Annotated in this window: 88 protein-coding genes and 1 pseudogene (2 of these 89 only partly in view); 46 read left to right on the top strand and 43 right to left on the bottom strand. The window is 71.1% G+C overall.

Annotated elements, in window-relative coordinates:
* Positions 1-14,173: the 5' portion of an SDR family NAD(P)-dependent oxidoreductase gene (locus tag OG623_RS04420; RefSeq protein WP_406144450.1), read on the bottom strand. Its footprint begins 1,961 nt before the window's first position; 14,173 of the gene's 16,134 nt are visible here — the first part of the coding sequence; the start codon lies at positions 14,171-14,173; its stop codon lies off the left edge, out of view.
* Positions 14,174-14,461: 288 nt separating this feature from the next.
* Between OG623_RS04420 and OG623_RS04425 the strand changes: the two genes are divergently transcribed.
* The 6 genes from OG623_RS04425 (at position 14,462) to OG623_RS04450 (ending at position 19,101) form a co-directional block, all read left to right on the top strand.
* Positions 14,462-14,668 carry a hypothetical protein gene (locus OG623_RS04425; protein ID WP_406152131.1) on the top strand — a complete coding sequence of 69 codons (207 nt, stop codon included), beginning with the start codon at positions 14,462-14,464 and terminating at the stop codon, positions 14,666-14,668.
* 236 nt (positions 14,669-14,904) lie between these two features.
* Positions 14,905-15,573, top strand: a complete 669-nt coding sequence (locus OG623_RS04430) for an O-methyltransferase (protein ID WP_406144452.1) — start codon at positions 14,905-14,907, stop codon at positions 15,571-15,573.
* 217 nt (positions 15,574-15,790) lie between these two features.
* A complete protein-coding gene (locus OG623_RS04435) occupies positions 15,791-16,645 on the top strand; it encodes a 3-hydroxyacyl-CoA dehydrogenase family protein (RefSeq protein ID WP_406144454.1) in 855 nt (284 codons plus the stop codon).
* Complete coding sequence (locus OG623_RS04440; protein ID WP_406144456.1) at positions 16,642-16,908, top strand: acyl carrier protein; 267 nt, start codon at positions 16,642-16,644, stop codon at positions 16,906-16,908. The genes OG623_RS04435 and OG623_RS04440 overlap by 4 nt, the downstream gene beginning before the upstream one ends.
* The gene (locus OG623_RS04445) at positions 16,901-17,998 is read left to right on the top strand and encodes an acyl-CoA dehydrogenase family protein (RefSeq protein ID WP_406144458.1); all 1,098 of its coding nucleotides are present in this window, start codon (positions 16,901-16,903) and stop codon (positions 17,996-17,998) included. Before OG623_RS04440 ends, OG623_RS04445 begins: the two co-directional genes overlap by 8 nt.
* 14 nt (positions 17,999-18,012) lie before the next feature.
* Entirely contained in the window at positions 18,013-19,101 is a 1,089-nt protein-coding gene (locus tag OG623_RS04450; protein WP_406144460.1) for an HAD-IIIC family phosphatase, read from the top strand.
* A gap of 96 nt (positions 19,102-19,197) precedes the next feature.
* Here OG623_RS04450 and OG623_RS04455 read toward each other — a convergent pair whose 3' ends face one another.
* Together OG623_RS04455 and OG623_RS04460 are read right to left on the bottom strand one after the other, a co-directional pair.
* Complete coding sequence (locus OG623_RS04455) at positions 19,198-20,748, bottom strand: long-chain-fatty-acid--CoA ligase (protein ID WP_406144461.1); 1,551 nt, start codon at positions 20,746-20,748, stop codon at positions 19,198-19,200.
* The gene (locus OG623_RS04460) at positions 20,745-22,310 is read right to left on the bottom strand and encodes a class I adenylate-forming enzyme family protein (protein WP_406144463.1); all 1,566 of its coding nucleotides are present in this window, start codon (positions 22,308-22,310) and stop codon (positions 20,745-20,747) included. The genes OG623_RS04455 and OG623_RS04460 overlap by 4 nt, the downstream gene beginning before the upstream one ends.
* 719 nt (positions 22,311-23,029) lie before the next feature.
* Here OG623_RS04460 and hemA point away from each other — a divergent pair.
* Complete coding sequence (hemA, locus tag OG623_RS04465; protein ID WP_406144465.1) at positions 23,030-24,265, top strand: 5-aminolevulinate synthase; 1,236 nt, start codon at positions 23,030-23,032, stop codon at positions 24,263-24,265.
* A gap of 34 nt (positions 24,266-24,299) precedes the next feature.
* Positions 24,300-25,067 (top strand): thioesterase II family protein, encoded by a 768-nt coding sequence (locus tag OG623_RS04470; RefSeq protein WP_406144466.1) that lies wholly within the window; start codon positions 24,300-24,302, stop codon positions 25,065-25,067.
* Between the two features lie 253 nt (positions 25,068-25,320).
* Here the strand turns inward: OG623_RS04470 and OG623_RS04475 are convergent, their stop codons facing one another.
* The 7 genes from OG623_RS04475 to OG623_RS04505 all read right to left on the bottom strand — a co-directional run bounded on the left by OG623_RS04475 (position 25,321) and on the right by OG623_RS04505 (position 33,990).
* Entirely contained in the window at positions 25,321-25,554 is a 234-nt protein-coding gene (locus OG623_RS04475) for a DUF1049 domain-containing protein (RefSeq protein WP_406144468.1), read from the bottom strand.
* Between the two features lie 116 nt (positions 25,555-25,670).
* On the bottom strand, positions 25,671-27,458 hold the full coding sequence (locus tag OG623_RS04480; RefSeq protein ID WP_406144469.1) for a CocE/NonD family hydrolase: 1,788 nt from the start codon (positions 27,456-27,458) through the stop codon (positions 25,671-25,673).
* Positions 27,459-27,584: 126 nt separating this feature from the next.
* Positions 27,585-28,529: an LD-carboxypeptidase gene (locus OG623_RS04485; protein WP_406144471.1), complete on the bottom strand. Its 945-nt coding sequence runs from the start codon at positions 28,527-28,529 to the stop codon at positions 27,585-27,587.
* Positions 28,526-30,526, bottom strand: coding sequence for a prolyl oligopeptidase family serine peptidase (locus OG623_RS04490; protein WP_406144473.1), 2,001 nt, complete (start codon positions 30,524-30,526; stop codon positions 28,526-28,528). The genes OG623_RS04485 and OG623_RS04490 overlap by 4 nt, the downstream gene beginning before the upstream one ends.
* A 55-nt stretch (positions 30,527-30,581) precedes the next feature.
* Positions 30,582-31,985 (bottom strand): M20/M25/M40 family metallo-hydrolase, encoded by a 1,404-nt coding sequence (locus OG623_RS04495; protein WP_406144474.1) that lies wholly within the window; start codon positions 31,983-31,985, stop codon positions 30,582-30,584.
* A complete protein-coding gene (locus OG623_RS04500) occupies positions 31,978-32,811 on the bottom strand; it encodes a M55 family metallopeptidase (RefSeq protein WP_406144476.1) in 834 nt (277 codons plus the stop codon). The genes OG623_RS04495 and OG623_RS04500 overlap by 8 nt, the downstream gene beginning before the upstream one ends.
* 177 nt (positions 32,812-32,988) lie before the next feature.
* Positions 32,989-33,990 carry an aldo/keto reductase gene (locus OG623_RS04505; RefSeq protein WP_406144477.1) on the bottom strand — a complete coding sequence of 334 codons (1,002 nt, stop codon included), beginning with the start codon at positions 33,988-33,990 and terminating at the stop codon, positions 32,989-32,991.
* Between the two features lie 124 nt (positions 33,991-34,114).
* Here OG623_RS04505 and OG623_RS04510 point away from each other — a divergent pair, with 124 nt between their 5' ends.
* Positions 34,115-35,017 carry a LysR family transcriptional regulator gene (locus tag OG623_RS04510; RefSeq protein WP_406144479.1) on the top strand — a complete coding sequence of 301 codons (903 nt, stop codon included), beginning with the start codon at positions 34,115-34,117 and terminating at the stop codon, positions 35,015-35,017.
* A 67-nt stretch (positions 35,018-35,084) separates the two neighbouring features.
* Here the strand turns inward: OG623_RS04510 and OG623_RS04515 are convergent, their stop codons facing one another.
* Positions 35,085-36,092, bottom strand: coding sequence for a chitinase (locus tag OG623_RS04515; RefSeq protein ID WP_406144481.1), 1,008 nt, complete (start codon positions 36,090-36,092; stop codon positions 35,085-35,087).
* Positions 36,093-36,386: 294 nt separating this feature from the next.
* On the opposite strand from OG623_RS04515, the gene OG623_RS04520 reads away from it, so the two are divergent.
* The 3 genes from OG623_RS04520 to OG623_RS04530 are packed head-to-tail and all read left to right on the top strand — an operon-like array spanning position 36,387 to position 40,257.
* Positions 36,387-36,938, top strand: a complete 552-nt coding sequence (locus OG623_RS04520; RefSeq protein WP_406144482.1) for a hypothetical protein — start codon at positions 36,387-36,389, stop codon at positions 36,936-36,938.
* Entirely contained in the window at positions 36,938-39,190 is a 2,253-nt protein-coding gene (locus tag OG623_RS04525) for a bifunctional polysaccharide deacetylase/glycosyltransferase family 2 protein (protein WP_406144484.1), read from the top strand. Before OG623_RS04520 ends, OG623_RS04525 begins: the two co-directional genes overlap by 1 nt.
* Positions 39,190-40,257: an acyltransferase family protein gene (locus OG623_RS04530; protein WP_406144485.1), complete on the top strand. Its 1,068-nt coding sequence runs from the start codon at positions 39,190-39,192 to the stop codon at positions 40,255-40,257. The genes OG623_RS04525 and OG623_RS04530 overlap by 1 nt, the downstream gene beginning before the upstream one ends.
* A 62-nt stretch (positions 40,258-40,319) precedes the next feature.
* On the opposite strand, the gene OG623_RS04535 is transcribed toward OG623_RS04530, so the two are convergent.
* On the bottom strand, positions 40,320-42,788 hold the full coding sequence (locus tag OG623_RS04535) for an MFS transporter (protein WP_406144487.1): 2,469 nt from the start codon (positions 42,786-42,788) through the stop codon (positions 40,320-40,322).
* Positions 42,789-42,987: 199 nt separating this feature from the next.
* Positions 42,988-43,431: an SRPBCC family protein gene (locus OG623_RS04540; RefSeq protein ID WP_406144489.1), complete on the bottom strand. Its 444-nt coding sequence runs from the start codon at positions 43,429-43,431 to the stop codon at positions 42,988-42,990.
* Positions 43,432-43,579: 148 nt separating this feature from the next.
* On the opposite strand from OG623_RS04540, the gene OG623_RS04545 reads away from it, so the two are divergent.
* From OG623_RS04545 to OG623_RS04560, 4 genes and pseudogenes are all read left to right on the top strand, one after another.
* The gene (locus tag OG623_RS04545) at positions 43,580-44,632 is read left to right on the top strand and encodes an Rv2578c family radical SAM protein (protein ID WP_406144491.1); all 1,053 of its coding nucleotides are present in this window, start codon (positions 43,580-43,582) and stop codon (positions 44,630-44,632) included.
* A 155-nt stretch (positions 44,633-44,787) separates the two neighbouring features.
* Positions 44,788-46,392: an alpha/beta hydrolase gene (locus tag OG623_RS04550; protein ID WP_406144493.1), complete on the top strand. Its 1,605-nt coding sequence runs from the start codon at positions 44,788-44,790 to the stop codon at positions 46,390-46,392.
* A gap of 45 nt (positions 46,393-46,437) precedes the next feature.
* Positions 46,438-47,022 (top strand): GNAT family N-acetyltransferase, encoded by a 585-nt coding sequence (locus OG623_RS04555; protein ID WP_406144494.1) that lies wholly within the window; start codon positions 46,438-46,440, stop codon positions 47,020-47,022.
* A 10-nt stretch (positions 47,023-47,032) separates the two neighbouring features.
* Positions 47,033-47,156: pseudogene (locus OG623_RS04560) on the top strand (AAA family ATPase); the annotation flags it as partial.
* 287 nt (positions 47,157-47,443) lie between these two features.
* Here the strand turns inward: OG623_RS04560 and OG623_RS04565 are convergent.
* From OG623_RS04565 to OG623_RS04575, 3 genes are read right to left on the bottom strand one after another with little or no spacing between them, the layout of a single operon-like run.
* Positions 47,444-48,469: a hypothetical protein gene (locus OG623_RS04565; RefSeq protein WP_406144496.1), complete on the bottom strand. Its 1,026-nt coding sequence runs from the start codon at positions 48,467-48,469 to the stop codon at positions 47,444-47,446.
* Between the two features lie 23 nt (positions 48,470-48,492).
* Positions 48,493-49,824, bottom strand: coding sequence for a hypothetical protein (locus OG623_RS04570; protein WP_406144498.1), 1,332 nt, complete (start codon positions 49,822-49,824; stop codon positions 48,493-48,495).
* Complete coding sequence (locus OG623_RS04575; RefSeq protein ID WP_406144499.1) at positions 49,821-50,177, bottom strand: hypothetical protein; 357 nt, start codon at positions 50,175-50,177, stop codon at positions 49,821-49,823. Before OG623_RS04575 ends, OG623_RS04570 begins: the two co-directional genes overlap by 4 nt.
* A 406-nt stretch (positions 50,178-50,583) precedes the next feature.
* Here OG623_RS04575 and OG623_RS04580 point away from each other — a divergent pair, with 406 nt between their 5' ends.
* The gene (locus OG623_RS04580; protein WP_406144500.1) at positions 50,584-50,841 is read left to right on the top strand and encodes a transposase; all 258 of its coding nucleotides are present in this window, start codon (positions 50,584-50,586) and stop codon (positions 50,839-50,841) included.
* 163 nt (positions 50,842-51,004) lie between these two features.
* On the opposite strand, the gene OG623_RS04585 is transcribed toward OG623_RS04580, so the two are convergent.
* Complete coding sequence (locus tag OG623_RS04585) at positions 51,005-51,580, bottom strand: adenylosuccinate lyase (protein ID WP_406144502.1); 576 nt, start codon at positions 51,578-51,580, stop codon at positions 51,005-51,007.
* A gap of 401 nt (positions 51,581-51,981) precedes the next feature.
* Between OG623_RS04585 and OG623_RS04590 the strand changes: the two genes are divergently transcribed.
* The 11 genes from OG623_RS04590 to OG623_RS04640 all read left to right on the top strand — a co-directional run bounded on the left by OG623_RS04590 (position 51,982) and on the right by OG623_RS04640 (position 66,016).
* Complete coding sequence (locus OG623_RS04590) at positions 51,982-53,763, top strand: 3-hydroxyacyl-CoA dehydrogenase family protein (protein ID WP_406151672.1); 1,782 nt, start codon at positions 51,982-51,984, stop codon at positions 53,761-53,763.
* A 100-nt stretch (positions 53,764-53,863) separates the two neighbouring features.
* On the top strand, positions 53,864-54,679 hold the full coding sequence (locus tag OG623_RS04595) for a TetR family transcriptional regulator (RefSeq protein WP_406144504.1): 816 nt from the start codon (positions 53,864-53,866) through the stop codon (positions 54,677-54,679).
* Between the two features lie 69 nt (positions 54,680-54,748).
* Positions 54,749-55,540, top strand: coding sequence for a GNAT family N-acetyltransferase (locus OG623_RS04600; RefSeq protein ID WP_406144505.1), 792 nt, complete (start codon positions 54,749-54,751; stop codon positions 55,538-55,540).
* 367 nt (positions 55,541-55,907) lie between these two features.
* On the top strand, positions 55,908-57,281 hold the full coding sequence (gene ccrA, locus OG623_RS04605; protein ID WP_406144507.1) for a crotonyl-CoA carboxylase/reductase: 1,374 nt from the start codon (positions 55,908-55,910) through the stop codon (positions 57,279-57,281).
* 8 nt (positions 57,282-57,289) lie between these two features.
* Positions 57,290-59,302, top strand: coding sequence for a protein meaA (locus tag OG623_RS04610; protein WP_406144509.1), 2,013 nt, complete (start codon positions 57,290-57,292; stop codon positions 59,300-59,302).
* The gene (locus OG623_RS04615; RefSeq protein WP_406144511.1) at positions 59,299-60,264 is read left to right on the top strand and encodes an HpcH/HpaI aldolase/citrate lyase family protein; all 966 of its coding nucleotides are present in this window, start codon (positions 59,299-59,301) and stop codon (positions 60,262-60,264) included. Before OG623_RS04610 ends, OG623_RS04615 begins: the two co-directional genes overlap by 4 nt.
* 2 nt (positions 60,265-60,266) lie before the next feature.
* Entirely contained in the window at positions 60,267-60,794 is a 528-nt protein-coding gene (locus OG623_RS04620) for a MaoC family dehydratase (protein ID WP_406144513.1), read from the top strand.
* Positions 60,795-60,796: 2 nt separating this feature from the next.
* Positions 60,797-62,038 carry an acyl-CoA dehydrogenase family protein gene (locus OG623_RS04625; protein ID WP_406144515.1) on the top strand — a complete coding sequence of 414 codons (1,242 nt, stop codon included), beginning with the start codon at positions 60,797-60,799 and terminating at the stop codon, positions 62,036-62,038.
* Between the two features lie 182 nt (positions 62,039-62,220).
* Positions 62,221-62,868, top strand: coding sequence for a phosphatidylserine decarboxylase (locus OG623_RS04630; RefSeq protein WP_362890768.1), 648 nt, complete (start codon positions 62,221-62,223; stop codon positions 62,866-62,868).
* A 22-nt stretch (positions 62,869-62,890) separates the two neighbouring features.
* Entirely contained in the window at positions 62,891-63,709 is an 819-nt protein-coding gene (gene pssA / locus OG623_RS04635) for a CDP-diacylglycerol--serine O-phosphatidyltransferase (protein ID WP_362890839.1), read from the top strand.
* 171 nt (positions 63,710-63,880) lie between these two features.
* On the top strand, positions 63,881-66,016 hold the full coding sequence (locus OG623_RS04640) for a SpoIIE family protein phosphatase (RefSeq protein ID WP_406144516.1): 2,136 nt from the start codon (positions 63,881-63,883) through the stop codon (positions 66,014-66,016).
* Between the two features lie 6 nt (positions 66,017-66,022).
* Here OG623_RS04640 and OG623_RS04645 read toward each other — a convergent pair whose 3' ends face one another.
* Positions 66,023-68,134 carry an acyltransferase family protein gene (locus OG623_RS04645; RefSeq protein WP_406144517.1) on the bottom strand — a complete coding sequence of 704 codons (2,112 nt, stop codon included), beginning with the start codon at positions 68,132-68,134 and terminating at the stop codon, positions 66,023-66,025.
* A 502-nt stretch (positions 68,135-68,636) separates the two neighbouring features.
* Here OG623_RS04645 and OG623_RS04650 point away from each other — a divergent pair.
* Positions 68,637-70,526, top strand: a complete 1,890-nt coding sequence (locus OG623_RS04650; protein WP_406144519.1) for a glycosyl hydrolase family 28-related protein — start codon at positions 68,637-68,639, stop codon at positions 70,524-70,526.
* Between the two features lie 92 nt (positions 70,527-70,618).
* Here the strand turns inward: OG623_RS04650 and OG623_RS04655 are convergent, their stop codons facing one another.
* From OG623_RS04655 to OG623_RS04690, 8 genes are all read right to left on the bottom strand, one after another.
* Positions 70,619-71,872 carry an ABC transporter substrate-binding protein gene (locus OG623_RS04655; RefSeq protein ID WP_406144521.1) on the bottom strand — a complete coding sequence of 418 codons (1,254 nt, stop codon included), beginning with the start codon at positions 71,870-71,872 and terminating at the stop codon, positions 70,619-70,621.
* Positions 71,869-72,963 (bottom strand): branched-chain amino acid ABC transporter permease, encoded by a 1,095-nt coding sequence (locus OG623_RS04660; RefSeq protein ID WP_406144523.1) that lies wholly within the window; start codon positions 72,961-72,963, stop codon positions 71,869-71,871. Before OG623_RS04660 ends, OG623_RS04655 begins: the two co-directional genes overlap by 4 nt.
* Complete coding sequence (locus OG623_RS04665) at positions 72,956-73,846, bottom strand: branched-chain amino acid ABC transporter permease (protein WP_406144525.1); 891 nt, start codon at positions 73,844-73,846, stop codon at positions 72,956-72,958. Before OG623_RS04665 ends, OG623_RS04660 begins: the two co-directional genes overlap by 8 nt.
* The gene (locus OG623_RS04670) at positions 73,843-74,619 is read right to left on the bottom strand and encodes an ABC transporter ATP-binding protein (protein WP_406144527.1); all 777 of its coding nucleotides are present in this window, start codon (positions 74,617-74,619) and stop codon (positions 73,843-73,845) included. Before OG623_RS04670 ends, OG623_RS04665 begins: the two co-directional genes overlap by 4 nt.
* The gene (locus tag OG623_RS04675) at positions 74,616-75,413 is read right to left on the bottom strand and encodes an ABC transporter ATP-binding protein (protein WP_406144529.1); all 798 of its coding nucleotides are present in this window, start codon (positions 75,411-75,413) and stop codon (positions 74,616-74,618) included. The genes OG623_RS04670 and OG623_RS04675 overlap by 4 nt, the downstream gene beginning before the upstream one ends.
* A gap of 283 nt (positions 75,414-75,696) precedes the next feature.
* Positions 75,697-76,812: a glycerate kinase gene (locus OG623_RS04680; protein WP_406151674.1), complete on the bottom strand. Its 1,116-nt coding sequence runs from the start codon at positions 76,810-76,812 to the stop codon at positions 75,697-75,699.
* Between the two features lie 63 nt (positions 76,813-76,875).
* Positions 76,876-77,190, bottom strand: coding sequence for a hypothetical protein (locus OG623_RS04685; RefSeq protein ID WP_406144531.1), 315 nt, complete (start codon positions 77,188-77,190; stop codon positions 76,876-76,878).
* 20 nt (positions 77,191-77,210) lie between these two features.
* Positions 77,211-77,528: a hypothetical protein gene (locus OG623_RS04690; protein WP_406144533.1), complete on the bottom strand. Its 318-nt coding sequence runs from the start codon at positions 77,526-77,528 to the stop codon at positions 77,211-77,213.
* 70 nt (positions 77,529-77,598) lie between these two features.
* Here OG623_RS04690 and OG623_RS04695 point away from each other — a divergent pair, with 70 nt between their 5' ends.
* A complete protein-coding gene (locus tag OG623_RS04695; RefSeq protein WP_406144535.1) occupies positions 77,599-78,462 on the top strand; it encodes a LysR family transcriptional regulator in 864 nt (287 codons plus the stop codon).
* A gap of 262 nt (positions 78,463-78,724) precedes the next feature.
* Positions 78,725-79,309: a TMEM165/GDT1 family protein gene (locus OG623_RS04700; RefSeq protein ID WP_406144537.1), complete on the top strand. Its 585-nt coding sequence runs from the start codon at positions 78,725-78,727 to the stop codon at positions 79,307-79,309.
* 55 nt (positions 79,310-79,364) lie between these two features.
* Here the strand turns inward: OG623_RS04700 and OG623_RS04705 are convergent, their stop codons facing one another.
* Together OG623_RS04705 and OG623_RS04710 are read right to left on the bottom strand one after the other, a co-directional pair.
* Positions 79,365-79,883 carry a methylated-DNA--[protein]-cysteine S-methyltransferase gene (locus tag OG623_RS04705; protein WP_406144539.1) on the bottom strand — a complete coding sequence of 173 codons (519 nt, stop codon included), beginning with the start codon at positions 79,881-79,883 and terminating at the stop codon, positions 79,365-79,367.
* A gap of 17 nt (positions 79,884-79,900) precedes the next feature.
* Positions 79,901-81,382: an AlkA N-terminal domain-containing protein gene (locus OG623_RS04710; protein WP_406144540.1), complete on the bottom strand. Its 1,482-nt coding sequence runs from the start codon at positions 81,380-81,382 to the stop codon at positions 79,901-79,903.
* A 249-nt stretch (positions 81,383-81,631) separates the two neighbouring features.
* Here OG623_RS04710 and OG623_RS04715 point away from each other — a divergent pair, with 249 nt between their 5' ends.
* Positions 81,632-82,858, top strand: a complete 1,227-nt coding sequence (locus tag OG623_RS04715; protein ID WP_406144541.1) for a right-handed parallel beta-helix repeat-containing protein — start codon at positions 81,632-81,634, stop codon at positions 82,856-82,858.
* 109 nt (positions 82,859-82,967) lie between these two features.
* Here OG623_RS04715 and OG623_RS04720 read toward each other — a convergent pair whose 3' ends face one another.
* Positions 82,968-83,477: a cupin domain-containing protein gene (locus OG623_RS04720; RefSeq protein ID WP_406144543.1), complete on the bottom strand. Its 510-nt coding sequence runs from the start codon at positions 83,475-83,477 to the stop codon at positions 82,968-82,970.
* Between the two features lie 152 nt (positions 83,478-83,629).
* Between OG623_RS04720 and OG623_RS04725 the strand changes: the two genes are divergently transcribed.
* The 10 genes from OG623_RS04725 (at position 83,630) to ssuE (ending at position 93,585) form a co-directional block, all read left to right on the top strand.
* Positions 83,630-84,064 carry an RrF2 family transcriptional regulator gene (locus tag OG623_RS04725; RefSeq protein ID WP_406144545.1) on the top strand — a complete coding sequence of 145 codons (435 nt, stop codon included), beginning with the start codon at positions 83,630-83,632 and terminating at the stop codon, positions 84,062-84,064.
* Positions 84,065-84,114: 50 nt separating this feature from the next.
* Positions 84,115-84,957 carry a DsbA family protein gene (locus OG623_RS04730; RefSeq protein ID WP_406151676.1) on the top strand — a complete coding sequence of 281 codons (843 nt, stop codon included), beginning with the start codon at positions 84,115-84,117 and terminating at the stop codon, positions 84,955-84,957.
* A gap of 493 nt (positions 84,958-85,450) precedes the next feature.
* Positions 85,451-87,022, top strand: coding sequence for an ABC transporter substrate-binding protein (locus OG623_RS04735; RefSeq protein WP_406144547.1), 1,572 nt, complete (start codon positions 85,451-85,453; stop codon positions 87,020-87,022).
* A 39-nt stretch (positions 87,023-87,061) separates the two neighbouring features.
* Positions 87,062-88,120: an ABC transporter permease gene (locus OG623_RS04740; protein ID WP_406144549.1), complete on the top strand. Its 1,059-nt coding sequence runs from the start codon at positions 87,062-87,064 to the stop codon at positions 88,118-88,120.
* A gap of 2 nt (positions 88,121-88,122) precedes the next feature.
* Positions 88,123-89,010: an ABC transporter permease gene (locus OG623_RS04745; RefSeq protein WP_406144551.1), complete on the top strand. Its 888-nt coding sequence runs from the start codon at positions 88,123-88,125 to the stop codon at positions 89,008-89,010.
* Positions 89,007-89,921, top strand: a complete 915-nt coding sequence (locus OG623_RS04750; protein WP_406144553.1) for an ABC transporter ATP-binding protein — start codon at positions 89,007-89,009, stop codon at positions 89,919-89,921. Before OG623_RS04745 ends, OG623_RS04750 begins: the two co-directional genes overlap by 4 nt.
* The gene (locus OG623_RS04755) at positions 89,918-90,799 is read left to right on the top strand and encodes an ABC transporter ATP-binding protein (protein ID WP_406144555.1); all 882 of its coding nucleotides are present in this window, start codon (positions 89,918-89,920) and stop codon (positions 90,797-90,799) included. Before OG623_RS04750 ends, OG623_RS04755 begins: the two co-directional genes overlap by 4 nt.
* A 49-nt stretch (positions 90,800-90,848) precedes the next feature.
* The gene (locus tag OG623_RS04760; protein WP_406144557.1) at positions 90,849-92,192 is read left to right on the top strand and encodes an LLM class flavin-dependent oxidoreductase; all 1,344 of its coding nucleotides are present in this window, start codon (positions 90,849-90,851) and stop codon (positions 92,190-92,192) included.
* Between the two features lie 6 nt (positions 92,193-92,198).
* Positions 92,199-92,969 (top strand): alpha/beta hydrolase, encoded by a 771-nt coding sequence (locus OG623_RS04765; protein ID WP_406144558.1) that lies wholly within the window; start codon positions 92,199-92,201, stop codon positions 92,967-92,969.
* A 58-nt stretch (positions 92,970-93,027) separates the two neighbouring features.
* Positions 93,028-93,585: an NADPH-dependent FMN reductase gene (gene ssuE, locus OG623_RS04770; RefSeq protein ID WP_406144559.1), complete on the top strand. Its 558-nt coding sequence runs from the start codon at positions 93,028-93,030 to the stop codon at positions 93,583-93,585.
* A 61-nt stretch (positions 93,586-93,646) separates the two neighbouring features.
* Here ssuE and OG623_RS04775 read toward each other — a convergent pair whose 3' ends face one another.
* Positions 93,647-95,062 (bottom strand): phytoene desaturase family protein, encoded by a 1,416-nt coding sequence (locus OG623_RS04775; protein WP_406144561.1) that lies wholly within the window; start codon positions 95,060-95,062, stop codon positions 93,647-93,649.
* Positions 95,063-95,346: 284 nt separating this feature from the next.
* Between OG623_RS04775 and OG623_RS04780 the strand changes: the two genes are divergently transcribed.
* Positions 95,347-96,633 carry an LPXTG cell wall anchor domain-containing protein gene (locus tag OG623_RS04780; protein ID WP_406144562.1) on the top strand — a complete coding sequence of 429 codons (1,287 nt, stop codon included), beginning with the start codon at positions 95,347-95,349 and terminating at the stop codon, positions 96,631-96,633.
* Positions 96,634-96,695: 62 nt separating this feature from the next.
* Here the strand turns inward: OG623_RS04780 and OG623_RS04785 are convergent, their stop codons facing one another.
* The 5 genes from OG623_RS04785 to OG623_RS04805 form a co-directional block, all read right to left on the bottom strand.
* Positions 96,696-97,544, bottom strand: coding sequence for an inositol monophosphatase family protein (locus tag OG623_RS04785; RefSeq protein WP_406144563.1), 849 nt, complete (start codon positions 97,542-97,544; stop codon positions 96,696-96,698).
* Between the two features lie 134 nt (positions 97,545-97,678).
* Entirely contained in the window at positions 97,679-99,058 is a 1,380-nt protein-coding gene (locus OG623_RS04790; RefSeq protein WP_406144565.1) for a GH1 family beta-glucosidase, read from the bottom strand.
* A 37-nt stretch (positions 99,059-99,095) separates the two neighbouring features.
* Positions 99,096-99,935: a carbohydrate ABC transporter permease gene (locus OG623_RS04795; protein ID WP_406151677.1), complete on the bottom strand. Its 840-nt coding sequence runs from the start codon at positions 99,933-99,935 to the stop codon at positions 99,096-99,098.
* A 40-nt stretch (positions 99,936-99,975) separates the two neighbouring features.
* Positions 99,976-100,974, bottom strand: coding sequence for a carbohydrate ABC transporter permease (locus OG623_RS04800; protein ID WP_406144567.1), 999 nt, complete (start codon positions 100,972-100,974; stop codon positions 99,976-99,978).
* A gap of 11 nt (positions 100,975-100,985) precedes the next feature.
* The gene (locus OG623_RS04805; protein ID WP_406144568.1) at positions 100,986-102,299 is read right to left on the bottom strand and encodes an ABC transporter substrate-binding protein; all 1,314 of its coding nucleotides are present in this window, start codon (positions 102,297-102,299) and stop codon (positions 100,986-100,988) included.
* A 185-nt stretch (positions 102,300-102,484) separates the two neighbouring features.
* Here OG623_RS04805 and OG623_RS04810 point away from each other — a divergent pair, with 185 nt between their 5' ends.
* Positions 102,485-103,774 (top strand): ROK family protein, encoded by a 1,290-nt coding sequence (locus OG623_RS04810; protein ID WP_406144570.1) that lies wholly within the window; start codon positions 102,485-102,487, stop codon positions 103,772-103,774.
* 90 nt (positions 103,775-103,864) lie between these two features.
* Here the strand turns inward: OG623_RS04810 and OG623_RS04815 are convergent, their stop codons facing one another.
* The 7 genes from OG623_RS04815 to OG623_RS04845 all read right to left on the bottom strand — a co-directional run bounded on the left by OG623_RS04815 (position 103,865) and on the right by OG623_RS04845 (position 112,921).
* The gene (locus OG623_RS04815) at positions 103,865-105,670 is read right to left on the bottom strand and encodes a gamma-glutamyltransferase family protein (protein WP_406144572.1); all 1,806 of its coding nucleotides are present in this window, start codon (positions 105,668-105,670) and stop codon (positions 103,865-103,867) included.
* A gap of 85 nt (positions 105,671-105,755) precedes the next feature.
* A complete protein-coding gene (locus OG623_RS04820) occupies positions 105,756-106,844 on the bottom strand; it encodes an ABC transporter ATP-binding protein (protein ID WP_406144574.1) in 1,089 nt (362 codons plus the stop codon).
* The gene (locus OG623_RS04825) at positions 106,841-107,935 is read right to left on the bottom strand and encodes an ABC transporter ATP-binding protein (protein ID WP_406144576.1); all 1,095 of its coding nucleotides are present in this window, start codon (positions 107,933-107,935) and stop codon (positions 106,841-106,843) included. Before OG623_RS04825 ends, OG623_RS04820 begins: the two co-directional genes overlap by 4 nt.
* Entirely contained in the window at positions 107,932-108,822 is an 891-nt protein-coding gene (locus OG623_RS04830) for an ABC transporter permease (RefSeq protein WP_406144577.1), read from the bottom strand. The genes OG623_RS04825 and OG623_RS04830 overlap by 4 nt, the downstream gene beginning before the upstream one ends.
* On the bottom strand, positions 108,819-109,772 hold the full coding sequence (locus tag OG623_RS04835) for an ABC transporter permease (protein ID WP_406144579.1): 954 nt from the start codon (positions 109,770-109,772) through the stop codon (positions 108,819-108,821). Before OG623_RS04835 ends, OG623_RS04830 begins: the two co-directional genes overlap by 4 nt.
* On the bottom strand, positions 109,769-111,274 hold the full coding sequence (locus OG623_RS04840) for an ABC transporter substrate-binding protein (protein ID WP_406144580.1): 1,506 nt from the start codon (positions 111,272-111,274) through the stop codon (positions 109,769-109,771). Before OG623_RS04840 ends, OG623_RS04835 begins: the two co-directional genes overlap by 4 nt.
* 252 nt (positions 111,275-111,526) lie before the next feature.
* The gene (locus OG623_RS04845) at positions 111,527-112,921 is read right to left on the bottom strand and encodes an alpha-L-fucosidase (RefSeq protein WP_406144581.1); all 1,395 of its coding nucleotides are present in this window, start codon (positions 112,919-112,921) and stop codon (positions 111,527-111,529) included.
* A 110-nt stretch (positions 112,922-113,031) separates the two neighbouring features.
* Here OG623_RS04845 and OG623_RS04850 point away from each other — a divergent pair, with 110 nt between their 5' ends.
* Both OG623_RS04850 and OG623_RS04855 read left to right on the top strand, forming a co-directional pair.
* The gene (locus tag OG623_RS04850; RefSeq protein WP_406144583.1) at positions 113,032-113,553 is read left to right on the top strand and encodes an ATP-binding protein; all 522 of its coding nucleotides are present in this window, start codon (positions 113,032-113,034) and stop codon (positions 113,551-113,553) included.
* Positions 113,554-113,644: 91 nt separating this feature from the next.
* The gene (locus tag OG623_RS04855; RefSeq protein WP_406144585.1) at positions 113,645-114,709 is read left to right on the top strand and encodes a biotin/lipoate A/B protein ligase family protein; all 1,065 of its coding nucleotides are present in this window, start codon (positions 113,645-113,647) and stop codon (positions 114,707-114,709) included.
* A 99-nt stretch (positions 114,710-114,808) separates the two neighbouring features.
* On the opposite strand, the gene OG623_RS04860 is transcribed toward OG623_RS04855, so the two are convergent.
* On the bottom strand, positions 114,809-115,343 hold the 3' end of the coding sequence (locus tag OG623_RS04860) for an NADP-dependent isocitrate dehydrogenase (RefSeq protein ID WP_406144586.1). 1,688 nt of this gene lie beyond the right edge of the window; 535 of the gene's 2,223 nt are visible here — the last part of the coding sequence; its start codon lies off the right edge, out of view; the stop codon is at positions 114,809-114,811.

A 115,343-nucleotide genomic window follows, 5' to 3' on the forward strand; every position in this document is an offset into this window, starting at 1 on the left:
CGAAGTCGGCGGTGACGGTGGACAGCAGGGGTACGTCGCCCTCGGCGGGCCGGACGCCGGCCAGCTCGGCGAGGAGTTCCTCCCGCACCTCCTCCACGTGGGCGGAGTGCGAGGCGTAGTCGACGGGGACGCGCCTGGCCCGTACACCGCGGGTGTCGCAGTCGGCGACGAGGGCGTCGAGCGCCTCGGGGTCGCCGGAGACGACGGTGGCCGCGGGCCCGTTGAGGGCGGCGATCCCGATACGTCCGTCGTGGTCGTCCAGGAGTGCGCGGACGGTGGTCTCGTCGGCCGCCACGGAGACCATGCCGCCCCTGCCCGCCAGTGAGCGCAGGATGGCCCGGCTGCGCAGGGCGACGGTCTTCGCGCCGTCCTCCAGGCTGAGCACGCCGGCCACCACGGCCGCGGCGATCTCGCCCTGGGAGTGGCCCACGACGGCGTCCGGGTGGACGCCGTGGGAGCGCCACAGCGCGGCGAGCGAGACCATGACCGCGAAGAGGGCGGGCTGGACGACGTCGACCCGGTTCAAGGCCGCCTCGTCGGCGAGGACCTCGCGCAGGGACCAGTCCGTGTACGGGTCGAGCGCCTCGGCGCACGCGTCCAGGCGGGCCGCGAACTCCGACTCGGTGTCGGCGAGTTCGAGCGCCATGCCGGTCCACTGGGTGCCCTGGCCGGGGAAGACGAACACCGTGCGCGCGGAGCCGGCCTCGCCGGTGACGGCGTTCGGCGCGGTGTCGGGCGCGGCGAGCGCGGACAGCAGGGCGTCCCGGTCGGTGCCCATGACCGCCAGGCGCCGCGCGAAGCTGGTCCGGCCGGCCAGTGCGCGGGCCACGTCGGCGGCGGGGACATCGATGTCGCCCAGCAGCCGGTGCAGGCCGGCGGCCTGGGCGCGCAGGGCTCCCGCGGTGCGGGCGGAGAGGAACAGGGGCGGCGTGCGGTCGGGACCGGCGGGCGCGGCCGTCTCCTGCGGCTGCGGCTCGGGCTCCGGCAGTTCCAGTACGACGTGGGCGTTGGTGCCGCTCATGCCGAACGCGGAGATCCCCGCCCGGCGCGGTCCCTGCCAGGGCCGGGCCTCGGTGAGCAGCCGGACGTTGCCCGCGCTCCAGTCGACCTTGGTGCTGGGCTGCTCGGCGTGCAGGGTCCTGGGCAGGGTGCCGTGCCGCATCGCCATCACCGTCTTGATGATCGCGGCGACGCCGGCGGCGGCCTGGGTGTGGCCGATGTTGGACTTCAGCGAGCCGAGCCAGAGGGGCTCCTCGCGGTCCTGGCCGTAGGTGGCGAGGAGCGCCTGCGCCTCGATGGGGTCGCCGAGGGTGGTGCCGGTGCCGTGCGCCTCGACCAGTTGCACGTCCGCCGGTTCGAGCCGCGCGTTGGCCAGCGCCTGCCGGATGACCCGCTGCTGGGCGAGGCCGTTGGGCGCGGTCAGGCCGTTGGACGAGCCGTCCTGGTTGACGGCGGAGCCGCGGACCACGGCGAGCACCGGGTGGCCGTTGCGGCGGGCGTCGGAGAGCCGCTCGACGACGAGCACGCCTACGCCCTCGGACCAGCCGGTGCCGTCGGCCTCCTCCGCGAACGACCGGCAGCGGCCGTCGGCGGAGAGCCCGCGCTGGCGGCTGAACTCCACGAAGACGTCCGGGGAGGCCATCACGGCGGCGCCGCCGACCAGGGCGTACGCGCACTCGCCCGAGCGCAGGGACTGCCCGGCCAGGTGCAGGGCCACCAGGGAGGACGAGCAGGCCGTCTCCACGGTGACGGCGGGACCCTCGGTGCCGAGCGTGTAGGCGATGCGACCAGAGGCGACGCTGGTGACGGTGCCGCTGAGCAGATGGCCCTCGACGCCGTCGGTGGAGCCGCTGCCGTAGCCCTGGGTGGCGGCTCCGACGAAGACACCGCCCTGGGTGCCGCGCAGCGAGGCGGGGTCGATGCCCGCCCGCTCCAGCGCCTCCCATGAGGTCTCCAGGAGGAGCCGCTGCTGCGGGTCCATGGCGAGCGCCTCGCGGGGTGCGATGCCGAAGAAGGCCGCGTCGAAGTCGCCCGCGTCGTGGAGGAAGCCGCCGCCGCGGGCGTAGAAGGTGCCCTCGTGGTCGGGGTCGGGGTGGTAGAGCCGTTCCAGGTCCCAGCCGCGCTCCGCCGGGAGGGGGCCGATGGCGTCCTCGCCGTCGGCGACCAGCCGCCACAGATCCTGCGGCGAGGCGACGCCGCCGGGGAAGCGGCAGGCCATGCCGACGATGGCGAGGGGTTCGTCGGCGACGGGACGCGGGGTGTCCGCGACGGCCGTACGGTGCTGCGCGTCGGGTGCGGTGGTGTCGAGCCCCGCGTACAGCCGGCCCGCCAGGTCGGCGACGGTGGGGTGGTCGAAGATCTCGGTGACGGGCAGCCGCACCCCGGTGGCCTCGACCAGCCGGTTGCGCAGCTCCACGGCGGTCAGGGAGTCGAAGCCGAGGTCGCGGAAGGCGCGGTCGACGGCGACGCCGTCGGCGGAGTCGTGGCCCAGGGCGGCCGCGACGTGTTCGCGGACCAGGTCGCGCACGGCCTCCTTGCGGCGGCCCGCCGGCAGTCCGACGAGGTGTGCGGCGAACGCGGACGCCGGGGGCTCCGGGTCCTCCGTGCGGCCCGCCAGGACCGCGCGCACCTCGGGCAGGTCCTCGACGAGCGGGCGCGGGCGCGCCGCGGTGTAGGCGAGGGCGAAGTCCTCCCAGCGGACGTCGGCGACGGCGACCGTGGCGTCCGGTCCCGCGGCCAGGGCGCGCAGAGCGGCGACGGCCGCGGCGGGCGCGAGCGCATCGAGGCCGCGGCGGCTCAGCCGGTCCAGGGCCTTGTCGTCGGCCATGCCACCGCCGGCCCAGGGGCCCCAGGCGACGGAGACGGCGGTGAGCCCGCGGGCCCTGCGCCGGGCGGCCAGTGCGTCCAGGTGGGCGTTGGCGGCGGCGTAGGCGCCCTGTCCCCCGCTGCCCCAGAGGCCGGCGATGGAGGAGAACAGCACGAACGCGTCCAGCGGGGTGTCGCCCAGCAGGTCGTCCAGGTGGCGGGCGCCCAGCACCTTGGCCGCCGCGGTCTCACCGAGCACGGCCGTGCTGTCGTCGGCGACGGAGCCGAGGCCGAGCACACCCGCGGTGTGCACGACCGCGGTCGGCGGGTGCGCGGCCAGCAGGGCGGCGACCGCCTCGCGGTCCGTCATGTCGCACGCCTCGATGGTGACGCGCGCTCCGAGGGCGGTCAGTTCGTCGCGGAGGGTGTCGGCGCCGGGGGCGGCCGGGCCGCGGCGGCCGGCGAGCACCAGGTGCTCGGCGCCGTCCTGGGCCAGGCGCAGCGCGACGTGGCGGCCGAGGGCGCCGGTGCCGCCGGTGATCAGGACGGTGCCGCGCGGCTGCCAGAGCGGGCCGGCCTCCGGTGCGGGCGCGCGCTCCAGGCGGCGGACGCGGACGCCCTCGGCCCGTACGGCGAGCTGGTCCTCGTCGCCGCCGCCGGTGACCACCGCGCCGAGGCGGGCCAGGGCGGTGGCGTCGACGTCGGCGGGCAGGTCGACCAGACCGCCCCACAGCGCGGGCTGTTCCAGGCCGAGGACCTGGCCGAACCCCCAGGTCTGTGCCTGCTCGGGCCGTGCGGTGTCGTGGTCCGGGTCGACGGTGACCGCGCCCTGCGTCACCAGCCAGAGCGGGGCGCCGAGCGCGGCGTCGGTCAGCGCCTGGACGGCGGTCAGGGTGTGGGACAGGCCGAGCGGTACCGCCGGGTGGTCGGGGTGCGGCCGCTCGTCGAGCGCGAGCAGCGAGAGCACGCCCGACACCGGGCCGGTTCCGGCGGCGTCGCGCAGCAGCAGGGCCAGCGCCTGCCGTCCGGTGCCCGCGGGGACGGGGACGACGGGGGTGCCGAGCTCGCGCAGCCAGGCCAGGCAGGCGGCTCGCGCGGTGCCGGTGGTGTCCGTGCCGTCGGTGCCGTCGGTGCCGGGGACCAGGGCGAGCCAGGTGCGGTCCGGTGCGCCCGGGGCGGCGGGCCGGGCCGCCTCGCTCCAGCCGATGCGGTAGCGCCACCGGTCGGCGGCCTGTCCGGCACCGGGCGCTGCCGGTATGTGCGGCCAGAACCGCTTGTGCTGGAAGGGATAGGTGGGCAGCGCGTGCCGGACCGCGCCCGTGGCGGCGAACAGGGCCTCCCAGTCAGGTCCCGCGCCCGCGGTGTGCAGGCGGGCCAGGGCTGCCAGCAGGGTCTGCTCCTCGGGGCGTCCCGCGCGCAGCAGGGAGACCGCGAGCGGGTTCTCCTCGGGCAGGCAGTCGGGCACCATGCCCGAGAGCACGCCGTCGGGGCCGAGTTCCACGAAGACGGTGGTGCCGGCGGCCCGCAGGGTGGCAACGGCGTCGGCGAACAGGACGGTCGCCCGGGCCTGCCGCGCCCAGTAGGCGGGCGAGCACGCCTCCTCGGCTGTGAGTTCGGCGCCGGTCACGGTGGAGACGACGGGGATGCGCGGGGCGGCGTAGGTGAGGCCGGCCGCGATCCGCTCGTACGCGGCGAGCATGCCGTCCAGGTGCGCGGAGTGGAAGGCGTGCGAGGTGCGCAGCAGCTTGGTCCTGCGGCCCTGTCCCCGCCAGTGCTCCTCGAGGGCGGTGATCGCGTCGGCGTCGCCGGAGAGCACCACGGACCCCGGGGCGTTGACGGCCGCGACGGCGACCTGGTCCCCGTATCCGGCGAGCGGTCCTGCCGCCTCCCCGGCGGACGCCTGGACGGCGAGCATCGCGCCGTCGGCGCGCTGGGCCTGCATGAGCCGGCCGCGCGCGGTGACCAGGACGGCGGCGTCGGCGAGCGTGAGGACGCCGGCGGCGTGCGCGGCGGCCAGTTCACCGACGGAGTGTCCGGCGAGCCGCTGCGGGCGCACGCCCCACTGCCGCAGTGTGCGGAAGAGGGCGACCTCGACGGCGAACAGCGCGGGCTGGGCGTACTCGGTGCGCTCCAGGGCCTCGGCGTCCTCCTCGACGACCTGGCGCAGCGGCCGGTCCAGGTTCCGGTCCAGCTCGGCGCAGACCTCGTCGTAGGCGGCGGCGAAGGCGGGGACACGGGCGTACAGCTCGGCGCCCATGCCGAGGCGCTGGCTGCCCTGTCCGGTGAACAGGAAGGCCACCGCGCCGGCGGCGTCGTCGCGTGCGGTGCCCTCGAAGGTTCCGGCCGAGGTGCGGCCGTCGGCGAGCGCGCCGAGCGCGCGCACCAGGGCGGCGCGGTCCTCGGCGAGCACGACGGCCCGGTCGGGCAGTGCGGCGCGGGTGGTGGCCAGCGAGTACGCGACGTCCGTCAACGCCTGATCGGCCACGGTCCCGCTCTCCAGGAGCGCCAGCAGGCCCGCGGCCTGGGCGCGCAGGGCCGGACGGCCCTTGGCCGCGAGCGGGAAGAGCCGGACGTCGGAGGCCGGGTGGTCGCCGGTCCGCTCCGCGGCCTGCTCGGCGTCCTGCCCGCCGGGCTCCTCCAGGAGGGCGTGCGCGTTGGTGCCGCTGATGCCGAAGGCGGAGACGCCGAAGCGGCGCGGCGCCCCGGAACCGGGCTGCCAGGGCTGTGCTCCGGCCAGCGGCCGTACGGTCCCCGCTGTCCAGTCCACGACGTCGGAGGGGGCGTCCAGGTGCAGGGACTCGGGGAGGACGCCGTGCCGCATCGCCATGATCATCTTGATGACGCCCGCGATGCCCGCGGCGGCTTGGGTGTGGCCGATGTTGGACTTCACCGAGCCGAGCCACAGCGGCCGTTCCGCGTCGCGGTCCCGCCCGTAGGTGGCGATCAGGGCCTGGGCCTCGATGGGGTCGCCGAGGCGGGTGCCGGTGCCGTGGCCCTCGACCGCGTCCACCTCGTCGGGGCGGAGCCCGGCGTCGGCCAGGGCGGCGGTGATGACCCGCTGCTGGGAGGGCCCGTTCGGAGCGGCCAGGCCGTTGCTCGCGCCGTCCTGGTTGACCGCGCTGCCACGCACCAGGGCGAGCACCTGGTGCCCGTTGCGCCGGGCGTCCGACAGCCGCTCCAGGAGCAGCAGTCCGGCGCCCTCGCCCCAGGCGGTGCCGTCGGCGGAGGCGGCGTACGCCTTGGCGCGCCCGTCGGGGGCGATGCCGCGCTGCCGGCTGAACGACAGGAACAGATTCGGCGTGGACATCACGGTGACGCCGCCCGCCATGGCCAGGTCGCACTCGCCCCGGCGCAGCGACTGGCAGGCCAGGTGCAGGGCGACCAGCGCGGAGGAGCAGGCGGTGTCGACCGAGACGGCGGGGCCCTCCAGGCCGAGGGCGTAGGAGACACGGCCCGAGACGACGCTGGCCGCGCCGCCGGTGCTGCCGTAGCCCTCGCTGTCGGCGTGGTCCGCGGGGGCGGCGGCGAGCAGCGCCGGATAGTCCTGTCCGTTGGTGCCCGCGAAGACGGCCGTACGGCTGCCGCGCAGTGTGGTGGGGTCGAGGCTGGCGCGCTCCAGCAGCTCCCAGGACGTCTCCAGGAGCACGCGCTGCTGGGGGTCCATGGCGAGCGCCTCGCGCGGGGAGATGCCGAAGAAGTCGGCGTCGAAGCCGGCGGCGTCGTCGAGGAAGGCGCCCTCGCGCACGTAGGTGGTGCCGGGGTGCGAGGGGTCGGGGTGGTAGAGGCCGTCCAGGTCCCAGCCGCGGTCGTCGGGGAAGGCTCCGACCGCGTCGGTGCCCTCCTCGACAAGCCGCCAGAGGTCCTCCGGGGAGCGTACGCCGCCGGGGAAGCGGCAGCTCATCGCGACGACGGCGATCGGGTCGTCGTCGGCCGCGGCGGAGACGGGCGCGTGGTCGGGGCCGGGTGCGGCGCCGATGGTGCCGGCCAGTTCGGCGCGCAGGTGGCGCACCAGGGCGGCGGGGGTGGGGTGGTCGTACACGACGGTGGCCGGCAGGCTCAGTCCGGTCGCGGCGCCGAGCCGGTTGCGGACCTCCACCCCGGTCAGCGAGTCGAAGCCGAGCTCCTTGAAGGTGCGCTCCGCCGGGACCGACCCGGCACCGGAGTGGCCGAGCACGGCGGCGACGTGGGAGCGGACCAGGTCGAGCAGGACGCGGCCGCGCTCGTCCTCGCCCACGTCGGCGAGCCGCCGGGCCAGCACGGTGCCGGCCGTGCCGGGCTCCTCGGCGGCGGCGGTGGCCGCGGCCGCGCGGATGCGCCGCACCTCGGGCACGTCGTGCAGCAGCGGCCGCACCCGGGAGGCGGTGAACGCCAGGAAGAACCGGTCCCAGTCGATGTCCGCCGCGGTCAGACAGGTCTCGTCGTCGGTGACGGCCCGCTCCATCGCGGTGAGGGCGTCCTCGGGGTCCATGGCAAGCAGGCCGTGCCGGGCCAGCAGGCCGCCGACGCCGTCGCGGCCGGCCATGCCCGCACCCGCCCAGGGGCCGAAGGCGACGGAGGTCGCCACGAGCCCGTCGGCGCGGCGCTCCTCGGCGAGGGCGTCCATGAAGGCGTTGCCCGGGGCGTAGTTGCCCTGGCCGGGTACGCCGAAGGTGGCGGCCACCGAGGAGAACAGCACGAACGCGTCCAGCTCCAGCGTCCGGGTCAGCTCGTGCAGGTGCCGCGCGCCGGCCAGCTTGGGGCGCAGCACCCGACCTATCTGCTCCGGGCGCAGCGCCGCCACGGTGTCGTCGTCGAGGACGGCGGCGGTGTGCACGACGGCGGTGAGCGGGTGCTCCCGCGGGACCGTCGCGAGCAGCGCCGCGAGGGCGCCGCGGTCGGCCACGTCACAGGCCGCGAGCGTGACGCGGGAGCCGCGCTCCTCCAACTCGCGGCGGAGCACGTCGGCGCCGGGCGCCTGCGGGCCGCCGCGGCCGACGAGGAGCAGGTGGTCGGCGCCGCGGTCGGCGAGCCGGCGGGCGACGTGCGCGCCGAGGGCACCGGTACCGCCGGTGATCAGCGTGGTGCCGCGGGGCTCCCACGTGCGGGCGCCGGGGCGGATGCCGCGCGTCGCCCGGGTCAGACGGCGTACGGACACGCCTGCGGCGCGCACGGCCACCTGGTCCTCGGTCCCGTGGGCGGGGTCGGCCGCGCCGTCCGCGGGCAGGCCCGCCAGGACGGCGGCCAGCCGGGTGCGGGCGTCCTCGTCCAGGTCGGCGGGGAGGTCGACGAGACCGCCCCAGCGGTCGGCGTGCTCCAGGCCGACGACCCGGCCCAGGCCCCAGACCGTGGCCTGTCCGGCGGCGGTGAGCCGGTCGGCGGCGTCCACGGCGACGGCACCCCGGGTGGCCAGCCACAGCGGCGCGGTGGGGACGGTGTCGCCGAGCGCCCGGACGAGCGCCACGGTGGAGACCAGGCCCGCGGGCGCGGCCGGCTGTCCGGGGCAGGGCCGCTCGTCCAGGGCGAGCAGCGAGAGCACGCCTGCGACGGGGGCGTCCCCGGCCGCGTCGCGCAGCCGCCCGGCGAGGGCCGCGTCGTCGTCGCCGGGGGCCGCGGTCACGGTGCGGACCTCCGCGCCGTACGCGGCCGGTACGGCCGTCACCGCGGCGGTGTACGCGTCCTCGGCGAGGTGCTCGGGCAGTACGGCGAGCCAGCGTCCGGCCAGGGCGTCCGCGGCCGGTGCGCGCTCGGCGTCGGGCCGCGGGGCCCAGGTGACGCGGTAGCGCAGGGCGTCCGGGCCGGGCCGGGCCGGCGCGGCGGCGCGCGAGGTGTCCAGCCAGTACCGCCGGCGCTCGAAGGCGTAGGTCGGCAGCTCGGTGCTGCGGGCACCGCTGCCCTCGTACGGCGCGGCCCAGTCCACCGGCGCGCCGTGCGCGTACGCCTCGGCCAGCGAGGTGAGGAACCTCTCGGGGCCGCCGTCGCCGCGGCGCAGCGTGCACAGCACGGCCGCCGGGCGCTCCGACGTGGCGTCGAGGGACTCGGAGATGCCCTGCATCAGCACCGGGTGCGGGCTGACCTCGATGAAGAGCGCGGAGCCCGTGGTGAGCACGTCCGCGACGGCCGGGCCGAAGCGGACCGTGCCGCGCAGGTTGCGGTACCAGTAGCCCGCGTCGAGTCCGGTGCCGTCGAGCACCTCGCCGGTCACCGTGGACAGGAAGGGCACGGTGGCGCGGCGGGGTTCGATCCCGTCCAGGGCGTCGAGGACCGCCTCGCGGATCTCCTCGACGTGCGCCGAGTGGGAGGCGTAGTCGACGGGGACGCGGCGGGCGCGACAGCCGTCCTCTTCGCAGGCGGCGAGGAGTTCGTCCAGTGCCTCGGGGTCGCCGGAGACGACGACCGCGCCTGGTCCGTTGACGGCGGCGACGGACAGCCGGTCGCCCCAGCGGGCGAGGCGGGCGAGGACCGCCTCCTCCGGCTCGGCGACGGACACCATTCCGCCGCGTCCGGCGAGGGCGCGCAGCGCCCGGCTGCGCAGTGCGACGACGCGCGCACCGTCCTCCAGCGAGAGGGCGCCGGCCACCACGGCCGCGGCGATCTCGCCCTGGGAGTGGCCGACGACCAGGTCGGGCCGTACGCCGTGGGAGCGCCAGAGGGCGGCCAGGGAGACCATGACGGCGAACAGGGCGGGCTGGACGACGTCCACGCGCTGCAGTCCGGGTGCCCCGGGCTCGGCCAGTACCTCGGACAACGACCAGTCGACGTACGGCGCGAGGGCGTCCTCGCAGGCCCGCAGCCGCTCGGCGAAGACCGGCGCCGAGCCGGCGAGTTCGAGGGCCATGCCGGCCCACTGCGAGCCCTGGCCGGGGAAGACGAAGACGGTCCTGGCGCCGGGCAGCGCGGTGCCGCGCACCACGCCGGGCAGCGGCAGCCCGTCGCCGGGGGTGGCCCCGGCGAGCGCGTGCAGACCGGCCTGCCCGGTGAGCAGCACGGCGCGCTCCTCGAACGCGGTGCGCTCGGCGGCCAGCGTGTAGCCGACGTCCAGGGGGCGCGGCCGGGGGGTGGCGGCCAGGTGCGCGGCAAGGCGGCCGGCCTGCCGGTGCAGGGAGTGGGCGTCCCGGGCGGTGAGAATCCAGGGCGCGGCGGCCGGGGCGGTGTCCGGATCGGGCCCGTCCGCCGCGGGTAAGGGCTGCGGGGCCTCTTCGAGGACGACGTGGGCGTTGGTGCCGCTGACGCCGAAGGAGGAGACGCCGGCCCGGCGCGGGTGGCCCGTGGCAGGCCAGGCCGTCTGCTCCGTGAGCAGCCGCACGGCGCCGGCCGACCAGTCCACGCGGGAGGAGGGCGTACGGACGTGCAGGGTCGCGGGGAGCGTCGCGTGCCGCATCGCCTGCACCGTCTTGATGACTCCGGCGATGCCGGCGGCGGCCTGGGTGTGGCCGATGTTGGACTTCAGCGAGCCCAGCCAGAGCGGCCGCTCGCGGTCCTGGCCATAGGTCGCGAGCAGCGCCTCGGCCTCGATCGGGTCCCCCAGGACGGTTCCGGTGCCGTGGGCCTCGACGGCGTCCACCTCGGCGGGGGTGAGTCCCGCGCCGGCCAGGGCGTCGCGGATGACGCTTTCCTGGGACGGGCCGTGGGGTGCGGTCAGGCCGTTGGAGGCGCCGTCCTGGTTGACGGCCGAGCCGCGCACCAGGGCGAGCACCGGGTGCCCGTTGCGGCGGGCGTCGGAGAGCCGCTCCAGAAGCAGCACGGCGGCACCCTCGCCCCAGCCGGTGCCGGTGGCGTCGTCGCTGAAGGACCGGCAGCGGCCGTCGCGGGCGAGGCCGTTCTGACGGCTGAACTCCATCAGCATGCCGGGGCCCGCCATCACGGTGGCTCCGGCGGCCAGAGCCAGGTCGCACTCGCCGCCACGCAGCGCCCGTGCGGCCATGTGGAGCGCCACCAGCGACGACGAGCAGGCGGTGTCGACGGTCACGGCCGGGCCGTGCAGGCCGAAGGTGTAGGAGATACGGCCCGAGGCGACGCTGCCGGCGCCGCCGACCAGGCCGTATCCCTCGACCTCGGCCGGTATCTCGTGCAGCCGGGGCAGATAGTCCTGGCTCATGGCGCCGACGAAGACGCCGGTGGCGCTGGAGCGCAGCGTGGCCGGAACGATGCCGGCCCGTTCGAACGCCTCCCAGCTGGTCTCCAGGAGCAGCCGCTGCTGGGGGTCCATGGCCAGCGCCTCGCGCGGGGAGATGCCGAAGAAGCCGGCGTCGAAGTCGCCCACCCCGTCCAGGAAGCCGCCGTGGCCGGTGGCGGAGGTGCCACCGCCCTCGCCGCCGAGCAGGGCGTCCAGATCCCAGCCGCGGTCGTCGGGCAGAGGGCCGACGGCGTCCTTGCCGGACTCCACGAGCCGCCACAGGTCCTCGGGGGAACGCACTCCGCCGGGCAGTCGGCAGCTCATGGCGACGATCGCAACGGGCTCGTCCACCAGGGCGGTAGGCGCGGGGGCCGGCGCGGCGGTGTCCGCGCCGTGCAGGGCGCGGTGCAGGAAGGACGCGACATCCTCGACGGTGGGGTGGTTGTAGACCAGTGCCGCGGGCAGGCGCAGGCCCGTGGCGGCGGCCAGCCGGCCGCGCAGCTCCAGCGAGGAGGTGGAGTCGAGGCCGAGGGCCTTGAAGGCCAGAGCGACGTCGACCTCGTCGGCGCTCGCATGGCCCAGGACGGCGGCGGCGTGCGATCTGACCAGCTCGGTCAGTGCGGGCAGAGTGGTGTCGGCGACCGAAGCCGCGGCCCGTGCGGGCTCGGCGACCCGGTCGAACCAGTGGGACTGCCGCTGGAACGGGTAGGTGGGCAGGTCGACGCGGGCGGCGCCGGTGAGCAGCGGGGACCAGTCGACGTCGACGCCCTGGACGAACAGTTCGGCCGCCGAGCGCTTCAGCCGCTCCTCTCCCCCGTCGTCCCGGCGCAGTGTCCCGCCCGTGATCACGTCCTCGGCGGTCCCGGCCACCGCGGCGGTCAGCACTGGATGGGCGCTGACCTCGACGAACACCCCGTATCCGGCCTCCGCCAGGGCACGTACGGACGCCTCGAACTCGACGGTGGCGCGCAGGTTGCGGTACCAGTATCCGGCGTCGAGCCCGGTGCCGTCCGCCCAGTTCACCTCCACGGTCGAGAACAGCGGGACGTCTCCCGCGCGGGGCGTCACGTCCCGCAGGACATCCAGGACCTGCTCCTCGATCTCCTCGATCTGGGCGCAGTGAGAGGCGTACTGCACGGGCAGCCGACGCGCGCGGATCTCCCGCTCCGCGGCCAGTGCCTCAAGTTCCGCCAGCGCCTCGGAAGTACCGGCGACGACGACCGACGCGGGACTGTTGACCGTGGCGATCGACAGTTCGGGACCGATGAGCGCGCGGGCCTCGTCGGCGGGCAGGGCCAGAGACGTCATCCCGCCGCGGCCGGCCAAGGCGCGCAGCGTCCTGGCGCGCAGGGCCACCACGCGCGCGCCGTCCTCCAGCGAGAGAACTCCTGCCACCACGGCGGCCGCGACCTCGCCCTGGGAGTGGCCGAGCACCGCGTCGGGGACGACGCCCAGCGACTGCCATACCGCGGCGAGCGACACCATGACCGCCCACAGGACGGGCTGGACGACCTCCGTGCGCTCCAGCGCGTCCGCGTCGTCCAGCACGTCGGCGAGGTGCCAGTCGGTGAACGGCCGCAGGGCCTGTCCGCACTCCTCCATGCGGGCGGCGAAGACGGGCGACGCCGTCATGAGGTCGCGGGCCATGCCGACCCACTGCGAGCCCTGTCCGGGAAAGACGAACACCGTCTTCCCCACAGCCGTCGCGGCGTGTCCGGTGACCACGGTGTCGTGGGCCTCGCCCGCCGCCAGCGCCCGCAGACCGTCGGTGCCCAGGGACACCGCGCGGTGGTCGAAGAGCGTGCGGGAGGACAGCAGTGAGCCGCCGAGGTCGACGGGGCCGGTGCCGGGGCGGCCGTCGATCCATTCGGACAGCCGCGCCGCCTGGCTGCGCAGCGCGGCCGGGGTCCGACCGGACACCACCAGCGGTACGGCGCCGGGTGTCCCGGTCCGCTCGACGGTGGCCGGCGCCGCAGGCGCGTCCACGACGTGGGCGGCGACCACCACATGGCAGTTGGCACCGCCCAGGCCGAACGAGCTGACTCCGGCGACCCTGCGCCCGTCACGCCAGGACGTGTCCCCGGTGGCCACCTGGAGGTTCAGCTCGTCGAGTGGGATACCGGGCGGCGGTGCGTCGAAATTGAGGCTGGCGGGAATGCTGCCGTGACGCACCGCCAGGACGGTCTTGAGCAGACCGACGATACCGGCGGCGCTCTCCAGGTGACCGACGTTGGTCTTGGCCGAGCCGACGAGCAGGGGCGAACCGGCCGGTCGCGCAGCGCCGATCGAGGCGCCCAGGGCGGCTGCCTCGACGGGATCGCCGACCTTGGTGCCCGTACCGTGCAGCTCGACATAGTCGATGTCGGCGGGTGTCACTCCGGCGGCCTGGTGGGCCAGAGCCACCACCTCGCGCTGCGCGGTGGCGTCAGGCACGGTCAGCTCACTGCCGTCGCCGTCGTGATTGACGGCGCTGCCCAGCAGTACACCGTGGACGGTGTCGCCGTCGGCGAGGGCCCGATCGAGCAGCTTCAGCAGGACCAGGCCGCCGCCCTCTCCACGTACGTAGCCGTCGGCCCGTGCGTCGAAGGTGTGACAGCGTCCCGTGGGAGAGAGTGCGCCGACGCCGGCGGCGACCAGTGCGGTGTCGAGTGCCAGGTTCAGGCTGACACCGCCGGCCAGCGCGGTGACGGACTCACCGCTGCGCAGGCTCTGACCCGCCAGATGCACGGCGACCAGCGACGACGACTGGCCGGTGTCGACAAGCTGGCTCGGGCCGCGCACACCCAGGGTGTGCGAGATCCGGTTGGCGATGAGAGCGCGTTGGGTGCCGGCCAGCGTGTGATGGCTGATCTCCCCGGCCGACTGCCGCCGCAGCGTGGCGTAGTCGTCCCATCCAGCGCCGATGAACACGCCCGCGCGGGTGCCGGAGAGCGCGGCCGGGCGCAGACCCGCGTGCTCGACGGCCTCCCAGCTCAGTTCCAGGGCGAGCCGCTGCTGCGGGTCCATCGCGGCGGCTTCGCGGGGCGAGACACCGAAGAAGGCCGCGTCGAACGCATCGGGGTGCTCGATGAATCCGCCCCATCGCGCGCTGCCGGCGTGCGGAGTCGCGGCTGCGTCGAGCTGGGCGGTCGTCCATCGGTCCGCCGGCGCCTCGGTGATGGCGTGCCGTCCGTCGAGCAGCAGCCGCCAGAAGGCGTCGGGGTCGGGCGCCGCGGGCAGACGGCACGAATAGCCGATGACCGCGATAGCAGCCTGTGAGAGGTCCGGCCTGGTCAACACCTACTCCTCAACGTACTTGAAATTCCCGCGCCCTGGCCCAACAAAGGATGTCGAAGTAGATGCATTGCAAAATTCTACGTATACAGGGGAAAACTTCAGGCAACGTTGTTCCCGTGGAACCGCCGCGAACACTGCGCCGACAGTGATTTCCCCCGGGTAATGAAGCAAGTGACGGCGCGCCGCCACCTGGCCCGGCGAACGAGCGGCGGGCGCCGACGTACCTCAACCCGCTGCATCGGCAAGGGTGTTGAATGATCATACCCTGCGACCTGCCAAGAGATGTGCATGACGAAGATCACAAGCCGACATCCCCCCTGTCACCATTGCGGTCGATTTGCGGCCAGGACACGCAAGGGGCGACGTGCGCTGAGCTGCTTCAAGCAGGCCGTGCTCATGCTGCGCCGGTTCCTCGACGGCACCCGCCTTTCCCAACTCGCCCGCGACAACGCCATGATCCGTTACTGGCAAAGACTCACTGTCACCGCGGCGTGATCAGCGTCATAGGATGTCACCGCCATAAGACAGGGAACGGACGAACAGTGAGTCGCGGCGGCTCGTAGACTGATCGAAATCCGGTGCGGAGCAACGCGCGTCAGGTCGTAGCGTGTGCCGGCACCGGTGCAGTCGCCGCAGCCCCGCGCTGTACGCAGGCCGGCGGAAGAGACTGGCACACTCCGACGAACCAGGTCTGCACGGCACGGATGGACGTACCCCGATGGGAATCACCGATGGCTGAACAGCTCGTTGTCTCCGACACCCTGCACGCCTACATGCGTGAGGTCTCGTTGCGGGAGGACGAAGTACTGGCGGACCTGCGCCAGTTCACCGCGCAACTGCCCGCGGGCGCCGCGATGCAGGTGTCCGCGGAAGAAGGTCAGCTACTCGCCCTCCTGATCCACCTGACGGGCGCGGCCAACGTCTTGGAGATCGGCACCTTCACCGGCTACAGCACGCTGTGCATGGCACGTGCGCTGCCGCCCGGCGGCCGTCTGACCACCTGTGACATCACCGCCCGGTGGACCGACATCGCGGCCCGGTACTGGCAGAAGGCGTCCGTCGAGGACCGTGTCGAGCTACGGATCGGCGATGCCAGGAAGACATTGGACGCGCTGCACTCGGAGCACGGGAGCGGCCACTTCGACCTGGTCTTCATCGACGCGGACAAGAGCGGTTACCTGCACTACTACGAGAAGTCGCTGGACCTGCTGCGGCCCGGCGGTCTCGTGGTGGTGGACAACACCTTGTTCTTCGGACGGGTGGCGGACCCCGAAGCCCAGGACGCCGACACCGTCGCGATCCGAGAGTTCAACACGTATCTGCACGAGGACGAGCGAGTCGAGGTGTCCATGCTGCCGATGGCCGACGGCATTACTCTCGCCCGCAAGCTGACCGTCTGAGAACCCCGCAGCGGCCCGGACCGGTGTCGCACTCCCGCGCCAACGGAGCCTGGCGCCACGGCACTCACCCGCCTCAGCCTCCTCACCCCTGTCCGTCCGTCCGTCCGCCCTCTTCTCCGTTCCGGCCTCCGCGGGGATCGGCAGTCCTGCCCCGCGACCGCGGGCCCGCATACTTTGCCGCCGTACACGAACCATGACCACAGAAGGCAGAACCAGGATGACGACCGAGCCGATCGCGGTTCTTGGTGCAGGTGTGATGGGCGTGGGTATCACCACACTGCTGGCCGGCCACGGCCTGCCGGTGCGGCTGGTGGATACCGCCCCGGAGAAGCTGGCACAGGCCCCCGGCCGGATCCGGCAAGAGCTGCGCATGGCTCAATTGATGGGCGCCCTGCCGCCGGGCCGGGAGCAGGGCGAGGTGAGCCTGCACCCGGAGGTGTCCGCGGTCCGCGGCGTACGGCTGGTGATCGAAGCGATCACCGAGGACACCGACCTCAAGAAGGCGGTGCTGTCCGAGGTCTCCGCGCTCGTCCCCCCAGGCACCCCGATCATCTCCAACACGTCCTCCATCCCCATCGACGAGTTGGCCGACTCCGTGCGACACCCCACCGACCTGATCGGCACCCACTTCATGAACCCGCCGGCCGTCATCGCCACCACCGAGGTCATCCGGGGGGTGCGCACGGGCGGGGCGACCCTGGAGGCCGTTCGCGGCCTGCTCCGAGAGGTGAGCCGCAGGCCCGTGGTGGTCCACGACGCGCCCGGCTTCGTCACCAGCCGGCTGCTGCATCCGATGATCAACGACGCGGCGCGGGTGGTACAGGAGGGGACGGCGTCCGCCGAGGACGTCGACACCCTCATGCAGGGCTGCCTGGGCCACCCCACCGGACCGCTGCGCACGGCGGACCTGATCGGCATCGACAACCTGGTCGATTCCCTGTGGGTGCTGTTGAAGCGCACCGGTGACGAGGGATGCCGCCCCTGCGACCTGCTGCTGCAGAAGGTCGCCGACGGCCACTACGGACGGAAGACCGGCCGTGGTTTCTACGAGTACGAGGAGAACGCGATATGACCGTCCCCACCGACCGGCCCACGGACGTCCAGGCGTCCATCCTGGCCTTCATCGAAGCCAAGACCAAGACGACCCTGACGCCTGACGTGGACATCTTCGCGGTCGGCGGACTCTCCTCGCTGTTCGCCATGGAGCTGGTGGTCCATCTGGAGAAGACGTTCGGCATCTCCATCACCGGCGCCGACATGCGCCTGGACAACTTCCGGACGGTTGCCTCGATGGTCGAGCTGGTGACCCGCCTCGGCGAGAGCACCCGTGCCTGACCGGCTCGCTGCCGAGGTCACCGAACTCATCGGCGACCAGGCCGACCACTGGGACCGTGCGGGCTTGATCCCGCACGAGCTGCTGCGGAAGATGTCCGCCCGCGGCCTGCTCTGCGCCCAGGTTCCCGAGGAGTACGGCGGCCTCGGCCTGAACAGCGCCCAAGGCGGTGAGTTCACCGCACACGTCGGAAGCCTGGACAGCTCCCTACGGAGTGTCATGACCTCACAGGGCATGGCCGCCTGGGCCATTCAGCGGCTCGGTGACGACGAGCAGCGCGCCGGCCTCCTGAGCGGGCTGGTCGGGGGCCGCCTCGCGGCCGTCGGCTTCAGCGAGGCAGACGCCGGCAGCGACATCTCCTCAATGCGTACCACCGTCCGGCACGACGGGGACGACGTGGTGGTGGACGGTGCCAAGGTGTGGATCACCGCGGCCCACTACGCCGACGAACTCGTGGTCTTCGGACGCTACGAGGACGGCGGTGCCGCCGTCGTGATCCCCGCGGACACCCCCGGTGTCACCATCGAGCGGGTCCCCGATCCGATGGGCTGCCGGTCCGCCGGGCACTCCGACATCCGGCTGGAAGAAGTCCGGGTACCAGCACGACGTATGTTGGGCGGCGCGGGAATGCCCCTGTCGATGCTGGTCACCCTCGTTCTGGCATACGGCCGGATGTCCGTGGCCTGGGGCTGCGTCGGCATCCTCCGCGGCTGTCTGGCCGCGGCCGGTGCGCACGCCCGCTCACGCCGACAGTTCGGCAAACCCCTCGGTGAACACCAACTGGTCGGCCGGCACCTCGCTGAATTGCTGGTCTCCGAGCAGATCGCCAGCCGGGCCTGTGAGCACGCGAGCACCCTGTGGGACACGGACGGCGCGGACGCGTTCACCGCCACCGTTCTGGCCAAGCATGTCAGTGCCACACAGGCCGCACGGGGGGCCTCCGCGGCGGTCCAGGTCCTGGCCTCGGCCGGCGCGGACAACAGTTGCCTGGTCTCCCGCGCCTACCGAGACGCCAAGCTGATGGAAATCATCGAGGGCAGCAACGAACTGTGCCAGGTCATGCTGGCCGAGCACGTGCTGTCACGCCCGTAGAGGAGAGACGGTCAATGGCTGAGCCGACGACGGTGAAGTGCCTCGTCTGGGATCTGGACAACACGCTGTGGCAGGGCACCCTGCTGGACGGCGACGACGTCCGGATCGCGGACGAGACAAAACATGTGATCGCCGAACTCGACCGGCGCGGCATCCTGCAGGCGGTGTGCAGCAAGAACGACCACGACCACGCCTGGCAGCGCCTGGAGGAGCTGGGCGTGGCCGAGTACTTCGTCCTGCCGCACATCGGCTGGGGTCCGAAGTCCGACTCGGTCCGGTCCATCGCCGAACGCCTCAACTTCGCCCACGGCACCGTGGCGTTCGTCGACGACACCCCGGCCGAGCGCGCCGAGGTCGCGTACCACCTGCCGGAGGTGCGCTGCTACGACGCCGGACAGGTGACGGAGCTGCTGAACCTGCCCGAGTTCAGCCCGGCCACCGTCACGGTGGACTCCGAGCGGCGCCGTGAGATGTATCAGGCGGGCTTCCGCCGGGATGCCGAGCGCGAGGAGTACAAGGGCGCGGACGAGGACTTCCTGCGCTCGCTCGACCTGTGGATGTCGATCGGCAGGGCGACCGAGCACGAGCTGAGCCGGGCCAAGGAACTGACCCTGCGCACCAGTCAGATGAACGCGACCGGTGTGCACTACGACGACGACGCGCTGCGCCGGCTGATGACCGACCCCGAGCACGAGGTGCTGGTCGTCACCATGGGCGACCGGTTCGGACCGCACGGGGCGGTGGGGCTGCTCCTCCTGCACCGAACGCCCGGGGCGTGGCACCTCAAGCTGCTGGCGACGTCGTGCCGTGTGGTGTCCTTCGGTGCGGGTTCGACCATCCTCAACTGGCTGATCGACCAGGCCGCCACGGCCGGAACGCATCTGGTCGCCGATTTCCGGGCCACCGCGCGCAACCGCATGATGGAGATCGCCTACCGGTTCGCCGGCTTCGAGGACCAGCCCTGCGCCTGCCACGACGCGCAGGAGGCGTCGGACGGCGACACGGCCGATGTGCAGCGTCTCCACCTGGTCGCCACCCCGCGCCCCGCGCCGTCCACGATGTCGCTGGACGCGGTCGGCCTGGCTGGGGAGCGGGTGGGGTAGCAGAGCCGCCCCCGGGTACGACGAGGGCCCTGACCTGCGCGGAGCGCTGGTCAGGGCCCTCACGTGCGCGCGGACCGGCCGCGTTGCGCCGCCGGGTCAGCGGCCGTCGGCGTAGCGGGCGGTGAGTTCCCGCTTCAGCACCTTGCCGCTCGGCCCGAGGGGTAAGTCCTCGACGAACTCCACCAGGCGCGGGTACTTGTGCGCGGCGATCCGCTGCTTGCTCCAGGCCACGATGTCCGCGGCCAGCGCCGCGTCCTGCGCCGTGCCCGGCCGCGTCCGCACCACGGCGCATACCTCCTCGCCGTACTTGGCGTCGGGCACACCGATGACGGCGACCTGGGCGACGGCTGGGTGGCGCATCAGCACGTCCTCGACCTCGCGCGGATAGACGTTGTAGCCGCCGCGCAGCACCATGTCCTTCTTGCGGTCGACGAGGGTCAGATAGCCGTCGGCGTCCTTCGTTCCCAGGTCACCCGTGCGGAACCAGCCGTCCACCAGCACGGCCGCGGTGGCCTCCGGCCGGTTGAGGTAGCCCGCCATGACGTTGTGGCCGCGTACGACGATCTCGCCGATCTCCCCGGCCCGCAGCAGCTCGACGCGGTCCTCGACATCGGCGGCGGCGATCTCCGCCTCCACGCCCCAGATGGTGCGCCCCATGGTGCCGGGCCTGCGCGGCCACGCCTTCTGGTTGTACGCGACCACCGGTGAGGTCTCCGTGAGGCCGTACCCCTCGTAGATGGGGCAGCCGTAGACCTCCTCGAACTCCTCCAGCACCCTGACCGGCAGCGCCGAACCGCCGGAGAAGGCGCGGTCGAGGGCGGGGCGACGGTCGTCCTGGCCGGCCGCCTCCAGGAGGGCCAGGTACATCGTCGGGACACCCATGAACACCGTGCAGCCCTCGGTGACCATGAGGTCGAGCGCGCCGGGGCCGTCGAAGCGGCTCATCAGGACCAGGGTGCCGCCGGCCAGGAAGCAGGCGCTCATGCCGCAGGTCTGGCCGAAGGTGTGGAACAGCGGAAGACAGCCGAGCAGCACGTCGTCGGAGCCGAGGTCGAACGGCGAGCGCATCGTGGTGTGGACGTTCATCACCAGGTTGAGCTGGGTGATCATCGCGCCCTTGGGCCGGCCGGTGGTGCCCGAGGTGTACAGCACCAGGGCCAGGTCCTCGGGCGCGCGCGGCACCAGGCGGTCGAGCGGCTCCACCTCCTGGGCGAGCACGTCGAGACGGGGCGTGCCGTCGTCGTCCGTACCGTCCTGAACCATGACGGTGAGCAGCGGGACCCCGGCCACCTCGGCCGCCTTGGCGCCCTCGCCCAGCATCGGGGCCGCGCACACCAGGGCCTTCGCCTCGGAGTCGGCCAGCACGTGCCCGATCTCGTCGGCGCGCAGCAGGCCGTGCACCGGGACCGCCACGGCGCCGAGCGCCAGCACGCCGTAGTACACCATCGGGAAGTGCGGTGTGTTGGGCAGCAGCAGGGCGATCCGGTCGCCGGGGCGCACACCGTGCTCCCGCAGCACCGCCGCGTACCGGCGGGTGGCGTGCCAGAGTTCGGCGTAGGTGAACCGCTGGGAGCCGAAGACGAGCGCGGGGTGGTCGGGGCGCCGCTCGGCGGACTCCGCCAGTACGGACGCGGCGGTCAGTGTCATGCCGCACCGCAGTGCCGCGCGGCCAGCGCGCGCTTGTCCGGCTTGCCGGCACCGGTCAGGGGAAGTGCGTCGTGGAACGTCACCACGGCCGGTATGTGCTTCGGGGACAGCTCGGCGGCGACATGGCCGATCAGCTCCTCGGAGCCGGCGGTGCCGCCCGGCCGCACCACGACAGCAGCGTGGATGTGCTCCACCCGGTCGTCGTCGACGACGCAGAACACCGCGGCCTGCGCGATGTCCTGATGGGTCAACAGGGCGTTCTCGACGTCGGTGGGGTGGACCTTGATGCCGTTGGTCTTCATCACCTCGCCCATCCGGCCGTGCAGGCGCAGGTAACCCTTCTCGTCGAGGGAGCCGAGGTCGCCGGTGTGCACCCAGCCGTCGCGGACGACCTCGGCGGTCAGATCGGGCTCGCCCCAGTAGCCGAGCATGGTGGACGGGCTCTGCACACACACCTCGCCGATCTCGCCGGGCGGGAGGTCACGGCCGTCGTCCAGGTCGCGGATGCGCACCTGCGTGGTCGGGCGGCCGACGGTCCGGCGCAACTCCGGGTCGAAGTGGTCCTGCGGCATCAGCATGCTGATGCCGCTGATCTCCGTGGTCCCGTAGAGCTGGAGCAGCACGGGGCCGAACACCTCGATGGCCTGGGCCAGTCGGGCGGGGGCCGCGGGCGAGCCGACGTAGGTGATGAGCCTGAGGCTCGACCGGTCGGTGGTCGCGGTGTCGGGGTGGTCGATCAGCATGTACAGCTGCGGCGGGGTGAGCGACAGCGTGGAGACGCGGTGCCGTTCCACGGCCCGCAGCACCTCGCCCGCCTCGAACCCGTCGTGCAGGACGACCGTTCCGCCGGAGGCGAGCGCGACGTCGACGGCGGAGCCGCTGGAGTTGCTCACCGGCAGGGTGGACAGGGCCACGATGGGTTCCGGGGACTGGAGGGCCACCATGAGGTTGAAGCTGCGCAGGCTGTACGGCTGCATGACGCCCTTGGGGCGGCCGCTGGTACCGCTGGTGTAGATCACCACGGCCGGCTGTGCGGGGTCCACCTCGACGGCGGCGAGGTCGAAGGCGTCCGGGTCGCCGGCCGAGAGGTCCACGACGTCGGAGCCGAGGGCACCGAACGCGGCGAGCCGCGGCGGCTCGGTCAGCCGGTCGCACAACTCGCGGGCCGCGTCGGCGTTCTCCTTGTCGACGGCGAGGAAGTCCGCACCCGTCCTGCCGAGGATCTCCTGCCGGGCGGCGGCGGCGAGCTGGTCGTTGGGGTCCACCGCGTTCGTGGAGTGCAGGTGGACGACGGTGGCACCTGCGAGGTTGGCGGCGTAGCGCAGCATGATCGTCGCCGGGCTGTTGGTGACGGTCAGCACCGCCACCACCGGGGCCTCGCCCTCCGTGCCCGGGGTCCGGTGCTCCGTGAAGTGCCGGCGCAGGACGTCGGCCGCCGAGAGAACCGCCCGGGAGAACTGGCCCGCGGTGAACTCCTCGTCCTCCCGCCACAGGGCGACTCGGTCGGGATGGGACGCCAGCACCTCAAGGACTCGGCGGGCGTAGTTCTCGTTCGCAGACATCGGTACCCCACATTGCCGGCCGTCTTGACTTTTCAAAGGGCAAAGTTACATGGACGCGAGAGGGTGGCAACACACTTCGATCTTGCATGACGGTCTGCCGATGGAGTCGGCGGACCGTTTCGCGCCCTGTGTCCGATGTGACGAGCCGGGAGACGCTCGGGTCGGAGGCGACCGGGCCGAACACGGCTGGCCCCGCCCGCAGTTCGGCGGCAAGCGGAACGGCTGGCCCGGCCCGGGAGACCACCGGCCGACCGCTGCCCTCGATGCGGACATGCGGACAGGACCCCGTAGGCCTCCTCGCCTGCTAAGTGCTTCCTCCCTCGTCACCAACAGGCCCCTCAGCAAACCCTGTCGTTGCAGGCCAGAAGCGTTTTCTGCCTGTTGACCAGCCTCGGGACAGGCTGCCTCGCGAAGACGCGGGGTTAAGTGTCCGAAAACTCGGGGTGGCGTCGGCGGCACTCAAGTGACCAGCGTGATCAGGCAGGTTGAAGGTCGCCGAGGACCGATGATATACACATGTTACTTTCATGTCCCTTCTCCGATCCCTCCTCCGAATCGAGGATCGCAAAGCGATGTGATTCCCCGCGCGAATTCGTTGGAGAAGCGTTCGCACCGGGGCGAGCAGCAGCCGGCCGTAAGCGCCCGGATTCAGGAAGTTACGAGCAGCTGCCCATAGTTGTTGATGCGGCCTCAGCCGACCCGAACCTAAGCGAGTAGACGTGACAACCCAATACCTGGACCTCTTCGCGCGCCTCATCGAAGGCTCCGACGGCGGAAGGAGGGAGTTCCTGGAGATCGGTCGGCTCGCCGGAAGCTTCCCCGCGGCCAGCGTGCGCACCGACGGGCAGACGGCCGACCCGGACAGCATCAGCGTCTGGTGCAGCAACGACTACCTCGGCATGGGCCAGCACCCCTCGGTGCTCGACGCCATGAAGAAGGCGGTCGACAAGTACGGCGCCGGCGCCGGCGGCTCGCGCAACATCGGCGGCACCAACCACTACCACGTGCTGCTGGAGAAGGAGCTCGCCGCGCTCCACGGCAAGGACGACGCCCTGCTGTTCACCTCCGGCTACACCGCCAACGACGGCGCGCTGTCCGTCATCGCCGGCCGCATGGAGGGGTGCACCGTCTTCTCCGACGCCCTCAACCACGCGTCCGTCATCGACGGCCTGCGCCACAGCCGCGCCCAGAAGCAGATCTTCCGTCACAACGACTTCGCCCACCTGGAAGAGCTGATCGCGGCGGACGACCCGGATGCCCCCAAGCTCATCGTCGCCGAGTCGGTGTACTCGATGAACGGTGACATCGCCCCGTTGCCGGAGATCGCCGACATCGCCAAGCGCTACGGGGCGATGACGTACCTCGACGAGGTGCACGCGGTGGGCATGTACGGCCCGGAGGGCGCCGGCATCGCGGCCCGGCTGGGCATCGCCGACGACTTCACCGTCATCATGGGCACCCTGGCCAAGGGCTTCGGCACCACCGGCGGCTACATCGCCGGCCCCACCGAGGTCATCGAGGCGGTGCGCACGTTCTCCCGCTCCTTCATCTTCACCACCGCGCTGCCGCCCGCCGTGGCGGCCGGTGCCTTGGCCGCCGTACGCCACCTGCGCTCATCCGACGCCGAGCGGCAGCGGCTGTGGTCGAACGCGCAGCTGATGCACCAGCTGCTCGACGAACGCGGCATCCCCTTCATCTCGGACCAGACGCACATCGTGTCCGTCCTGGTGCGCGACGAGGACGTGTGCAAGCGAATGTCCGCGGCACTGCTGGAGCGGCACGGCATCTACGTGCAGGCGATCAACGCGCCGAGCGTGCCGGTCGGTGCGGAAATTCTGCGGGTCGCCCCCGGAGCGGTGCACACCGCCGACGAGGTGCGCGGCTTCGTCGACGCCTTGGACCATATCTGGGAAGAGGTGGGTCATGCCCGTGTGCCGGCGGCCCCGGCCGGCTGACCAGCGCACTCACGAGAAAGATGGACCTAACCTCATGACGAACTCGATGGAGAAGCTCTGGGGCCGGAGCTATCACCCGGCACCAGAACGTCCACGCCAGCTTGTCTGTTTCCCGCACGCAGGCGGTTCCGCCTCCTTTTTCCACCCTGTCTCGGCACAACTCTCCTCCGTGGCAGAGGTGTTGTCGGTGCAGTACCCCGGCCGACAGGACCGCCGCGCCGAGTCCAGCCCCACAGACATCCGGGTCATGGCCGAGCAGGCTTATGGGGCCCTGCGTGACCGGCTCCGGTCACGGCCAACCACGTTCTTCGGTCACAGCATGGGCGCGCTGGTGGCGTTCGAGGTGGCCCGGTTGCTGGAGGCCGACGGCGGCGAACTGACACACCTCTTCGTCTCGGCGCGCCGCGCGCCCTCACGTCACCGCGAGGAGAACGTGCATCGCCGTGACGACGATGGAATCATCGCCGAGCTGAAGCTGCTCGCCGGTACGGACAGCGCGCTGCTCAGTGACGAAGAGTTGTTGCGCATGATCCTCCCGGCGATCCGTAGCGACTATGCCGCGGTGGAGACTTACCGTTGTGCCTCGGGGGTCACAGTCTCCGCGCCGATCACCGCACTGGTCGGCGACAGAGATCCCGCGGTGACGACGGAAGAAGTGCAGAGCTGGAGCGGGCACACCACAGGAGCGTTCGACCTCCGTGTCTACCCCGGAGGTCACTTCTACCTCAGCGAACAGGCACCCGCCGTCTTGGCGCTGCTCGGTCAGCACTTCGTCGCCACGCACGAGCCCGTGCCCAAGTGACGAACCGTTCCGGGTTTGGTCCCATGCCACGAAGCTGGGTGGGTGTTTCATCCTGATGAGGGCGGCGTGCGCGATGCAGGTGGTGCGGAAGTCGCTGCCGGCCGACGCCCGAAGGGCGGCATCGCGGCGTCAGGTGCGTGCTCTCGGCGTGCCGGGCGTCGACCGGCGTACTGGTGTTGTACGTGGTCGGCGCTCGGTGCGGCGAGAGTGCGTGCATGGCGTCGCGAGGCAGACGGGAATGGTCAGACAGGCCCTAGCGTGAGGCCCGCCTGCGGAAGAGATAGGCCCCGCAGAGCACACCCGCCACGAAGACCCCCAGCAGGGCCGCCCAGAGCGGCATCGTGACCTTGGGGATGATCACACGGATGGACACATCGGCGGTGTTCACGCAGATGAAGACGATGGCCAGTACCGCCAGCACGGTCACGGCGATCCGGGCGGGTGTGAAGGCGCTCGTGGTGCCGCTGGATACGTCCTTGGGACTCATGAGCGGCCCTTTCGCTGGTCCTGGTACCGGTCCGGGGACCCGGCGCGGTCCCCGGACCCCAGGATGGCTCCGTCCCGGGTCCGGGGAGCGGTGGAGCAGGGCCGAACGGGTGACGGTCAGCCGACCGTCGGGAGCTCCAGGACCCCGGTGTCCCCCGGGGCGCTGACCACGGTGACCGGCTTGACACCCCGGTTCCCGACGTACGCCGTGTCGCTGGCAGCGATCACGAAGCGCAGCCTGTGCCCCGCCTCGTAGCGGTGCACGATGCCCGGCAGCTCGACGGTGAAGGGCTGGGTGACATCGGGGACGCGTACGGGGGCGACCAGGCGGTTCACCAGCTTCTGGGTGCCGTCGGGTGCCACGTCGTAGACCTTCGCGAACAGGGCCAGCTTGTCGGCGGCGTCCCCGCTGTTCTGGACGCGTTCCGCCTTCGGGGAGTCGACCTTCAGGGTCGCCTTCGGCGCGCCGACGACGTCCACCGGGTCGGTCAGCGGGGCGCTGGTCCAGCCGAGATAGGTGCCCTTGGTGTCGTACGGCTCCGGGTCGGGCAGCCCGATGAGTCCGGCGAGGGAGCTCTCGGAATGGCTGCTCGGCAGCAGCCAGTTGGTGTACCGGCGGCTGCCGCTGGTGACCTCGGAGCGGCTGTCGACCAGGGCGCCGTCGCCGGAGAGGTACAGCGACCGGGACAGGGCGGGGACGGCTGCCGCGGTGCCGTAACCGCTCTGCCAGTCACGGTAGTAGGCGAACTCGGGACCGGTCGTTGCGCTTTCGTCGTGGTGGAGGTAGCGGTCGAACCAGGCGAGGATGCGCTGTCCGACGTAGCTGGTCTCCAGATTGCCCGAGGCGAGGTCGAGTTCACCGGGCACCGAGCCGCCGCTGTGGCCCCAGGCCTGCCAGATCATCTTCGTGGTGGTGCCCTGGGCCTCCAGTGTCCGGTAGGTGGCGGTGGCCTCGTTGAGGTTGAACAGGCTGTCCGCCTGGCCCTGGACGAGCAGCGTCGGCGCGGTGACACCGGACAGGTAGGAGGCCGGTGAGACGCTGCGGGCGTACGTCAGCATCTCCTGGGTCTCGGCGGCCGGGTAGCGGCCGGAGTTCAGGAGGCGGATGGTGTCGCACGCCTGGGCGGCGAAGTGCAGACAGCCGAGGCTGCCGATGCGCGACGGGTCGAGGCTCGGGACCAGCAGGGGCTGGCCCTCGCCCATCAGATAGAAGCCGTTGGTCCACTGCCACTTGAAGACGCCTGGCGTGTCGGACGAGACACCGTCGGACGCTCCTGCCGCGTTGGGGGCCAGCGAGTACGCCAGGTCGTTCCACGTGATCAGCGGGACGAGCGCGTCCACCCGGTGGTCGGCGGACGCGGTCGCCAGCTGGATGGCTCCCCCGTACGAGCCGCCGACCATGCCCACCACCGGGTCGCCCGGAGCGTCCGTGGTGACGTAGTCGACCTCGGTGCCGTCGTCGGCGGCGCGGGTACCGGCGAGGAAGTCGACGAGCCCGGAGGCCGCCTTGCCGTCGATCGCGGGGTCGTCGAGTGTGATGAGGCAGCCGGACTTGCCGAAGCCCAGGCCCGAGTAGACGAGAGAGACGTAGCCACGCTCGGCGAAGGCCTTGCCGATGGCGTCGGTCGAGCCGTCGGACTTGCTGCCGCCGAAGCCGTTGGTGGCGAGGACGGCGGGGGCCGGGTGCTGCGCGTCGGCGCCGGCCGGCCGGTAGAGGTCGGCGTCGACGGTGCAGGACCTGTCGCCTGCCCGCACGGTGAACTCCAGTGGGGTGACGGTGTACCGATCGGCCGCGGAGGCCGGAGGGGCGCCGGTCAGAGCGAGCGGGGCGAGAAGTGCCGCCCCTGCGAGCAAAGTGAGTGGACGGCGGAATCTGGGCACAGCACGCGACACATGGGCCTCCACACCGAGGACACATTACTGACCGGTAAGTACCGGGCCCGGCCCATGCTGTGACACACCTCATAGCGATGTCAACGTGCGGGGACGGAGTTTCCGCCCGGATCTGCGCCGCGCCCGCGGGCCCGGACCTCAGACCAGGGCGGGGACCTGGAAGGTGAGCGTGCAACGGCCGCCGTCCGCCGGCGCGTCGAGCACCGCGGGGACACCGAGAGGGACGGTCAGGGTGGTCGGGCCGTGGCCGAATCCCAGCTCGTCGACCACGGGAACCCCGAGTCCTCCGAGCCGGTCGGCGAGGACCGCTCGCACGCCGTCGGCCGGTCCGCAGGCCTCCCATGAACCGCACACCACCCCGGCTATCGAGTCGAGGGCGCCGATGCGCAGCAGCCGGGTGAGGATGCCGTCGAGCCGGTAGGGGGCCTCCCCGGTGTCCTCGATCACGAGCAGCCCGCCCCGGGCCGATGTCCGGGCACGCGGGGTTCCGGCGTCGGCGGCGATGAGGCTCGCGCAGCCGCCGTAGGTGATCCCCCGGGCGGTGCCGGGCACCAGGGCGACCGCAGCGTCCGAACCCAGGGTCCGCACCGACTCGGGCTCGAACAGCGTGGAGCGCAGCGCTTCCTGGGTGTCCGTGTCCTTCAGGAACACCTCGGTGGCGACCATCGGGCCGTGCAGGGTCGAGAAGCCGGCCCGCAGGGCGAAGGCCTCGTGCAGCACGGTGATGTCGCTGTAGCCGACGAACACCTTGGGCCCGGCCGCCCGCATCGCGGACCAGTCGAGGAGATCCACCATGCGGTGGGCGCCGTACCCTCCCCTGGCACACAGCACGGCGTCGACGGAGGGATCGCACCACGCCGCCTGGAGGTCGCGGGCACGGTGCTCGTCGGTGCCCGCCAGGTGGTCGAGGTCCGGATGCCGCTCCAGCACGTGGGGGGCCACGACGGGGTCGAGGTCCCAGCCGCGCAGCAGGTCGAGGCCGCGCTCCAGCCGCTCGGCCGGCACGGGGCCGCTGGGGGCGACGACGGCGACCCTGGCTCCGGGCCGCAGCCTGGCCGGGCGGGCGAGGGGCTCCAGGGTCACTCCGTCAGCTCCAGCCGCGGCACATCGGTGCGCTCTACGCCGAACGTCTGCGCGTACAGGGAGAGTTCGGCCTCCAGTGCGCGCCGCACGGTGTCGGCGCGGCGGAAGCCGTGGCCCTCCCCCTCGAAGGTGAGGTAGGCGTGCGGAATCCCGCGTCCCTCGATCGCGGCGAGGAAGCGCTCGGCCTGGACGGGCGGGCAGATCGGGTCGTCGAGCCCCTGGAGCAGTACGAACGGGGCGGTGAGCCGGTCCGTGTTGTTGACTGGCGAGCGTTCACGGTAGCGCTCGGGCACCTCGGCGTACGGGCCCACGAGCGACTCCAGGTACTGCGATTCGAAGTCGTGGGTCTCACCGGTCGCCCAGCCCTCCAGGTCGAGGATCGGGTAGCTGATGACTCCGCAGGCGTACACATCGGTGCTCGTGAGGGAGGCGCCGGTGGTCCAGCCCCCGGCGCTGCCTCCCCGGATCGCCAGCCGTTCCCGGTCGGCCCAGCCCTCATCGGCCAGCCCCAGGGCGACGGCGGCGCAGTCCTCCACGTCGACGACGCCCCACTGTCCGCGCAGCCGCTCGCGGTAGGCGCGGCCGTAGCCGGTCGAGCCGCCGTAGTTCACCTCGGCGACGCCGATGCCCCGGGAGGTGAAGTAGGCGATCTCCAGGTCGAGCACGAGCGGGCTGCAACCGGTGGGACCGCCGTGCGCCCAGATGACGTAGGGCGGCAGCTCGCCCTCGGGCCCGGTGCGGTCGGGGTGACGCGGCGGGTAGACATGGGCGTGGATCTCACGGCCCTCCGGTCCTGTGAAGCTACGGATCCGGGGCTCGGGGTAGTGGGCGGGGTCGACCGCGTCCCGGTGGGGGGCGCCGATCGTCCGCGTATGTCCGGTGGCGGTGTCCAGCTCCACCACCTCGTAGGACGTGTGGGGGCTCGCGGCCACGCCGATGACCCTGGTGTCCTGCACGGCGAGCGTGGACGCCCAGGCGGTCCAGGGGCCCACGGCGTCGACCAGTTCACCGCTCTCCGGGTCGAGCACCCCGAGGGCGTTGCTGCCCCGGCCGTGGATGACGGCGATCAGCCCGCTGTCCAGCAGCTGGAACCAGCGCTCGCCGATCTTCCACAGTGACCCGCCGAACTCCTCGTTCCGCCCGGTGCACAGGCGGCCGGCGGGAACGGCCGCGCCCGCGACGGCGTCGGGGCCGAGCCGCCGGAGCTCCCACCAGCCCCCGGCGTCGGACACGAACAACAGCGAGCCGTCCCGGTCCCACTCGACCTGGACGACCGACTCGTCCTCGCCCCCGGCCAGAGTCCTGACCTCGGTGAAATCACCCTCGGCGGTCACCTCGGCCGTCTTCACGAGGGTGCCGTCCCAGGGCATCCGCGGATGGTCCCACGCGATCCAGGCGGCGCGGCGCCCGTCGTGCGACAGCTTGGGCCCGGTGACGAACCGGTGGTGGTCGTCGGTGAGTTCGCGTACGGCGCCACGGTGCTCGGCGGCCGATCCGTCCAGCGGTACGGCGGCGATCGCCCGGCGCACATCGGTGGGCGACTCGCCGGTGAACTCCTCCAGCACACACCACACTTCGCCTCGCTCGGGAAGCAACCGCGGTTCCACCCAGCGCAGTCCGCCACCGACCTTCGACACGGGCGTGAGCGGCCAGGGCGCGTCCGGCCCGTCCGGGGCGTACGCGTACAGCCGCTGGTCGGCGAAGTGGACGAAGACGACCAGCGGACCGCCTTCATCGCGCGCCGCGCCGGCCCACGGCACCCCGCCGTACTCGATGACGCGGCTGCGGGGGTTCCACGGTTCGGGGAGGACCGACCCGGTGCTGCCGTCCGCCCTGCGGCGTACGAGGGCGCGACGGCCGCCCTCGGCCGGGCGCGGCTCCGTCCACCACACCTCGTCACCGACGGTACCCACGTACTCCGGCCGGCCGTCGTGCGAAGCGGTCAGTGCCGCGTCGATCGGTGACGGCCATGTTCCGTACGCCGCTGTGGACGCCATGGTCGGTTTCCCCCTCTTCGGTCGGGCAGTGCGGGTCGTCGGGCGGTGCGGGTCGTCAGGCCGTGCGCAGGAACTGGTCCAGGACCCGGACGCCGAAGTGCAGTGCGTCGACGGGCACCCGCTCGTCGACGCCGTGGAACAGCGCCTGGTAGTCGAAGCCGACGGGCAGCTTCAGCGGGGAGTAGCCGTAACCGGTGATGCCGAGCCGCGAGAACTGCTTGGCGTCCGTGCCGCCCGACATGCAGTACGGCACGACGTGGGCGTCCGGGTCGAACAGCGCGATGGCCTCGCGCATCTTCGCGTACGTCGATGAGTCGACCGGAGCCTGGAGCGCGACCTCGCGGTGCTGGAACTCCCAGTCGACGCCGGGCCCTGTCAGCCGGTCCATGGTCGCGTGGAACTCGTCCTCGCCGCCGGGCAGCACGCGCCCGTCGATCTGGGCTGTGGCGTGGCCCGGAATCACGTTGACCTTGTAACCCGCCTCCAGCATCGTCGGGTTGGCGCTGTTGCGCACGGTCGGCTCGATCAGCGCGGCCGCCGGGCCGAGCTTGCCGAGCAGCTCGTCGACGTCGAACCCCGGGGCGTCCAGGTCGGCGCGGATGTGGTGGAGCGCGGCGATCTCGGTGAGCGCGGCCCGCACGGTGGGGGTCAGGCGTACCGGCCACTCGTGGGCACCGATCCTGGCCACGGCGGCGGCGACCCTGCTGACGGCGTTGGCCTTGTTGACCTTGGATCCGTGGCCTGCCTTGCCCTCGGCGGTCAGCTTCAGCCACGCCGTGCCGCGCTCTCCTGCCGCGACGGGGTAGAGGGCCATGCCGGGTCCCGCGTGGAAGGTGAAGGCACCGGACTCGCTGATGCCCTCCGTGCAGCCGTCGAAGAGCGCGGGGTGCTGGTCGGCGAGGAAGCCGGCTCCGTCGTCCGCGCTGGCCTCCTCGTCGGCCGTGTAGGCGATGACGATGTCGCGGCGCGGGCGTACGCCGGCGCGTGCCCAGGCCCTGACGACCGCGAGGACCATCGCGTCCATGTTCTTCATGTCGATGGCCCCGCGCCCCCACACGACGCCGTCGCGCACCTCCCCGGAGAACGGGTGCACGGTCCAGTCCTCCGCCATGGCGGGGACCACGTCGAGGTGGCCGTGCACGAGGAGCGCGTCGGCCGACCTGTCGGTGCCCTCGATCCGGGCGACGACGTTCGTCCGTCCGGGCGTGCGCTCCAGGAGCGCGGGCTCCAGGCCCGCGGCGGCCAGCCGCTCGGCGACGTACTCGGCGGCCGGGCGTTCCCGGCAGCTGCCGTCACCGCTGTTGGTCGTGTCGATGCGGATCAGCTCGGAGGTGAACGTCACCGACTCGTCGAGCGCCTGCTGGTCGACCGGCCCGGTGGGGACCGGCCCGGTGGGGACCGGCCCGGTGGGGACCTGCCCGGTGGGGACCTGCCCGGTGGGGTTGCCCGCCTCAGCCATACTGTTCCTCCACGGCGGCCGACACGATCGTCGTCACCGCCTTGAATGTGCGAATACCTTCGTACATCGTCCCGCTGGTGTAGGCGACGCGCCGCTCGCCGCTGCGCTCCACGCCGGGGACCACCGTCGCGGCGCCTGCCAGGTGCTCGGCGTCGAATTCCAGCTCCACGGCGTACGAGCCGCTGGTCACGGGGGTGTGGCGCACCGCGAGCGCGGTCGCGGCCTCGGCGGCGGCCCTGATGTCCGCTGCGGTGCGGGCCGGGGTGCGGCACACCGCCGCGTACCGCGAGACATGATCCTTCACCGCGACCGTACGCGCCTCGGGGGCGTAGCCCTTCGCGTCCACGCAGGTCAGGTCGTCGCCGGTGACCAGGACGACGGGGACGCCGTACTCCGCGGCGACATGGGCGTTGAGCAGGCCCTCGCTGGCACGGACCCCGTTCAGCCAGACCCCGGTGATGGAGTTGGCGAGGTAGGTGTGGGCGAGGACGCCCTCCGCGCCGGCGCCCGTGTGGTAGCCGACGAACGCCACGGCGTCGACGTCACCGTGCTGGATGCCCTCGACCATGGAGAGGGACTTGTGCCTGCCGGTGAGCATCTGGACACGGTCGTCGAGCCGCTCGAGAAGCAGATTGCGCATGCTCCAGTGGGCCTCGTTGACCAGGACCTCGTCGGCGCCCCCGTCGTAGAAGCCGAGCGCGGCGGCGTTCACGTCGGAGGTGAACAGCGACCGGCACCGTTCCCACTGCGGGGTGCCGGGCAGCACATCGGCCGGCCAGGTCACTCCGGTGGCGCCCTCCATGTCGGCGCTGACGAGGATCTTCACGGTGCGCGGTCCTGTCGCTGGTCGGTCGTTCCTCCGCCCCGTGCGCGGGAAGAGGATCTTCGTGCCGCATCACGGTACGCGCCGGGACCGGCCCGGACCAGGGCCGCGCCGATCTGTCACTGGTCCAGTCCGGTGAAGGCGTCCGCCGCCCGGGTGCGGGTCGGCGGACGCCGGAGATCAGACGCGTCCCGCGCCCTTGACCAGCTCCTGGATCCGGGCGAGCTCCTCGTCGGCGAAGTCCAGGTTGCGGACCGTCGCCACGCTGTTCTCCAGCTGGGCGACGCTGCTCGCGCCGACGACTGCGGAGGTGACCCGGCCGCCGCGCAGCACCCAGGCGAGCGCCAGCTGGGCGAGGGACTGTCCGCGCTCCTGGGCCAGTTCGTTCAGTGCGCCCAGCCGGCTCACCAGGTCGGGGGTGACGGCCTCGGCGGACAGGAAGGGGCTGCTGCCGGCCGCGCGCGATCCCTCCGGGATGCCGTTCAGATAGCGGTCGGAGAGGATGCCCTGCTCCAGCGGGGAGTAGGCGATGGAGCCGGTGCCGAGCTCGTCCAGGGCGTCCAGCAGCCCGTCCTCGACCCAGCGGTCGAGCATGGAGTAGCGCGGCTGGTGGATGAGGAGGGGGGTGCCGAGCTCGTTCAGGATCCGGGCGGCCTCGCGGGTCTGCTCGGCGGAGTAGTTGGAGACACCGACGTAGAGCGCCTTGCCCTGGCGCACCGCCGTGTCGAGCGCGCCCATCGTCTCCTCGAGCGGGGTGTCCGGGTCGAAGCGGTGCGAGTAGAAGATGTCGACGTAGTCGACGCCGAGCCTGGTCAGGCTCTGGTCGAGCGAGGAGCGCAGGCTCTTGCGGGAACCCCACTCCCCGTACGGCCCCTCCCACATGTGGTAGCCCGCCTTGGTGGAGATGACGATCTCGTCCCGCAGCCCGGCGAAGTCCGTCCGCAGCGCGCGGCCCATGGCGGTCTCGGCGGAACCGGGCGGCGGACCGTAGTTGTTGGCGAGGTCGAAGTGCGTGATGCCGAGGTCGAAGGCCCTGCGCAGGATCTCGCCCTGCGTCTCGGGGGTCCGGTCGCCCCCGAAGTTGTGCCAGAGTCCGAGCGACAGCGCGGGCAGCAGCAGGCCGCTGCGGCCGGTGCGCCGGTAGGGCATGTCGGTGTAGCGGTCGGCGGACGGAACGTACATTCGGGCACTCCACGGGACACGGCGTCGCGCGCCAGGTCTGGTGCGCGCCTCCAAGACTGGCGGAGAACGATCCAGCGGTCCAACAGGAGATTCCGCTGGGATTCATCGGTTAAATTGCTCAATCATGGAATTGCGTCAGCTGGAGCACTTCGTCGCCGTCGCCGAGGAGCAGCACTTCACCCGGGCGGCCGAGCGGCTGGCCGTGTCCCAGTCGGGGCTGTCCGCGTCCGTCCGGGCGCTGGAACAGGAGCTGAGGACGCCCCTGTTCAGCCGTACGACCCGCACGGTCAGGCTCACCGAGGCCGGGACCGCGCTGCTGGTGGAGGCGGAACGCACGCTGGCGGGGGCCAGGGCGGCGCGGGACGCCGTCGACGCCGTACGGGGGCTGTTGCGCGGCACGCTGACGCTGGGGGTGGAGCAGTGCGTGGCGGGGGTGAGCACGGCGCGGCTGCTCGCCGCCTTCCACCGGGAGCATCCGCACATGGAGATCAGGCTGCGGCAGGAGGGCACGTCCAGCCTGCTCGACGGCGTGGCGGGCGGCCGTCTCGACCTCGCGTTCGCCGCGACGGTGAGCCCGCCCGAGTGGCGGGGCGAGCTCGTGCCGCTGGCGCGGGAGCCCATGGTGGCCCTGTGCGCCCCGGGTCACCGGCTCGCGGATGCGGGCGCGCGGGTGGCGTGGGGCGAGCTGCGGGGTGAGTCGTTCATCGACTTCCACCCGGACTGGGGGCCGAGGCGGGCGGCGGACGAGGCGTTCGCCGCTGCGGGGACCCGCCGGACGGTGGCGCTCGAGGTCAGCGATGTGCACAGCCTGCTGGAGCTGGTGCACGAGGGCCTCGGGATCGCGGTCGTACCGCACCACTTCTCCCGCAAGCCGGAGGCGCGCGGCCTGGTCGCGCTGGAGCTCGGCGGACTCGACGGAGAGCGCCTGCCGGTCTACGAGAGCGTCGTGGTGCTTCCGCCGCCCCAGACCATGAGCCCCGGCGCGAAGGCCCTGATGACCCTGGTCAGGGAGGCCCCGGTGCGCTGAACCCGACCGGCCGAGGCGGCCACCTGGGCCGCTCGGCCGCGCTCCCCCGGTCGCCGCGCGCCGCCCGTCAGCCGCTGAGCGCTTCGGCGAAGGCGCCCGCGTCCTGGTCGACTCCGCTGCAACTGTCCGATGCGGCCGTCGTGTCCTCGTCCGAGGCGCACTCCTGGTCGCGGAAGGATGCCCAGAGGGAGAGCGCGCCCACCCCCTGGCGGGTGGCGTAGGTGCGCAGGGACGCGGCGTCGTCGAGGGTGAAGGTCTCCCCGTCGACATCGTTCACCCCGATCATCACGGTGATGTGCAGTGCCTTCCACGCCTGTGTCCTCGACAGTCCGAGCACGTCCGTCAGCTGGTCGTGGGCCGCGGCCGCCGCCTGCTCCGCGTAGTCGCCCATGTCACCGCTGTGGGAGCCGCTGTAGTTCATCGCCATGATGTTGACCGCCGAGACGTCGACGCCCTGGTCCACCGCGTCCTCGACGACGGCGAGCCCGGTCTTCTCAAGACCTTCCGGCATGACGGGCAGGGTGTAGGTGACGTCGAGGTCACGCTTGTCCTGGAGCAGGGCGAGTGCCTCGTTGCGGCGGGTGACGGAGGCGGTGTCGGTGAGCGCGTCGCCCTCGATGTCGAAGTCGGCCTTCGTCGCGCCGACCGCGTCGAGCACCTCGGCGTAGGCGTCGGCCAGTTCCTCCGCACTGTCGCAGGCCTGCGCCGCCTCGGTGCCCGCCGCGCCGCCGAAGGAGACCCGGATCTCGGCCCCCGTACCGGTGAGCGCCTCGGCACGGGCGGCGACCGCTTCGCTGCCGACCGCCGCGGTGCCGCCCCAGAGCGGGGTGCGGCTGGACGCCTCGGAGGTGACGAAGGCCAGGTTGTACGTGTCGGGGGAGCCCGCGCTGTCGGTGTCGGCGGCGGTCGTGGCACTCACGTACGGGGTGTAGTCGGTCTCCGCGGCAGCCGTGGGCCGGGGCGGTTCGGACCCGTTGGCCTGGTCGGCGACGCCGCCCGGCGAGCACGCCGAGCAGACCAGGCCGAGCGCGACCAGTCCGGCCACGGCCGAGGAAACCCGTGTGCGCCTTCGCATGCTGTGTGTGCACCTGCTCCCGGAAGCTCGTCCCGCACTGCAGCCGGTGCTGCCGGGACACCCTTGAACCTCTCACACCCCAGGCCCGCGCGAAGACACAGGAAACTCATGGGAGAGGGCCGGCGGAGGACGTCGGAAGCGGCCAACTCCCCGGCCGGCGTGGGTCCGAGCGGCGGCGGGAGGCGGCGTCGCACCCGGCGGACTCTCAGCGGTCCGACAGGTTCGGGCCCGCTTCACAGCCCCCGGCCAGGAAAGCTCCAGAGTTCGCACATCAAGCTTCGCCACCATGCGCACATGCAATCCGACCCCCTCATCGAGAAAGACCCGGCGCCGCGCGGCCGACGCCGGGCCGACGGTGTCCCGGCCCATTCGGCCGGGCGCCGCCGCGCAGCCGAACGGGCCCAGGAGGGGCCCGTCTTCGTGGACAGCTCCGGGCGCAGGGCGAAGCTGCTGCGGCGCGCCGGCATGCTCCTGGGCGCCGTCTGCGTGGGTTACGCCGCCGTCCTGGGGCTGGCCTTCATGGGCGGCATCTCCATGACGCCCTCCCAGCTGCTCCCCTTCGACGGCGGCCCGGGAGCCGAGGCAGGTCCGGGCGGCGGGCAGCCCGGGTACGGCGCCCCACCGGGCGGCACCGCGCCTCCGAGCGGCGCGCCGCCGGCGCCGGGCGGGGCGACACCCTCGGCATCGGCATCGGCGACCGCTTCGGCGTCGGCGACTGCTTCGGCATCGGCGACCGCCTCGGCGTCCGCGACCGCTTCGGCGTCGGCGACTGCTTCGGCATCGGCGACCGCCTCGGCGTCCGCGACCGCTGCGGCTGCGGCTTCGGCTTCGGGCGGGGAGGGCTGATGGCCGCTTCGCGCCGCAGGCACGCCACACCCGGCAGGATCAGCCGCGTACGGCGTCAGGCCGTCCCCCGGCCCCGGGTGATCATGGCCGTGCTGTTGTTGCTGGGGCTCGTCTGCATGATGCTGCTGGACGGCTATCTGCGCTCCGAGATCGGCAACGACCAGCGGGTGCGCTCCGGTGCGTCGTCGGACTCGGTGCCCAGCGATGTGCTGGAGGGCGGGCCCCTGCTGAGCTTCCCCGGTGGCACCGCGCGCACACAGTCCGTGCCGGACAAGACCATCGTGCTGACCTTCGACGACGGCCCCGATCCCGAGTGGAGCGAGAAGGTGCTGGACGTCCTGGACGAGAACGACGTGCCGGGCACCTTCTTCCTCATCGGCTCGATGATCTCCCGCTACCCGGACATCGTCCGCAGACTGGTCGACGAGGGCAACGAGGTGGGTGTCCACACCTTCACCCATGTCGATCTCTCCTACCAGAGCGAGGCCCGCGTGAAGCGGGAGATCGCCCAGACCCAACTCGCGCTGGCGGGCGCGGCGGGCATCACCACGACGCTGTTCCGCGCGCCGTACTCCTCGAAGACCGATGCGATCGACGACTACAGCTGGCCGGTCTACGAGCGCCTCGGCGCGATGGGCTACACCAGCGTGTTCATCGACACCGACAGCGAGGACTGGAAGAAGCCGGGCGTCTCCAAGATCGTCGAGGGGGCCACGCCCAAGGACGGCAAGGGTGCGTCGGTGCTCTTCCACGACTCGGGCGGCGACCGCTCCGAAACGCTGGCCGCGCTGCCGAAGTACATCAAGAAGATGAAGGCGAAGGGCTACACCTTCACGACGGTCAGCGGCGCCCAGCAGCAGGACGCCTCCGCCGGGGAGAACACGGACGGTGCCACACCCCCCGCGCCCGCCCAGGCAGGCGGCACACAGGGAGGTGGTACGCAGAGCAGCCCGGAACAGGCCGCCCACCGCAAGGCGGACACCGCGAGCGTGTGGGAGGGCCGTGCCCTGCTCGGCGCCGTTGCCGTCGCGGAGTGGACCGTGCCTGTGCTGGCCTCGGCGCTCGGGATCGTCGGGGTCGCCGTCCTGGCCCGCTTCGGCATGATGCTGCTGCTCGCCCGGCGCCACCACCGAAAACGCAACCGGCGGGGATTCAGCTGGGGACCCGAGGTGACCCGCCCCGTGAGTGTGATCGTGCCCGCGTACAACGAGAAGGAGTGCATTGCCAACACCCTCAACTCCCTTGCCGCGAGCACCCATCCGATCGAGATCGTGGTCGTCGACGACGGCTCGACGGACGGCACGGCGGAGATCGCCGAGTCACTGGGCCTGCCCAATGTCCGGGTGATCCGGCAGGAGAACGCGGGCAAGTCGGCGGCTCTCAACAACGGTGTGCGCCAGGCGCGTCACGACATCGTCGTCATGATGGACGGGGACACGGTCTTCGAGCCCGACGCGGTGCACGAGCTGGTCCAGCCGTTCGCCGACCCGGAGATCGGCGCCGTCGCGGGCAACGCGAAGGTCGGCAACCGGTCCACCATGATCGGCGCCTGGCAGCACATCGAGTACGTCATGGGCTTCAACCTGGACCGCAGGATGTACGACCTGCTGGGCTGCATGCCCACCATCCCGGGCGCCATCGGGGCCTTCCGCCGCCAGGCGGTCCTCGATGCCGGCGGGATGAGCGAGGACACGCTGGCCGAGGACACCGACATCACCATCGCCCTCCACCGCGCGGGCCGGCGCGTCGTCTACGCCGAGCACGCCCGCGCCTGGACCGAAGCACCGGCGTCGCTCGGCCAGTTGTGGCGTCAGCGCTACCGCTGGAGCTACGGCACCATGCAGGCGCTGTGGAAGCACCGCAGGTCCGTCACCGACCGGGGGCCCTCCGGACGCTTCGGACGCGTCGGCATGCCGCTGGTCGTCCTCTTCCAGATCGTCACCCCGGTGTTCGCACCGCTCATCGACGTGTTCACCGTCTACGCGATGCTGTTCATCGACTTCCGAGCCTCGCTGCTCGCCTGGCTGGCGATCCTGGCCGTGCAGCTGTTCTGTGCGGCGTACGCCTTCCGACTCGACCGGGAGAAGTACAGGTACCTGCTGATGCTTCCCCTCCAGCAGCTGGCGTACCGGCAGTTGATGTACCTCGTGCTGATCCACTCCTGTGTCACGGCGGCGACCGGCGGGCGGCTGCGCTGGCAGAAGCTGAAACGCACCGGTGAGGTGGGCGCGAGCCGTGCGGGGGTCTCGTAGTGGCAGGGACGCACCGCAGGACTGAGCCTCCGCCCGCGGCGGTCGCCGGCACCGGACGCGACCGCTCCTTCGATGTGCTGCGGGCCGTGGCGCTCGTCCGGGTGGTGACCTACCACACCTTCGAGTGGCCGTGGCTGGGGTATGTCTTCCCGTCCATGGGCGTGATGTTCGCGCTCGCCGGATCGCTGATGGCCCGCTCGCTGGAGCGGCCCGCCGCCGGGGTGCTCCGGAGCAGGCTGCGCAGGCTCCTGATACCTGTGTGGCTGTTCGGCCTCGTGCTCGGGGTGGCGATGCTGCTGCACGGCTGGGTGCCGGGTCATGACGTGCTGCTGTGGGTGCTGCCGGTCGGTGATCCGCCCGGCAACGCGTGGGGTGAGCAGGCCTGGGCGGTGCTCTGGTATCTGCGCGCCTATCTGTGGTTCGTGCTGCTCTCGCCGCTGCTGCTACGTCTCTTCCGGCTCGCCCCGCTTCCCGTGCTCGCCCTGTCCCTGGTGCCCGTGGTGGTGCTGGAGACGGTGACCGGAGTGCCGGAAGGCCGGACCGGGAGCGCGCTGAGTGACGCCTCGGTGTTCCTGTTCTGCTGGCTGCTGGGCTTCGCGCACCGCGACGGCGTGCTGGACCGGGTGCCAGGCTCTCGGGCGGTGAGCGTCGCGGTGCCCCTGATGGCCGTGGGCGGCTGGTGGGCGGCCGGCCACCCGGTGGACGGTGTGGCGGACCTGGATGACATCCCGCTCGCACAGGCGCTGTGGTCGGCGGGGTTCGTGCTGCTCCTGCTGCGGTTCCGGCCCCGCTTCGACGGACTCGTACGTCACCCGGTGGCCGACCGGATCGTCACGGTGTTCAACGCCCGCGCGGTGACGGTCTATCTCTGGCACGAGGTGGCACTGATGGCGTCGGTGCCGCTGATCGACCTGATGTGGCAGGTGCCGGCCATGGAACGGCATCTGCCGCTGGACAGCCTCTGGTGGCAGTTCGGCGTCGCATGGGTCCTGATCGCGGCCGCGGTGGTGTGCCTCGGGTGGGTCGAGGATGTCGCGGCGAGACGCCCGCCCCGACTGCTGCCATGAGAGCGGGGCGGGGTGTGCGGAACTCCGCACACCCCGCCCCACCCCTCTGGGCTGATACCTCGTCAGTCCTCGTGGCCCAGAAGAAGATCGCGTTCGGTCCTGCCCCCTCCCGGGAGCTGGAGCACGGTGGCGACCGGCGGGTAGCCGGCGGCGATCACGGTGTACTCACCGGTCGAGAGGTCGACGAACCTGAACGCCCCGTCGGACCCGGTGGTGAGGGTGTCGACCACGTTGCCCGCCGCGTCGAGCAACGTGACCCTGGCGTCCTCGACGACCCGCCCGCCGGGGGCCCGTACGACGCCGCGCAGCACGGCGCCTCCGGCCAGCTCGATGTCCTGCCGGGTCTCCCTTGCGGCCTGCACGCTGACCGGGAGGGCGGCGGGGCGGAAGGCCGGGGCGCTGGCCGCCAGCGTGTATTCACCGGCCACCAACTCGCTGATGACGTAGGAGCCTTCGCGTCCGGTGCGGGTGGTCGCGACGACTTCGCCCCGTACGTCGGTGAGCGTGACCGCCGCGTCGCGGACGGGGGCGCCGTCCGGTGTGAGGACCGCGCCGGCCAGTCGTCCGGCACCGCCCAGGACCACGTCCAGTTCCACCGGCCGGTCGTTGACGGTGACGCTGACGGCCTGCGGCTGGTGCCCGCCGGCGGCGGCGATCAGCACATAGGCGCCCGCGGCGGGTGCGCTCAGCGCGTACCGCCCGTCGTCGCCGCTGGCACCCCGGCCGACCTGCCGCCCCTGCCCGTCGATGAGGGTGAGCGCGGCCCGTCCCACCTTCGTACCGTCGGGGTGCTGGACGCATCCGCAGACCGGGACCCCGGAGAGCGGGGCGGTCTGCGGAGGGCCCGGGTCGGTGCGGGCCGCGGGGATCGTGGAGGGCGCCGTGGCCGCGTCGGGGGCCGTCTGGGGGGTGTGGTGGGACACCAGCGGTTTCTCCTTGAGGAAGAAGGCGAGGAACAGGCCGAGCAGAAGCACCGGCACCAGGTAGAGGAAGATCCGCGGCATCGCGTCGGCGTACGCCTGGATGTAGGCGTCGCGCAGCGCCGGCTCCATGGTGTGGACCAGCTGCGGGGTGATCGACTCCGCGTCGGGCAGGTCGGCCCCGGAGGGCAGCCGCACCCCGAGCGCGTCTGCGAGCCGCCCCGCGAACAGGGTGCCGAAGATGGCGGCGCCCACGCTGCCGCCGATCTGGCGGAAGTAGTTGTGGGCGCTGGTGGCGGTGCCGAGGTCGGAGGGGCGTACGGAGTTCTGTACGGCCAGCACCAGGATGGACATGACGAGGCCGATCCCGATGCCCAGGACGGCCTGCCAGATGCCGTACTCCAGCGAGGAGGTGTCGGTGCCGAGGTGGGAGAGCAGCCACATGCCGACGGCCGAGACGGCTCCGCCCACCAGCGGGAAGACGCGGTAGCGGCCGGTGCGCGAGACCAGCTGTCCCGAGACGACGGAGGCGACGACGATTCCGCCCATCATGGGCAGCATCAGCAGCCCCGACTCGGTGGCGGACACGCCCTCGACCATCTGGAGATAGGTCGGCAGATAGCTGGCCGCCCCGAAGAGCGCGACCCCGATGACCGCGCCCACCAGCGAGGTGACGTTGAAGACCGAGTCGCGGAACAGACGCAGCGGGATGATGGGTTCGGCGGCCCGGCGCTCGACGACGAGGAAGAGCAGGGTCGTTCCGGCAGCCCCGCCGGCGAGCCCCAGGATGGTCCGCGAGCCCCAGGCGTACTCGGTGCCGCCCCAGCTGGTGAGCAGCACCAGACAGGTCGAGGCGACGGCCAGCAGCACCGCCCCGAGCACGTCGAGTCGCGGGCGTACGGCGGGTTTGGGCAGCTTCAGCACGAGCGCGATGACGGCGAGGGTGACGATGCCGAACGGCACGTTGATGTAGAAGCACCAGCGCCAGGAGGCATGGTCGGTGAAGAAGCCGCCGAGGAGCGGTCCCGCCACCGACGCGAGGCCGAAGACCGCCCCGATGAGGCCCATGTAGCGGCCCCGCTCCCTGGCCGGGACGATGTCGGCGATGATCGCCTGCACCCCGATCATGAGCCCGCCACCGCCGATGCCCTGGATGGCGCGGAAGGCGATGAGCTCGTCCATCGTGCGCGACCAGCCGGCGAGGGCGGAGCCGATGATGAAGACGATGATCGCGAACTGGAAGACGCCCTTGCGGCCGAAGAGATCGCCGAGCTTCCCGTAGAGCGGCAGTCCGATCGTGGAGGCCAGCAGATAGGCGGTGACCGCCCACGACATCTTGTCCAGGCCGTGCAGCTCACCGACGATCTTCGGCAGCGCGGTGGCGACGATCATCTGGTCGAGCGCCGCGAGCAGCAGGGTGAGCATCAGACCGAGGAACACCAGCCGGATCCGGCGGGGGCTGATCTCGTCCGGCGGTGCGGACGGCGCGGCGGCGGACGGTGGAGGGGGCGGCTCGGACTTCACCGCGACACCGGGTTCCACCCAGGTCCCGGGCACCCCGTACTCCGTGCCTCCCTGCTCGTCCTCCACCAGAGTGATCCCACCCACCACGTGCGCTCCCCTCGTCGCAGCTGCGCCGCCCATTTCTCGCATCAGGTGGCAAGGCAGGGCAAACGCGACCGGGCGCACGCAGGGCGCATCCAGAGGGCTTATGCGCCGGTGGGAGGCGCTACGGCGCACAACCGACCACCCCGGAAAACCACTCGTTCCGGTGAGGCCGGCGGCGCCGTCAACCGCAGGACAGGCGTTGTTACTTCTCGACCTCGGTGGCGAGGTTCTGCAGCAGTTCGTCGTAGATCCGGCCGAGGCCCTTGGGCGCGAAGGTCCGCTCGAAGAACCCTCCGACGCCACCGGCGCCGTCCCACACGGTCGTGACGACGGCCTTGGACTTCCCCTCACCCGCCGGGGTGACGATCCAGGTGGTGACCATCGACGAGTTGCGGTCCTTCTCCACCAGCTGCCCGTCGGTGGGCTCGGTGACCTCCAGCAGGCAGTCGCGGACCCGCTTGCTCGTGGCCTGGAGCTTCCAGTGGACCAGGGTGCCTTCGCCGTCTCCGCCCTCGCGCACCTCGTACTCGCTGAAGTGCCCGGTCAGCACCTTGCCCCGGACCTCCTTGTAGTCGGCCAGCGCATCGAACACCGCCTCCGCGTCCGCCGCGATGATCCGCTCTGTCGTGGCCTCGACCTGCGCCATGCCTGCTCCTCCAGCACTCGGTTGTTCGGGGTCCCGCTGAGCCAACCACCTCAGGTACGGCCGCTCAAAATCGGGGTCGGCGCTCCGCCGCGCACGATCAAGGGAACACATGTTCTATTCTCTGCGGAGTGCTACCAAGGAGGCGTTCATGCGCTGGGACAATCTGGCAGAGAACACCACAAAGCAGGGAAACGGCGCGCTCTTCGCCGCGGACGCGGTGACGACACGTACCTTCGACACCCCGGAATTCAGGGGCATCACCTTCCACGAGATCCGGGCCCGCTCGATCGTGAACCGCGTACCGGGGGCCTCCCGTATGCCGTTCGAATGGACGGTGAACCCGTACCGGGGGTGCACCCACGCCTGCGTGTACTGCTTCGCCCGCAGGACCCACAGCTATCTGGACCTGGACACGGGCCTCGGTTTCGACTCCCAGATCGTCGTCAAGGTCAACGCCGCCGAGCTGCTGAGCCGCCATCTGGGCTCCCGGCAGTGGCAGGGACAGCACATCGCGATGGGCACGAACGTCGACTGCTACCAGCGGGCCGAGGGCCGCTACCGGCTGATGCCCGGCATCATCACCGCCCTGCGCGACCACGCGAACCCCTTCTCCATCCTCACGAAGGGCACGCTGATCCTGCGTGACCTCGACCTGTTGCGGCAGGCGGCCGAGGTCACGGAGGTCGGGGTCTCCGTCTCCGTCGGGTTCACCGACCCCGAGCTGTGGCGCACGGTCGAGCCGGGCACCCCGTCCCCCGAGCGCCGCCTCGACGTGGTCCGCGCCATGACGGACAACGGGATCGGCTGCGGTGTGCTGATGGCCCCGGTCATCCCCTTCCTGGGCGACCACCCCGACCAGCTGCGCGCCACGGTCCGCGCCATCGCCGCCGCCGGGGCGACCTCGGTCACGCCGCTCGTGCTGCATCTGCGGCCCGGCGCCCGCGAGTGGTTCATGCAGTGGCTCGGACAGCACCATCCGCATCTGGTGCGGCGGTACGAGCGGATGTACGCGGACGGGGCGTACGCGCCGACCTGGTACCAGCGGGGCATCACCCGCCGCGTGCACGAGCTGGCGGCCGAGTACGGCATCGGCCCGGCGGACCGGGGCGGCGCCCGCCGCATCGCCCGCGCCGCGCCGGCCTCCCCCGGGCCCCCTGCGGATGACCACGCGTCAGGTCCCACACAGCTGACCCTGCTCTGATGGCCCGGCCCTGGTGACCCTGCTCTGACCGCACCGGTCTTCCGGCCCGAACGGGTCAACTCTCGACGCCGTCTGTCCTTCCGTACCCGGTTATGGGAAACATGCGGCGGGGGCTGTGCCACCCACAGCCGCATCGCCCGACCACGGGAGGCCGTATGACGAAACGTGCAGGAATTCTGGTCGCCGTCGGTGCCACGGTCGCGGGCCTGGTGACCGCAGCACCGTCCACCGCGTCCGCGCCGTCCACCACGCCCTCCGGCACAGGGGCCGCCGCCCCACCCGCCGTCACGCCGGTCAAGTGGACCGACTGCGCGACGAAGTCGTATCCGACCATGCAGTGCTCAACCGTCCGTGCGCCGCTCGACCATGAAAACCCGTCGGGCCGGCAGGTCACCCTGGCCCTGTCCCGGATCCCGCACACCGCGAAGACCTCGCAGGGCCCGCTGCTGGTCAACCCGGGCGGCCCCGGCGGCAGCGGGCTCTCCATGGCCGGCTTCGTGGCGTCCTCACTGCCGGAGAAGCTCGCCGCACAGTACGACGTGATCGGCTTCGACCCGCGCGGGGTCGGCAAGAGCAAGCCCGCCCTGGACTGCGTGCCGAAGTACTTCGACCCCGTACGCCCCGACAGCGTGCCGGACTCCTACGCGGCGGAAAAGGCCGCGCGCAACCGGGCCGCGTCCTTCGCCGCCGCGTGCGGGGAGAAGCACGGCGACCTGCTGCCGTACATGGACACCGTCAGCGCCGCGAAGGACCTGGACGTCATCCGCCGGGCCCTCGCCGCACCGCGGATCAACTACTTCGGTTACTCGTACGGCACCTACCTGGGCGCGGTCTACGCCAAGCTGTTCCCCGAGCACGTACGCCGCCTGGTGCTGGACTCGGTCGTCGACCCGGACGGCGTCTGGTACGAGGACAACCTCGGCCAGGACCACGCGTTCGACGCCCGCCACAAGGCCTTCGCCGCCTGGGTCGCGAAGAACGACACCACGTACAAGCTCGGCAGCGACCCGGCAGCGGTCGAAGCCGCGTGGTACCGGATGCGCGCCGCGGTGAAGAAGCACCCCGCGGCGGACAAGGTCGGACCGGCCGAGCTGGAGGACACGTTCCTGCCCGGCGGCTACTACAACGGCTACTGGCCCCTTCTCGCCGAGGCGTTCTCGGCCTACGTGAACGACAAGGACGAGAAGACGCTGGCCACCGCGTACGACGACCTCGCGGCCGTGGACAGCAGCGGCGACAACGGCTACTCCGTCTACGCCGCCGTGCAGTGCCGCGACGCGGCCTGGCCCAGGACCTGGAGCACCTGGCGCGACGACACCTGGCAGGCGCACCGCAAGGCGCCCTTCATGTCGTGGAACAACACCTGGTACAACGCCCCGTGCGCCACCTGGCCGGTGGAGCCGCTCGAACCCGTACAGGTCGACAACGACAGGATCCCGCCCGCCCTGGTCTTCCAGGCCACGGACGACGCGGCCACACCCTACGAGGGCGGCGTCACCATGAGCCGCCGCCTCAAGGGCTCCGGCTTCGTCGTCGAGCAGGGCGGCGGCAACCACGGCATCACCCTGAGCGGCAACGACTGCCTGGACGCCCACCTGGTGGACTACCTCACCGACGGCACCCTCCCGACGGGCGGCGACAACGGCGGCGCGGACGCGGTCTGCGACGCACAACCGGAACCGAAGCCCACCACCACGACGAAGGCGGCCACGAACACGAAGGGCAGGACGCTGCACGGCCTGCTCGGCTTCCACGGCTGACAAACACCGCGCCCCACGCCGGGGGCGTACGCCAGGATGGACAGCATGCCCCCACAATCCACCCCCGCGTACGCCCCCGGCGTGCACATCCGCGCCATGACCCCCGACGACTGCGCCATCGTGGCGGAGATCCGGGTACGCGGCTGGCAGCACGCCTACGCCGGGCTGATCCCGCAGGCGCATCTGGACGCGATGGACATCGCCCGGGAGGCCGAGCACCGGCGCGCACACCTGGCGACGGGCTCCGCCGCGATGAACCTGGTATCCATGGCCCCGGACACCACGGTGACCGGCTGGGCCTGCTACGGCCCGTCCCGCGACGAGGACGCACCGCCCGGCACCGCGGAGCTGTACGCGCTCTACGCCCACCCGGACCACATCGGCACAGGCACGGGACGCGCACTCCTGACCGAGGTGACCACGCGGGCCCGGGCGGACGGATTCACCGGGCTGTCCCTCTGGGTCCTGAAGGACAACACCCACGCCCGCCGCTTCTACGAACGCGCGGGCTTCCGCCCGGACGGCACGGAGGAGACCTCGGAGACGGGCGGAGCCATGGTGCCCGAGGTGCGGTACGTGTGTGTCATCCCGTCCCGGAATGACATGACCTCTGCCCCGCCCACCAGGTAGGTTCGCGACCATGCCAGGTCGCCTGCTCGAACTCCACGTGGAGAACTTCCGCAGTCTCCGCGACGTGACCGTCCCCCTCGGCCCCCACCGTCCTGGTGAGGCGGAACGGGGTCGGAAAACCCAACCCGCTGAAGGCTCTTCGACCTGGCAGCCGGTGGTCGGACCGTACTGCCCCAGCTCAACGGCATCGAGTTCACCATGGTCTGACCCGCACGCTGGCCCTGACCACGCACGAAGTGCACGCCATCGTTGGAGTCCGGTGACCAGCCACTCGGCAAACTGATCTTCTCCGGCGTGCGCGGAGACGACCTGACCGGTGGTGAACTGTGAGCCGCAGACACCGCTCACCCTTGGCAGGGCCGAGGCGTCATCGTGCTCGCGGGAGAGGAGGCCGCCAACGACTGCGACATCCTGGCGTCGATCATTTGCCAGGAGACTGCCCGCCGACCACGCGACGCCTGTTGAACACCGCCAGGCGCCCGTACTCGGCACGTGTCACGGCTTCGGGACTTGACGGCAGCGCATCCAGGCCGGCATCGACCGCGACGCTGTCCGGAAAGGGCTCGGACGGCCAGGTACGTCCAAGCACGAGCGAGTCCCAGGCGTCACGGGAGCTGCGTCCCATCCGGTCGAGGACGAACCCCCGGCAGTCATCACGGAACTCGTCCAAGGCCCTCACCAGAGCGGCAACCACCTGCTCACGCTCCGGCTCCTGCAGGTGCGCGATGTCGTAAGCCACCGCCGTTGTGGTGTCGTCGAGTCGACGTACCTGAACGATCGTGTAGGTGTCGGTAGCGAACCACAGGTGGAATTCGAATTCGCCGTCACCAGGGCCGGCCAACGCCACGGCCATACCCTGCACGTCATGCACGGGCAGGGGGCCCGAACCGCCCGTACCCGTACGGGCGAGGAACATCTCGTCGGTGAGCCGATGGCGGGTGTTCAGTCCAGCCGATTCCAGCGCTCTCAGCAATCGACCCCAACTCTGCGAAGTCAGATCCGACAGGTACCAGGAAAAGAACCCTCCCCCGCCTTCCTCGCGGTTCGCCCCTTTGTTGAACGCAAAGGGGCCAAACAATTCATCCACAATCTCCCTGTATCGCGCAGGCGGAACTACGGGAGGCGCGTAATTCGCGGAACGGACATCCGCCAGAAAACCTGGCGGCAGTTCCACATGATATCGCTTGATGTAGTACTGGAGCTCAAGGGGCCAGACCCATGCACCATCGGTAATTAGCGATCCTGCCCCACCGACCCACTCGTCGCCCGAAATCACATCGCGATCCGCCCCCATCGTGGTGTAAATTTCACGGCACGACGACATGTATTCCAGAGTCTGCGCCTCGTCGAACAGGCCGTAAGGCCGAACGTCGTCATGAATGGACGGAGCCGATCCCCCCAGATTCTGAGGATTGAACTCTCCATAGAAACCGATTCGCCTGGTCATTGCACCTCCACTATCCGTCTACGTTACTTGGCCATCGGCAGGTACGTACGCCAGTACCCACCATCGCCGATCACGGGCGTCTGCCCCATGCCATTCTCAGCAGAGGTTCCTACTTTGTTGGTCGGAGCCGTCACAGGCACTCCCAAGTCGTTGGCCACACTCTGAGCGAGCGGAAGCTCCACGGAGTTCGGTGCAGCATAACCGGAGTGGCACGAGATCAGACGCACGGGGCCACCATCATAATTCGGATTACTCCGGATAGCGTCCGCAATATGAGCCGGGTGGACCTCGAAATCCATGAGGGTCTTTCCTGAACTATTGACTCGCCCGGGCAAAAACACACCCGTGTTCGTACCATGGACGATGACATCATGCTTCCCGGGAACGCGGGCGACACGTTTCGCATTAGCCAACGTTTTCGTGTCGTATCCGATGACTGTGGTCCGATTTCCGAAATAAACAGGGTCTCCGGATATGAGCGCATGATCGCCCGCCACCCTAGGTGGAACGTGAACTTTCGAATTCTCGCTGCGCAACAGATCCCAGGTGCGCCTTTTCCCCATTTCGTCGAGCACAAAAGGGGTTCGCCCGACTCCTGCGAGGTTCGGGTTCGCGATTCCGATGGGGATGTTCTGCCCGAAAAGGTTGGAGAAGCTACCCGCTTCACCGGCGGCACGTGTCACACCGGCAGCGCCACCGAACGCGCCACCGAACGCGCCACCGTAGATGCCCGCCTGTTCCACCGAGTCGAGACTCAGGCCACCCTGAAGGCCGGTGGCCATCCTGAGTGGCTGGGCGACCGCGAGGTCGACAGTGATGCCCTCGACGGCGCCGAAGGCAATACCGGTCAACGTGGTCGCGGCGATGGTGGCGACAGTGGTCGACACCGTGACGCCGAGCCCTGCGGCGACTTCGATGATGGCCGCGGACGCCGCCGCGGACGCCGCGGCGGAAGCACCGAAGGTGAATACCGCGAGCCCCATGCCCGCGGCGATGACTGCGGCTCCGATACCGATCTCGGTCCACAGACGCTCGATCGCTTCATCGACGGCGTCGGCGAATTCTTCGAGTGCCTTCGCCATGGCCCGGGCCGCTGTGGCCGTGTCGTCCAGCCACCCGACGCCCTCACTCTTGTGATAGCGGCTCCAGAAGACCCGGAACGCGTCGACCGCCTCACCCTGATTATGGAGAACTATGGCACCGGCTTTGCCGTTGACCGGCCCGATGACGTCGTCCACCGCGTCCGCGAACGTCCGCCACGCCTTCGCAGCCGATCGCAGACTGCCCGAGTTCGCGTCCGGCCACCACATGCCGGCCTTAATGAGGAGGTCCTTGGTTATGTCCTCAACGTTCACTCGACGCCCTTACCTCCGTCGGCTCCGGGCACCCGAACCTTGGTGAACATGCCCTCGATGAGCTCCTCATCGTCCACATAGCCATCGGACATGTCGGTCATGGCAGCGTGGATACTCCTCAGCCCGAGCACCAGGATACCGACGCCCTTCTCGAGCTCCTTACGCTTCAGCGAGTATGCGTCCCCGAACTCCTGGCCCTGTTCATCCTCCCCCCAAGGCGAACCCAGCACAGCCAGGGACTCCTTGAGCGCCTTCGCCGCATCACCGAGCGCCTTCCCTTGCTCCTCAAACGTCGGCGCCGCTTCTTTCAAGTCCTGGGTCGAGATGTTGAGAACCTTGCCCGTGTCGCCCATCTTGTTCTCCTCGCAGAGCAGTTCAGGAAGCCATAACCGTACTGGTTCGTCGGCGGACGACACCTGGCAGAAAGGACGGGACCCGCCGGCATGGTCTCCATGGATCACGATCTTTGCGTTGGAGGCAGAATCTGCTGCCCAATCACTTCGGGGATGGGGTGGGTCCTCCGCGATGGTCGCCCCTGAGGTCACTTCTCCGTCGTGCGACCGTGAAGGCAGTACGGATGTCGATGCGGCCGGTGGGACTGACGCTGATCCCGGAGCAGACAGTAGTGGTGGCGCAGGTGGCGTTCCCGGAGGCGAGTCCCGCGATACGGGCGCGAGACCGCCTCTCGGAGGTCTTCGCCGATGAGCCGTTCGCCGTGGCGTTCGGGGCGCCGGGCCTGTCGCCTGGAGCATTGTCGCTGTGGCGGTGTTGCAGTTCGCCGAGGACCTCACCGATCGGCAGGTCGCGGCGATGGCGGTGCGGGCCGTCGGCTGGAAGTACGCGCTCGGGTCGGAGCTCACCGACACTGGCTTCGATGCCAGCGCGCTCAGCACGTTCAGGGCCCGGCTCGCGGACAACGGCGTGGAGCGGGCGGTCCTCGACCCGCTCTTCGAGCACTGCGAGGATGCCGGCCTGGAAATGGCCGGGGCAAGCAGCGCACCGACTCCACCCATGTGATCAGCGCGGTGCGGGACTTGAATCGCCTGGAGCGGACCGGCGAGAGCGTGCGCGCCACCCCGGAGACCCTCGCGGTCGCGGCTCCTCTCTTCGCGGTGCGGGCAACGTCCACAACGGAGGCGTGATCTTTGCCCCTGCGCAGGGACCACCAGGTGTGCCCCCCTCACCCCTCCCCCAGCCGGCCCAGCGCCTCCGCTGCCGCCTCTCCCAGACGGGGGTGTGGCAGGGCCGCCTTCAGGGCTGGGCGGGCCCGGTTGTCGCCCAGGCTTCCCAGGCCTTCCACGCAGGCCAGCGCCACGCGCCAGTGCGGTTCCTCCCCGGGGCGCAGCAGTCGGTGCAGGGTGGTGATCAGGGTGGGTACCGATTCGGGGGCGCGCAGGGCGGTCAGGAGACGGATCGGGTGCAGGGCGTAGGCCGTGCGCAGGGTGTTGGTGGCGAGTGCGGCTGCCGCGCGGGGGGTTCTGGGGTCGCCGAGGAGGCGGAGGGCGTGTGCGGCGGAGACGCAGCGTTCGGGGTCCCGGTGGTTGAGGAGGAGGACCAGCGCCTCGAAGGCCCGGCGGTCGCCCCGGCAGCCGAGGCGGTACGCCGCGATCTCGCGGGCCCACAGGGGGCGTTGGCCTTCCACGAGGACTCCGGCCAGTTCCTCGTCGTCCTCCGTGACGAGCAGCCGGTGGAAGGCCTCCGGTTCACCGGCCTCGCGCCCGAGCCGGTCTGTCAGTGAGCGGAACTCCTCGTCCATGACGCTGAGTTTAGGGTGATGAACGCACTGTGGTTGACGAACTGTGTGCCAGTGCACAGCCCGCCAGGGCTGGCGCGCTCGTTACTCGCCGGTTAAGCTCAGGTGAGCGGGACACACTCCCCGCCGGCTCCGGTGGCCTGGTGACGCAGCCACCCGGAGTGCTTGTCGGTTCGGCAGTTCGTGAGACGTGGCTCCGGGACAGAGCCCGTCACCTTTCCCCCGGTGCGCCCCGCGCGACCGGAACCGTGCACCACGACGCGTCTTGCTCCGCACGTTCGCTCCGCACGTTCGCTTCGCACGTTTGCTCCCCACGCTTGCTCCGCACGCCGAGCGCCGGCCGCCTCACGGCCCTGCGCGCCACCGTGTCGCCCCTCAGTCGTCACTCACCCTGGAGTCCCGTGATGGACACCCCGCTCACCACCATCGCCGTCGTCGGCCTCGGCACGATGGGCACCGGCATCGCCGAGGTCCTGGCCCGTGCGGGCCGCGAGGTCGTCGGTATCGACATCAGTGAGGCCGCCGCACGGCAGGCCGTCGCCTCCCTGGAGGCCTCCACCGCCCGCTCCGTGACCCGTGAGCGGATCACGGAGCGGGAGCGGAGCGACATCCTCGCCCGTTTCCGTACGTTCTCCGATCTGCGGGCCGCCGCGGAGGCCGAGCTGGTCATCGAGGTCGTGCCGGAGACGTACGAGATCAAGCAGCAGGTCTTCCGGGAGCTGGACGAGGTGGTCTCCCCCACCGCGATCCTGGCGACGGGCACGAACGCCCTGTCCGTGACCCGGCTGGCCGCGGAGTCGCAGCGCCCCGAGCGCGTCCTCGGCCTGCACTTCTTCAACCCGGCCCCCGCCATGAAGCTCGTCGAGGTGGTCTCCTCCGTGCTGACCGCCCCGCCCGCCGTGGAGAGCGTCACCCGGCTCGCCCATGAGCTGGGCAAGGAGCCGGTCGCGGTCGGCGACCGCCCGGGGTTCGTCGCGGACGGTCTGCTGTTCGGCTATCTCAACCAGGCCGCCGCGATGTACGAGGCGAACTACGCCTCCCGTGAGGACATCGACGCCGCCATGAAGCTGGGCTGCGGACTGCCGATGGGCCCCCTGGCGCTGCTCGACCTGATCGGCATCGACACGGCCCGCACGGTCCTTGAGGCCATGTACGCGGCGTCCCACGACCGGCTGCACGCACCGGCGCCGGTCCTCGGGCAGCTCAGCGAGGCCGGGCTGACCGGCCGGAAGGCGGGCCGTGGCTTCTACACGTACGACGCCCCCGGCGGCCAGACGGTGGTCCCGGACGCCCTGACGCCGACGGGGAGCGCGGGCGCGGAAACCGGGCGCACCGTGTCGTCGGTCGGCGTGGCCGGGTCAGGGACCATGGCCTCGGGCATCGCGGAGGTCTTCGCGAAGGCCGGGTACGCCGTGGTGCTCGCCGCGCGCAGCCAGGAGAAGGCGGACACGGCCAAGGCCCGGATCGCGAAGTCGCTGGGGCGTTCGGTCGCCAAGGGCCGGCTCACCGAGGAGGCGCGGGACGAGACACTCGCGCGTATCACCCCTGCGGGCTCGCTGGACTCCTTCGCCGACGTCGATCTCGCGGTGGAGGCGGTCGCCGAGGACCTGGAGATCAAGCGGGAGCTGTTCCAGACCCTGGACAAGGTCTGCAAGCCGGGTGCGGTGCTCGCGACCACCACCTCGTCACTGCCGGTCGTGGCGGTCGCCCGGGTGACCTCGCGCCCCGAGGACGTCATCGGGATGCACTTCTTCAATCCGGCGCCCGCGATGAAGCTGGTCGAGGTGGTCCGCACAGTGCTGACCTCCGACGAGGTGCACGCCACGGTCCGCGAGGTCTGCGTGAAGGTGCGCAAGCACCCGGTCGACTGCGGTGACCGGGCCGGCTTCATCGTGAACGCCCTGCTGTTCCCCTACCTCAACAACGCGATCAAGATGGTCGAGGAGCACTACGCGACGCTCGACGACATCGACGCGGCGATGAAGCTGGGCGGCGGCTACCCGATGGGGCCCTTCGAGCTCCTGGACGTCGTCGGCCTGGATGTGTCCCTGGCCATCGAGAAGGTTCTGCACGGCGAGTTCCGCGACCCGGGCCTCGCCCCGGCGCCGCTGCTGGAGCATCTGGTGGCCGCCGGCTGCCTCGGCAGGAAGACGGGGCGCGGCTTCCGCGAATATGCCCGCCGCTGAGCGCGGGGCCGTGTGGGGTGAGTGGGGCGGGTTGCTGGGGCGGTCGGGCGGCCCGCCCCCACAGGCGCGCCCGGCCACACCGATGGGTTACGTTCACCTCATGTCCCAACCCGCCAAGTCCCCTCGTACCTCCGCCTCGACGGATGCCCCGGAGAGTGCCGCGGGCACCCGGGCCGCCGCGCAGCGGCTCAAAATGCGCCGCGAACTGGCCGCGGCGGCCATGGAACTGTTCGCCACGAAGGGGTACGAGGCGACGACGGTCGACGAGATCGCGGGGGCCGCCGGGGTCGCCCGGCGCACCTTCTTCCGCCACTTCCGCTCCAAGGAAGAGGCCATCTTCCCGGACCACGACGACACCCTCGTCAGGGCCGAGGCCGTCCTCAACGCCGCCCCCGCGCACGAGCACCCGCTCGACACGGTGTGCCGCGGCATCAAGGAGGTCATGAAGATGTACGCGGCGAAGCCCGCGGTCTCCGTGGCCCGCTACCAGCTGACCCGTGAGGTGCCCACGCTCCGGGAGGCGGAGATCGCCTCGGTGGCGCGCTACGAGCGGCTGTTCACGCGCTATCTGCTGGGCCATTTCGATGAGCGCGACCACCAGGTGGGCAATGACGACCCGCTGCTCGCCGAGGTCGCCGCGTCCGCCGTGGTGACCGCGCACAACCATGTGCTGCGGCGGTGGCTGCGCGCGGACGGCCAGGGTGATGTGGAGTCGCAGCTCGACCACGCGTTCGCGATCGTACGGAGGACCTTCGGCACGGGGATCGGGGCGGGGCGGACCCTGGGGGCCGAGCCCGGGAACGCCTCCGCGGCTTCGGTGTCGAGGGAGGGCGAGGTGCTGGTCGCCGTGGCCCGTACCGACGCGCCGCTCGACGAGGTCATGCGCACGATCCAGCAGGCACTCAAGGAGCACTGAGCGGCGGGGCCCGCGGTGCGCGCGTGAAACCCGGTGGCCCGGCGGGGGCCGGGGTGCTCGGATGCGTCCATGGAACCCGATGAGATGCTGGCGCTCTTCGATCACGAGATGCGCGAACACGCACGCCCCGACGGCCCCGGCGTACGGATCGAGCGCACGCCCGACCTCGTCCGCCAGGTCGGCTCCGCCGACGACTGGAACGGAGTCGTGTGGACCGCCCCCGATCTCGGCCCCGCACGGGCCGAAGCGGCCATCGCGGCGCAGGTGGAGCACTACACGGCCCTCGGGCACCACGAGTTCGAGTGGAAGCTGTACTCCCACGACCGGCCCGCCGACCTGGGCGGGAGGCTGCGGGCTGCGGGCTTCGTGGCGGAGCCACCGGAGACGCTGCTCGTCGCGCCGGTCGCCGATCAGCGCACCACGGTGGAGCTTCCCGCCGGCGTGGAGCTCCACGAGGTGTCCGACGCAGGCGGGGTGGAGCTGATGCTCCAGGCACACGAGCGGGCCTTCGGCACCGACAGCTCGTGGCTGCGCAGGCAGTCACTGGCGCGGCTCGCAGATGCCCCTGACACGTTCGTCGCGGTCGTCGCCCTCGCGGACGGCGAACCGGTCAGCTCGGCCCGGATGGAGATGTACCCCGGGACCGGCTTCGCGGGCCTCTGGGGCGGCGGAACAGCGGTCGAGTGGCGCGGCAGGGGCATCTACCGGGCGCTGATCGCCCACCGGGCCCGTGTGGCCGCGGAGCGTGGCTACCGCGTCCTCCAGGTCGACGCGACGGACGATTCCGCCCCGATCCTCCGGCGCCTCGGCTTCACGGCGCTCGGCACGACGACGCCGTACGTGTACCGCACCGCGCCGTAGCACCGGCAAAAGGCGGACCAATGACGCATACCAACCATGATGTTGCTCATGCGTGCCACCGAGATGACAACTGAGAGAAATTGTTGGCACTGGGTGCCTTGTCACCTGTCACGCAGTGCCATACGTTGAAGGTGTCCGGGCGGCCGGCGTGCAGAGATCACTCGTACGCCGGCTGTCCCCGGGGACCACGTGTCCACGCGCCCGGACGCCTGCGTCACAGGCAAACCCCTTCTGCTCCACCGAGCAGGCACAGAGCACCACCCGCCGAACCGACGGCACACCTCCACACCGCACAGCTCCCCTGACCACAGGGGTCCTCCGAGCGTTTCCCTCGACGCCGGAGACCCGATCTGCCGGAGGCAACACCGTGAAGGAAATCCTGGACGCGATCCAATCGCAGGACAGTACGGCCGCGGACTTCGCGGCTCTGCCCATCCCCGAGTCGTACCGCGCGGTGACCGTGCACAAGGACGAGGCGGAGATGTTCGCCGGCGTCGAGAGCCGCGACAAGGACCCCCGCAAGTCCCTGCACATCGAGGACGTGCCGGTGCCCGAGCTCGGCCCGGGCGAGGCCCTGGTCGCGGTCATGGCCAGCTCGGTGAACTACAACTCCGTCTGGACCTCGATCTTCGAGCCCGTCTCGACCTTCGGCTTCCTGGAGCGCTACGGCAAGCTGAGCGACCTCAGCAAGCGCCACGACCTGCCGTACCACGTCATCGGATCCGACCTCGCGGGCGTCGTCCTGCGCACCGGACCCGGCGTCAACGCCTGGGCCCCGGGTGACGAAGTCGTCGCGCACTGCCTCTCGGTGGAGCTGGAGTCCTCCGACGGCCACAACGACACGATGCTCGACCCCGAGCAGCGCATCTGGGGCTTCGAGACCAACTTCGGCGGCCTGGCAGAGCTCGCACTGGTCAAGTCCAACCAGCTGATGCCGAAGCCCGGACACCTCAGCTGGGAGGAGGCCGCGGCTCCCGGCCTGGTCAACTCCACGGCGTACCGCCAGCTCGTCTCGCAGAACGGCGCCGGCATGAAGCAGGGCGACAACGTGCTGATCTGGGGCGCCAGCGGCGGACTCGGCTCCTACGCCACACAGTTCGCCCTGGCCGGCGGCGCCAATCCGATCTGTGTCGTCTCCAGCGACCAGAAGGCGGAGATCTGCCGGAAGATGGGCGCCACCGCGATCATCGACCGCAACGCCGAGGGCTACAGGTTCTGGAAGGACGAGAACCACCAGGACCCCCGCGAGTGGAAGCGGTTCGGCAAGCGCATCCGCGAGCTGACCGGCGGCGAGGACGTGGACATCGTCTTCGAGCACCCGGGCCGCGAGACCTTCGGCGCGAGCGTGTACGTGACCCGCAAGGGCGGCACGATCGTCACCTGTGCCTCGACCTCGGGCTACACCCACGAGTACGACAACCGCTACCTGTGGATGTCGCTGAAGCGGATCGTCGGCTCGCACTTCGCCAACTACCGCGAGGCGTGGGAGGCGAACCGGCTCATCGCGAAGGGCAAGATCCACCCGACCCTGTCGAAGGTGTACTCCCTCGACGACACCGGGCAGGCCGCCTACGACGTGCACCGCAATCTGCACCAGGGCAAGGTCGGTGTGCTCGCGCTGGCCCCCCGTGAGGGCCTGGGCGTGCGCGACACGGAGCTCCGCGAGCAGCACGTCGACGCCATCAACCTGTTCCGTGACACCCAGGCGGAGCAGGCCGTCCCGTCCAGCAGGAACGTCTGAGGTCCGCCATGACCGAACGTCAGAAGGACCGGCCGTGGCTCATGCGGACGTATGCGGGTCACTCGACCGCCGAGGCGTCCAACGAGCTCTACCGGCGCAACCTCGCCAAGGGCCAGACGGGTCTCTCGGTCGCCTTCGACCTGCCCACGCAGACCGGCTACGACCCCGACCATGTGCTCGCCCGCGGCGAGGTGGGCCGGGTCGGCGTGCCGGTCTCGCACCTCGGTGACATGCGGCGGCTGTTCCAGGACATCCCCCTGGAGCAGATGAACACCTCGATGACCATCAACGCCACGGCGATGTGGCTGCTGGCGCTCTACCAGGTGGTCGCCGAGGAACAGGGCGCCGACCCCGACAGGCTCCAGGGCACGACGCAGAACGACATCGTGAAGGAGTACCTGTCGCGGGGGACGCACGTCTTCCCGCCGGTCCCGTCGCTGCGGCTGACGACCGACATGATCACGTACACGGTCAACCGCATCCCGAAGTGGAACCCGATCAACATCTGCAGCTACCACCTGCAGGAGGCGGGGGCCACTCCGGTCCAGGAGATCGCGTACGCCATGTCGACGGCCATCGCGGTGCTCGACGCCGTGCGGGACTCGGGGCAGGTGCCCGAGGAGAAGTTCGGCGACGTCGTCGCGCGTATCTCCTTCTTCGTGAACGCCGGGGTCCGCTTCATCGAGGAGATGTGCAAGATGCGCGCCTTCGGCCGCATCTGGGACCAGGTGACGCGCGAGCGGTACGGCGTCACCGACCCCAGGCAGCGGCGCTTCCGCTACGGCGTGCAGGTCAACTCCCTGGGGCTGACCGAGGCCCAGCCGGAGAACAACGTCCAGCGCATCGTGCTGGAGATGCTGGCCGTCACCCTCTCCAAGGACGCCCGCGCCCGCGCCGTGCAACTGCCCGCCTGGAACGAGGCACTGGGGCTGCCGCGCCCGTGGGACCAGCAGTGGTCGCTGCGCATCCAGCAGGTGCTGGCGCACGAGAGCGACCTCCTGGAGTACGAGGACATCTTCGCCGGTTCGCATGTCATCGAGGCCAAGGTCGACTCCCTGGTCACCGATTCGCTGGCCGAGATCGACCGGATCGAGCAGATGGGCGGCGCGATGGCCGCCGTGGAGTCCGGCTATCTCAAGTCCGAGCTCGTCTCCTCTCACGCCGCACGGCGGGCCAGGATCGAGGGCGGCGAGGAGAAGATCGTCGGCGTCAACATCTACGAGACGACCGAGCCCAACCCGCTGACCGCCGACCTGGACGCGGCGATCATGACCGTGGATCCCGAGAACGAGGCCAGGGTCGTCGCCGCGCTGCACGAGTGGCGGGACAACCGCGACGAGGCACGCGCCACCGAGTCACTGGCGGCGCTGAAGAAGGCCGCGGCGGGCACCGCCAACATGATGGAGGCGACCGTCGAGTGCGCACGGGCGGGCGTCACCACGGGTGAGTGGGCCTGGGCCCTGCGCGATGTGTTCGGCGAGTTCCGGGCGCCGACGGGCGTCTCGTCCGCGCCGGTGGCGGTGGCCGCCGAGGCGGGGACCCCGCTCGCACTGGTCCGCGAGAAGGTCTCCCGCACCGCTGCCGACCTGGGCATCGGACGGCTGCGCCTGCTGGTGGGCAAACCCGGCCTCGACGGGCACTCCAACGGCGCCGAACAGATCGCCGTACGCGCCAGGGACGCCGGCTTCGAGGTGGTCTACCAGGGCATCAGGCTGACGCCCGAGCAGATCACCGACGCGGCGCTGGCCGAGGACGTGCACTGCGTCGGTCTGTCCATCCTGTCCGGCTCGCACGCCGAACTGGTGCCGGACGTGCTGCACCGGCTGCGTGAGGCCGGTGCGCCGGACATCCCCGTGATCGCGGGCGGCATCATCCCGCCGGCCGACGCGCACGCCCTCGTCGCGGCCGGCGTGGCCGCCGTCTTCACCCCGAAGGACTTCGGTATCACCGAGATCATCGGCCGTATCGTCGACGAGATCCGGAAAGCGAACAAGCTCGACCCTCTGGAGGTCCCCGCATGACTGCCCCTGTGAACCGTCTGCGACCGCGCCGCTCCTGCCTGGCGGTTCCCGGCTCGAACCCGCGGTTCCTGGAGAAGGCCCAGGGCCTGCCGGCCGACCAGGTCTTCCTGGACCTGGAGGACGCCTGCGCACCGCTCGCCAAGGAGGGGGCCCGGCACCACATCGTCGACGCCCTGAACAACGGTGACTGGACCGGCAAGACCCGTGTGGTGCGGGTCAACGACTGGACGACCCACTGGACCTACCGGGACGTCATCACGGTCGTCGAGGGCGCCGGCCCGAATCTCGACTGCATCATGCTCCCCAAGGTCCAGGACGCCCAGCAGGTCGTCGCGCTGGATCTGCTGCTGACCCAGGTCGAGAAGACGATGGGCTTCGAGGTCGGCCGCATCGGCATCGAGGCGCAGATCGAGAACGCCAAGGGCCTGGTGAACATCGACGACATCGGCGCCGCCTCACCGCGCCTGGAGACCCTGATCTTCGGCCCGGCCGACTTCATGGCCTCGATCAACATGAAGACCCTGGTCGTCGGCCAGCAGCCGCCCGGCTACCCGGCGGACGCGTACCACTACATCCTCATGCGCATCCTGATGGCCGCCCGTACGCACGACCTCCAGGCCATCGACGGCCCCTTCCTCCAGATCCGTGACGTGGACGCGTACCGCGAGGTCGCGGGCCGCGCCGCGGCCCTGGGCTTCGACGGCAAGTGGGTGCTGCACCCCGGTCAGGTCGACGCGGCGAACGAGGTGTTCTCGCCCTCGCAGGAGGACTACGACCACGCCGAGCTCATCCTCGACGCCTACGACTGGTGCACCTCCGAGGAGGGCGGCAAGAAGGGCTCGGCGATGCTCGGCGACGAGATGATCGACGAGGCCAGCCGCAAGATGGCCCTGGTCGTCGCGGGCAAGGGCCGCGCCGCCGGGATGCAGCGCACCTCCAAGTTCGAAGCCCCGGAGGCCTGACCATGCAGTTCGGACGCACATACGAGGAATTCGAGGTCGGTGCTGTCTACAAGCACTGGCCCGGAAAAACGGTCACCGAATACGACGACCACCTCTTCTGCCTGCTGACCATGAATCACCACCCACTGCACATGGACAGCAACTACGCCGAGCGGACGACCGATTTCGGCAAGAACGTCGTCGTCGGCAACTACATCTATTCGCTGCTGCTCGGCATGTCGGTGCCCGATGTCTCCGGAAAGGCCATCGCCAATCTGGAGGTGGAGTCGTTGAAGCATGTGGCACCGACCTTCCACGGTGACACCATTTACGGCGAGACCACCGTGCTCGACAAGACACCGTCGAGGTCCAAGAGCGACCGGGGCATCGTGTACGTCGAGACGAGGGGCTACAAGCAGGACTCCACGCTGGTCTGCGTGTTCCGCCGCAAGGTGATGGTCCCCACCGAGACGTACATCGAGGAGCGCGGCGGCGAGCAGCCCGGCCGCCCCGAGTTCGATCAGCCATCGAGCAAGAACGTGGAGAAGTAGCCATGAGCCGACTCGCACAGACCGCCGGTCTGACGGATGTCCAGCAGGAAATTCTCTCCACGGTGCGGGATTTCGTGGACAAGGAGATCATTCCTGTCGCGACCGAACTCGAGCACCGTGACGAATATCCGACGGACATCGTCGAAGGCCTCAAGGAACTCGGCCTGTTCGGGCTGATGATCCCGGAGGAGTACGGCGGCCTGGGCGAGTCGCTCCTCACGTACGCGCTGTGCGTCGAGGAGATCGCCCGTGGCTGGATGAGCGTGTCGGGCATCATCAACACGCACTTCATCGTGGCGTACATGCTCAAGCAGCACGGCACGCAGGAGCAGAAGGACACCTTCCTGCCCCGGATGGCGCTGGGCGAGGTGCGGGGCGCCTTCTCGATGTCCGAGCCGGCCCTGGGCTCCGACGTCTCCGCCATCTCGTCCAAGGGCGTCTGGGACGATGGGGGCACCTCCCGCTCGAGCGGAGCCGAGAGCGGGGGAGAGTACGTGCTCGACGGCCAGAAGATGTGGCTGACGAACGGCGGCTCGTCCACCCTGGTCGCCGTCCTCTGCCGGAGTGACGAAGGACACCCCGAGGGCACGGCGCCGCACAAGTCGATGACCACCTTCCTGGTCGAGAAGGAGGCCGGCTTCGGCGAGGTCCGCCCCGGTCTCACCATCCCGGGGAAGATCGACAAGATGGGCTACAAGGGTGTCGACACCACCGAGCTCATCATGGACGGACTACGCATTCCGGCCAATCGGGTGCTCGGCGGGACCACCGGCCGAGGTTTTTACCAAATGATGGACGGTGTCGAGGTAGGGCGGGTGAATGTTGCCGCGCGTGGCTGCGGAGTAGCACAACGTGCCTTCGAACTGGGCGTGTCGTACGCCCAGCAGCGCCAGACCTTCGGAAAACCGATCGCCCAGCACCAGGCGATCCAGTTCAAACTGGCCGAAATGGCCACCAAGGTCGAAGCCGCGCATGCGATGATGGTGAATGCGGCACGCAAAAAGGACTCCGGGGAGCGGAACGACCTGGAGGCCGGGATGGCGAAGTACCTCGCCTCCGAGTACTGCAAGGAAGTCGTCGAGGACGCTTTCCGTATCCACGGCGGTTACGGCTTCTCCAAGGAGTACGAGATCGAGCGCCTGTACCGCGAGGCGCCGATGCTGTTGATCGGTGAAGGTACCGCCGAGATCCAGAAAATGATCATCGGTCGCCGGCTGCTCGAGGAGTACCGGTTCCAGGGCTGAAATGTCTCTTTCGAGGTGATTTAGTGGCGAACAACGTCACACCCGATCAACCCCGTCCGGGGCCTTTCAGCTGTCCGACTCGGCTGCTGGCTTGCCCAGTTGCCGCTCGCACCCGATAGCATCGCGGGAAAGCCGCCGTCCCCCCGTTGCCAGCGCGGCATCATCCGCTACGAAGGTCATCCATGCCCGACAGCCAAATCTCTGCACCACGCGGCGGGGTCCGCCTTGCGCGCGGAGCATCGCCGTGGCTCCTCCCGACCGTCGCCACCGCCGCCCTCAGCCTTGCCCGGGCCCGTAAGTCCGGGCGCTGGGCGGCCGTGGCCGTGCCCACCACCGCGCTCGCGGCGGGCATGCTGTGGTTCTTCCGCGACCCCGAGCGCGAGATCACCCAGGGCCGCGTCATCTCGCCGGCCGACGGCGTGGTGCAGAGCATCATGCCGTGGAAGGACGGGCGCACCCGCGTCGCGATCTTCATGAGCCCGCTCAACGTCCACGTCAACCGGGCCCCGCTGGCCGGTTCCGTGACCTCGGTCGAGCACATCCCGGGCGGGTTCGTCCCGGCGTTCAACAAGGAGAGCGAGAACAACGAGCGCGTTGTCTGGCACTTCGACACCGAGCTCGGCGACATCGAGATGGTGCAGATCGCGGGAGCGGTCGCCCGTCGCATCGTCCCCTACATCCCGCAGGGCACGAAGGTGGAGCAGGGCGAACGCATCGGTCTGATCCGCTTCGGCTCGCGCGTGGACATCTACCTTCCGGAAGGTGTCGACGTGGCGGTCGAGGTCGGCCAGGCCACGACCGCGGGGGTGACTCGAATTGACCGTGATTGATCCTGATACCCAGGCGGGCTGGGTGCCCGAGGCGGAGGAGCAGGACGACGTCGAGGACATGCCGCTCTCGATGCGGCTCTCGATAGCGGACACGCTCACGCTCGGTAACGCCACGTGCGGTTTCATGGCGGTGTACTTCACCACTACGGGGATCCTCATCCCGCACCTCACGGGCAGCGACGAGTCGGGCATGGCGAGGCACTCCGCGGCGACCGCGGTGATCCTCATGCTCATGGCGGCCGTGTTCGACCTGTTCGACGGGCTCGTGGCCCGCAAGCTGCGCTCCTCCCCGATGGGTGCGGAGCTGGACAACCTCTCCGACCTGATCAGCTTCGGTCTCGCCCCGGCGTACTTCGTGCTGGTGTACGGGATGGTCGCGGACGACGCACACCAGCGGGTGTCGGCGCTCGCGGGGATCGTGGTGCTGCTGGCGGTGGTGCTGAGGCTTGCGCGGTTCTCGTGCGTGACCTTGAAGGACGGCATGTTCCAGGGCATGCCGAGCCCCTTCGGAGCGCTCACGGTCATCTCGATCGTGCTTCTCGAGCTGCCCTTCGTGCCGACGCTGCTCGCGATCATCGGGGTGGCGTGGCTGATGGTCAGCCGGGTCGAGTACCCGAAGCCGCGGGGTGTCCTCGCGGTGGCGATGCTCAGCTGGATCGTGGCCGCGATGGGGCTCCTCGCCGCCTGGGCGTTCGACGCCCCCGGTGGCCAGCTGCTCCTCCAGACCGGCTGCGCCCTCCAGGTCGTCCTGGGGGCGGTGATCCCGCTCTTCGCCACGGCACGGCGGGTGAACACCTTCCGCGACAACCGGCGCGAGGCGCGGACCGCGCAGCTCCCGTAGCCACGCGGAACACGCGACACGAACGCGGCACGAACGCGACAGCGCGAGGGCCCGGATGCTCCCCGGCATCCGGGCCCTCGTGCGTGCGGTGGCCGGGCACTGCCACGGGAGCGCACGCACCGCCCCCGGCAGCGGGTGCGCCGCCGCCCGGCGCGGGGGAGGCTGGAGAGCGTGCGGAACCCCGCGGCCCCCGTGGCCGCCACAGGCTCGGGCACGGAGCTGCTGGGCAGCGCCGTGACCCGGCTCGTGCGTGAGACCGGCGCGTCCGTGGCGATGCTGTACCTGCTCCCCCGGAACGACACCACGCTGCAGCTCGCCGTGCTCTCGGGTGTCCCAGGGCAGCTGGCCACCCCCTGGACCCGGGTGCCCCTCTCCGCCCCGATGCCGGTGGCCGACGCCGTACGCCTGGGGTGTCTGATCTGGCTCGGCAGCCAGGAGGAACTGGCGCGCCGCTACCCGCGCCCCGCGCTCGTCCTGCCGTACCGCTTCGCGCTGGGCGCCGCGCCCATCCGTGCGGGCGCCACCGACCGGGGCGGGCTCGTGCTGCTGTGGCCGGGCTCGCATCCCCCGCAGCTGACGGACGCGGAGCGTGAGGCGGTCGTCCGGGGCTGCCATGGCATCGGCATGCTCCTCCAGCAGTCGGAGAGCAGCGGCTACCCGATCCTGGCCGGCGCCCAGCCGCGGGTGCTGCCCCCGCCGGATCCGCCCACGCCGGGACCGGGCGAGGCCGTCGCCACGGCGGAGTTCGTGCGGCGGCTGCCCGGCGGGAGCTGCTCGCTGGCCATCGACGGCACCGTCACCTTCCTCAACGACGCCGCCGCCGACCTGCTCGGCGCCCCGGCCGACAAGGTGCTGGGCACCCTGCCCTGGGTGTCACTCCCCTGGCTGGACAACCCCGCCGTCGAGGACCACTACCGGGCGGCCGTCATCAGCCGCCAGCGGATCTCCTTCAACGTGCTCCGGCCACCGGACCACTGGCTCTCCTTCCATCTGTTCCCGAACGCCACCGGTATCAGCGTCCGGATCGTGCCCACGAAACGCCCGGGCCCGAAGGACGTCCCGGCACCCGCGCTGTCCGCCCATTCCCCCGTACCCGGCCGTGCCACGGCCCTGTACCACCTGATGCACCTGGCGGCGACGCTCACCGAGGCCGTCGGCACCCAGGACGTGATCGAGCTGACCGGCGACCAGCTGATGCCCGCGTTCCGGGTCCAGACCCTCGTCGTGATGACCGCGGTGGAGGGACGGCTGAGGGTCGAGGGCCGCCGGGGCACCAGGCCCTCGCTGATGGACCGCTTCGACGGCGCACCCCTGACCTCGCCCACGCCTGCGGCGCATGTGCTGATGACGGGCATCCCCGACTTCTACTCCAGCCTCACCGAGCTGCAGCGCGCCTACCCATCGGCGGGGCTGGACGCCGCGGTCGCCGCCTGCGCCTTCCTCCCGCTGGTCGTCTCCGGGCACCCCGTCGGCGCCCTGGCGCTCGCCTACGACCGGCCGCACACCTTCGACCTCGATGAACGCGCCCTGCTGACCTCCATCGCCGGCCTCCTCGCCCAGGCTCTGGACCGCGCCCGCCTCTACGACACCAAGGACCGGCTCGCACACAGCCTGCAGGCCCACCTCCTGCCCCACAGCCTGCCGCCGGTCGCCGGCCTGGACGTGGCGGCCCGCTATCTGCCCTCGACGCGGGGCATGGGGATCGGCGGGGACTTCTACGACCTGATCCGGCTCGACGACACGACGGCCGCCGCGACCATCGGCGACGTACAGGGCCACAACGAGAACGCCGCCGCGCTCATGGGCCAGGTCCGTACCGCCGTGCACGCCTCGGCAGGCGCGCCACCGGACGAGGTGCTGGCCCGCACCAACCGTCTGCTCACCGACCTCGACCCCGGCCTGTTCACCAGCTGCCTCTACGCGCATATCGACCTCGCCCGGCACACCGTCCGCCTGGCCACCGCCGGCCACCCCGCGCCCCTGCTGCGGCAGCCCGACGGACAGACGGAGGCCCTCGACCTGCCGCCCGGCCTCCTCCTCGGCATCGATCCCGCGTCCCGCTATCCGACGGTCGAGGTGCCGCTGCCGCCCGGCTCGGTGCTCGCCCTGTACACCGACGGGCTCATGGAGGCCCCGGGGGTGGACCTCGACGACGCCACCACCGAGTTCGCCTCGCACCTCGCTCTCGCCCTGGAGCAGGACATGGAATCGGTCGCCGACACGCTCGTCCGGTACGCGAAACGGGCCACACCCGGCACCGACGACATCGCCCTGCTGCTCCTGAACGCCCTGTCGCGGGAGGGCTGACAGAGGTCATGACCCGCCGACGAGGCCGTCCAGCGAGGGGGCGAGCACCGGGGCGAGCGCGGCCGCGTACGCCTCCGAGAGATGGCTCTCGTCGCGGTAGACCGCGGTGTCGCCGACGACCACGGGGCAGAGGCCGGTGCGGGGAGCGCAGAGCCAGGGTGTGGGGTCGATGACGGCGGTGCCCGTGGCGGACGCGGCGGCACGGACTGCGGCGCCGCGGCTCGCGTCGTGGACGGCTTCCGGCAGATGGTTCGCGCAGGCGCGCAGTTGCAGGGAGTTCCTGGCGGCGCAGTCGACCGGGTCGCCCTCGGGCCACGGGGTGTCGAGCAGGGTGGCGACCCGGCCGCCCGAGGAGCCCAGGTCGCGGAAGGTGTGCTCGAAGCCGGTGGTCCACTGACGCAGGGGGTCGGCGGCGGGGCGGTACGGGTCTCCGGCGTCCGACGAGGAGACGACGACCAGGTCGGGGTGGAGATCCTTGATCCGTGCCATGGCGCGGGAGCGCCAGGTGTCGCACGCGGTGTACGGCTCGTGGCCGCTGATGATCGTGACATCGGCGGCCTTGCAGGAGGCCTTCGTCAGCGAGACCAGCTTCCAGCCGCGTACGGTCGCGAGCCGTTGCAGCGCGGGGAACCACTGGGCCGCGTGGGAGTCGCCGAAGAGGACGACCGTACGGGAGGACGTACGGTCGCCGTAGACGCAGGGCCGGATGCCGGTGGCGGCGTAGTCGACGTGGCAGCCGTCCCGGTAGACCGCGGAGCGGGAGGACTTGACCTGGGTCAGGGGCGGGGTGAGGTTGCTCGGCAGGGCCGTGGGGGACGCGGCCAGGAGTGCGGCCAGGCGCGACTGCGGGGTGGGCGCGTCCTGGACGGCCCGCGTCAACGCGGGTGCGGGGCCGCCGACTTCGATCGTCGGCGGGACGGCTGCCGCCGTCAGGGACAGCGCCGTGGTGCCGGCCGACAGGGCGGCCCCGAGAACCAGGGCGCGGCGGGGGCGCGTGCGCAGGGCCCGCTGGAAGCGGACCGGGTTCTCGACGAGGCGCAGGGTCAGCCATGCCAGGCCGAGTGCCGCCGCCGAGAGCCCGAGCGCGAGGGGTACGCCGGCCGTGCCGTCGGCGCTGCCCAGTGCCGACGGCACGATGACCAGCAGCGGCCAGTGCCAGAGGTACCAGCCGTAGGAGAGCCCGCCGAGCCACACCAGCGGCCGCCGGCCGAGCAGCCACCCCGCGCCGTACGGGGCGCGGGCGCAGCCGCCCGCCAGGACGAGCGCGGCCCCGGCGACGGGCAGGAGGGCGTGGTGGCCGGGGAAGGGCGTCCCGTCGTCGTACCGGACCGCCGCCAGCGCGAGGCAGGCGAGACCGAGCCAGGACATCGTGGCCGCGAGGGCGGCCGGCAGGCGTTCCAGCCGGCGGGCGCCCAGCGCGAGGAACGCGCCTGCCCCCAGCTCCCAGGCGCGGGTGACGGAGCCGAAGTACGCCCAGGACGGCGAGGAGTGCGTCACGAGGACGCTGGCCGCGAACGACCCCAGGCACAGTGCCCCGAGGAGCACCGCGACCGGCCGGCGCCTGCCGCGGGCGATCCGCCAGGCCAGCAGCAGGAGCAGCGGCCACACCAGATAGAACTGCTCCTCCACGGCCAGCGACCAGAAGTGCTGAAACGGCGAGGGCGGGCTGTTCTGGGCCAGATAGTCCGTACCGGCCGCCGCCAGCCGGAGGTTGACCGTGTACAGGGCTCCGGCGAGGGCGTCGCCCGCGTACTCGGCGAGCCGCGCCTTCGACAGGAACAGCCATGTCCCGGCCAGTGTCACGGCGATGACCAGGGATGACGCGGGGAGCAGCCGGAGTATTCGGCGGGCGTAGAACGAACGGACCGACACCCTCCCGGTGGTGGCGAGTTCACGCAGCAGCAGCGAGGTGATGAGGAAGCCGGAGATCACGAAGAAGACGTCGACGCCGATGTAACCGCCGCCGACCTGGGACACTCCCGCGTGCGAGAGGACCACGAGACCGACGGCCACCGCGCGCAACCCCTGGATGTCGAGCCGTCCGGTGCGGGCTCCTGGTGGTGCGGATCCCTCGCGCGCCGGGGCGGTGCGTATCTCGGCGGGCGTGGTGCTGGGCATCAGATGGCTCCTCGGCTGACGGATCTGCTTCAGCCAAGAAGATCGGTCCGCCCGTCCCCCGGGTTGCGGTGTCGCCGCCCCGATCGGCCTCCCGGGCGAAGGTTCAGCCCCGTGAAACCGGCGGTTCATCCCCCTGCGGCCGCCCGGTGCCGGCCGGGCGCCCCGGTGCGGTGCGGTGGAAGCCCTGGGGTGCCGAGGCGGTGGGGTTCATCGGCACCCCAGGGGGTTCTGGAAAGGCCATGGGAGCGCTCCCATGCCCTCGTCATATAAAGCCAGTAGAGAGGAACACCTGTCAATGGGCATGACAAGCTTCACCACTTGAAGACGCCGCCCGGCTCCGGACGCGTCGCACCCCCGCGCACACGCTCGGAATTCCCGCAGCTCAGTCATGAATTTGAGCGATACACTCAATATCTTACGCAGCACCGTGGACTTCTTTACGTGAGTGCTCCTAGCCTGTGGGCGTCCGAAGAGCCCCCACGAGCCGCAAGGACGCCCACACGTGACCCCACCCCGTATCGGACCCCGTTCGCTCGGACGCTCCCTGTCCGCCTCACTCGCCCTCGCACTGGCCGCCACAGCGACAGTGGTACTGGCCGGCGCCTCCCCGGCCACGGCCGCCGCGGTCCCCGCTCCGTCGCCCGTCGGGATTTCCGGCCGGGGCGCCACCGTCCCGTTCGAGGAGCAGGAGGCCGAGTACGCCGCCACCAACGGCACCCTGATCGGCCCCGACCGCCTCTACGGCTCCCTGCCGTCCGAGGCCTCGGGGCGGCAGGCCGTCACCCTCGACGCCACCGGTGAGTACGTCGAGTTCACCCTCACGGCCGCCGCGAACGCCATGACCTTCCGCTACTCGCTCCCGGACGACGCGGCCGGGGCCGGCCTGGACGCCTCGCTCGACCTGCGGGTCGACGGCGAATCGCTCAAGAGCGTGCCGGTGACGTCGAAGTACGGCTGGTTCTACGGGGGTTACCCGTTCAACAACAATCCGGGAGACACCGACCCGCACCACTTCTACGACGAGACACGGACCATGTTCGGGTCCACCCTGGCCGCCGGTACGAAGGTCAGGCTCCAGGTGACCTCCACCGACGAGTCACCCTCGTTCACCATCGACCTGGCGGACTTCGAGCAGGTCGCCGCGCCCGTCGACAAGCCGTCCGGGGCGCTGGACGTGGTGGACGACTTCGGCGCGGACCCGACGGGCGGGGCCGACTCCACCGAGGAGATCCAGGCCGCGGTCGACGCGGGCAGCGCCCAGGGCAAGGAGGTGTACATCCCGCAGGGCACGTTCCAGGTCACCGACCACATCGTCGTCGACCAGGTGACCCTGCGCGGCGCCGGTCCCTGGTACAGCGTGCTGACGGGGCGACACCCGACGGACCGCAGCAAGGCGGTCGGGGTCTACGGGAAGTACGCGGACGACGGCGGCAGCAGCGATGTCACCCTCAAGGACTTCGCCATCATCGGCGACATCCGCGAGCGGGTGGACGAGGACCAGGTCAACGCCATCGGCGGCGCCATGTCCCACTCGGTGGTGGACAACGTCTGGATGCAGCACACCAAGTGCGGTGCCTGGATGGACGGTCCGATGGACGACTTCACGGTCAGGAACAGCCGGATCCTCGACCAGACCGCCGACGGGGTGAACTTCCACTACGGCGTCACGAACTCCACGGTGACCAACACCTTCGTCCGCAACACCGGCGACGACGGGCTGGCCATGTGGGCGGAGAACGTCCCGAACGTGAACAACGAGTTCACCTTCAACACCGTGATCCTGCCGGTACTCGCCAACAACATCGTCACGTACGGCGGCAAGGACATCACGATCTCCGACAACGTCATGGCGGACACCGTCACCAACGGCGGCGGACTGCACATCGCCAACCGCTATCCGGGTGTCAACTCCGGTCAGGGTACGGCGGTTTCGGGCACGCACACCGCCGCCCGCAACACCCTGATCAGGACCGGGAACAACGACTTCAACTGGCAGTTCGGCGTCGGTGCGATCTGGTTCAGCGGACTCAACGAACCGATCAGCGGCGCGACCATCAACATCAGCGACAGCGAGATCCTGGACAGCTCCTACGCCGCGATCCATCTGATCGAGGGCTCCAGCGAAGGGCTGCACTTCGACCACATCAGGATCGACGGGGCCGGTACGTACGCCTTGCAGATCCAGGCGCCGGGCGCCGCCACGTTCGACGACGTCGTCGCCACGAACATCGCGCAGTCCAACCCGATCCACAACTGTGTCGGCAGTGGCTTCGAGATCACCCAGGGCTCGGGCAACTCGGGCTGGTACGCGGACCCGCCCGCCTGCACCGGTGTCTGGCCGGACCCGGTGTGGACCAACGGCGGGGTCCCCGGAGGGACGGCGGCCCCGTAGACACGCACCTGCGGCAGTTCACGCGGGAGTGACCGCGCGGTGCCGGGTCCGGCCCCCACGGCCGGGCCCGGCACCGCGCGGGTGCGGGGAGGTCAGGGCGCGGGCGTGAAGGACTCGGCGGCCGGGGCCGCTTCGGCCGCGCGGACCACCGTGAGCCCGCCGGGGACCTTCGCGTCGGGCTTCATGACGACGGTCTGCCGGGTGGAGGGCGCCGACGGGTCGGTGAAGTCGTGCGGGATCCCGAAGTCGGCGCCGAAGTCCTTGACGGTGAGCAGGGCATCGTCGACGCCCGCACGGGTGAGGTCCTTGGACGCGCAGGCCTTCTCCAGGGCCTCTCCGAAGACGGACGCCGCGTTGTATCCGGCGATGACGCCGTTGTCGAGGCCGTCCTTCGGGTACCTGGCCGCGTACGCCGCGGCGAGCTTCGACGGTCCCTCGGCCTTGTCACCGATGGGCAGGGTGGAGGCGCCGATGTAGTAGTCCTTCTGGAGGGCGGCGCCCGCCTGGGTGGCCAGGAGCTGCGGGGCGTAGGCGGAGTTGTTGCCGACGACCGGGACCTCGAAGCCGGTGGCCGCGGCCACGCCGACCAGGGAGGCCGCCTGACGCGGGCCTGCGCTGACGACGACCGCCTTCACCCCGGCCTGCTTGAGCGCGGAGACCTGGGCGGTCATGTCGTTGTCGGTCGGCTTGATCTTCTGCTCGACGACGGTCAGGCCCGCCTGCTTCGCCGCGTACCTGGAGCCGGCCAGGGCGTTCTCACCGTAGTCGCCCTCGAAGTAGACATGCCCGATCCTGTCGCCCTCGGCGATGCGCTTCCCGTCCAGCAGGAAGTCGATCAGGTTGATCGTCTCGACGTCGTAGGTGGCGCCGATGACACGTACGTACTTCGAGCCGACCAGATTCGCCGACCAGGCCTGGGGCAGCACGATGCCCTTGTCCTGGCCGTCGATGCGCGACTCGACGGCGGCGACGAACGGGGAGCCGATGAACTGGGTGAAGCCCAGCACGTCCGGTTCCAGCTCGGTGTAGGCGCTGACCGCCTTCTGCGGGTCGTATCCATGGTCACGGACGGCCAGTTCGATCTTCCGGTCGCAGATGCCGCCCGCCTTGTTGGTCTCCTCGACCCAGAGCTGCTGTGCCTGGGTGACGCTCTTGCCCAGCGAGGCGTACACCCCGGTCATGTCGGTCAGCGCCCCGAGAGTGATCTTCGATTCGGTGACGCCCTGCCCCGTCTTCACGCCCTGGGCGTCCCCGGCGCCGTCCTCCGACGACGTCGCCTTCCCGCTGCATCCCGCGAGGGTGAGGGTGAGAGCCGCGACGACGGCTCCGACAACACGTAGCTTCATTTCTTCTCCCCTGGATTCTTGGGACGCGCGATGCCGCCGGGCAGGAACAGGACGACCGCGACGACCGCGGCGCCGTACAGATAGCGGGACGCCTCGCCCGGTGCGACGCCGCCCGTACCGGGGGCTGACACCAGGGGGAGGGAGTCGCTGTAGTGCGTGAGTACCTGCGGGAGCAGCGAGACGAACGCGGCGCCGATGACGGCTCCCGCGACGCTGCCGAGACCGCCGATGACGATCATGGCGAGGTATTCGAGGGACAGGATCATGCCGAAGTACTCGGGCACGGTCCGCTGGAAGACCAGCGCGAGCAGGACGCCCGCGAGGCCCGCGTACATCGAGGACAGGACGAAGACACCGGCCCGGTAGCGGGCCACGGGAACCCCCATCACACCGGCGGCGACACGGTGGTCCCTGATGGCGTTGAGCGCCCGGCCCGGCCTGCCGCGCAGCACCCCGCGGGCGAAGAGTGCACAGGCCAGGAGGGCGACCAGCGCTAGGTACCAGAGCTTTTCCGACGAGTGGAAGGGCACTGCGGCCACGACCACCTCGGTGTCGTCGAAGGTGAACCCGAAGAGCGAGAGGGTCGGCACCGGGCGGCCGTTGAAACCGCCGGTGAGCGAGCCCGCGTTGAACAGCACGTGCTGGCCGATGAAGATCAGCGCGAGGGTGGCGATTCCGAGGTAGGCGCCGCTCAGCCGCCCCGCGATGGGGCTGAAGAGCCCGCCGGCCGCGCCCGCGAGGAGCACGGCCAGGACGGCGGCGAGCCAGGTGGGCAGACCGAGCCCGGTGAGGGCATGGCCGTTCTCCGTGCTGCTCTCCCCCGCCAGGACGCAGTAGCCGTACGCGCCGACCGCGAGGAAGAAGGCGTGTCCCATGGAGAGCTGGCCGGTGGAGCCGGTGAGGAGGTTGAGGCCGATCGCCCCGATCGCGGCGGCCATGGCGAACAGTCCGGCCTGGAGCCAGAAGCGGTCCAGGTAGAACGGGAACAGCAGGAGCAGCACCGAGCCGGCGAGCCAGAGGTAGGGGGCGGGCCCGCGCAGCCGGGCGGTGAGCGCCTCGCGCGCGCCGGTGTCCTGGACGGCTTCAGACACGGGACAGCTCCTTCGTACCGAAGAGTCCCGCCGGCCGGACGAGCAGGACGACCACCATCACCAGATACGGCGCGAGATCACCGATGCCGCGTCCGAGGAAGGAGAGATCGCTCTGGTAGCCCGTGGCGAGTGACTCGGTGACTCCGACGACGAGCCCGCCGACGAGTGCCCCCGTCGTCGAGTCGAGGCCGCCGAGGATCGCGGCGGGGAACGCCTTGAGCGCGGCGAGTGAGGTGGCCCGTTCCAGGCCGGGGGTCGGGAACACGGTGAGGAAGAGCGCGGCGACCGCGGCGAGTGCTCCGGCGACCGCCCAGGCGGAGAGGGAGACCCGGCCGAGGCGGATGCCCATCAGGGCTGCGGTCCGCGGATTCTCGGCGGCTGCCCGCATCGACACGCCCCAGGAGGTGAAGCGGAAGGCCAGCAGGAACACCGTGATGAGCAGCCCCGCGACGAGGAACGCCGCGATACGGGTCTCGGCGAGGGTGACGCCTCCGACGGTGACGACGTCGTCCCCCCATGGGTCGCCGAGCGACATCACATCGGTGCCCATGCGCCGGGTGAGTTCGGTGGTGAGGAGGATGTCGACGCCGATGGTGACGATGGCCAGGACGCTCTGGTCGCTTCCCCGGTAGCGGCGCATGACGAAGAACTCGACCGCCGAACCGACGACCGCCGCCCCCGCGACGCCCACACCGAGCGCGGGCCAGAAACCGATGTCGTCGTGGAGTACGGCGGTGACGTAGCCGCCGGCGAGCAGCAGCGAGGCATGGGCGAAGTTGACGACCTCGGTGGCCTTGAAGATGACGACGAAACCGAGGGCGATCAGTGCGTAGACGGAGCCGATGGACAGTCCGCCGAGGAGGAGTTCGATGAAGGTGGTCATTGCCGCGCCCCCAGGTAGGCCCGCACGACGGCCGGATCGTTCTGCACCTCGGCGGGCGTGCCACCCGCGATCCTGCGTCCGAAGTCGAGTACGGTCACCGCGTCCGCGAGCCGCATGACGACCCCCATGTCGTGTTCGACCATGACGATCGAGATGCCGAGGCTGTCGCGGACTCCGCCGACGACGGCCGCGGTGCGGCGGCGCTCCTCGGCGGTCATGCCGGCGATGGGCTCGTCCAGGAGGAGCACCTCGGGCTCCATGCACAGGGCGCGGCCGAGCTCGACGAGCTTCTGCTTCCCGTACGGGAGGGCGCCCGCCGGGAAGTCGAGCTCCCTGTCCAGGCCGATGAACTCCGCTATCTCACGCACCCGTTGGAGATGACGGTGGGACTCCCGGGTGGCCGAGGGCAGCCGCAGCCCGGAGGCCACGAACCCAGCCCTGGTGAGCCGGTGCCGACCGAGCATGAGGCTTTCGGCGACGGTGGCGTGCGGCGGCAGGGCCAGGTTCTGGAAGGTGCGGGCGACGCCGAGTCCCGCGATCGCGTGCGGGGCGAGACCGGTGAGTTCGGTGGAACCCAGCCGCACGGTGCCCGAGGTGGCGCGGTAGACGCCGGAGAGCACGTTGAAGGTGGTGGACTTCCCCGCACCGTTGGGGCCGATGAGGGCGTGCACGCTGCCCGGTTCGACGGTGAAGGACACCGCGTCCAGCGCGGTGAGCCCGGCGAAGCGCACGGTCACCTCGCGTACGGCGAGCGGGGCCGGGGCTCTCGTCACGCCGACCACCTGCTCAGGGTGCGGGTGACGCCCTGCGCCTGCGCGGCGTCGTCGGCGGCCGTCTCGTCGACGACGCCGAGGTAGCGCCGGCGTACCTCGTCGGATGCGGCGAGCTCGTCGGCCGGCCCTTCGAGTGCGACCTCGCCGACGTCGAGTACGTACGCCGTGGAGGCGAGCCGCAGCGCCAAGGCCGCGTTCTGCTCGACGAGCATGACGGAGGTGCCGCCCGCGTTGATCTCCTGGACGGTCTCGGCGATCCTGGCCGCCATCAGCGGGGCGAGGCCGAGGGAGGGCTCGTCGAGCAGCAGCAGCCGGGGGCCCGCCATCAGGGCGCGGCCCATCGCCAGCATCTGCTGCTCACCGCCGGACAGCAGTCCGGCCCGCTGGTGCGCGCGTTCGGCGAGCACCGGGAACAGCTCGTGTACGCGGCGGAGGGCGGCGGCCGCCGCCTTGCGCCCGCCGCGTGCCCCCAGTGCGCCGGCCCGCAGATTGTCCGCCACCGTCATCCGAGCGAACACCTGCCGCCCTTCGGGCACTTGGATGACTCCTGCCGCCACCACCCGGTCGGGGCCCAGCCCTTCCAGGGGGCGGCCGTCGAAGCGGATGGTGCCCGTGCCCGTACCGCGGTGGAAGCCGAGGGTCCGCGACACGGCCCGCAGCAGTGTGGTCTTGCCCGCGCCGTTGCCGCCGAGTACAGCGGTGATCGCACCGGCCGGCACGTCGACGGAGACGTCACGCAGTGCGCGTACCGGGCCGTAGCCCACGGACAGGTGGCGGATCTCGAGCGTTGCCATGCGTCCTCCTCCTTCCGACTGGTCGTCGTGGTGCCACAGACCAGCAGCGGGCGAGGCGTGCGTCCACGGCCACGGGCGCACTCGCTGCGGGTGCCCCGTCTTCGAACGGCCCGGTTGTGCCCGTGCACAGAGGGAGGTGACGGACCGGCGTCCCCGGTGCGGCCGGTGGCATCCTCGTCGGCCATGAGCGGGTCGGGTGTACGCCTTCAGGCTGACGGCGCCGCAGCCGTGAGGGGGTTGCCGGACAGTCCGGCAACCCCCTCATCGCGGTGCGTCAGGAGTATCAGGCCAGGAAGTCGCGGGCGATCGCCTCGGCCGCGCGTTCCAGCAGGGGGCCGGCCTGTGCCATGCAGACGGCGGGGTCCGGCTCCAGGTCCGTGAGGGCGTAGGCCCGTTGGATGCCCGCGTCGGCCAGCGCCTCGGGCGGGAGGGCGAGACGTCCGCACACGGCGACGGTCGCCACGCCCGCGGCGCGTGCCGCGGCGGCGACCCCGGCCGGGGCCTTGCCGTGCAAGGTCTGCTCGTCGAGCGAGCCCTCGCCGGTGACGACGAGCGTGGCGCGGGCCAGGGCGGGGGCGAAGCCCAGCACATCGAGCATCACCTCGATGCCGGGCCGGAAACGCGCGCCGAGCGCGACCAGTGCGCCGTATCCGATGCCTCCGGCGGCGCCGGCTCCGGGCAGCTCGGCCGTCTCGGGCCCCAGGAGGGACGCGTAGTGGACGAGTGCCGCGTCCAGGACGGCGATGTCGTCCTCGGTGGCGCCCTTCTGCCGCCCGTAGACCTCGGGGGCGCCCTTGGGCCCGGTCAGCGGGTTGTCCACGTCGCTGGCCAGGATCAGGTCGACGCCCTCCAGCCGGGGGTCGAGCCCCGACAGGTCGGCATCGGCCAGCCCGGCGAGCGCGCCGCCACCGGGGCCGACGGGCTTGCCGTCGCCGTCCAGGAAACGGGCCCCGAGCGCGGCGAGCATGCCGGCGCCGCCGTCCGTCGTCGCGCTGCCACCGACGCCGAACACGATCGTCCGGGCGCCCGCGTCGAGCGCGGCCGCCAGCAGTTCCCCCGATCCGTACGTGGTCGCCGTGAGCGGGGCGAACTCCCCTGCGGGCAGGTGCTGGAGGCCCGAGGCCTCGGCCATCTCCACCACGGCTGTGGTGTCACGCACCGCGTACGCCGCCGTGACCGGGTCACCCAGCGGCCCGGTCACCCGCGCCTCGCGGCGCTCGAATCCGGCGGCCACCGCCGCGGCGACCGTGCCGTCGCCGCCGTCCGCGACGGGCAGGGTCTCGACCCGCACCCCCGGTACGACGCGCCGCAGTCCGGCCGTCACCCGCTTTGCGACCTGTACGGCCGTCAGCGAGCCCTTGAACTTGTCCGCCGCCACGAGCACGCCGGCGGTCTTCATCGCTGCTCCGTCCGTCACCTTGCATCCCTTTGCTTTCGAACAGGCAGTCGCGCCGCCCCGACCCTATCCGGACCACCCCTGATCTGCCCATGGCCGACGGGGAGCGACTGCTCGGTCCGCGGGAACGCTTCGGTCCGCGGGCACGCCGATGACGAAGCGGACCGTGGTGGGGCCGAGCGCTTCGGTCACCGCCCAGCAGCCGACGTCGGAGAAGTCGATGACGGTGGGCCACCGGCGCATCACCCGGTCCCCCTTGTCGCCGGTCGCGTATCCGCCGGTGGAGGCGTGCGCGGTGCCTGGCCCGTCGACGCGCTCGGCGCTGTCCTTCGGCGGACAGCGCGCCGTCCCGTCCATCGCACGGGCCGGCGCGCTGTGCACCGCGAGCTGGTCGGGGCCGGTCAGTCGAGCGGCTCGTGGTTCACCCAGACCACCTGGTACGGGAACCGGGACTTCCAGTCCCGGATGAACTCCTCGACTCCGGGGGCGACGAACGAGGCGTTGAGTGCGTCGAGGTCGGCGAAACCGAACTGCACGACGGCCGTGGCCGCGAACACCGGGCTGTGGTCGTCGACGGGCACCCGGATGTGGCGCCGGGCCGAGTAGGTCTGGACCGTCCCGGAGTCATGCATCAGCTGTTCCATGCCTTTGAGGAACTGGTCGAGCTTGGTGTCCGGGAGGGAATCGTTGAAGGAGACGATCATCGTGTGGTGAATCATGCATACATCGAACCCTCTCGGCCCCGGTGGAGTCCAAGACCTGTTGGTTCTTGAGCGATAACCTGGAGGCATGGCTGATCTGGAGACACGGGAGCTCGAATACTTCATCGCGGTGGCCGATGAGCTGCACTTCGGCCGTGCCGCCGAGCGGCTGTCGATCGCCCAGCCGGCGCTGTCGAAGGCGATCCGGCGCATCGAGACGCGCCTCGGTGTCCAGCTGCTCCTGCGATCCAGCCGTCATGTCTCACTCACACCCGCCGGGGAGACCCTGCTGCACCACGGCCGGCACGCGATCGACGCGGTCGCCGCCGCGGCCCGGCACGCACGCCGGGCGGGGGACACCGAGGCCCATCTGCGGCTGGTGGTCAAGGCGGGCGGCGATGCGGCGCTGTTGTCCGGCATCCTCACCCGTTACTCCCGTCAGCCCGGTGCGCGTCAGGTGGACATCCTGTTCGGTGGTGCCACGGACCGTGTCGAGCGCCTGCACGACGGCCGGGCCGATGTGGCGCTGCTCCACACGCCCTTCGACGACCTCACGGGCCTGGCGTACGAGACGCTGCACGTGGAGGGGCGCGTCGCGATCCTGCCCTGCGAGCACCGGCTGGCCTCCCGCACCGAGCTGCGGCTGGCCGACCTCGAACACGAGACGCTGCCACGCTGGAAGGGCGTGTCCGACGGCGGTACGGGGCCGGAGATCGCCGACGTACCGCAGATGATCCAGATGATCACCCTCGGCCGGACGATCGCGATGCTGCCGCGCTCGCTCGTCGAACCCGTCCCCCCAGGGGTGGTGTGTGTCCCGGTGACCGACGCCCCGGCCAGCCATCTGGTTCTCGCCTGGCCGGAGACGGACCGCCGGCCGCTCGTCGCCTCGTTCGTCGACGCGGCGGTCGCCGCGAAGGAGGCGCGGCAGGACAGGGGCCCCGACCAGTGATTTCCCCGCGGAGCAGGTGAGGTAGTGTTGACGGCTGCGAAGGGGAGTAGCCCTGCAAACCGGTCGTCGACACACTGGAGCCTTCGGGTTCCCGGTGGCCGGGCTCGTAGAGACTTACGGGTGGGCGAGACCTTCGGTCAGGTATGACACACCCACGCCTTGTGGGTGCTGCGGTCATGCCGGGCCGAGTGGTCCTCCGAAAAAGCCCGTGCGGCACTTCGCGGAAGACCCGGGGCCCGGCTCTCACAGAAAGCCACCCGGAATGCATCTCGACCCCCTGGCGATTCTCACCGCCTTCGGGCTGATCTTCCTCGCGGAGCTCCCCGACAAGACGATGTTCGCCTCGCTGGCCATGGGCACCCGCATGCGCCCGCTCTACGTGTGGTTCGGCACCTCGTCCGCATTCATCGTTCACGTGGCCATCGCGGTCGGGGCGGGCGGGCTGATCGGCCTGCTGCCCGACTGGATCGTCAAGGTGGTCTCGGCCTCCCTCTTCGCCTTCGGCGCGTTCATGCTGCTGCGCAGTGGCGGCGATGACGACGACGAGGACGAGGAGATCAAGACCGTCACCGGCTTCTGGCCGGTCTACACGACTGCTTTCATGGCGGTCTTCATCAGCGAGTGGGGCGATCTGACGCAGATCACCACCGCGAATCTCGCCGCGAGCAACGGCGCCTGGTCCACGGCCATCGGGTCGGCCATAGCCCTGATGTCGGTGTCGGCGCTGGCCCTGCTGGCCGGGCGGTTCATCGCCAAGCGGGTGCCGCTGAAGACGGTGCAGCGCATCGGCGGTCTGTGCATGCTCGGCCTGGCGGTCTGGTCGGTCGTGGAGATCTTCGCGGGCTGAGCGCCCGCCGGGACCAGGCGGGCGTCACAGGACAGGATCGCGAGGACCGGCCCGCTCAGAACAGGGCCGGTGCCTCGCCCTCCGTCCCCCGCTCGAAGGCGAGCAGCCGTTGCTTGCGGTCGAGCCCGCCGCCGTACCCCGTGAGGCTCCCGGATGCTCCGATGACGCGGTGGCAGGGGACGATGATCCCGACCGGGTTCCTGCCGTTGGCGAGACCCACGGCGCGGGACGCACCGGGCTTGCCGAGCCGGTCGGCCAGCTCGCCGTAGGAACGGGTCTCTCCGTACGGGATGCGTACGAGCTCGGCCCAGACGCTCCGCTGGAAGGGCGTGCCGGCCAGCTCCAACGGCAGGCCGAACTCCCTCAGCTCGCCGGCGAAGTAGGCGTCCAGCTGGCGGATGACCTCGTCGAACGGCCCGGGGTCGGACACCCCGAAGGTCTCAGCGGGCGGGCGGTGCCGCTGCCCGGTCATGTACAGGCCGGACAGTACGCCGTCGGTCGCGACCAGGGTGAGCGCCCCGTACGGGCTGTCGACGACCGTGTGCTGCCTGGTCGTCGTGGGTGTGGTGGTCATGGTTCTTCCTCGTGCCTTCAGGCGGGCAGATGGTTGATGGGGTGGTCGTCGACGGTCCACAGATACTGCACGGCGTACGCGCGCCAGGGGCGCCACCGCCCGGCACGCGCCGTGAGCGCGGCGGGCGTCGCGGGGAGGCCGAGTCGTTCGGCGGCCCTGCGGATCCCCAGGTCGGTGGGGAGGAAGGCGTCCGGGTCCCCCAGCCCCCGCATGACGATGACCTCGACCGTCCAGGGGCCGAATCCGGGCAGCCCGGCAAGCTCCGCGCGGGCCTTCTCCCGGTCGGCGCCCTCCCGCAGGTCCAGGGAGCCGTCGGCGAGGGCGGCCACCAAGGTGGTGAGCGTGGTGCGGCGGCTGCGTGGCAGGGCGAGCGCCTCGGGGTCGAGGCCGGCGAGCGCCTCGGGGGTGGGGAAGAGGTGGGTCAGGCCGCCTTCGGGGTCCTCCACGCGGATCCCGTGGGCGTCGACGAGTCGGGCCGCGTGGGTGCGGGCCGCGGCCGTGGAGACCTGCTGGCCGAGCACCGCGCGTACGGCGAATTCCGCGGCGTCGACCGTACGCGGCACCCGGCGCCCGGGTCCCCCGGGGCCCGCGTCGACCAGCGGGGCGAGCAGTGGGTCGGCGCGCAGCTGGTCGTCCACGGCGACCGGGTCGGCGTCCAGGTCGAGGAGTCTGCGACAGCGGCTGATGGCCTGGGTGAGGTCGCGGGGGTCGGTGAGGGAGAGCCGGCAGTCGATGTGGCCGGGCCGTGGGGACAGCGCCACGATGCCGTGCCCGTGCGGCAGGGTGAGCGTGCGGCGGTAGGCGCCGTCGCGCCACTCCTCGACGCCCGGGACGGCGGTCGCTGCGAGGTGTCCGAAGAGATTGCCCGGGTTGAGGGGGGCACGGTAGGGGAGCCGGAGCGCGATGACCCCCGGGGTGCCGGGATCGCGCGTCCCGCGTGCCGCCCGGTCCCGCAGCTCGCCCGGGGCCAGCGCGAAGACCTCCCGCACGGTGTCGTTGAAGGTGCGGATCGATGAGAATCCGGCCGCGAACGCGACCTGGGCCATGGGGAGTCCGGTCGTCTCGATGAGGACCCGTGCGGTCTGGGCGCGCTGGGACCTGGCCAGCGCGAGCGGGCCGGCGCCGAGCTCGGCGAGGAGCTGACGCTCGATCTGCCGGGCCGAGTAGCCGAGCCGGGCGGCGAGTCCCGGTACGCCTTCCCGGTCGACGACCCCGTCCTGGATGAGCCGCATGGCGCGGGCGACGGTGTCGGCGCGGGCGTTCCACTCGGGAGAGCCGGGGGTGGTGTCGGGCCTGCACCGCTTGCAGGCGCGGAATCCGGCCTGCTGGCACGCGGCGGCGCTGGGATAGAACGTCATGTTCCGGGCCTTGGGCGGCACGACCGGGCAGCTGGGACGGCAGTAGATCCGGGTGGTCAGGACCGCGGTGAAGAACCAGCCGTCGAAGCGGGCGTCCTTCGACTGTACGGCCCGTACGCAGCGCTCGGTGTCGGTGTGCATGGTTCAAGCATCGGGCACGCGGTGGCCCGAAGGCTGGCGGGAATCCGACATCGACCTGACACGGACACCCGGACTACATGTTCAAGTCAGTGACCAGCGGTCACGTACATGACTATTGACGTGCTCACGACACGCCTCTACGGTCCAAGAAAGCGCTTGCTCCCTACCCAGTGTGGTGCCGGTCCCCCCATTTGTTCAACAGACCGAACACCCACGAACCGCCGCACCGACCCGATCTGGAGACAACCGATGCAGACCAAGAAGTCCGTGATCGCATGTGTCACCCTGCTCGCCGGCTCAGCCCTCGCTCTGTCCGGCACCCTGGCGCAGGCCACCTCCGCCCCGGACACCGCGGACAGAGGCACGGTCGGCGCCCAGGCCGCGGTGGCCGCCGATGCCCTCTACGTGGCGCCGGACGGCAGCGATGACGCCGCCGGTACGGAATCGGACCCCACGACGCTCTCATCGGCGATCGACCGCGTCACCTCCGGCGGGACGATCTACCTGCGCGGCGGGACGTACGCGTACTCCGAGACGGTCACCATCGCGCCGGGCAACGACGGCACATCGGCCGCCCGCACGACGCTCGCCGCCTACCCGGACGAGACCCCGGTCCTGAACTTCTCCGCCATGAGCGAGGATTCGGCGAACCGCGGGCTCGCCGTGAACGCCGCGTACTGGCACATCGACGGCATCATCGTCGAACACGCCGGGGACAACGGGATCTTCGTCGGCGGCAGCCACAACATCATCGAGCATGTGGTGACGCGCTTCAACCACGACTCCGGGCTCCAGATCTCGCGGATCTCCTCCGACACCCCCGACGACGAGTGGCCGTCCGACAACCTCATCCTGAGCTCGGAGTCGCACGACAACGCCGACTCCGACGGCGAGGACGCGGACGGCTTCGCCTCGAAGCTCACCTCGGGCCCCGGCAACGTCTTCCGCTACACCGTGTCCCACAACAACATCGACGACGGCTGGGACCTCTACACCAAGACGGAGACGGGCCCCATCGGCCCGGTGACCATCGAGGACTCGCTCTCCTACGACAACGGAACGCTGTCCGACGGGACCGTGAACGACGACGGCGACCGCAACGGCTACAAGCTCGGCGGCGACGGCATCGAGGTCGACCACATCGTCCGCCGCAACATCGCCTACAACAACGGGCATCACGGATTCACCTACAACAGCAACCCGGGCACGATCGCGATGTCCAGCAACGTCAGCATCGACAACGTCGAGCGCAACTTCTCGTTCGACAAGGGAACTTCGGTGTTCCGCGACAACATCTCCTGCCGCAGCGGCGACGGTTCCAACGACAAGACCGTGGGCGACGCCGACAGCTCCAACCAGTTCTGGACGGGTACGAACGGCTCGGGCTGCTCCGACTACTCCGGCGCGCTCGACTGGTCCTTCGCCGCGGACGGCTCCCTCGACGTGACCTTCGGCGGCAACAAGGTGACGCCGTAGCACGGAGACAGGCACACGCGCCGTCCCGCCGACCGCCCTGCGCAGGGTGGACCGAGGCGGGGCGGCGCGAGCCGCTCAGGTGGTGGCCCGGCTCGGCGGCGCGAGCCGCTCAGGCCGTGGCGTCCGGGTCCAGGGCGTACAGGCGCGGCAGGTTGACCACGATCGCCTCCTGGGTGCTGCGGGCGATGACGACCACGGCCTCCTCGGCGGGGTCCGGGTTCTCCTCACGGTGCGGCACGAAGGGCGGCACGAAGATGTAGTCGCCGGGCGAGGTGCGCAGCCGCACCTCCTCCGGCTCGTCCCCCGAGTCGTCCAGGAAGACGAACTCCGGGTGCCCGCTGACCACATGGATGGCGGTCTCGGACTCGCCGTGGTGGTGGTCCGACGACGCGGTCGAGGGGGCCACATGCGTCTGGCCCATCCACAGCTTCTCGGAACCCACGGTCTTCCCGCTGACGGCGCTGAATCGGCGCATGCCGCCGGTCTGCGCCGTGTCGCCGTCCAGCGCGTCCGCGCGGATGTGGTGCAGACGGGTGCGCAGGGGTGCCGCCGGGCGGCCCTGGGCTTCATGGAGGTGAGGGTGGAACCCTTCTCCTGGGGTCGTCAACGGCTCGCTCATGGCTGGGACGTTAGGTCGGCGGCGAAAAGGATGTCAAGAGGTGTCCTTTCCTCTTCACCTGCGGCAATGTTGCCGCAACACTGGACGGACCGCGGGGGCGCGGTCACCGGAAGAGCCTCGCCCGCGGCCCGTCCCCGGGGCATGATGTGGGCATGCATATCTCCGCGAAGGCGGACTACGCCACGCGCGCCCTTCTTGAGCTCGCGAGTGATCCCGGCCGTCCGCTCTCCTGTGAGGCCATCGCCTCCTCGCAGGGGATTCCGTTCAGATTCCTGAAGTCCGTGGTGGGCGAACTGCGTCGGGCCGGCCTCGTGCGCAGCCAGCGTGGCTGCGAAGGCGGCTACTGGCTCGGCAGACCCGCCGATGAGATCTCCCTGCTCGATGTCGTACGCGCCGTCGACGGCGAGCTGATCACCCTGCGGGGTGAGCCGCTGGCCGCGCTCGACTATCCCGGCGCCGCCGTCGGCCTGCCCGGGGTGTGGCGGCGGGTCGAGTCGGACGCGGCGGCGGTTCTCGGCGGGCTGACCCTGGCATCGCTGGTGCCCACCGACGCCCGTGAACAGCCGTCCGTGATCGGTGCCGCGTGACCGGCGGGGCAGGCACCCCGACGGTGGAGGTGGTCGAGTACACCGACCCGATGTGCCCCTGGGCATGGGGTTCCGAGCCCGCGTTCCGCAGGCTGCGGACCGCACTGGCCGGCCGGGTGCCCTGGCGGCGGACGTACGCGATCCTCTTCGACGACGAGGACGACCCGGCGCCCGACCCGGCGGCCGAGGCCGCGTACTACGCCGGCTATGTGGAGCGGATCGGCGCGCACACCCGCGCTCCGCGGGCGGCCCGGCTGAGCCGGGTGGCCGCCAGCTCCTGGCCCTCCTCGCTCGTGGCGGCGGCCGCCGAACTCCAGGGCGGGAATGTGGCCGAACGGGTGCTGCGCAGGCTGCGGGAGACGGTCTTCGTGCTGGGCGAGCCCGCCGACACCCCGGAGGCCGCGCTGGCCGCCGCGCACGGTGTCCCGGGCCTGGACCAGGAGCGGCTCAGGGCCGACGCGGCCTCGCCCGGGGTGCTGGAGCGGGTGCGCGCCGACCGCGCGGAGGTTCGGCGGCCGGTGCCCGAGGTCCTGTCCGTACGAAGCGGCTCACCGCACCCGGGCGCGGCCAAGGAGACCTCCGACGGCGGACAACGCTACGCACTGCCGACGCTCCTGCTGCGCGCCGCGTCGGGGTATCGCGCGGTCCCGGGCTGGCGGCCCTACGAGGCGTACGCGGCGGCGGTCGACGAGCTCTGGCCCGGGGTGCTCGACGCCTGCGCACCGCTCTCCCCCGCCGAGGCCCTGGCGCACCACCGGAGCCTGACGGAACCGGAGCGCGACCTGCTGGCTGAGGGCGTCTGGCCCCCGCCGGGCGCGGTCGGTGTCCGGACCGGAAACGGCGTGCTGTGGCTGCATCCTGATGAGGCGTCAGTACACCCCGCCACCCCCTGATCGGCCTCCCGCACCGCTCTGAGCTGCGATTGAGCCGCGTCCCGCTGAATGAGACACCAATGGGTGTCCATTGACAGGTGACGAGGCCTGCCGCCAGGATGAGCCCATGCTCACGACGCATCCCGGTGTGATGTGCCGCTACGTGGACCTGCGGCGCACCTCCAGCGCACTCTGTCGCTGACCCGCCCGCCCCCGTTCACAGGCGCCGCCTGACCTCTGTCGGCAGCACCGGCCGGCCCGCTGAACCGCGCCTGTCCCCCGCGTCGGCTCCCCGCCTTCCGTCACGCCCTTTCGTCGTATCCCCGTACGGGGTCGTGAGTTCCTCGACGTCCCTGACCGGACCCGCTCCTGCCCTGCCGTGCGTCGACACCTCGACGACACATGCCCGCAGACGCGACGACGGTTCGGCGCGAGCGCCGCGCGCCCTCTCCTCCCCCGCTCCCCCGCCTCCTCCTGCCCCGCTCCGGGCCGGGACCCCAGCAGAGAGAACAAGATGTCCGCACGACTCACGAACCGCAGCCGACCGGATGTCCGGTCGGCCCGACAGGCTGGCGGCCTGAGGGTCGCTGCCCTCACCACCGCTTGTGTCGCCCTGCTCGTGCCGGCTCTGAGCGCTTGCGGCGGCGGTGCCTCGTCGTCGGCCGGCAGCGCCACCCTGAAGTGGGCCTCCTCCTACTTCCCGAGCCACTGGGATCCCGTGGTGGGGGGAAGCGGCGCACAGTTCCGCGAACTCGCCCTCGTGTACAGCTCGTTGACGCGCACCGACGAGGAGGGCAAGGCCGTCCCGGATCTCGCCGAGAGCTGGGAGTACAACGAGAAGGGCGACGGGATCACCTTCCATGTGCGCCCCGGGCTGAAGTTCAGCGACGGGGAGCCGGTCGACGGCGCGGCGGTGAAGGCCGCCATCGAGCGGGCGCAGAAGCAGAAGAACTCCGCGCTCTTCGGCGACCTGACGTCGATCGGGTCGGTGAAGGCCGACGGCCTCGACGCCACGCTCGAACTCACCCAGGTCGACTACCAGATACCGCAGCTGCTCGGGGAGCGCGTCCTGCAGATCGCCAGCCCGAAGGCCGCGGCGAACCCCTCGAAGCTGGACCGGAGCCCGGTCGGCGCCGGTCCGTTCATCATCGACCAGCTGATCCCGGGCACCAAGGCGGTCCTGCGGAAGAACCCCGACTACTGGGATGCGAAGAACATCCACATCGACGACGTCGAGCTGGTCTCCGCTCCCGACGTCTCCACGGTCGTCTCGGGGCTCCGGACCGGCGTCTACAACTTCGCCGATCTCGACCCGAGCCAGGCGTCGGCCGCGGAGAAGGCCGGCCTCGACGTGTTCTCCCAGCCCGGATTCAACGCGTCCAACATCAGCCTGAACGTCAACAAGGCGCCGTTCGACGACGACAGGGTGGTCGACGCGCTGCGTTACGCGGTCAACCGCAAGGAGTTCGTGGACAAGCTGACGTTCGGTCACGGCGAGGCCACCGACCAGCCCTTCCCCAAGGGTTACGAGGCCTACGATGCCAAGTCCGAGGACGCGTACCCCTACGACCCGGCGAAGTCGAGGAAGCTCCTGGCCGAGGCGGGCCACAAGCCGGGCGACATCAAGCTGAACCTGGTCATCCCGTCGGAGGATCCGCAGGCCGAGATCGTCCAGTCGCAGCTGGCGGCCGTGGGCATCAAGGTCACCATCAAGATCGACAAGAACTGGGCGACCCCGTTCTTCGCCAAGGATCTGGCCTTCTCGCTGTACTCGACGACGGGCCGTGACTCCGCGGTCCAGACACTCACCGCCCACTTCGGCCCCGACGGCCCGCTGAACCTGAGCACCCCGTACCAGCCGGACGGCTTCAAGAAGGCCGTCGCGAAGGTGCGTCAGACACCCCTGGACTCTCCCGACTACGAGCAGGTACTCCAGGCGGCGACGCGTGCGGGGCTGAAGAGCAAGGCGCTGATCTTCACCTTCTCCTCGCCCAACCTCTTCGCCAAGAGCAAGGCGCTGTCCGATCTGCCCAAGAACCCCGCCCACGTCGACTGGACCGGTGTGAGGATCAGCGGCGACTCCTGACCATCCGTCAACCAACCACGGCAGAGAGGGGGCAGACCCATGACGACGACCACGCCAGAGGTCACTCCTGAGCACGTCTCTCCAGAGCACGGGTCTCCTGAGCGTCGGCGCCGGGTCGGCGCGGTCAGGGCGCGGCATGCGGCGGGGCGGGTGGGGGCCGCCCTGGGCCGGTCGGTCGCGATCTTCGTACCGGTGTTCCTGGTGGCGACCTTCATGACGTTCGCGCTGCGTTCCATGAGCGGACTCAGCCCGGCCCGCATCCAGTTGGGCGAGGAGGCCACCCCCGAGGCCATCCAGCGCATCGAGGCGGAGTGGGGTCTCGACAAGTCCTTCCTGGCCCAGTACTGGGACTGGTTCTCGGGCGTCCTGCACGGCCAACTGGGCACCAGCTGGGTCAACGGGGCCGACATCTCCACGCTGATCGGTCTCGGCCTCGGGGTGAGCCTCTCGGTCGCGGTCCTCGCCCTGATCATCGGTGTGGTCGTCGGCTTCGCCCTCGGCACGGTGGCGGCGCTGCGGCGCACCACCCTCGTCGACCGGGCGATCACGGGCTTCGTCACCGTGATCTCGGTGATGCCGGCCTTCGTCGTCGGCATCGTGCTGGTCGCGGTACTCGCGGTGGGGCTCGGGCTGTTCCCCTCGGCCGGTTACATCCCGGCCGAGCAGGGCTTCGGCCCCTGGCTCGCCCACATCACGCTCCCCGCGCTCGCCCTGAGCTTCGACGTCATCGCGGACGTCGCCCGACAGTTGCGGTCCAGCCTCGTCGCGGCCTACGGCGAGAACTATGTGACGGGCGCGGTGGTCCGGGGCCTGAGCCCACGGCGGATCTTCTTCGCACACGTCCTGCGCAACGGTCTCGGGCCGGCCCTCGCCACGATGGGGCAGAAGTTCCCCGCGCTGGTCGGCGCCTCCGTGGTCACCGAGTGGATCTTCGGCCTCCAGGGCTTCGGCCGGTTCGCCAACGACTCGGCGCAGGCCGGTGACGTGCCCGCCGTACAGGGCGTGCTCGTGGTGTCGATCGTGCTGGTCGTCTCCTTCAACCTGATCATCAATCTGGTGCTGGCGCGTGTGATGCCGGCATCCCAGCGGGGGGTATGACGATGGTGCGCCGCGTCCTCTCGCTCACATCCGGCCGGATCGCCGTGGGCATCCTCGTGCTGATCGCCCTGCTCGCCGTCTGCGGTCCGTGGCTCGCCCCGCAGGATCCCCTGGCGACCAGCGACAACACACTGGCTTCGGCCTCGGGAGCCCACTGGCTGGGCACGGACTACCTGGGGCGTGATGTGTTCAGCCGGCTGCTCGACGGCTCGCGGATCAGTGTGCTCGGGTCGCTCGAAGTCGCGCTGATGGCCCTCGTCGTCGGCGCGATCCCCGGCATCCTGTCCGTCTACTCCGGCAGGGTCTTCGAATGGCTGACCCTCCGGCTGGCCGACACCCTGGTCGCCCTGCCGTTCCTGCTGTTCGCCATCGCCGTGATCGCTCTGCTGGGCAACGGCATCACCCAGGCCATGCTCGTCACGGGCGCGCTGGTCTCGCCCCTCTTCTACCGGGTGTCCAGGGCCGCCACGCTGGCCGTGGCCCGCTCACCGTACGTGGAGGCCGCCATCGTCTCCGGCGCCTCGGTGGGCTGGGTCGTACGCCGCCATGTCTGGGTCAAGGTGCTCCCGCCGGTCGCGGTGGCGCTCGCGCAGACCATCGGGGTGGGCTTCGTCATCGTCTCCAGTCTGACCTTCCTGGGTATCGGCGTGCAGCCGCCGGCTCCCACCTGGGGCGGGCTGCTCGCCTCCGACCTCGGCTACCTCAGCCACCAGCCCTGGGCCCCGGTGGCACCCGCACTGCTGATCATGGTCACCGTCTGGGCATGCAATCTGCTCGCCGACGCCATCCGCGATGTCTCGGGCGAGGCGGGACGCGCCTTGGTCAACCAGCGCAGGGCCCGGGCGCACACCGGCACGTCCGCACCCGTCTCCGTGGGAGGTTCCCGATGAGGACCCTGTCCCAGAACACCGCCCCGCCGCACACCGAGGATCGCGTGAGCGACGGGTCCGCCGGCACGGCCGTCCCCGCCGCTCCCCCGGTGATCGCCGTACGCGACGTCCGGATCGGCGACCGGGTCACCGACCGGGAGATCGTCCACGGCGTCGGCTTCGAGCTCACCCCCGGCAAGGCGGTCGGCATCGTCGGCGAGTCCGGCAGCGGCAAGACCCTCACCTGCCGGGCCGTGCTCGGCATCCTGCCCCCGCACTTCGAGGTCTCCGGCGGAACCGTCGAGATCGACGGGACGGACATCGCCACGCTGACGCCCCGGCAGTGGACCGCCCTGCGGGGCACCACGATCGGCGCCGTCTTCCAGGACCCGGCGTCCTACCTCAACCCGTCGATCCGGGTGGGTGCCCAGATAGCCGAGGTCATCCGGGTCAAGAAGGGCGTGAAGCGGCGCGAGGCACGCAGGCGCGCACTCGACCTCCTGAGGGCGGTGCGGCTGCGGGACCCGGAGCTGGTCTACGGCCAGTACACGTACGAGCTGTCGGGGGGCATGCTCCAGCGCGTCCTGATCGCCGCGGCGATCGCCGTCGAACCACGGGCCCTGATCGCCGACGAGGCCACGACGGCGCTCGATGTCACGGTCCAGGCCGAGATCCTCGACCTCCTCGCCGAACTGCGCGAACGCACCGGCCTGGCACTCGTCGTCGTCTCCCACGACCTGGCCGTCGTCTCCCAGTTGTGCGACGAGGTCCTGGTCATGCGTCAGGGCGAGGTGGTGGAGCAGGGCCCGACGGGCTCGGTGCTGCACGACCCGCAGCACGCGTACACCCGGCTGCTGATGGCCGAGCACGAGAGTTACGGCCTGGACACGTTCCTCGCCCAGGAGAACCCGAGCCCCGAGGAGGCGTCATGAGCGTCGCGTCGCCACAGGCCGGCAAGGCCCAGGTCGCAGTCCAGGAGAAGGAGATTCCCGCCCCGGTCCTGGCCGTCGAGGGCCTCGATGTCCGTTACGGCCGGGGGCGCCGGGGCCGGAGCGCCCTGCGGGGGGTGTCGCTGAGCGTCGCCCCCGGCGAGACCGTCGGTGTCATCGGCGAGACGGGCTCCGGCAAGTCCACGCTGGCCCGAGCAGTGCTCGGCCTGGTGCGTGCCTCGGCGGGATCGATCCGGGTCGGCGGTGACGAGGTGACCGGCTACGGCAGCCGCCGGTGGCGCGCGCTGCGTCGCCGGGGCATCGTCCAGTACGTCTTCCAGGACCCGCTGCGCAGCCTCGACCCCGATCTCACCATCGAGGACTCCCTGATCGAGCCGCTGCTCATCCAGGGGGTGCCGCGCAAGGAGGCGGTCGACCGCGGCCGGGCGTTCCTCGACCGGGTCCACCTGCCCACGGACCTGCTCGGGCGACTGCCGGGGGAGCTCTCCGGCGGGCAGCGCCAGCGGGTCGCCGTGGCCCGCGCCCTGGTCACGGAGCCCGCCCTGGTCATCCTCGACGAGCCGGTCAGCGCCCTGGACTCCGCGAACCGGGTCCAGGTCCTGGAGATCCTCAAGGAGCTGCGCTCCGCCGGGACCTCACTCGTGTTCATCTCCCACGATCTCGGTTCCATCGCCGGGACCGCCGACCGCATCGCCGTGCTCTACAGGGGGGAGCTCGTCGAGGTGGGAACGGCCCGTGACGTCATCAACCACCCGCAGCACGTCTACACACGCCTGCTCGTCGGCTCCGCTCCGACTCTGCACAAGCGGACCACCGGCCGCGCCGAGCGCGAAGCCCTGCGCGCCCGGCTGAGTGACTGAGCGACTGAGCACGCACCACCGACTTTCCGCACCACCGAGAGGAACAGCCATGTCCCGCAGGATCCATCTCGCACTGCACCCGTACGGCGTCGGCGGCCCCGGCCAGCACGGTCTGTGGAAGGACCCGCGCGTCGCGAAGAACGCCAGCATCGACATCAACTACTACATCCAGCAGGCCCAGGCGGCCGAACACGCCCTGTTCGACGCGCTGTTCGTCGTCGACAGCCAGTTCATCAACTCCACCTACCCCTCGCACTACCTGAACCGGCTCGAACCGCTCACCCTGCTCTCCGCCGTCGCCACCCACACCAAGCACCTCGGCCTGGTGGGCACGGCCAGCTCGACGTACAACTCACCGTTCAACCTCGCCCGCAGGTTCGCCTCCCTCGACCACATCAGCTCCGGGCGCGCCGGATGGAACGTGGTGACCAGCTTCGACACGGGGACGTCGAAGAACTACGGGCTCGACGAACACCTCGACTACACCACCCGCTACGGCCGCGCGCTGGAGTTCGTGGAGGTCGCCCGCGGCCTGTGGGACTCCTACGAGGACGACGCCTTCCCAGCCGACGTGGAACGCGGTGTCTTCCTCGACCCGTCCAGGCTGCACGCGCTGGAGCACGCCGGGGAGCACTTCAAGGTCGCCGGGCCGCTCAACATCTCCCGCTCGCCGCAGGGGCAGCCGGTCATCTTCCAGGCCGGGGTCTCCGACGAGGGCCGCGACCTCGCCGCGCGCGTCGCCGAGGGCATCTACGCGCCGGGCGGCACGCTGGAGTCGGCCAAGGAGTACTACGCCGACATCAAGAGGCGCACGGCCGCCTACGGGCGCGACCCCGACCACATCAAGGTCTTCATCCACGGCGGTCCGATCGTCGGCGCGACCGACGAGGAGGCCAGGCGCCGGGAGCGGGAGATCTTCGACGAGGACAACGACTTCGCGAGCAACCTCGCGCTCCTGGGCCGCTCCTTCGGCGCGTACGACTTCAGCACGCACGACCTGGACGCGCCGTTCCCCGACGTCGCCCATCTCGCGGAGAAGGGCGGCAGGACGGGCGCCGGGAAGATCATCGAGCGCGCCAGGGCCGAGAAGCTGACGTTGCGCCAAGTCGCCGAGTCCGTCAACGCGTTCCGCCACTCGCCGTTCGTCGGGGCCCCGGAGACCGTGGCCGACACCATCGAGCAGTGGTCGGACGCCGGCACCCTGGACGGCATCAACCTCGCCTTCCGCAACAACGAGGATCTCAACCGCTTCGTGGACGGGGTGGTGCCGCTCCTGCAGAAGCGCGGTCTGTTCCGCACCGAGTACGAGGCCGACACCCTGCGCGGCAACCTCGGGCTGCCCGTCCCCACGAACCGCCACACCGCCGAGCGCGCGCTCGTGAACGGAGCCTGATCCGGGATGAGCGAGTACACGGACTACCACGCCCCCGAGGGACTGCGCACACGCGCCACCGTCCTCGTGGTGCCCGGCCGGGGCGAGACCCGGGCGACCTACACCAGGCTCGGCAGCCGACTGGCCGCCGACGCCTACCGCGTCCGCGTCATCGACGCTCCCGGCCTCGACGAGGGTGACCCGACCGGATCGCTGGACCGCTTCGGCGCACAACTCGCCGTGGCTGCCGAGGACTCGGCCACGGATGACGACGGTGTCGTGCGCCCCCTCGTGCTGGTCGGCGCGGACAGCGGAGCCGTCGCCGTCGCTGCGCTCCTCGGCCGGGACGTCGTGCCGCGGGCCGCGCGGCCCGACGCCGTCGTCCTCGCGGGGATCCCCGGCGGCGGGACCACGGCCGTCGGCGACTGGGAGGAGGAGCTCGACGTGCGTACCGCCTGTCCCGCCCACCGGGGCAGGCTCACGGAGGACACCGGGATCCGGCGCGGCGCGCTGGACGAGGCGGTGCCGGAGGCTCTGCTCGCGGCGGCGCACGGCGCGGGCATCGACGTCCCCGCGCTGTTCCTGACCGGCGACGCCGATCCGCTCGCGGACCGCGAGGCGCTCGTGCGTACGGCGAAGTCGCTGCCGAAGGCCCGGCTCTCGGTGGTGCGGGGTGCGCACCACGACGTACTCAACGACATGCAGCACCGCTCGGTGGCCGCGGAGATCGTCACCTTCCTGGAGACCTTGCGCAACGGGCTCGTGCCGGTCGTGTCGGTCGATTCGAGTGCGTGGTAGCGGCTGCCCCGCACAGCAGTGCCGTATTTCCGACACGACAAGAAAGCAGGGCTCTCCCATGGCAACCATCCTGTCCGTCTCCGGCAGTCCCTCCGCCACCTCCCGCACCGCGCGGCTCCTGCGTCACCTGGACGACCGGCTCAGGGACCAGGGGCACGACGTGACGCCGCTGGACGTACGCAACCTGCCGGCCCAGGCTCTGCTGGGCGCCGACTTCAGGCACCCGGCCGTCGTCGAGACCACGGCGCTGTTCGAGTGGGCGGACGGAGTGGTCATAGGCACCCCCGTCTACAAGGCGGCCTACTCGGGGCTGCTCAAGGCGCTGCTGGACCTGCTGCCGCAGTTCGCGCTGGCCGGCAAGACCGTGCTGCCGCTGGCCACCGGGGGCAGCACGGCCCATGTGCTGGCGATCGACTACGCGTTGCGGCCGGTGCTGAGCTCCATGGGGGCGGCGCACATCGTGCCGGGCTGGTTCACGCTGGACAAGGACATCACGACCGGCGACGACGGCACGCTGACCGTCGCACCCGGCACGGCGGAGGCCCTCGCCCAGGTCACCGACGCCTTCTCCCTGGCGCTGGGCGGACGTACGGCGGTGCTCGCGCCCACGGGCTGAGGAGAAGACGCGGGGGCGCGGGCCGAAAAGGCGCCCACGGGCTGAGGACGCCCCCTCCCCCTCAGGCCGCCGTCAGACGCCGCCACACCGCCTTCGCCGCGTGGTGCCCCGACATGCCGTGCACGCCGGGGCCCGGCGGGGTGGCCGACGAGCAGAGGAAGACCGCCGGACGCGCGGTGGCGTACGGCACGCGGGCGAGCTTGGGCCTGAGCAGCGTCTGGAGCCCGGCGAACGCCCCGGTGGAGATGTCACCGCCGACGTAGTTGGCGTTGCGGACGGCGAGCCGGGGCGGTCCTGCCACCGCGCGGGCCAGGACCAGGTCGCGGAAGCCGGGGGCGAACCGCTCCAGTTGGCGCTCGATGACCTCGGTCGCGTCGCCCTCCCAGCCGGCCGGGACATGCCCGTACACCCAGAAGACATGGCGGCCTTCGGGTGCACGGGTCGGGTCGACGACGCTGGGCTGTGCGGTGATCAGGAAGGGGACGCTCGGGTCGCGGCCGGCCACCGCGGCGCGCAGGGCGGCGTCGATCTCGGCGGCGGAGGGGCCGACATGAACCGTGCCGGCGCGCCGGGCCTCATCGGCCGTCCAGGGCACGGGGCCCGAAAGCGCGTAGTCGATCTTGAAGCAGGAGGGGCCGTAGCGGTAGTGGTCGTAGGCGCCGCCGAGTCCGGCGATCCTGGCGAGCGCGGTCGGCGAGGTGTCGAAGATGTACGCGCGTGCGGGTGGGAGTTCGTCCAGGCGCTTGACCTCGATGCCCGTACGGATCGTGCCGCCCTGTTCGCGCAGGAAGGCGGCGAGGGCCTCGGAGATGGCCCCCGAGCCACCGCGCGGCACCGGCCAGCCGTTCTCGTGGGCGGCGAGCGCGAAGAGCAGGGCGATTCCGCCGGTCGCGAAGCCGCTGCCGGGTGCGATGGTGTGCCCGGCGAGACCCGCGATCAGGCCGCGCGCCTTCTCCCCCCGGAAGCGCCGGGCGAGCAGCGTGGCCGGCTGCACCGCGTCGAGGCCGAAGCGCGCCCAGCGGTACGGGTCCCGGGGCAGGCCGTCCCACGGGGTGCGCAGGAAGTCCTCGGCGAGGGTGTCCCAGTGCCCTGTGTAGGGCGCGACCAGCCTGCGATAGGCGCCCGCGTCCTCGGGCCCCAGCGACATGGCGCTCTCCCCGACGGACCGGGTGAGCACGGCGGCCGAGCCGTCCGGGAAGGGGTGGGCGAGCGACAGCGGCGCCTGGAGCCATTCGAGGCCGTACCGGGCGAGGGGCATCGCCTTGAAGGCCGGGGATCCGATTCCCAGCGGGTGCACGGCGGAACACGGGTCGTGGCGGAAGCCGGGGAGGGTCAGCTCCTCGGTGCGCGCACCGCCCCCGACGGTCTCCCCCGCCTCGAACACCTCCACGGCGAACCCTCGGCGCGCCAGCTCGACCGCGGCTGTCAGCCCGTTCGGGCCCGCCCCCACGACGACGGCATCCAGCATCGATGGCACCTTCGGACTCCTTCGTCAGCCGATGGCCAGGGCACCCAGGATATTCACCCGCACCGACAACGGACCCCCGGGTGGCCCCCCCCCCGGGGTCGGCATCGGGCTTGTGCCGGATGTATGACCATCCCGTGCCCGCGCCGTGTCGGACCTGTGCCAGGTCCGCTCCTGGGCCGGAAGTAATAGATGTACGTGCAACCCTTCGACGTTCGCACCCGTCTCCCAGTGCGGTAAGTGTTCATGCCGGAGACGGCATTTCTTCCACCGCACGCCACGACGAGGGAACTTCTATGACACACCCCCTTCCCGGCCGACGTCTTTCGCGCGCCGCGATCGGTGTACTCGCCGCAGCCGCGATGACCGGGCTCGCCTCCATGCCCGCCGTCGCCTTCGCCGCGGAACCGGACCTCGGGGTCGGGCCGATCGCGCCGATCACGGGCGCGCAGCCCGGCAGCGGCGTCGATGTGCCGTTCTCGGTGCTGAACAAGGGAACCGAGGACGTCGACAAGGTCTGGGTGAGCTACTCCGTCACGTCGGGTCTGGCCGCGGCGGACAAGTACGGGAACTGCAAGTACCACACCGAGCCGTCCTACGACGAGGCACCGGAGAAGAGCGTCGCCGAGTGCGCCTTCGACCAGCCGCTGAAGCCCGGCGTCGTCTACGTACCGGACCAGCCGATCGGGCTCAAGGCCCAGGCCAACGCCCTGCACGACGAGATCAATGTGGGCGTGGACACCGTGGAGTCCGGACCGTCCGACGGCGGCGGTTCGGAGCCCGTGCCGGGCACCGGCGCCCCGCTGAAGCTGGTCGAGAAGGGCGAGGCGACCGACAAGGACCGGGCGGACCACGACAAGCTCTACTCCATCGGCGAGGTCAGCACGGAGAACACGGCCGACTTCTCGCTGACCGGTGCCGAGCTCGACGGCAAGGTGGGCGACAAGGTCACCGCTTCGGTGAAGTTCACGAACAAGGGCCCGGCCTGGGTCTACCGCGGGCTGGACCAGAGCGCCACGACCGTCGACATCCGGATCCCCGAGGGAACCTCCGTCGTCAAGGCCCATGACTACTGCGACGCGGTCTCCAAGACGCACTACACCTGCGGGACCTCGCAGGCGTGGGTGAACAAGGACGGCGGCGAGACGTACCCGTTCGTCCTGCGGATCGACAAGGTCGTGGAGGGCGCGAAGGGCGAGGTCTCCTTCACCGGGGCGGACCGGTCCTTCGACAAGAACCCGGACAACGACACCGCCGACATCGTTATCAACGCCGCTGCCGGCGGCAGCACGGGCGGTTCGTCGAACGGCGGCTCCTCCACGGACGGTTCGTCGAGCAACGGTTCGTCCACCGGCGGCTCGTCGACCGACGGGTCCACCACCGGCGGCTCGTCGACGGGCTCCTCCACCAGCGGCGGTTCGGCCACCGACGGCCTCGCCGCGCAGTCGGCGAAGAGCGGCGACCTGGCGAACACCGGCTCCGGCTCCACCCTCCCCATGGTGGGCGTGGCGGCGGCAGCGCTGATCGCGGGCGGCGGCATCTTCTACGCCGTCCGCAGGCGTGCGGCCGCCGGCACCGACTAGCAGCACACGCACCACGGCTGTGGCCGGTACGGGAGTCCCGTACCGGCCACAGCCACGAGGCACTAGCTCCCGCCGGCCCGCAGTGCCGCGAGGATCCGCTCCGCCGTCGCCTCGTCCCTGGCCGCGGTGAACGGCAGGGCGTTGCCTCCGGTGATGCGGTACGGGGCGCCCGCCAACGTCGACTGGGCGCCACCCGCCTCGGTGACCAGCAGGAGACCCGCGGCGTGGTCCCACGCGAACTCCCAGTTGAACGCCACCGCGTCCTGGGCCCCGCTGGCGACGGCGAGGTATTCCAGGCCGGCCGAGCCGCACGCGCGGGCGTCGATGCCCTCGGTCCGCAGGCCGAGCAGCGCGCGCTTCTGGGCCTCCGATGTGTAGTCGGGGTGGGACATGGCCACCTTGAGCACCGCACCCGGCGCGGGTGAACCACTGTGCAGCACCGTGCCGTTGAGCGTGGCGCCCCGGCCCCGTACGGCGACGGCCATCTCGTCGAGGACGGGGGCGTACGTCCAGGAGGCGTACACCTCTCCGTGCCGGGCGAGGGCGACGAGCATGCAGAAGCCGGGCTCACCGTGGACGAACTGGCGGGTGCCGTCGACCGGATCGACGATCCACACGGGCGCGTCGCCACCGAGCGCGTCGTAGACCGTGGGGTCGGCGTGGACGGCCTCCTCGCCGACGACGACGGAGCCGGGCAGCAGCCGGGTCAGGGCGGCGGTGAGGTGCTCCTCGGCGAGCCGGTCGGCGGCGGTGACCAGGTCGTGCGGGCCGCTCTTCTCGACGATCTCGTGTGCGGCCAGCTGCTGGTAGCGCGGCAGGATCTCCGCGGCGGCCGCGGCCCTGACCACCGCCTCCACCTCGGCCGTCGCCCCGGCGTGCCCGGCGGTCCCGTACAGAAAGTCATCGATCATGGCCCCAGCTAAGCATGGTCGGCCGGAGAGCTCCGAGCAGGGCTTCCATGCCCCCGCGCACCCCGTGTGCCCGGTCCCCGCACACCCCGTGTGCCCGGTCCGCCGGGGACCGGGCACACGGGGGCGGGCGCGGATCAGCCCGCGCCGTCGGTGCGGCTCCGGGCCTCGCGGTGCGCGCGGATGATGCCGGCGTAGCTGCGACCGCTGGCCTTCACGGTGCGGCGCTGCGTCCCGTAGTCGACGTGGACCAGGCCGAAGCGCTTGTCGTAGCCGTACGCCCATTCGTAGTTGTCCAGCAGCGACCAGGCGTAGTAGCCGGCGAGCGGGGCTCCCTTGCGGGCCGCACGGGCGCAGGCCGCCAGGTGGTCGTGCAGGTAGGCGATGCGTTCGGAGTCGTCGATGACGCCGTCGGCACCGATCACGTCCGGGTAGGAGGAGCCGTTCTCGGTGACGTACAGCTCGCGCGCCCCGTACTCCTCGGTGAGGCGCAGCAGCAACGACTCGATGCCGCTCGCGTCGACCTCCCAGTCCATGCCGGTGCGCGGGCGGTGCGACCGGTCCACCTGGCGGGCGAAGGGCGCGGGGCCGTCCGGGTCGTCCTCGACGACGGCGGGGAAGTAGTAGTTGAGTCCCAGCCAGTCGAGGTCGGTGGCGATGGTCCGCAGGTCTCCGTCGCGGACGGGCAGGTCCACGCCGTAGATGTCGACCATGTCCTCGGGGAAGCCACGGCCGTGCACCGGGTCGAGCCACCAGCGGTTGGTGTGTCCGTCCATGCGGCGGGCCGCCGCGATGTCCTCGGCGCTGTCCGATGCGGGGGCGACGGTGGAGAGGTTGTTGACGATGCCCACCCGGGCACCCGGGGCGGCGGCACGGATCGCCTCGGTGGCCAGGCCGTGTCCGAGCAGCAGGTGGTAGGCGGCCCGCACGGCGGTGGTGAGATCGGTGATGCCCGGGGCCATCCGCCCTTCGAGGTGGCCGATCCACGCGGAGCACAGCGGTTCGTTGAGCGTCGCCCACCGGGTGACCCGGTCGCCGAGCCGCTCGGCAAGCACCGACGCGTACGCGGCGAGGTGGTGGGCGGTGTCGCGGGCCGCCCAGCCGCCGCGGTCCTGGAGCACCTGGGGCAGGTCCCAGTGGTAGACGGTGACGCTGGGGGTGATGCCCGCTTCCAGCAGCCCGTCGATCAGCCGGTCGTAGAAGTCCAGCCCCTTGAGGTTGACCTCGCCCTCACCGCCGGGCAGGACGCGGGGCCAGGCCACCGACAGCCGGTAGGCGTCCGTCCCCAGCTCCTTCATCAGCGCGATGTCCTCGCGCCAGCGGTGGTAGTGGTCGCAGGCGATGTCACCGTGGTCGTCGTTGTCGGTCTTGCCCGGCGTGTGGGAGAAGACGTCCCAGATCGACGGGGAGCGGCCGTCCTCGGTGACGGCTCCCTCGATCTGGTAGGCGGACGTCGCCGTCCCCCAGGCGAAGTCCTTCGGCAGGGCTCCGAAGTCGATGGGCTCGGTCACGGACATCCTTTCGTGCGGTGGGCCGGCGGGTGGCTCCGGTGGGTCACTTGACCGCTCCCGCGGTCAGCCCGGCCACCAGGTAGCGCTGGAGCAGCAGGAACCCGGCGACCACGGGAATGCTCACGACGAGCGAGGCGGCCATGATCTGGTTCCAGTACACGTCGTTCTGGGTGGAGTAGCCCTGGAGGCCGACGGCGAGGGTGCGGGTGGTCTCCGTGGTCATGACGGAGGCGAACAGCACCTCGCCCCAGGCCGTCATGAACGCGTACACGGCCACGGCGACGATGCCGGGAATCGCCGCGGGCACCACGACACGGAACAGGGCCTTGAGCGGCCCGCATCCGTCCACCATGGCGGCCTCGTCCAGCTCCCTCGGCACGGACTCGAAGTACCCGATGAGCATCCAGATCGAGAAGGGCAGCGAGAAGGTGAGGTAGGTGAGGATCAGACCACCGCGCGAGCCGAACAGCGCGATGCCGGTGGCCTCCCCGATGTTCACGTAGATCAGGAACAGCGGCAGCAGGAACAGGATGCCGGGGAACATCTGCGTGGACAGCACCGTGACGGTGAAGACGCGCTTCCCGCGGAACGTGTAGCGGCTGACGGCGTAGGCCGCGAACACCGCGATGATCACGGAGAGTACGGTCGCTGAGCCCGCCACGATCAGCGAGTTGACGAAGTACCGGCCGAGCGGCACCGTCCCCCAGATGTCGAAGTACGGGCGGATCGTCAGTCCGGTGGGGATCCACTGGAACTTGCCCGACACATCCTCCAGCGGCTTGAGCGAGCTGGAGATCATGACGTACACGGGCAGCAGGACGAAGCCCGCCAGCAGGGTCAGGAAGACCCGCCGTGCCCAGATGAACGAGCGCGGGGAGGCCATCGGCGAGCGCGGGGCGCGGCGGCCTCCCAGGACGGTGTTGCTAGCCACGTGAGCCCTTCCTCCCTCTGGAGGTGAACCCCAGGTAGATCGCCGTCACCAGGAGCAGGAACAGCAGCAGGAGGACCGACATCGCGGCTCCGGTGCCGAAGTTCCAGGTCGCGAACGACGATTGGTAGATGTGCACGGAGATGAGGTCCGCCGACTCGGGTGCCGCCTTGCCGAACAGCACGAACGGCGTGTTGAAGTCGTTGAACGTCCACAGGAACAGGACGAGGACCAGCACCTGGTTGACCGGGCGCAGGGACGGCAGGGTGATGCGGCGGATCTGCTGCCACATGCCGGCGCCGTCCAGGGCCGCGGCCTCGTAGAGGTCCTTGGGGATGTTCTGCAGACCGGCCATCACGATCAGGAAGGCGAAGGGCCAGCCCTTCCAGACCGAGACGACCAGCAGGGTGAAGAAGGCGTTGTCACCGATGAGCCAGAAGGGCAGCCCGTCGGTGAGGCCGAGCTGGTCGTGCAGGACGTGGTTCACCAGGCCGTTGTCGCGCTGGAACATGAACGCCCAGGTGATGACCGCCGCGTAGACGGGCAGGGCGTACGGCACGAGGAACAGCGTCCGCAGGAAGCCCCGGCCGGCGAAGGCCTCCTGCATGAAGATGCTCGCCGCGACACCCAGCAGCCAGCACAGGCCGACCGCGAGCACGGTGAACAGACAGGTGACCCAGAACGAGTGGAGCAGGGCCTTGCCGACGGGAGCGTCGAAGTCGACAGCGATCCTGAAGTTCTCCAGGCCGCGCCACGGAGCGGCGGACCAGTCCCGCAGATAGAACTGCGTGAGCTCCTTGAACGCCATGACGAAGCCGAAGCCGATCGGCACCAGATGGACGAGGAGTTCCAGCAGGACGGCGGGGAACAACAGCAGATAAGGGAGACCGATGCGGCGGATGCGCCCGGGGCGGCGCTGCTTGCGCGGCGCCTCCCCGGGGGTGTCCTGGTGCACCGTCGGGCTCCCCTTGTCGGGGTTCACGATGGTGGTCATGGACGCATCACTCACTGACTGGCCATCTGCTGCTCAGCCTTGGTGAGCTCGGCCTTGACGTCCGCCGTGGTGATCGCCGCGCCGCCCGCGGCCTTGGCGAAGAGCGACTTGACCGCGGTGCCGACCGACGTCTCGAACTGCGACTCGTCGGGGACCTGCGGCAGAGCGGCGGCGCTGGTGGCGAGCGTCTCCCTCAGCACCTTGAGCTCGGGCCGGTCGAACGCCGGGGCGTCCTGGGCCGCCTTCACCGGCGGGACCGAACCGTACGCCTCGCAGAGGATCTTCTGCTCCTCGTCGCTCGTCATGAACTTCACGAAGTCCGTGGCGCCGTCGAGGTTCTTGCTGTTCTTGAAGACGCCGATGTTGATACCGGCGACCATCGAGTTGACCTGCTCGCCCTCACCCGGCACACCGGACTGGACCGGCACAGGGGCGACACCCCAGTCGGAGTCCTTCATACCCTGGGACTTGAAGGTGGTGGCCGCGGCCTGCCACAGCACCATGGCGGTCTTGCCCTTGGAGAAGTCGCTGAGCGACTGGTTCTGCGCGTACTCCGCGTTGCCGGGCGCGATGATCTTGTCCTTGGCCATCATGTCGACGTACTGCTTGACCGCCGCCACGACCCCGTCATCGGTGAAGGTCGGCTTGCCCGAGGAGTCGAAGAAGTCCGCGCCGTGCTGCTTGGCCAGGGCGAACACCTGGTGGATGTTGTTGGAGAGGTTCGACCCCTCGGCCCCTATCCCCCACTTGCCGCCCTTCGAGATCTTCTTGCCCGCCTCGGAGACCTCGGCCCAGGTGGCCGGCGGCTTCTCGATGCCGGCCTCCTCGAACATCGCCTTGTTGTAATAGAGGGCGTAGGCCATCGAGTAGAGCGGAAGCGCGGCCGGGTCCTTGTCCTCGGCCCCCGTCGAACCGAGCGCCGATTCCACGAAGCGGTCGCGCCCGCCGACCTTCTCGAAGTTCTTGTCGTCCCAGGGCAGCAGCGCGCCGGTCGCCTGGAGCGAGGACGACCAGGTGTTGCCGATGTTCAGGACGTCGGGACCCTGACCCGACGTGGTGGCCGTGAGGATGCGGGTGAGCAGGTCCGACCAGGGGACCACTTCCAGCTTGACCTTGATGCCGGTCTGCTTCTCGAACTTCTTCAGCTCGGGAGTCAGGATCTTCTTGTCGGCTTCGAGGTTGGGGCCCTGGTTGGAGGCCCAGTAGGTGAGCGTCTTGGATGAACCGGACCCGCCGCCCGTGGACTCGCCGCCACCACATGCGGTCGCGCCGGCGAGCAGAGATACGACGGCCACGCTGCTGGCGACTGTGCGGATTCTTCGCATGCTCCAGGTGTCCCTTCCTGAGGAGCTCCATGCCGGAAATGCCGAGCCCACGGCCAGACCCCGGCGCGTGGACCATGCGACCCCCATGGCTTAATTTATGATGTGAGTTAAGCCTCGGGGAAAGGTCGCGTCAAGAGTCTGCGTCGGGGTAGCGTTCCTGACAAGCGAGTGGTGGAGGAGCCCAGATGGCCCAGCGGACCAGACGTACGGTGCGCGACCTGCGCAGGGACAGCCGAGCGGCCGTATTGCAACGGTTGTATTTCGAAGGGTCGATGAGCCGCCAGGAGCTCGGCCCCGCCACCGGCCTCAGCTCGGGTTCCGTGAGCAACGTTGTTGCGGAACTCGTCGCCGAGGGCCTGGTGGAGGAGGCCGGCAGCGTGGAGTCGGACGGCGGACGCCCCCGCACCCTGCTGCGGGTCAATCCGCGCAGCGGCCATCTGATCGGCATCGACGTCGGGGAGACCCGGGTCAGGATCGAGGCGTTCGACTTCACCCTGTCCGAACTCGCCCGCACCGAGCGCCCCTTGGCGGAGAACCTCTACGAGGTCGGCGTGATCGTGGAGCACATCCGCAGCGGCATCGAGGAGGTGCTCGCCGCGACCGGGCTCCCGGCGGACGGCCTCCTCGGTGTGGGGATCGGAGTCCCCGGCGTGGTGGAACGCGATCCGCTGAGGGGCTCGGTCGTGCACGGCCAGACCATCGGCTGGGACGCGGTCCCCCTGGAGGCGCTGCTGCGCGAGTCCGGCGGACTCCCGGACTCCGTGCCCTACTTCATCGACAACGGCGCCAAGACGCTCGGCCAGGCCGAGATGTGGTTCGGGGCCGGCCGCGGCGCACGCAGCGCCGTGGCGATCCTGTTCGGCTCGGGTGTCGGCGCGTGCCTCTTCCCCGAGGACGCCCCGCAGGGCCAGGCCCTCGAATGGGGCCATCTGACCGTGCATGTGGGCGGACGGCGGTGCCGCTGCGGTTCACCGGGGTGCCTGGAGGCGTACGCCGGCGCGGAGGCGGTCCTCCAGCGCTGGCAGGAGGCCGGCGGGACCCCTCCGGAAGGTGTCGACGAGGAGACCCGTCTGACCGCGCTCCTCAGCGCCGCCGCTCCGCAGGACGGCGGCGAGCCCGACCCGGCGGCCCGCACGGTGATCAGGGAGACCGCCGAGTATCTGGGCGCCGGGCTGGCCGGCCTGATCAATCTCCTCCAGCCGGAGCGCATCCTCGTCGGAGGCTGGGCCGGACTCCAGTTCGGGGCCGGCTTCCTGGAGGAGGTACGGGCCCACGCGGTGGCCTACTCACTGAGGCACCCGGCGGCGAAGGTCACCATGGACCTCGGCAAGCTGGGCCCCGACGCGGTCACCGTGGGCGCCGCGACCCTCCCGCTCGCCGACTTCCTCGGCCGGGGCGGGCGCGGCACCACACCGGTGCAGGAGGCCACTCCCCCGGCCTGGCGCGCGGCCCTCGAGGACCGCGTACTGAACTGAGCCCGCCCCACGAGAACTTCCCCGGGGCGGCACCGCCCCCGGGGAGCCGGGTCCGGCCGGCGTCGGCGGACGCCGGCCGGCGCCCCGAGTTCAGCGGCCGACCGCGTATCCCTGCATCCCGCGCGGATTGGCGGCGGCGGACAGGACGCCGGTCTCCGGATCCCTCGCGACGGCGCACATCCGGCCCTCGGACCAGGGGTCGCCGACCGTGACGTCATGACCGCGCCGGCGCAGTTCCGCGACGACCTCCTGGTCCATGCCCTCCTCGACGGTGACGCTGCCCGGGCGCATTCCGCGCGGGAAGAAGGAGCCGGGAAAGCTGTCGTTGTGCCAGTTCGGGGCGTCGATGGCGCCCTGGAGGTCCAGGCCGCCACGGACCCGGCCGCGCAGCGCCACGGCGAGGAAGAAGTGCAGCTGCCACTGGTCCTGCTGGTCACCGCCCGGCGTGCCGAAGGCCATGACGGGAACTCCGTCGCGCAGTGCCAGGGACGGGGTGAGCGTGGTACGCGGACGGCGGCCCGGGGTCAGTGTGTTGGGCAGGCCCTCGTCGAGCCAGGCCATCTGCAGCCGGGTGCCGAGCGGGAAGCCGAGCTCGGGCACCACGGGGTTGGACTGGAGCCAGCCGCCGCTGGGGGTGGCGGCGACCATGTTGCCCCAGCGGTCGACGATGTCGAGGTGACAGGTGTCGCCGCGGGTCGCGCCGTCCTTGGCGACGGTCGGCTCACCCGCACCGGCCACCGGGATGCCCATGGCGTCGAAGCCGGATTCGCCCGAAGCGACGGCGAGGGCGTGCGCGCTGAGGACCGGGGTGCGGCCGTCGGGGCTGCCGGGGCGGAGCTCAAGGGACGCGGTGTCCGCGATGAGCGCGCGGCGCTCGTCGTTGTACGGCCCGGAGAGCAGCGTGTCGAGCGGTACGCCGGTGGCGTCGCCGTACCAGGCCTCGCGGTCGGCCATGGCGAGCTTGCAGCCCTCGACGAGCAGATGGACGTAGTCGGCGGAGCCGTAGGCGGGGAGCTCGGGCGGCAGCAGGGCGAGCTGCTGGAGGAAGGCGGGGCCCTGGCTCCAGCCGGCCGCCTTGGCCAGCGTCCAGCCGTTCCAGTCGTAGGTCGCGGGTGCTTCGTACGTCGCGGACCAGTCCGCCAGGTCGGCCGCGGCGAGGGTGCCGGTGTGACGGGTCCCGCTGGTGTCCATGGTGGGCTCGGCGGCCTGGCGCACCAGCGCCTCGGCTATGAACCCCGTACGCCAGACGGCGCGGGCGGCGTCGATCTGCGCGGCGCGGTCCTGGCCGCCCGCCTCCTCGGCCTCGGATATCAGGCGGCGCCAGGTGGCGGCGAGGGCCGGGTTGCGGAACAGCGTGCCGGGCTCGGGCGCCTTTCCGCCGGGCAGGTAGACCTCGGCGGAGGTGGGCCACTCGGTCTCGAAGAGCGCGCGGACGGTCTCCACCGTCTGGCCGACACGCTCGACGGGGGCGTGTCCGTCATCCGCGTACCCGATCGCATAGCGCAGGACCTCTGAGAGGGTCTTCGTCCCGTGGTCGCGCAGCAGCAGCATCCAGGCGTCGAATGCGCCGGGCACGGCGGCGGCCAGCGGCCCGGTGCCGGGGACCAGGTCGAGACCGAGCGAGCGGTAGTGCGCGGCGGAGGCACCGGCGGGGGCGGGGCCCTGTCCGCACAGCACCCGCACCTCGCCGTCCTTGGGCGCGAGGATCATCGGGACCTCGCCGGCCGGGCCGTTGAGGTGGGGTTCGACGACGTGCAGGACGAATCCGGCGGCGACGGCCGCGTCGTAGGCGTTACCGCCGTCCTCCAGGACGGCCATCGCGGACTGCGAGGCGAGCCAGTGGGTGGAGGACACCATGCCGAAGGTGCCCTGGAGGGTGGGGCGGGTGGTGAACACGGGGGCTGCTCCTTGCTGCGGCGTGCGGGATTTCTGTGGTGCCCTGCGGATCGTACGGAGGGATACGGGGCCTGGACAGGGCAGGTCAGGCAGCCGCGTCCGGGGCGGTGCCGTCGTCGGCCACGAGATGGCAGGCGACCTGCCGGCCGCCGGTGATCTCGCGCAGGGCGGGGACCTCGGTGCGGCACCGGGCGACGGCGAGCGGGCAGCGGGTGTGGAAGCGGCAGCCGTCGAACACACTGCCCGTGGGGCCGCCGCCCGATGAGGCGGACCGGCGTCGGGCGGGCGGGTCGACGGGGCTGGGAAGTTCGCCGTGCAGCACGATGCGCTCGCGGGAACGCTGCACCACCGGGTCGGGGACCGGAGCCGCGGACAGCAGGGCCTGGGTGTAGGGGTGCTTGGGGGCGGCGAACAGCTCGGCTGTCGGGGCCTGTTCGACGATCTGCCCGAGGTACATCACCGCGATGCGGTCGGCGAGGAACTCGACGGCGGCCAGGTCATGGGTGATGAACAGGCAGCCGAAGCCTCGGTCGCGCTGAAGGTCGGCCAGCAGGTTGAGGACGGAGGCCTGGACCGAGACGTCGAGCGCCGATGTGGGTTCGTCGGCGACGACCAGATCGGGGTCGCAGGACAGCGCCCGGGCGATCGAGATGCGCTGACGCTGCCCGCCGGACAGCTCGTGGGGGTGCCGGTCGGCGTGCTCGGGGCGCAGCCCGACCTGGCCGAGCAGCTGCTCGACCCGCTCCCGTACGGCTGCTCCACGGGCGTGGCGGTGCAGCCTGATGGGTTCGGCGATGATCCGGCCGACGGTCATCCGGGGGTCGAGCGAGGACGAGGGGTCCTGGAAGACCAGGTGGAAGTCCTTGCGCAGGGGGCGCAGTGCGCGGCGCGAGAGGTGGCTGACGTCGGTGCCGTTGATGTGGACGGTGCCGTCGGTGGGTTCGTCGAGGCGTACGGCGCACCGGCCGACGGTCGACTTGCCGCTGCCGGACTCGCCGACGAGGCCGACGACCTCGCCACGGCCGACGGTGATCGAGACACCGTCGACGGCCCGGACGGTGCCGCCGCCCGAGGCCCCGAAGTGCCGCTTCATGCCGCTGATCTCCAGCACCGGGGGGCGCGGGGCGTCCGCGTCTTCCTCCCGGGGCGCGGGGACGGTCTGTGCGGTGGTCATTTTCCGGCCTCCTGGGCTTCGGTGCTGTTTCCGGGAGCGGGCTCGGGTTCGCTCTCCGAAGGACCGGCCTCCGGGTACGGGTGCCAGCAGGCGGCCCGGTGCGAGGCGCCTGCTCCTGCCTGCCGGTCGACGGCACGGAAGCCCGGCCGGCCCCCCGTGCAGTCCTCGTCGGCACGCGAGCAGCGGGGTGCGAACGTACAGGCGTCGGGCTGGCTGTCCAGGCTCGGGACCAGGCCGGGGATCTCGGGCAGCCGTCGCTTGCCCTCGCCGCCGGGCCGCAGTACGGCACCCAGCAGACCCCGGGTGTAGGGGTGGCGGCCGGACGCGAACAGGTCGTGGACCTGGGCCTGTTCGACGGCACGGCCGGCGTACATCACGAGCACCCGGTCGGCCGCGTCGGCGACGACCCCGAGGTCGTGGGTGACCAGGACGATGGCGGTGCCCAGGCGCTCTCGCAGGGACTGGAGGACTTCCAGGATGCCCGCCTGCACGGTGACGTCCAGGGCGGTCGTCGGTTCGTCCGCGATGAGGACGGCCGGGTCGCAGGCCACCGCGATGGCGATCATGACGCGCTGCCGCATCCCGCCGGAGAGCTGGTGCGGGTACTCGTCGACCCTGTCGGCCGGCGCGGGGATCCCGACGAGTCCGAGGAGGTCGACGGCGCGGGCCTTGGCCTCCTTCCGGCTCAGACCCTGGTGCCTGCGCAGCACTTCACCGATCTGCCGGCCGATGGTGAGGACCGGGTTCAGCGAGGTCATCGGCTCCTGGAAGATCATCGCGATGTCCTTGCCGCGTACCTTCTGGAGCTCCTTCTCCGGAGCGCCGACCAGTTCGCGTCCGCCGAGCCTGATCGAGCCGCCGACCCGGGCGGTGGGCGGGAGCAGGCCCATGGCCGCCATCGAGGTGACGGACTTCCCGCAGCCCGACTCCCCCACCACGGCGAGGACTTCGCCGGGCGCCACGTCGTAGGAGACCCCGTCGACGGCGTGCACGGTGCGGGCGTCGGTGTGGAAGGAGACCGACAGGTCGCGCACGCTCAGCGCGGACCCGGCAGGCGCCTTCGGCGCGGTTTCGGTGACGGTCTCGGTCATCGGGTTGCTCCTCGGGGGTCCAGGACGTCGCGCAGCCCGTCGCCGAGCAGGTTGAAGGCCAGCGTGGCCGCGACGATCGCGAGGCCGGGGAAGACGGCCAGCCAGGGCGCGGGTGCCAGGAAGGACTGGGCGCCGGAGAGCATCACACCGAGCGAGGGGTTCGGCGGCTGGACGCCGAGGCCCAGGAAGCTCAGCAGCGCCTCGCCGATGATGGCGGCGGGGATGCCCACGGTCGCCTGGACGATCAGCGCGGAGGTGGCGTTGGGGAGAATGTGCCGGAAGAGCACGGTGCCGTCACCGCCCCCGTTGGCGACGGCCGCCGCGACGTAGTCGACGTGCTTGAGCCGCAGTGTCTCGGCGCGGGTGATCCTGATGACGGCGGGGATCTGCGAGATGCCGATGGCGAGGGTCGCGTTGGTGAGGGACGGGCCGAGGATCGCGGCGAGTCCGACGGCGAGCACCAGGAACGGGAAGGCCAGCATGGTGTCCGTCAGCCGGGACACGGCGGTGTCGGCGAACCTGCCGTAGTACCCGGCGAGCAGACCCAGCGGTACGCCGACGACGAAGGCCAGCACGACGGCGAGGAGTCCGACCTGCATGGACGCGCGGGCGCCGTGGACGATCCGGGAGAGCTGGTCGCGGCCGAGGTCGTCCGTACCGAGCCAGTGGGAGGCGCTGGGCTCGGCCAGTACGTTCCCGAAGTCCGGCTGGGAGGGGTCGTACGGGGCGACGAGCGGCGCGAACAGGGCGGCCAGGACGAAGAGCGCGGCGATGATCCCGCCGGTGAGCGCGAGCCGGTTCCTGCGCAGGGCGCGCAGCCTGCCGCCGCCGGCCTTCCGCCTGCTCGTCCCGGGTGAATTGGGGAGCGCTGTGGTCGCGGTGGTCACCGGGCACCTCCGAGCCGGATGCGCGGGTCGATGACCGAATAGACCACGTCGACCAGCAGGTTGATGAGGATGTACGCGGCGGAGGTGCAGAGCACCACGGCCTGGAGTGTGGCGTAGTCGCGGGTGAAGACGGCGTCGATGGTGAGCTTGCCGAAGCCGGGGAGTACGAAGATCTGCTCGGTGACCACGGCGCCCGAGATCAGGCTCCCGAGCTGGAGACCGAGCACGGTCACGACGGTGACGAGCGAGTTGCGCAGGGCGTGCCCGCCGATGACGGAGCCCCTGGAAAGGCCCTTGGCGCGGGCGGTCCTGACGTAGTCGGCGGAGAGGGAGTCGAGCATCGCGGCCCGTGTCTGCCGCATCACGACGGCGGCGAGGCCGGAGCCGAGCACGATCGCGGGGAGCACCATGCGGCGCAGGTTGTCGACGGGGTCGGTGCTGAAGGGCACGTACCCGGAGGCGGCGAACACCGGCAGGGCGATGGCGAATCCGAGGACGAGCACGATGCCGAGCCAGAAGGTGGGGATGGACAGGCCGACCAGCGCGACGGCGTTGGCGAGCCACTCCTCCGGCTTCCCGCGCCGCACGGCGGCGACCACGCCCGCGCCGATGCCGACCACGACCGCGAGGAGCAGGGAGAGTGCGGCCAGCTCCAGCGTGACGGGCAGCGCCTGGGCGATGGCGTCGGCGACGGGGAGGCCGGTGCGGGACGAGGTGCCGAGGTCACCGGTCAGGGCGTGGCCGATGAACCGTCCGTACTGGACGAGGATGTTGTCGTCCAGGCCGTAGCTCTCCCGGACGGCGGCGAGCGCCTCGGGGCTGCGTTCCTCACCCGCCAGCGCGAGCGCCGGGTCGCCGGGCAGTGCCCTGATGCCGGCGAAGACGACGATGCTGACGAGGAAGAGGGTGATGAGGGACTGGCGCAGCCGCGTCAGCAGATACTTCGTCATCGGGTGTACCCCGCATTCTTGACCCGGACCAGTCCGTCGCCGTAGACGTGGATGCCCGCGATGTCCTTGCCCGCCACGACGTAGTTCTTCTGGCGGTAGAGGTAGACCAGGGCATGGGCGTCCTGGACTCGCCGGGTGAGTTCGTCGTAGATCTCGGTGCGCCGTGCGGGGTCGGCCACGCTGCGGCCCTCCGCGATCAGCTTGTCGATCTTCGGGTCGCCGAGACCGTAGGCGTTCATGGCGCCCGCCGTCTTGAGGAAGTTGGAGACGTTGCCGTCCGGGTCGAGCCGGCCCGACCAGCCGCTGGTGAAGACGTCGTAGTCGCCGCCGTCGGTCTCCGCGAGCATGGTGGCGTACTCCGTGGGCCGCAGCGAGAGTTCGAAGCCGGCCTCCTTGACCATGGCCTGGAGCACCTGTCCGACGCGGCCCTGTTCGGGTGTGGTGGACGTCTTCAGCTCGATCTTCACCGGGGTCTTCACCCCGGCCTCCCTCAGCAGTTCCTTGGCCCGGTCGACGTCGCGGCCTGGGCAGTCCTCGGGTGCGACGCCCGGGGCGATGGCGGACTGCGGGGATATGGGGCCGCAGGCGGGCTCGTACATGCCCTGGAAGACGACCTTGTTGAGCAGGTCCCGGTCGATGGCGAGCTCGAAGGCCTCCCGGACGCGCACGTCACGGGCGATGGGGGTGTCGATCTTCCCCGGCTTCTGCCCGAGGCCCTTCACGTTGCCGACGTTGAGGCCGATGCCCTGGTATCCGAGCGAGGGTGAGTTGAACAGCTGGAGCTTCGGCTCGGTCAGTGCGCTCCGTACGTCGACGGGGGCCATCTGGTCGCCGACCTGGAGGTCGCCGGAGCGCAGGTTGGCGAGTCGGACGTTGCCGTCGGGTATCGGCTTGTAGACGACCCCGTCGAGGTGGACCCGGTCGGCGTCGTAGTAGTTCGGGTCCTTCTTCAGGACGATCCGGTCGCCGCCGGTGCGCCCGGCGAAGCGGAAGGGGCCGACGCAGGAGGGGTGGTTGGTGAAGTTCTTCCCGTACTTCTTCAGTGCGGCCGGTGACATCACCATCCCGGCCCGGTCGGCGAGCACACCGGTCAGCGGGACGTACGGGTGGTCGAGCGTCAGGCGGACGGTGAGCGGTCCGGTGGCCTCGGCCTTCGTGACCGGGGCCAGCTCGGTGGCGCGCGCGGATCCGGCGAGATCCCGGTGGCGCAGCAGGGAGGTGACGACCGCGGCGGCGTCCAGCAGGGTCCCGTCGCTGAACTTCAGCCCGGGGCGCACCTGGACGGTGACCGTGCGCCCGTCGGCCGACGTGGTGGGCAGCGACGCGGCGAGCTGCGGCACGAAGGCGCCGTCCTGGTCGATGTCGTAGAGCTTCTCGCACATGCCCGCGAAGACCGTGCGGCCCACGAGGGTCTGGGCGAGGGTGGGGTCCAGTTTGTCGGGGTCGGAGTTGAGAGCGACGGTGAGCGTCCCGCCGTCGCGTACGGGCCGGTCGTCGGTCATGCGCACACCACCGACTTCGGTCGCCGAGGACTGCAACGACGCGCAGCCCGAGGTGAGGGACGCCAACACAACCGCCACCAGGGCAACCGCTTTTCGGCGCACGGGGGCCTACCTCCCGCCAGGGGTGATCAAGGAATATCGCAGACCGTATTTCGCATACAGTCCGCAAGGCAAGAGTTCGGCCCACATCACGGACAGCTTTTACCTGACGATCGGGTAACGGCCCGGGGCCTCGCCCCGGGCCGCGGGGCGTCACCCGGCCGTGAGGCGTACGGCGACCACGTGCGGGCCCGCACCCGGGGGTACGGACAGCTCGGCGGTCCCCTCGGTCACGGTGGCCTCCAGGACCTCCACCGGGGTGCCGTCCTCACCGAGCAGGGCCGCGACGCAGCCCGGTGAGGGCCAGCCCCGGACGGTCAGCCGCGCGGTGCGGGGGCCGTCGTCGCCGTACAGTCCCAGGGCGTGGACGGCGTGCGGGCCCTGTTCGTCGCCCGTACGCGTCAGGTGCCACTCCAGGTCCCCCTCCGCGCCGAGGGTGTCCGGGACCGCGCGGCTCCCGTAGACCGCCGGGCCGATGCTCCGCAGCAGCGCGCCGAGTCGGGTCATCCGCTCGACCACATGGCGGGAGATCTTCCCGGTCGCGTCCGGGCCGACGCCGATGAGGTAGTTGCCGCCGCGCGCCACGATCCGCACGAGGGTCGCGGCGATCTCCGTCATCGGCTTGGCCGGCTCGTCGACCCGTGTCGAGCACCACGAGGGCGTCATCGTGACGCAGGACTCCCACGGATGGCCCGGGTTGCTCTCCGGAACCTCCTGCTCGGGGGTCCGGTAGTTCTCGTGCGGTCCGTGGACCTCTCGGTCGACGACCAGGATGTCCGGCCGCAACTCGCGTGCCCGGTCGGCGATCTCGTCGATGCCGATCGGCTCGTCGGGGGCGTGGACCCAGCCGGCGTCGAGCCACAGGACGTTGATCTCCCCGTAGCCGGTGAGGAGTTCCTCGATCTGACGGTGCGTGAACTCCACGAAGGAGCGCCACTTCGCCGGCTTGGTCGCGATGTCGTAGTTGTGCCGCCGGTCGGTGATGGGCAGGGACCTGTCCCAGTAACCCGGGTGGGACCAGTCGGCCTTGGAGAAGTACACCCCGGTCTCCAGGCCTTCGGCACGGAAGGCGTCGAACGTCTCGGCCACGATGTCGCGGCCCAGGCCCGCGTCCTCGGCGGTGCTCTTGAGGTTCGTCTGGTCGGAGTCCCACAGCGCGTATCCGTCGTGGTGCTTCGTCGTCAGGACCAGATACCGCAGTCCCGCGTCCGCGCACACCCGGGCCCATTCCGAGGCGTCGTAGTCGCTGCCGGTGAACGTGCGCATCCGGTCGTAGTACCAGGTGTGGTACTCGGCTGCCGTGCCCTCGAACTCGGGCGGTACGTCAGTGAAGGAGCCCAGGTCCGAGCGGTGCAGCGACCAGGAGTCGCCCTGTCCGACGGCGGCGTAGATGCCCCAGTGCATGATGACGCCGACCTTGAGGTCCTGCCAGTGCTCCAGGGCGGCCCTGGTCCGGGGGTCGTCGGGCCAGGTGTAGCCGGGGTCGGGCGCCCCGGTCAGCGCACCCGCCGCGGCGAGTGCGTCCGGTGTGAAGTCCACCTCGGTCATCAGAACTTCGTTCCTCCCTCTTCGATGCCTTCGAAGAAGTATTTCTGCGCCACGGAGAAGATGACCAGCACCGGCAGAAGCGCGAGCACCGCACCGCTACCGTCGGACGCATGATCGTATGGCTCAACGGAACCCATGGCGCGGGCAAGACGACGACCGGGCCACTCGTGCAGGCGCTCCTGCCGGACTCACGCGTGTTCGATGCCGAGAAGGTCGGCGAGACACTCATGGACATCACGCCCGGGCTGCCCTGGACGGGCAACTTCCAGCACTGGCCGCCGTGGCGGCCGCTGGTCGTCGAGACCGCCCGACATGTACTCGACTACACCGGCGGCACCCTGGTGATGCCCATGACCGTCCTGGTCGAGGAGTACTGGCGGGAGATCAGCGAGGGATTCGCCCGGCACGGCATCCCCGTACGGCACTTCGTCCTCCACGCCGACCAGGAGACGCTCCGGGGCCGCATCGAGGGCGACACCGTGCTGGGCCCCTCGCCCTTCCGCATCCAGTATCTGGAGCCCTACGCCGAGGCGGCCCGCACCTGGCTGCACCGAGAGGCCGAGGTCGTCGACACCACGCGGCTCACGCCCGAGCTGGCCGCGCGGCGGATCGCGGAGTCCGTCCTGGGCTGATACTGGAGTATGTGCGTGTCCATCCGGATATCGGGGCAACCGGCCCCAGGACCCGAGGACCCGCGCCCTCGCACGAGAAGGGAACGAAGCCGTGCATGGCGAGTACAAGGTGCCCGGCGGCAAGCTTGTCGTCACAGATCTGGACGTCGAGGGAGGCGTGCTGCGCGATGTGCGCGTCGCCGGTGACTTCTTCCTGGAGCCCGACGAGGCGATCCTCGCGATCAACGGCGCCCTGGAGGGCGCCCCCGCCTCGACGGACACGGCGGGCCTGGCTGCCAGGATCACGGCGGCGCTGCCGGAGTCGACGGTCATGCTCGGGCTGACCGCGGAGGGGGTCGCCGTCGCGGTGCGGCGGGCCCTGGGCCGTGCGACCGAGTGGAGCGACTACGACTGGCAGCTGGTGCACACGGGACCGCAGGCCCCCGCCCTGCACATGGCGCTGGACGAGGTCCTCACCGCCGAGGTGGCCGCCGGGCGGCGGGCGCCCACCCTGCGGGTCTGGGAGTGGGCGTCGCCCGCCGTCGTCATCGGCAGCTTCCAGTCCCTGCGCAACGAGGTGGACCCGCAGGGGGCGGCGAAGCACGGGATGACGGTGGTGCGCCGTGTCTCCGGCGGCGGCGCCATGTTCGTGGAGCCGATGAGCACGATCACCTACTCCCTCTCCGTGCCGGATTCCCTGGTGTCGGGTCTCTCCTTCGCCGACAGCTACGCGTACCTCGACGACTGGGTCCTGGGCGCACTCGGCGACATGGGCATCAAGGCCTGGTACCAGCCGCTCAACGACATCGCCACCGACGCCGGCAAGATCGCGGGCGCGGCGCAGAAGCGGATGGTCGGCCCCGACGGCGGACCTGGGGCCGTCCTGCACCACGTGACCATGTCGTACGACATCGACGCCGACAAGATGCTGGAAGTGCTGCGCATCGGCAAGGAGAAGATGTCCGACAAGGGCACCAGGAGCGCCAAGAAGCGCGTCGACCCGCTGCGCCGGCAGACCGGCCTCGCCCGGGAGCAGGTGATCGAGAACATGATCGCCTCCTTCCGTGACCGCCATGGGCTGACCACGGGTGAGGTGACGGCTCAGGAACTGGCGCGGGCGGAGGAGCTGGTGCAGACGAAGTTCGCCACCGAGGAGTGGACCGCGCGGGTGCCGTAGGAAGTTCCCGCGGCCCCACGCACGAGCGCCCCGGCGGGCGGGAAGCCTGCCGGGGCGCTCATGCGTGCGGTGCGCGCCGGGTGCGGTGCGCGGGCCGGGTCAGCCGAGGGTCGCGATGGCCTTGTTGAAGGTGGCCGAGGGACGCATGACGGCCTCCGCCTTCGCGGGGTCGGGCTGGTAGTAGCCGCCGATGTCGGCCGGCTTGCCCTGGACGGCGGCGAGCTCGCCGACGATGGTCTGCTCCTGCTCGGACAGCGTCCGGGCGAGCGGTCCGAACGCCTCGGCGAGCGCGGCGTCCTCGGTCTGCTGCGCCAGCTCCTGGGCCCAGTAGAGCGCCAGGTAGAAGTGGCTGCCGCGGTTGTCGATGCCGCCGACCTTGCGGCTCGGGGACTTGTCCTCGTTGAGGAAGGTGCCCGTGGCCCGGTCCAGGGTGTCGGCGAGCACCTTGGCGCGCGCGTTGTCCGTGGTGGTGGCCAGGTGCTCGAAGCTGACGGCGAGGGCGAGGAACTCACCCAGGCTGTCCCAGCGCAGGTAGTCCTCCTTGACCAGCTGCTGGACGTGCTTGGGCGCGGAACCGCCTGCGCCGGTCTCGAACAGTCCGCCGCCGTTCATGAGCGGGACGACGGAGAGCATC

It is taken from the genome of Streptomyces sp. NBC_01012 (genome assembly GCF_045162755.1).
Taxonomy (GTDB): Bacteria; Actinomycetota; Actinomycetes; order Streptomycetales; family Streptomycetaceae; genus Streptomyces.

Excerpts from the sequence above, each read along its gene's own strand:
- OG623_RS04425 (WP_406152131.1), top strand. The coding sequence starts at position 14,462 with ATGACGAAGATCACAAGCCGACATCCCCCCTGTCACCATTGCGGTCGA.
- OG623_RS04430 (WP_406144452.1), top strand. The coding sequence starts at position 14,905 with ATGGCTGAACAGCTCGTTGTCTCCGACACCCTGCACGCCTACATGCGT.
- OG623_RS04435 (WP_406144454.1), top strand. The coding sequence starts at position 15,791 with ATGACGACCGAGCCGATCGCGGTTCTTGGTGCAGGTGTGATGGGCGTG.
- OG623_RS04440 (WP_406144456.1), top strand. The coding sequence starts at position 16,642 with ATGACCGTCCCCACCGACCGGCCCACGGACGTCCAGGCGTCCATCCTG.
- OG623_RS04450 (WP_406144460.1), top strand. The coding sequence starts at position 18,013 with ATGGCTGAGCCGACGACGGTGAAGTGCCTCGTCTGGGATCTGGACAAC.
- OG623_RS04455 (WP_406144461.1), bottom strand. The coding sequence starts at position 20,748 with ATGACACTGACCGCCGCGTCCGTACTGGCGGAGTCCGCCGAGCGGCGC.
- OG623_RS04460 (WP_406144463.1), bottom strand. The coding sequence starts at position 22,310 with ATGTCTGCGAACGAGAACTACGCCCGCCGAGTCCTTGAGGTGCTGGCG.
- OG623_RS04470 (WP_406144466.1), top strand. The coding sequence starts at position 24,300 with ATGACGAACTCGATGGAGAAGCTCTGGGGCCGGAGCTATCACCCGGCA.
- OG623_RS04475 (WP_406144468.1), bottom strand. The coding sequence starts at position 25,554 with ATGAGTCCCAAGGACGTATCCAGCGGCACCACGAGCGCCTTCACACCC.
- OG623_RS04490 (WP_406144473.1), bottom strand. The coding sequence starts at position 30,526 with ATGGCGTCCACAGCGGCGTACGGAACATGGCCGTCACCGATCGACGCG.
- OG623_RS04495 (WP_406144474.1), bottom strand. The coding sequence starts at position 31,985 with ATGGCTGAGGCGGGCAACCCCACCGGGCAGGTCCCCACCGGGCAGGTC.
- OG623_RS04505 (WP_406144477.1), bottom strand. The coding sequence starts at position 33,990 with ATGTACGTTCCGTCCGCCGACCGCTACACCGACATGCCCTACCGGCGC.
- OG623_RS04510 (WP_406144479.1), top strand. The coding sequence starts at position 34,115 with ATGGAATTGCGTCAGCTGGAGCACTTCGTCGCCGTCGCCGAGGAGCAG.
- OG623_RS04515 (WP_406144481.1), bottom strand. The coding sequence starts at position 36,092 with ATGCGAAGGCGCACACGGGTTTCCTCGGCCGTGGCCGGACTGGTCGCG.
- OG623_RS04520 (WP_406144482.1), top strand. The coding sequence starts at position 36,387 with ATGCAATCCGACCCCCTCATCGAGAAAGACCCGGCGCCGCGCGGCCGA.
- OG623_RS04525 (WP_406144484.1), top strand. The coding sequence starts at position 36,938 with ATGGCCGCTTCGCGCCGCAGGCACGCCACACCCGGCAGGATCAGCCGC.
- OG623_RS04540 (WP_406144489.1), bottom strand. The coding sequence starts at position 43,431 with ATGGCGCAGGTCGAGGCCACGACAGAGCGGATCATCGCGGCGGACGCG.
- OG623_RS04545 (WP_406144491.1), top strand. The coding sequence starts at position 43,580 with ATGCGCTGGGACAATCTGGCAGAGAACACCACAAAGCAGGGAAACGGC.
- OG623_RS04550 (WP_406144493.1), top strand. The coding sequence starts at position 44,788 with ATGACGAAACGTGCAGGAATTCTGGTCGCCGTCGGTGCCACGGTCGCG.
- OG623_RS04555 (WP_406144494.1), top strand. The coding sequence starts at position 46,438 with ATGCCCCCACAATCCACCCCCGCGTACGCCCCCGGCGTGCACATCCGC.
- OG623_RS04565 (WP_406144496.1), bottom strand. The coding sequence starts at position 48,469 with ATGACCAGGCGAATCGGTTTCTATGGAGAGTTCAATCCTCAGAATCTG.
- OG623_RS04575 (WP_406144499.1), bottom strand. The coding sequence starts at position 50,177 with ATGGGCGACACGGGCAAGGTTCTCAACATCTCGACCCAGGACTTGAAA.
- OG623_RS04585 (WP_406144502.1), bottom strand. The coding sequence starts at position 51,580 with ATGGACGAGGAGTTCCGCTCACTGACAGACCGGCTCGGGCGCGAGGCC.
- OG623_RS04590 (WP_406151672.1), top strand. The coding sequence starts at position 51,982 with ATGGACACCCCGCTCACCACCATCGCCGTCGTCGGCCTCGGCACGATG.
- OG623_RS04595 (WP_406144504.1), top strand. The coding sequence starts at position 53,864 with ATGTCCCAACCCGCCAAGTCCCCTCGTACCTCCGCCTCGACGGATGCC.
- OG623_RS04600 (WP_406144505.1), top strand. The coding sequence starts at position 54,749 with ATGGAACCCGATGAGATGCTGGCGCTCTTCGATCACGAGATGCGCGAA.
- OG623_RS04610 (WP_406144509.1), top strand. The coding sequence starts at position 57,290 with ATGACCGAACGTCAGAAGGACCGGCCGTGGCTCATGCGGACGTATGCG.
- OG623_RS04615 (WP_406144511.1), top strand. The coding sequence starts at position 59,299 with ATGACTGCCCCTGTGAACCGTCTGCGACCGCGCCGCTCCTGCCTGGCG.
- OG623_RS04620 (WP_406144513.1), top strand. The coding sequence starts at position 60,267 with ATGCAGTTCGGACGCACATACGAGGAATTCGAGGTCGGTGCTGTCTAC.
- OG623_RS04625 (WP_406144515.1), top strand. The coding sequence starts at position 60,797 with ATGAGCCGACTCGCACAGACCGCCGGTCTGACGGATGTCCAGCAGGAA.
- OG623_RS04630 (WP_362890768.1), top strand. The coding sequence starts at position 62,221 with ATGCCCGACAGCCAAATCTCTGCACCACGCGGCGGGGTCCGCCTTGCG.
- OG623_RS04645 (WP_406144517.1), bottom strand. The coding sequence starts at position 68,134 with ATGCCCAGCACCACGCCCGCCGAGATACGCACCGCCCCGGCGCGCGAG.
- OG623_RS04655 (WP_406144521.1), bottom strand. The coding sequence starts at position 71,872 with ATGAAGCTACGTGTTGTCGGAGCCGTCGTCGCGGCTCTCACCCTCACC.
- OG623_RS04665 (WP_406144525.1), bottom strand. The coding sequence starts at position 73,846 with ATGACCACCTTCATCGAACTCCTCCTCGGCGGACTGTCCATCGGCTCC.
- OG623_RS04675 (WP_406144529.1), bottom strand. The coding sequence starts at position 75,413 with ATGGCAACGCTCGAGATCCGCCACCTGTCCGTGGGCTACGGCCCGGTA.
- OG623_RS04680 (WP_406151674.1), bottom strand. The coding sequence starts at position 76,812 with ATGAAGACCGCCGGCGTGCTCGTGGCGGCGGACAAGTTCAAGGGCTCG.
- OG623_RS04690 (WP_406144533.1), bottom strand. The coding sequence starts at position 77,528 with ATGATTCACCACACGATGATCGTCTCCTTCAACGATTCCCTCCCGGAC.
- OG623_RS04695 (WP_406144535.1), top strand. The coding sequence starts at position 77,599 with ATGGCTGATCTGGAGACACGGGAGCTCGAATACTTCATCGCGGTGGCC.
- OG623_RS04700 (WP_406144537.1), top strand. The coding sequence starts at position 78,725 with ATGCATCTCGACCCCCTGGCGATTCTCACCGCCTTCGGGCTGATCTTC.
- OG623_RS04705 (WP_406144539.1), bottom strand. The coding sequence starts at position 79,883 with ATGACCACCACACCCACGACGACCAGGCAGCACACGGTCGTCGACAGC.
- OG623_RS04710 (WP_406144540.1), bottom strand. The coding sequence starts at position 81,382 with ATGCACACCGACACCGAGCGCTGCGTACGGGCCGTACAGTCGAAGGAC.
- OG623_RS04715 (WP_406144541.1), top strand. The coding sequence starts at position 81,632 with ATGCAGACCAAGAAGTCCGTGATCGCATGTGTCACCCTGCTCGCCGGC.
- OG623_RS04720 (WP_406144543.1), bottom strand. The coding sequence starts at position 83,477 with ATGAGCGAGCCGTTGACGACCCCAGGAGAAGGGTTCCACCCTCACCTC.
- OG623_RS04725 (WP_406144545.1), top strand. The coding sequence starts at position 83,630 with ATGCATATCTCCGCGAAGGCGGACTACGCCACGCGCGCCCTTCTTGAG.
- OG623_RS04730 (WP_406151676.1), top strand. The coding sequence starts at position 84,115 with ATGTGCCCCTGGGCATGGGGTTCCGAGCCCGCGTTCCGCAGGCTGCGG.
- OG623_RS04735 (WP_406144547.1), top strand. The coding sequence starts at position 85,451 with ATGTCCGCACGACTCACGAACCGCAGCCGACCGGATGTCCGGTCGGCC.
- OG623_RS04740 (WP_406144549.1), top strand. The coding sequence starts at position 87,062 with ATGACGACGACCACGCCAGAGGTCACTCCTGAGCACGTCTCTCCAGAG.
- OG623_RS04745 (WP_406144551.1), top strand. The coding sequence starts at position 88,123 with ATGGTGCGCCGCGTCCTCTCGCTCACATCCGGCCGGATCGCCGTGGGC.
- OG623_RS04750 (WP_406144553.1), top strand. The coding sequence starts at position 89,007 with ATGAGGACCCTGTCCCAGAACACCGCCCCGCCGCACACCGAGGATCGC.
- OG623_RS04755 (WP_406144555.1), top strand. The coding sequence starts at position 89,918 with ATGAGCGTCGCGTCGCCACAGGCCGGCAAGGCCCAGGTCGCAGTCCAG.
- OG623_RS04760 (WP_406144557.1), top strand. The coding sequence starts at position 90,849 with ATGTCCCGCAGGATCCATCTCGCACTGCACCCGTACGGCGTCGGCGGC.
- OG623_RS04765 (WP_406144558.1), top strand. The coding sequence starts at position 92,199 with ATGAGCGAGTACACGGACTACCACGCCCCCGAGGGACTGCGCACACGC.
- ssuE (WP_406144559.1), top strand. The coding sequence starts at position 93,028 with ATGGCAACCATCCTGTCCGTCTCCGGCAGTCCCTCCGCCACCTCCCGC.
- OG623_RS04780 (WP_406144562.1), top strand. The coding sequence starts at position 95,347 with ATGACACACCCCCTTCCCGGCCGACGTCTTTCGCGCGCCGCGATCGGT.
- OG623_RS04785 (WP_406144563.1), bottom strand. The coding sequence starts at position 97,544 with ATGATCGATGACTTTCTGTACGGGACCGCCGGGCACGCCGGGGCGACG.
- OG623_RS04790 (WP_406144565.1), bottom strand. The coding sequence starts at position 99,058 with ATGTCCGTGACCGAGCCCATCGACTTCGGAGCCCTGCCGAAGGACTTC.
- OG623_RS04795 (WP_406151677.1), bottom strand. The coding sequence starts at position 99,935 with ATGGCCTCCCCGCGCTCGTTCATCTGGGCACGGCGGGTCTTCCTGACC.
- OG623_RS04800 (WP_406144567.1), bottom strand. The coding sequence starts at position 100,974 with ATGACCACCATCGTGAACCCCGACAAGGGGAGCCCGACGGTGCACCAG.
- OG623_RS04805 (WP_406144568.1), bottom strand. The coding sequence starts at position 102,299 with ATGCGAAGAATCCGCACAGTCGCCAGCAGCGTGGCCGTCGTATCTCTG.
- OG623_RS04810 (WP_406144570.1), top strand. The coding sequence starts at position 102,485 with ATGGCCCAGCGGACCAGACGTACGGTGCGCGACCTGCGCAGGGACAGC.
- OG623_RS04820 (WP_406144574.1), bottom strand. The coding sequence starts at position 106,844 with ATGACCACCGCACAGACCGTCCCCGCGCCCCGGGAGGAAGACGCGGAC.
- OG623_RS04825 (WP_406144576.1), bottom strand. The coding sequence starts at position 107,935 with ATGACCGAGACCGTCACCGAAACCGCGCCGAAGGCGCCTGCCGGGTCC.
- OG623_RS04835 (WP_406144579.1), bottom strand. The coding sequence starts at position 109,772 with ATGACGAAGTATCTGCTGACGCGGCTGCGCCAGTCCCTCATCACCCTC.
- OG623_RS04840 (WP_406144580.1), bottom strand. The coding sequence starts at position 111,274 with ATGACCGACGACCGGCCCGTACGCGACGGCGGGACGCTCACCGTCGCT.
- OG623_RS04845 (WP_406144581.1), bottom strand. The coding sequence starts at position 112,921 with ATGACCGAGGTGGACTTCACACCGGACGCACTCGCCGCGGCGGGTGCG.
- OG623_RS04850 (WP_406144583.1), top strand. The coding sequence starts at position 113,032 with ATGATCGTATGGCTCAACGGAACCCATGGCGCGGGCAAGACGACGACC.